Annotated in this window: 88 protein-coding genes and 1 riboswitch (2 of these 89 cut by a window edge); of the genes, 56 read left to right on the top strand and 32 right to left on the bottom strand. The window is 41.2% G+C overall.

Features of this window, described 5'->3' with window-relative positions:
- The 10 genes from ACIGG7_RS17725 to galE form a co-directional block, all read left to right on the top strand.
- Positions 1-14, top strand: partial view of a glycosyltransferase gene (locus ACIGG7_RS17725; protein WP_397550665.1) — the 3' portion only. The gene continues 817 nt to the left of window position 1, outside the view; 14 of the gene's 831 nt are visible here — the last part of the coding sequence; its start codon lies off the left edge, out of view; it ends in the stop codon at positions 12-14.
- Between the two features lie 47 nt (positions 15-61).
- Complete coding sequence (locus tag ACIGG7_RS17720; RefSeq protein ID WP_397550496.1) at positions 62-886, top strand: sulfotransferase; 825 nt, start codon at positions 62-64, stop codon at positions 884-886.
- Between the two features lie 258 nt (positions 887-1144).
- Entirely contained in the window at positions 1145-2287 is a 1143-nt protein-coding gene (locus ACIGG7_RS17715) for a glycosyltransferase (protein WP_397550495.1), read from the top strand.
- Positions 2288-2370: 83 nt separating this feature from the next.
- The gene (locus tag ACIGG7_RS17710; protein WP_397550494.1) at positions 2371-3609 is read left to right on the top strand and encodes an O-antigen ligase family protein; all 1239 of its coding nucleotides are present in this window, start codon (positions 2371-2373) and stop codon (positions 3607-3609) included.
- A 96-nt stretch (positions 3610-3705) separates the two neighbouring features.
- The gene (locus ACIGG7_RS17705; protein WP_397550493.1) at positions 3706-4929 is read left to right on the top strand and encodes a flippase; all 1224 of its coding nucleotides are present in this window, start codon (positions 3706-3708) and stop codon (positions 4927-4929) included.
- 166 nt (positions 4930-5095) lie between these two features.
- Entirely contained in the window at positions 5096-5995 is a 900-nt protein-coding gene (gene cysD / locus ACIGG7_RS17700; RefSeq protein ID WP_397550492.1) for a sulfate adenylyltransferase subunit CysD, read from the top strand.
- A gap of 1 nt (position 5996) precedes the next feature.
- Positions 5997-7823 carry an adenylyl-sulfate kinase gene (gene cysC, locus ACIGG7_RS17695; protein WP_397550491.1) on the top strand — a complete coding sequence of 609 codons (1827 nt, stop codon included), beginning with the start codon at positions 5997-5999 and terminating at the stop codon, positions 7821-7823.
- An 89-nt stretch (positions 7824-7912) separates the two neighbouring features.
- Positions 7913-9691, top strand: coding sequence for an SLC13 family permease (locus ACIGG7_RS17690; protein ID WP_397550490.1), 1779 nt, complete (start codon positions 7913-7915; stop codon positions 9689-9691).
- A gap of 46 nt (positions 9692-9737) precedes the next feature.
- Positions 9738-10541, top strand: a complete 804-nt coding sequence (gene cysQ / locus ACIGG7_RS17685) for a 3'(2'),5'-bisphosphate nucleotidase CysQ (RefSeq protein WP_397550489.1) — start codon at positions 9738-9740, stop codon at positions 10539-10541.
- A 35-nt stretch (positions 10542-10576) separates the two neighbouring features.
- A complete protein-coding gene (gene galE, locus ACIGG7_RS17680) occupies positions 10577-11560 on the top strand; it encodes a UDP-glucose 4-epimerase GalE (RefSeq protein WP_397550488.1) in 984 nt (327 codons plus the stop codon).
- A 60-nt stretch (positions 11561-11620) separates the two neighbouring features.
- Here the strand turns inward: galE and ACIGG7_RS17675 are convergent, their stop codons facing one another.
- Complete coding sequence (locus ACIGG7_RS17675; protein WP_397550487.1) at positions 11621-12550, bottom strand: LCP family glycopolymer transferase; 930 nt, start codon at positions 12548-12550, stop codon at positions 11621-11623.
- A gap of 501 nt (positions 12551-13051) precedes the next feature.
- Between ACIGG7_RS17675 and ACIGG7_RS17670 the strand changes: the two genes are divergently transcribed.
- Positions 13052-13564 carry a VanZ family protein gene (locus ACIGG7_RS17670; protein WP_397550486.1) on the top strand — a complete coding sequence of 171 codons (513 nt, stop codon included), beginning with the start codon at positions 13052-13054 and terminating at the stop codon, positions 13562-13564.
- Between the two features lie 164 nt (positions 13565-13728).
- Here ACIGG7_RS17670 and ACIGG7_RS17665 read toward each other — a convergent pair whose 3' ends face one another.
- Positions 13729-14457, bottom strand: a complete 729-nt coding sequence (locus ACIGG7_RS17665) for a hypothetical protein (protein WP_397550485.1) — start codon at positions 14455-14457, stop codon at positions 13729-13731.
- Positions 14458-14514: 57 nt separating this feature from the next.
- Positions 14515-15243 carry a hypothetical protein gene (locus ACIGG7_RS17660; protein WP_397550484.1) on the bottom strand — a complete coding sequence of 243 codons (729 nt, stop codon included), beginning with the start codon at positions 15241-15243 and terminating at the stop codon, positions 14515-14517.
- A gap of 300 nt (positions 15244-15543) precedes the next feature.
- Here ACIGG7_RS17660 and ACIGG7_RS17655 point away from each other — a divergent pair, with 300 nt between their 5' ends.
- From ACIGG7_RS17655 to ACIGG7_RS17635, 5 genes are all read left to right on the top strand, one after another.
- Positions 15544-16029, top strand: coding sequence for a peptide ABC transporter substrate-binding protein (locus ACIGG7_RS17655; protein WP_397550483.1), 486 nt, complete (start codon positions 15544-15546; stop codon positions 16027-16029).
- Positions 16030-16231: 202 nt separating this feature from the next.
- Entirely contained in the window at positions 16232-16981 is a 750-nt protein-coding gene (locus ACIGG7_RS17650) for a WecB/TagA/CpsF family glycosyltransferase (protein WP_397550482.1), read from the top strand.
- Positions 16982-17172: 191 nt separating this feature from the next.
- A complete protein-coding gene (locus ACIGG7_RS17645; RefSeq protein WP_397550481.1) occupies positions 17173-17331 on the top strand; it encodes a hypothetical protein in 159 nt (52 codons plus the stop codon).
- Positions 17332-17360: 29 nt separating this feature from the next.
- Positions 17361-17555 (top strand): hypothetical protein, encoded by a 195-nt coding sequence (locus ACIGG7_RS17640; protein WP_397550480.1) that lies wholly within the window; start codon positions 17361-17363, stop codon positions 17553-17555.
- Positions 17556-18066: 511 nt separating this feature from the next.
- Positions 18067-19833, top strand: a complete 1767-nt coding sequence (locus ACIGG7_RS17635) for an OmpL47-type beta-barrel domain-containing protein (RefSeq protein ID WP_397550479.1) — start codon at positions 18067-18069, stop codon at positions 19831-19833.
- 152 nt (positions 19834-19985) lie between these two features.
- Here ACIGG7_RS17635 and ACIGG7_RS17630 read toward each other — a convergent pair whose 3' ends face one another.
- The 3 genes from ACIGG7_RS17630 to ACIGG7_RS17620 form a co-directional block, all read right to left on the bottom strand.
- Entirely contained in the window at positions 19986-20927 is a 942-nt protein-coding gene (locus ACIGG7_RS17630) for a helix-turn-helix domain-containing protein (protein WP_397550478.1), read from the bottom strand.
- Positions 20928-21044: 117 nt separating this feature from the next.
- Positions 21045-21935, bottom strand: a complete 891-nt coding sequence (locus tag ACIGG7_RS17625; protein ID WP_397550477.1) for a DUF2628 domain-containing protein — start codon at positions 21933-21935, stop codon at positions 21045-21047.
- A gap of 147 nt (positions 21936-22082) precedes the next feature.
- Positions 22083-22838 (bottom strand): hypothetical protein, encoded by a 756-nt coding sequence (locus ACIGG7_RS17620; protein WP_397550476.1) that lies wholly within the window; start codon positions 22836-22838, stop codon positions 22083-22085.
- A gap of 429 nt (positions 22839-23267) precedes the next feature.
- Here ACIGG7_RS17620 and ACIGG7_RS17615 point away from each other — a divergent pair, with 429 nt between their 5' ends.
- Complete coding sequence (locus ACIGG7_RS17615) at positions 23268-23618, top strand: DUF3221 domain-containing protein (protein WP_397550475.1); 351 nt, start codon at positions 23268-23270, stop codon at positions 23616-23618.
- A gap of 326 nt (positions 23619-23944) precedes the next feature.
- Here the strand turns inward: ACIGG7_RS17615 and ACIGG7_RS17610 are convergent, their stop codons facing one another.
- Both ACIGG7_RS17610 and ACIGG7_RS17605 read right to left on the bottom strand, forming a co-directional pair.
- Positions 23945-24832 carry a helix-turn-helix domain-containing protein gene (locus ACIGG7_RS17610; RefSeq protein ID WP_397550474.1) on the bottom strand — a complete coding sequence of 296 codons (888 nt, stop codon included), beginning with the start codon at positions 24830-24832 and terminating at the stop codon, positions 23945-23947.
- 80 nt (positions 24833-24912) lie between these two features.
- The gene (locus ACIGG7_RS17605; RefSeq protein ID WP_397550473.1) at positions 24913-25878 is read right to left on the bottom strand and encodes a glycosyltransferase family 4 protein; all 966 of its coding nucleotides are present in this window, start codon (positions 25876-25878) and stop codon (positions 24913-24915) included.
- Positions 25879-26203: 325 nt separating this feature from the next.
- Between ACIGG7_RS17605 and ACIGG7_RS17600 the strand changes: the two genes are divergently transcribed.
- The 3 genes from ACIGG7_RS17600 to ACIGG7_RS17590 all read left to right on the top strand — a co-directional run bounded on the left by ACIGG7_RS17600 (position 26204) and on the right by ACIGG7_RS17590 (position 27880).
- Positions 26204-26842 carry a YdcF family protein gene (locus ACIGG7_RS17600; protein WP_397550472.1) on the top strand — a complete coding sequence of 213 codons (639 nt, stop codon included), beginning with the start codon at positions 26204-26206 and terminating at the stop codon, positions 26840-26842.
- Between the two features lie 129 nt (positions 26843-26971).
- Positions 26972-27247 (top strand): hypothetical protein, encoded by a 276-nt coding sequence (locus tag ACIGG7_RS17595; RefSeq protein ID WP_397550471.1) that lies wholly within the window; start codon positions 26972-26974, stop codon positions 27245-27247.
- 72 nt (positions 27248-27319) lie between these two features.
- Entirely contained in the window at positions 27320-27880 is a 561-nt protein-coding gene (locus ACIGG7_RS17590; RefSeq protein ID WP_397550470.1) for an FxLYD domain-containing protein, read from the top strand.
- Between the two features lie 58 nt (positions 27881-27938).
- Here ACIGG7_RS17590 and ACIGG7_RS17585 read toward each other — a convergent pair whose 3' ends face one another.
- The gene (locus ACIGG7_RS17585) at positions 27939-28862 is read right to left on the bottom strand and encodes a helix-turn-helix domain-containing protein (RefSeq protein ID WP_397550469.1); all 924 of its coding nucleotides are present in this window, start codon (positions 28860-28862) and stop codon (positions 27939-27941) included.
- Positions 28863-29052: 190 nt separating this feature from the next.
- Between ACIGG7_RS17585 and ACIGG7_RS17580 the strand changes: the two genes are divergently transcribed.
- The 3 genes from ACIGG7_RS17580 (at position 29053) to ACIGG7_RS17570 (ending at position 32252) form a co-directional block, all read left to right on the top strand.
- Entirely contained in the window at positions 29053-29865 is an 813-nt protein-coding gene (locus tag ACIGG7_RS17580) for a copper amine oxidase N-terminal domain-containing protein (protein ID WP_397550468.1), read from the top strand.
- 224 nt (positions 29866-30089) lie between these two features.
- Positions 30090-31301 carry a PD-(D/E)XK nuclease family protein gene (locus ACIGG7_RS17575; RefSeq protein ID WP_397550467.1) on the top strand — a complete coding sequence of 404 codons (1212 nt, stop codon included), beginning with the start codon at positions 30090-30092 and terminating at the stop codon, positions 31299-31301.
- Positions 31302-31469: 168 nt separating this feature from the next.
- Positions 31470-32252: a copper amine oxidase N-terminal domain-containing protein gene (locus ACIGG7_RS17570; RefSeq protein WP_397550466.1), complete on the top strand. Its 783-nt coding sequence runs from the start codon at positions 31470-31472 to the stop codon at positions 32250-32252.
- Between the two features lie 185 nt (positions 32253-32437).
- Here the strand turns inward: ACIGG7_RS17570 and ACIGG7_RS17565 are convergent, their stop codons facing one another.
- Entirely contained in the window at positions 32438-38776 is a 6339-nt protein-coding gene (locus ACIGG7_RS17565) for an S-layer homology domain-containing protein (protein ID WP_397550465.1), read from the bottom strand.
- A 230-nt stretch (positions 38777-39006) separates the two neighbouring features.
- Between ACIGG7_RS17565 and ACIGG7_RS17560 the strand changes: the two genes are divergently transcribed.
- Entirely contained in the window at positions 39007-39768 is a 762-nt protein-coding gene (locus ACIGG7_RS17560; RefSeq protein WP_397550464.1) for a transposase, read from the top strand.
- A gap of 132 nt (positions 39769-39900) precedes the next feature.
- Here ACIGG7_RS17560 and ACIGG7_RS17555 read toward each other — a convergent pair whose 3' ends face one another.
- Both ACIGG7_RS17555 and ACIGG7_RS17550 read right to left on the bottom strand, forming a co-directional pair.
- Entirely contained in the window at positions 39901-40965 is a 1065-nt protein-coding gene (locus tag ACIGG7_RS17555) for an S-layer homology domain-containing protein (protein ID WP_397550463.1), read from the bottom strand.
- A gap of 142 nt (positions 40966-41107) precedes the next feature.
- Complete coding sequence (locus ACIGG7_RS17550; RefSeq protein ID WP_397550462.1) at positions 41108-41614, bottom strand: hypothetical protein; 507 nt, start codon at positions 41612-41614, stop codon at positions 41108-41110.
- A gap of 101 nt (positions 41615-41715) precedes the next feature.
- Here ACIGG7_RS17550 and ACIGG7_RS17545 point away from each other — a divergent pair, with 101 nt between their 5' ends.
- The 12 genes from ACIGG7_RS17545 (at position 41716) to ACIGG7_RS17490 (ending at position 60152) form a co-directional block, all read left to right on the top strand.
- Positions 41716-42033, top strand: coding sequence for a hypothetical protein (locus tag ACIGG7_RS17545; protein WP_397550461.1), 318 nt, complete (start codon positions 41716-41718; stop codon positions 42031-42033).
- 74 nt (positions 42034-42107) lie between these two features.
- Positions 42108-42476 carry a hypothetical protein gene (locus ACIGG7_RS17540; protein WP_397550460.1) on the top strand — a complete coding sequence of 123 codons (369 nt, stop codon included), beginning with the start codon at positions 42108-42110 and terminating at the stop codon, positions 42474-42476.
- Positions 42477-42601: 125 nt separating this feature from the next.
- Positions 42602-43885, top strand: a complete 1284-nt coding sequence (locus ACIGG7_RS17535; RefSeq protein WP_397550459.1) for an S-layer homology domain-containing protein — start codon at positions 42602-42604, stop codon at positions 43883-43885.
- A gap of 300 nt (positions 43886-44185) precedes the next feature.
- Positions 44186-44899, top strand: coding sequence for a hypothetical protein (locus ACIGG7_RS17530; RefSeq protein WP_397550458.1), 714 nt, complete (start codon positions 44186-44188; stop codon positions 44897-44899).
- Positions 44900-45155: 256 nt separating this feature from the next.
- A complete protein-coding gene (locus ACIGG7_RS17525) occupies positions 45156-45833 on the top strand; it encodes a hypothetical protein (RefSeq protein WP_397550457.1) in 678 nt (225 codons plus the stop codon).
- Between the two features lie 389 nt (positions 45834-46222).
- Positions 46223-46305: riboswitch (cyclic di-GMP riboswitch) on the top strand.
- 116 nt (positions 46306-46421) lie between these two features.
- Entirely contained in the window at positions 46422-48359 is a 1938-nt protein-coding gene (locus ACIGG7_RS17520) for a dynamin family protein (RefSeq protein WP_397550456.1), read from the top strand.
- Positions 48356-50161, top strand: a complete 1806-nt coding sequence (locus ACIGG7_RS17515) for a dynamin family protein (RefSeq protein ID WP_397550455.1) — start codon at positions 48356-48358, stop codon at positions 50159-50161. The genes ACIGG7_RS17520 and ACIGG7_RS17515 overlap by 4 nt, the downstream gene beginning before the upstream one ends.
- Complete coding sequence (locus ACIGG7_RS17510) at positions 50161-50589, top strand: hypothetical protein (protein WP_397550454.1); 429 nt, start codon at positions 50161-50163, stop codon at positions 50587-50589. The genes ACIGG7_RS17515 and ACIGG7_RS17510 overlap by 1 nt, the downstream gene beginning before the upstream one ends.
- Before the next feature lie 26 nt (positions 50590-50615).
- Positions 50616-52745 (top strand): dynamin family protein, encoded by a 2130-nt coding sequence (locus ACIGG7_RS17505; protein ID WP_397550453.1) that lies wholly within the window; start codon positions 50616-50618, stop codon positions 52743-52745.
- Between the two features lie 114 nt (positions 52746-52859).
- The gene (locus ACIGG7_RS17500; RefSeq protein ID WP_397550452.1) at positions 52860-53249 is read left to right on the top strand and encodes a hypothetical protein; all 390 of its coding nucleotides are present in this window, start codon (positions 52860-52862) and stop codon (positions 53247-53249) included.
- Positions 53250-53562: 313 nt separating this feature from the next.
- Positions 53563-57108 (top strand): S8 family serine peptidase, encoded by a 3546-nt coding sequence (locus ACIGG7_RS17495; RefSeq protein ID WP_397550451.1) that lies wholly within the window; start codon positions 53563-53565, stop codon positions 57106-57108.
- Positions 57109-57629: 521 nt separating this feature from the next.
- Positions 57630-60152: a ThiF family adenylyltransferase gene (locus tag ACIGG7_RS17490; protein WP_397550450.1), complete on the top strand. Its 2523-nt coding sequence runs from the start codon at positions 57630-57632 to the stop codon at positions 60150-60152.
- A gap of 37 nt (positions 60153-60189) precedes the next feature.
- Here ACIGG7_RS17490 and ACIGG7_RS17485 read toward each other — a convergent pair whose 3' ends face one another.
- Entirely contained in the window at positions 60190-61449 is a 1260-nt protein-coding gene (locus tag ACIGG7_RS17485) for an MFS transporter (RefSeq protein ID WP_397550449.1), read from the bottom strand.
- A 380-nt stretch (positions 61450-61829) separates the two neighbouring features.
- Here ACIGG7_RS17485 and ACIGG7_RS17480 point away from each other — a divergent pair, with 380 nt between their 5' ends.
- Positions 61830-63506, top strand: coding sequence for an alpha-glucuronidase family glycosyl hydrolase (locus ACIGG7_RS17480; protein WP_397550448.1), 1677 nt, complete (start codon positions 61830-61832; stop codon positions 63504-63506).
- Positions 63493-65082 carry an FAD-dependent oxidoreductase gene (locus ACIGG7_RS17475; protein ID WP_397550447.1) on the top strand — a complete coding sequence of 530 codons (1590 nt, stop codon included), beginning with the start codon at positions 63493-63495 and terminating at the stop codon, positions 65080-65082. Before ACIGG7_RS17480 ends, ACIGG7_RS17475 begins: the two co-directional genes overlap by 14 nt.
- 41 nt (positions 65083-65123) lie before the next feature.
- On the opposite strand, the gene ACIGG7_RS17470 is transcribed toward ACIGG7_RS17475, so the two are convergent.
- A complete protein-coding gene (locus ACIGG7_RS17470; protein WP_397550446.1) occupies positions 65124-67349 on the bottom strand; it encodes an FIMAH domain-containing protein in 2226 nt (741 codons plus the stop codon).
- Positions 67350-67590: 241 nt separating this feature from the next.
- Positions 67591-68235: a YesL family protein gene (locus ACIGG7_RS17465; RefSeq protein WP_397550445.1), complete on the bottom strand. Its 645-nt coding sequence runs from the start codon at positions 68233-68235 to the stop codon at positions 67591-67593.
- Between the two features lie 425 nt (positions 68236-68660).
- On the opposite strand from ACIGG7_RS17465, the gene ACIGG7_RS17460 reads away from it, so the two are divergent.
- The 4 genes from ACIGG7_RS17460 (at position 68661) to ACIGG7_RS17445 (ending at position 72709) form a co-directional block, all read left to right on the top strand.
- Positions 68661-69917, top strand: a complete 1257-nt coding sequence (locus tag ACIGG7_RS17460) for a sugar ABC transporter substrate-binding protein (protein WP_397550444.1) — start codon at positions 68661-68663, stop codon at positions 69915-69917.
- Between the two features lie 77 nt (positions 69918-69994).
- Positions 69995-70948: a carbohydrate ABC transporter permease gene (locus ACIGG7_RS17455; protein ID WP_397550443.1), complete on the top strand. Its 954-nt coding sequence runs from the start codon at positions 69995-69997 to the stop codon at positions 70946-70948.
- A gap of 24 nt (positions 70949-70972) precedes the next feature.
- Positions 70973-71776 (top strand): carbohydrate ABC transporter permease, encoded by an 804-nt coding sequence (locus tag ACIGG7_RS17450; RefSeq protein WP_397550442.1) that lies wholly within the window; start codon positions 70973-70975, stop codon positions 71774-71776.
- 21 nt (positions 71777-71797) lie between these two features.
- Positions 71798-72709 (top strand): Gfo/Idh/MocA family protein, encoded by a 912-nt coding sequence (locus ACIGG7_RS17445; protein ID WP_397550441.1) that lies wholly within the window; start codon positions 71798-71800, stop codon positions 72707-72709.
- 26 nt (positions 72710-72735) lie between these two features.
- On the opposite strand, the gene ACIGG7_RS17440 is transcribed toward ACIGG7_RS17445, so the two are convergent.
- On the bottom strand, positions 72736-74130 hold the full coding sequence (locus ACIGG7_RS17440; RefSeq protein ID WP_397550440.1) for a GGDEF domain-containing protein: 1395 nt from the start codon (positions 74128-74130) through the stop codon (positions 72736-72738).
- Positions 74131-74309: 179 nt separating this feature from the next.
- Here ACIGG7_RS17440 and ACIGG7_RS17435 point away from each other — a divergent pair, with 179 nt between their 5' ends.
- From ACIGG7_RS17435 to ACIGG7_RS17385, 11 genes are all read left to right on the top strand, one after another.
- Complete coding sequence (locus ACIGG7_RS17435; protein WP_397550439.1) at positions 74310-75326, top strand: NAD-dependent epimerase/dehydratase family protein; 1017 nt, start codon at positions 74310-74312, stop codon at positions 75324-75326.
- Positions 75327-76415, top strand: a complete 1089-nt coding sequence (locus ACIGG7_RS17430) for a dihydrodipicolinate synthase family protein (protein WP_397550438.1) — start codon at positions 75327-75329, stop codon at positions 76413-76415. It abuts the gene before it with no gap.
- Positions 76412-77416: a zinc-dependent alcohol dehydrogenase gene (locus ACIGG7_RS17425; RefSeq protein ID WP_397550437.1), complete on the top strand. Its 1005-nt coding sequence runs from the start codon at positions 76412-76414 to the stop codon at positions 77414-77416. Before ACIGG7_RS17430 ends, ACIGG7_RS17425 begins: the two co-directional genes overlap by 4 nt.
- 12 nt (positions 77417-77428) lie before the next feature.
- A complete protein-coding gene (locus tag ACIGG7_RS17420) occupies positions 77429-78487 on the top strand; it encodes a Gfo/Idh/MocA family protein (RefSeq protein ID WP_397550436.1) in 1059 nt (352 codons plus the stop codon).
- A gap of 22 nt (positions 78488-78509) precedes the next feature.
- Positions 78510-79562 carry a Gfo/Idh/MocA family protein gene (locus tag ACIGG7_RS17415; protein ID WP_397550435.1) on the top strand — a complete coding sequence of 351 codons (1053 nt, stop codon included), beginning with the start codon at positions 78510-78512 and terminating at the stop codon, positions 79560-79562.
- Positions 79563-81101, top strand: coding sequence for an FAD-dependent oxidoreductase (locus ACIGG7_RS17410; RefSeq protein ID WP_397550434.1), 1539 nt, complete (start codon positions 79563-79565; stop codon positions 81099-81101).
- Between the two features lie 31 nt (positions 81102-81132).
- Entirely contained in the window at positions 81133-81975 is an 843-nt protein-coding gene (locus tag ACIGG7_RS17405; RefSeq protein WP_397550433.1) for a sugar phosphate isomerase/epimerase family protein, read from the top strand.
- A 9-nt stretch (positions 81976-81984) separates the two neighbouring features.
- Positions 81985-82695, top strand: a complete 711-nt coding sequence (locus tag ACIGG7_RS17400; protein ID WP_397550432.1) for a hypothetical protein — start codon at positions 81985-81987, stop codon at positions 82693-82695.
- Entirely contained in the window at positions 82692-83666 is a 975-nt protein-coding gene (locus ACIGG7_RS17395) for a Gfo/Idh/MocA family protein (protein WP_397550431.1), read from the top strand. The genes ACIGG7_RS17400 and ACIGG7_RS17395 overlap by 4 nt, the downstream gene beginning before the upstream one ends.
- 65 nt (positions 83667-83731) lie before the next feature.
- Positions 83732-84895: an N-acetylglucosamine-6-phosphate deacetylase gene (gene nagA, locus ACIGG7_RS17390; protein ID WP_397550430.1), complete on the top strand. Its 1164-nt coding sequence runs from the start codon at positions 83732-83734 to the stop codon at positions 84893-84895.
- Positions 84896-85104: 209 nt separating this feature from the next.
- The gene (locus tag ACIGG7_RS17385) at positions 85105-88182 is read left to right on the top strand and encodes an FIMAH domain-containing protein (protein ID WP_397550429.1); all 3078 of its coding nucleotides are present in this window, start codon (positions 85105-85107) and stop codon (positions 88180-88182) included.
- Positions 88183-88289: 107 nt separating this feature from the next.
- On the opposite strand, the gene ACIGG7_RS17380 is transcribed toward ACIGG7_RS17385, so the two are convergent.
- From ACIGG7_RS17380 to ACIGG7_RS17360, 5 genes are all read right to left on the bottom strand, one after another.
- Entirely contained in the window at positions 88290-89099 is an 810-nt protein-coding gene (locus tag ACIGG7_RS17380; RefSeq protein WP_397550428.1) for a copper amine oxidase N-terminal domain-containing protein, read from the bottom strand.
- Positions 89100-89305: 206 nt separating this feature from the next.
- Positions 89306-91372 (bottom strand): 5'-nucleotidase C-terminal domain-containing protein, encoded by a 2067-nt coding sequence (locus ACIGG7_RS17375; RefSeq protein ID WP_397550427.1) that lies wholly within the window; start codon positions 91370-91372, stop codon positions 89306-89308.
- Positions 91373-91556: 184 nt separating this feature from the next.
- Positions 91557-92468 carry a helix-turn-helix domain-containing protein gene (locus ACIGG7_RS17370; RefSeq protein ID WP_397550426.1) on the bottom strand — a complete coding sequence of 304 codons (912 nt, stop codon included), beginning with the start codon at positions 92466-92468 and terminating at the stop codon, positions 91557-91559.
- 167 nt (positions 92469-92635) lie between these two features.
- Positions 92636-94735 (bottom strand): GDYXXLXY domain-containing protein, encoded by a 2100-nt coding sequence (locus ACIGG7_RS17365; RefSeq protein WP_397550425.1) that lies wholly within the window; start codon positions 94733-94735, stop codon positions 92636-92638.
- A gap of 228 nt (positions 94736-94963) precedes the next feature.
- Complete coding sequence (locus tag ACIGG7_RS17360; protein ID WP_397550424.1) at positions 94964-95476, bottom strand: DUF4184 family protein; 513 nt, start codon at positions 95474-95476, stop codon at positions 94964-94966.
- 141 nt (positions 95477-95617) lie between these two features.
- Here ACIGG7_RS17360 and ACIGG7_RS17355 point away from each other — a divergent pair, with 141 nt between their 5' ends.
- Positions 95618-95779 (top strand): Spo0E family sporulation regulatory protein-aspartic acid phosphatase, encoded by a 162-nt coding sequence (locus ACIGG7_RS17355; protein WP_397550423.1) that lies wholly within the window; start codon positions 95618-95620, stop codon positions 95777-95779.
- A 506-nt stretch (positions 95780-96285) separates the two neighbouring features.
- Entirely contained in the window at positions 96286-98271 is a 1986-nt protein-coding gene (locus tag ACIGG7_RS17350; protein ID WP_397550422.1) for a phosphodiester glycosidase family protein, read from the top strand.
- Positions 98272-98396: 125 nt separating this feature from the next.
- On the opposite strand, the gene ACIGG7_RS17345 is transcribed toward ACIGG7_RS17350, so the two are convergent.
- The 5 genes from ACIGG7_RS17345 to ACIGG7_RS17325 all read right to left on the bottom strand — a co-directional run bounded on the left by ACIGG7_RS17345 (position 98397) and on the right by ACIGG7_RS17325 (position 105670).
- Positions 98397-100286 carry a copper amine oxidase N-terminal domain-containing protein gene (locus ACIGG7_RS17345; protein WP_397550421.1) on the bottom strand — a complete coding sequence of 630 codons (1890 nt, stop codon included), beginning with the start codon at positions 100284-100286 and terminating at the stop codon, positions 98397-98399.
- A gap of 162 nt (positions 100287-100448) precedes the next feature.
- Positions 100449-101633, bottom strand: a complete 1185-nt coding sequence (locus ACIGG7_RS17340; protein ID WP_397550420.1) for an acyltransferase — start codon at positions 101631-101633, stop codon at positions 100449-100451.
- A 152-nt stretch (positions 101634-101785) separates the two neighbouring features.
- Positions 101786-103228 (bottom strand): S-layer homology domain-containing protein, encoded by a 1443-nt coding sequence (locus tag ACIGG7_RS17335; RefSeq protein ID WP_397550419.1) that lies wholly within the window; start codon positions 103226-103228, stop codon positions 101786-101788.
- A gap of 156 nt (positions 103229-103384) precedes the next feature.
- The gene (locus tag ACIGG7_RS17330) at positions 103385-104473 is read right to left on the bottom strand and encodes an S-layer homology domain-containing protein (protein WP_397550418.1); all 1089 of its coding nucleotides are present in this window, start codon (positions 104471-104473) and stop codon (positions 103385-103387) included.
- Between the two features lie 162 nt (positions 104474-104635).
- A complete protein-coding gene (locus tag ACIGG7_RS17325; protein WP_397550417.1) occupies positions 104636-105670 on the bottom strand; it encodes a C40 family peptidase in 1035 nt (344 codons plus the stop codon).
- Between the two features lie 268 nt (positions 105671-105938).
- Between ACIGG7_RS17325 and ACIGG7_RS17320 the strand changes: the two genes are divergently transcribed.
- The gene (locus ACIGG7_RS17320) at positions 105939-107165 is read left to right on the top strand and encodes an S-layer homology domain-containing protein (RefSeq protein WP_397550416.1); all 1227 of its coding nucleotides are present in this window, start codon (positions 105939-105941) and stop codon (positions 107163-107165) included.
- A gap of 65 nt (positions 107166-107230) precedes the next feature.
- Here ACIGG7_RS17320 and ACIGG7_RS17315 read toward each other — a convergent pair whose 3' ends face one another.
- From ACIGG7_RS17315 to ACIGG7_RS17290, 6 genes are all read right to left on the bottom strand, one after another.
- Positions 107231-108271, bottom strand: a complete 1041-nt coding sequence (locus ACIGG7_RS17315) for a glycosyltransferase family 4 protein (protein ID WP_397550415.1) — start codon at positions 108269-108271, stop codon at positions 107231-107233.
- A 230-nt stretch (positions 108272-108501) separates the two neighbouring features.
- On the bottom strand, positions 108502-109575 hold the full coding sequence (gene csaB / locus ACIGG7_RS17310; protein ID WP_397550414.1) for a polysaccharide pyruvyl transferase CsaB: 1074 nt from the start codon (positions 109573-109575) through the stop codon (positions 108502-108504).
- The gene (locus ACIGG7_RS17305; protein ID WP_397550413.1) at positions 109575-111452 is read right to left on the bottom strand and encodes a DUF5693 family protein; all 1878 of its coding nucleotides are present in this window, start codon (positions 111450-111452) and stop codon (positions 109575-109577) included. The genes csaB and ACIGG7_RS17305 overlap by 1 nt, the downstream gene beginning before the upstream one ends.
- A gap of 28 nt (positions 111453-111480) precedes the next feature.
- Entirely contained in the window at positions 111481-113040 is a 1560-nt protein-coding gene (locus ACIGG7_RS17300) for a putative polysaccharide biosynthesis protein (protein WP_397550412.1), read from the bottom strand.
- Positions 113040-113774: a WecB/TagA/CpsF family glycosyltransferase gene (locus ACIGG7_RS17295; RefSeq protein WP_397550411.1), complete on the bottom strand. Its 735-nt coding sequence runs from the start codon at positions 113772-113774 to the stop codon at positions 113040-113042. The genes ACIGG7_RS17300 and ACIGG7_RS17295 overlap by 1 nt, the downstream gene beginning before the upstream one ends.
- Positions 113775-113871: 97 nt before the next feature.
- On the bottom strand, positions 113872-115343 hold the 3' portion of the coding sequence (locus tag ACIGG7_RS17290; protein WP_397550410.1) for an S-layer homology domain-containing protein. It continues 469 nt past the right edge of the window; only the last 1472 of its 1941 coding nucleotides appear in the window; its start codon lies beyond the right edge, outside the window; its stop codon occupies positions 113872-113874.

Raw genomic sequence — 115343 nt, 5'->3', positions numbered from 1 at the left:
AAAAAAATAAATAATATTATATGTTTTTTCAAAAATGTATATTATTTGGGAGGCTAAATAATTGATTAAGCAAATGCTTAATAAATATTATTACATACCTGAAAATATAAAAAAAATACCCAAAAATTTCACTTCTACTGTAAATAAACAGCCCTTAATTATATTAGGTAATCAAAAAAGCGGTACGTCTGCTATTGCTGGGCTGTTGGCAGAACTAACGGGTAGTTCTGTAACTATAGACTTGACAGGGATATGTGGTGGAAACCTTTTAAAAATAAATAAAAATAAAATATCTATTGAAGATTTAATTAGTAACAACAAGTACGATTTTTCTAAAGACATCTTAAAGGAACCGGCTTTAACATTTATATACAGTGACTTAATTAAATATTTCCCTAATTCTAAGTACATATTTGTCATTCGTGATCCTCGAGAAAATATTAGAAGTATATTAAACAGAATAAAATTGCGTGGAGATTTAAATGAGTTGTCCGCTATAGAAAAGAAATCGTTAAAGATGATTCCAAATGTATGGGACCAAATTGTTAACGGTGAGGATTTAGGAATAACTGGTCAAAATTACATTGAAATTTTAGCTAAAAGGTGGAATATTGCTACAAATATTTATATGGACAATGAAAATTTCCATCTTGTTAAATATGAGGATTTTATTGAAGATAAAGCGAACTATATAGAAAGGTTAGCAATAGATATAGGTTTAAAGAAAAAATTTGAAATATTAAATAAAACTGATATTCAGTTTCAGCCACCTGGTAACAGAAGTATACCCCTAGAGGATTTTTTTGGGAAAATGAATTTGAATATTATTGAAAATACATGCAGGGAAAATATGAACAAATTAGGTTATTTTAGTTTTAACAAATAATTTTTTTAGATTAGAAAGGTTCGAGTCATGTAAATGTCTAATTATCTTTATCTGCAAATTAAAGTTTTAAGATATTGAAATTTTTTACATAGCTCTAACCAAATATTAAAAATTTCTATTCAAAGTCTATATTTGCAGATGATTCTACTACCGAAAATATTTATATTTTCAAGAGTTAAATTTCTTTATATCAATTTGATGTATAGATTTACAAAATCAAGGCCTATTTTTTACTAAAACAAGAAAGGTAAAATTGTTATGAATAATAATACAATTGCAATTTACAGAGATAAATTATTGCCTCCATCAGAAACTTTCATATTATCCCAAAGAGATTCTTTAACAAATTATCAGAGTTATTATATCGGTTCCAAAAAAGTTGATGGTTTAGAAATTTCTGATGATTCTTCATTTGTCATAAATAATGGGGGGTATTACGGTCTACTATGTGAAACCTTCTTTAAATTATCGAGATATTCGAAAAGGTTAGATAACTTTTTGAAACAGTATGAACCTACTCTTATACATGCTCATTTTGGACCAGATGCCTTACTTGTTAGTCCTCTTGCCAAAAAGAATAATGTCCCATTGTTAACTACATTTCACGGGTATGATATAACTATAAAAGATAAATTTGCTAAAAAATCTTTTTATGTGCATAGAAAATTTATAAAGCATAAAAACGAGTTAATGAAAGGTGGAACTGCTTTTATAGCAGTATCTAACTTTATAAAAGAAAAATTAATTGAAGAGGGATTTAGTGAAAATAAGATATTTGTTCATTATATAGGTATTGATACGCAAAAGTTCAAACCTATTGAAGATTTGGAAAGGGAATCAACAGTTTTATTTGTTGGTAGGTTAGTTGAAAAAAAGGGTTGTGAATATTTAATTAAAGCAATGGAAGAAGTACAAAAAGTTAATCCAGAAGTGAGATTAGTTATAATTGGTGATGGACCCCAAAGAGAGAAATTGGAAAGGGCCGCTAAAGAAAAATTAATTAATTACCAATTTTTAGGATTTCAATCTCAATCCAACGTAAAAAAATGGATGAATAAATCAAAGGTGTTTTGTACTCCCAGCATAACTGCTGAAAATGGAGATACGGAAGCTTTTGGCCTTGTATTTGCTGAAGCCCAAGCTATGGGTCTTCCTGTGGTCAGTTTTAATAGCGGAGGGATATCAGAAGTAGTTTCCCATGAAAATACAGGGTTTTTAGCTAATGAAAAAGACTGGCTAGACTTATCGAAGTATATTCTAAGGCTATTTAATGATGAAGATTTATGGCATCAATTTAGTGGGAACGGTATTAAGCATATTAATGAAAATTTTGACCTGAAAACGCAAACCGGTAAATTAGAGGATATTTATTCTAAAATAATAAAAGAGTACTATAAATAACAATGTTTGTATTGTGGTGGATTAGTAGAAAAAAACGTATTTAACAGAAGGTAGATTAATACTAATGAATAGGGAGTGGAATTTTGATAAATAACTTATGGGGAACCCTTATTTTATTGATTGGAATTACTCCTTTTGTTAATAATTTAACATACTATAGGACAAGGCCAGAATTTATAACTAATGCAATGGCAGGTAATTTGCAGCATGTTATATATATTATAATAGTGTTTTATTGTATATATATTTTTATAAGTTCCTTTAAAACTCCTTTTTTATCAGATGCAAAGAAGTTAAATTCATTAACGTGGGGATTTTTCCTAATGATGATGGGGCCTTTTTTTTCGCAATTCCTTGGCTTTGTGCCATCGTTTAATATTTCAATCTACATTATGCTCTTAGTATTTGTAACAACAAATTTTCTTCCTGAAATCGAAGTTATTTCATTAATCAAATATATTAAAAGAGTTTTAATATACTTGTATGGTTATGGTAGCTTGGTGTACCTCCTATTAGCACCTGAAAATGCTGCTTCATTAGAATATAGTTACGGAATAATAGGTCTAGATATAAGGTTAAACGGGTTGGCTAATCATTCTAATGTGTTAGCACTGCTAATGATAATTTATTTACTGTTAGATATCTTTGGAGTGCGGTACTCTGAAAGATTAAGAGTAAATAAATTTAATCATTTAGTTGCCGTAGTGGTTATTATTCTTGCTCAATCAAAAACAATTTGGATTGCAATGCTTATTTGCTATTTAATTATGTTCTTATATGCATATGGAAAAAATAAAAATAATAAATATTTATTAATATCTTTGTTATTTTTTAGTTTATCCACCCTTTTAATAGCCTTAGTAATGTTATTAAATAAAATTAATGATTTCTTCATTGAACATGATATATATACGTTGACCGGCCGCACTGAAATTTGGAGGAACACTATAGAAATGTGGAAATTAAATCCAATGTTTGGTTATGGTCAGTCACTATGGTCTGAATCAATGGCTCAAACATATTTTCCTCAACTCATGTGGGTACCAGGGCATGCCCATAGTCAATTCTTTCAGACCTTAGGTGAGTCTGGGATCTTTGGTGTTGTTTTCTTATGTATATATATAATTATTTTCATTATTTCAGCAATAAAGTATGCAAGAAGTACAAGTGGTTTAACGATTGTGTTGGTTTTTGTACTTTTAATTAGGGGGATTTCTGATCCTATTTTTATTTCTAATATCTTTAATGCCTCGTTTTTTGTACATTTTTGTATTTTTAGTTTATTTATATTGTTAGGGAAATCCGAAAAGGCTACTAGTTAGATATATCAAAACCATATAAAATAAGCTTACAAAGGAATTAGTTATGTTGTTTTTCATTTTATTCTAATTATTATTGGCTCACAAGGAATGATAAGCTTGTTAAATATATTTAAAAAATATGCTTCAAATGATTTTGTTGTGAAATTATTTGACTCATTTTTGGGTCGCGGGTCATTTATTGTTTTTACGCTACTTTTTTCTTTTGTTTGTACCAGATTATATGGTGCAGAGATATTTGGTAAATACACATATGCTATGACGATAGTACAAGTATTAATGATAATTTCTAGAGCGGGGTTAGACAATGGATTAATGTATTCAATACCAAAAAACAAATATAAGCATGTTAGCTTAAGTTTTATGGTGAGTTTTGTAATATTTGTATTTTCTTCATTGTTTTTAGCTACCTTGACTAATAATGATTATCTTAAATTTATGCTCCCATTAATTTGGTTTCTATCTGCTGAAGAGTTATTCTTTGGAATGTATAGAGCAGAGGGGAAGATAAAAGAATTCTACATCATTAACGGTTTTTTTTCTATGTTATTGAGAGTAGTTTTAATAATAATTTTTTTCTTTGTTTTTGGGAAGAACGAATACAGTCTTGCTATAGGGGTTTATATATCTTTATTATATTCAATCAGCACATATTATTATCAGAACAGATTTAAATTTGGACGACTAATCTTTGACAAGTCGTATTTAGCTTATTCACTCCCTCTATTATTAGCTACGATGATGGGGACACTGATTAATAGAATTGACATTATTATGATTGGAAGTCTCTTGTCAAATACTGATGTAGGAATATACCAGATAACTATACAAGTATCTAATATGGTTTCAGTATTATTGCTAATATTTAATACAGTTCTTGCTCCACGAATTTCTGAATTATACCATAGAGGTAAGGATGAAGAACTTAAGTTACTATATGTAAAAGCTACAAGATTTTTAGCAGTGTTTTCTTTAATTACGACAACACTTTTACTTATTTTTAGTCAGTTTGTTCTTAACTTGTTTGGTGAAGATTTTGTGATGGGTCAAACTGCTTTAATTTATAGAAGCATTGGTCAATTTGTAAACATAGCTGTAGGTGGTGTCTGGTTAATGTTATCTATGACTGGTAAACCAAAATTCCAGTTGTATGCCAATATATGTGCTTTATTAATTAATATTACTCTAAATGCTATTTTGATACCCTCAAATGGAATAAATGGTGCTGCGTTCGCAAGTATGGTGACATTATCGTTTACTAATATCGTTGGATATATTGTTGTTTCTAAGAGGTTCGGTGTCAAAGTATTTAAACTATTTTAATCGTCATATCTAAAGGGTAATGAGGTTAATCTTAGATAAGTAAAAAAATATAAATAAAAGTAGCTTATTATCTAGAATGGAAAGCTGTAAAAGCTAATTTTATTGAATGAGTCCCTATTATTCATAACGCTTTTAGAGGAAAAATTCTATTAGGAGGAATCCATTAATGAGAGAACTAACCCACCTCGATCAACTCGAGGCTGAAGCAATATATATTATCCGAGAAGTAGCAGCAGAATGTGAGAATCCAGTGATGCTTTATTCCATTGGAAAGGATAGCTCTGTAATGCTTCATTTGGCAATGAAAGCATTCTATCCTGAGAAGCCGCCATTTCCGTTCATGCATATTAATACGACCTGGAAGTTCAAGGAAATGATAGATTTCCGTGATCGCAAGGCTGAGGAATTAGGAATTGAAATGATTGAACATATTAATCAAGAGGGTGTTGAACAAGGTATAAACCCATTTGATCATGGTTCAGCTTATACGGATATTATGAAAACTCAAGCATTAAAGGAAGCCCTAGATAAATATGGTTTTACAGCTGCCTTTGGTGGTGGCCGTCGCGACGAGGAAAAATCTCGTGCCAAAGAGCGTATCTTCTCTTTTCGTAACAAAAATCATGCTTGGGACCCTAAGAACCAAAAGCCTGAGATGTGGAAACTCTATAATACCAAAATTAACAAGGGCGAAAGCATGCGTGTATTTCCTCTTTCCAACTGGACGGAAAAAGACATTTGGCAATATATAAAGAGAGAAGAAATTGATATTGTTCCTCTTTATTTTGCAAAAGAAAGACCGGTTGTCTATCGTGATGGAAATATTGTAATGGTAGATGATGACCGTATGAAATTAGAACCAAATGAAGAAATCATCACGAAGAACGTCCGTTTCCGTACACTTGGTTGCTACCCTCTTACTGGTGGTGTTGAGTCAGATGCGAATACGCTAGATGGAATCATTGAAGAAACGCTTGGAGCGGTTTCTTCAGAACGTACAAGTCGTGTCATTGACCAAGAAGCTGCTGGAAGTATGGAGAGACGTAAGCGAGAGGGGTATTTCTAAAATGAAGAGTTTATTAAAATTTATTACTTGTGGTAGTGTTGATGATGGTAAATCAACATTAATCGGGCATATGCTTTATGATGCGAAATTACTATTTGCCGATCAGGAAAAAGCTTTAGAGCTTGATAGTAAGGTAGGAAGCCGTGGAGGAGAGATTGATTATTCCCTTCTTTTGGACGGTTTGATGGCTGAAAGAGAACAGGGAATCACCATCGATGTTGCCTATCGCTATTTTACTACGGATCATCGTTCGTTTATCGTAGCTGATACACCTGGTCACGAAGAGTATACTCGTAATATGGCAGTAGGAGCCTCTTTTGCTGATTTAGCCATCATTTTAGTGGATGCTACTAAAGGTGTTATTACTCAGACAAAACGCCATGCACGTATTTGTTCACTAATGGGAATTAAGCATTTAGTACTGGCAGTTAATAAAATGGATTTGATTGGTTTTGATGAAAAACGCTTTGAAGAAATTAAAGCTGAATTTATGCAATTAACCCATAGCTTTAATTTGGAAAGTGTTCAAGTCATTCCTGTCTCAGCAACAGAAGGGGACAACATTACGAAGAAATCTGACTATACACCATGGTACGATGGATTGCCATTATTACCTTACTTAGAAAATGTAGACGTTCGTAAAGACAATCAACAAATTAACTTTGTGATGCCGGTTCAACGTGTCAGCCGCCCTAATCACACATTCCGAGGATTCCAAGGACAAGTTGAAGGTGGGAACATCGCTGTCGGTGAAGAGGTCGTTTCTCTACCAAGTAATGAAAGAGCGAAAGTGAAAAGTATCTTGGTGTCAGATAAAGAGATGGATTCAGCTAGCGTTGGTCAGCCAGTTACCATTCAGTTAGATCGTGAAGTGGACGTTTCACGTGGTTGTGTGTTAACGACTGCAGAAAGTATTCAAGTAACGGATATGTTAACCGCAAGGATTCTATGGATGGATGATACGAAATTAGTTCCTGGTAGGAATTATCTTGTGAAGGTAGGAACAAAAGTTCTTCCTGGGACAGTAATGTCTATTAAACACAAGATAGACATTAATACAGGTAATCATACTCCTGCGGACCAAGTCTTTAAGAATGAATTAGTAGAGTGTGATATTTCACTATCTGAAAACCTAGTATTCGATACCTTTGAAAATAATGAAGCTCTTGGTGGATTAATTCTCATCGATCGTGTATCAAATATGACGTCTGCTTGTGGGGTCATTGAGCATTCTCTACGTCGATCAACAAATGTTGTTTGGCAGAAGACGGATATTACCCGTGATATCAGATCACAACAAAAAGGTCAAAAGCCATTAACGCTTTGGTTTACTGGTTTATCAGGTTCAGGAAAATCAACATTGGCGAACTCTGTTGAGAAACGATTGGTATCACTTGGTCACCATACTATGTTATTAGACGGTGACAATGTACGTCATGGCTTAAATAAGAATTTAGGCTTTAAAGAAAGTGACCGCGTGGAAAACATCCGCAGAATTTCAGAAGTATCCAAATTAATGAATGATGCGGGGTTAATTACACTGGCTTCATTTATCTCTCCATATGAGAGTGATCGTAAAAATGCCAGAGAAATTATAGGTGAAGAATATATCGAAATCTTTGTGAGCACACCACTTGAAGAGTGTGAAAAACGGGATGTAAAAGGCTTGTACCAAAAAGCAAGAGCTGGAGAAATACCTAATTTCACAGGCATTTCTAGCCCTTATGAAACACCAGTTAATCCAGAAATTGAAATCGATACAAGTATACATTCGTTGGAAGAAGCCACTGATATTGTTGTGAAGCAAATTCTTCAACGTTTAAACTAAGATGAATAGAAAGCTACCATCTACCAATAGTAGATGGTAGCTTTCTTACTATTGTCGTAAAGATAGTAAGAAAGGAAGACCAGACTCCCATGTCATTCCAGATGATCTTTGTATTAGGTATGATACTCGTTATGTTAACAGCATTATTATTTGAATGGGCACGCCCAGATATCGTTGTATTTTCAGTTGTCGTGATATTTTTGATTTCGGGAATCCTGAACCCAAATGAAGCATTAAAGGGCTTTTCAAATGAAGGAATGCTAACAATTGCATTGTTATTCATTGTTGCAGGTTCAGTGCAAAAACATGGAATTATTGATCAAGGTATGAAGGATTGGTTGAGTAAGGGGAAAAGTACTAGAGGGTCTATGCTGCGATTCTTTATTCCTCTTCCCGTTCTCTCAGCTTTTTTGAATAACACCCCAATTGTTGTTACGTTTACACCTGTCATAAAAAAATGGTGTGAAGAAAGGGGGATAGCCCCTTCAAAGTTCCTGATTCCCTTATCGTATGTAACAATTCTAGGTGGTACCATGACGCTAATGGGTACTTCTACCAACTTAGTTGTTCACGGAATGTTAAAAGACTATGGACTAGAAGGTTTCTCCCTTTTTCAATTGGGTATCGTGGGAGTACCTATAACCATAATGGGTCTTCTTTATCTTTTTACATGGGGGTTCAGGCTTCTTCCCAATCATCTTGGTTTTAGAGATCAAGTGAAAGCAGATACAAGAGAATATATTGCTGAGATAAGAGTTAAGGAGAACTTCGCTTTTATCAATCAGACAGTTAAAAAGGCTGGTCTGCGAGAACTAAATGGTCTTTATCTTATAGAGATTATTCGCGGAGATGAAAGGATATCTCCGGTACGCTCCACCACAAAGATAAAGATTGGAGATCGATTAATTTTTACCGGGTTAATTTCTACCATTGCTGATTTGCAAAATATAAAGGGTCTAGCTATTGAGACAGGCTCAGAATTAGAGCTAGATGATTTGAAAAATGGGAGTACGCATCTCGTAGAGGCTGTAGTATCTCATCAATCATCGCTACTATCAAAGTCAATCAAGCAATCACAATTCCGATCTAAGTTTGATGCAGGCGTACTAGCTGTTCATCGAAATAACGAAAGAATCAAGAGCAAGGTCGGAGAAATTATTTTGCGACCGGGAGATACATTGCTCCTACTCGCTGGATCTGATTTTATACGAAATTATCAGCAATCAAGTGACTTCTATGTGGTGTCCTCTCTAGAAACTCCATCGAATCTTCAAGAGGACAGAAAAAAAGGCTGGTTTTCTATCGGTATTTTAATAAGTATGATTCTTCTTGTGACGATTGGATGGTTAAGCATGTTTAAAGCGATGACTGTAGCGGTTCTATTGTTAATCGTTACCAAAACGATTACAACTGAGGAAGCCAAAAGGTATGTTCAATTTAATGTTCTTCTGCTTATTGCGAGTGCCTTCGGAGTGGGAGCAGCCATGACAAAAAGTGGACTGGCTGAATGGATGGCAAATGGACTATTAACAATTGGTGAGCCATTAGGAATCGTAGTCATACTATTTTTAATCTATTTGTTAACGAATATATTCACCGAATTAATTACAAATAGTGCAGCTGCCATTTTAATGTTACCAATAGGATTAGAAATCGCATCTTCTTTAGATGTTCCCTATATGGGATTTGCCGTCATTATATCCATCGCTGCCTCTGCTAGCTTTATCACTCCTATCGGTTATCAAACTAATTTAATTGTATATGGACCTGGTGGATATAAATTTAAGGATTATGTAAAGGTAGGGACACCATTGAGTATATTAGTTATGGTGATAACGGTAACAATCGTAAACTTTGTTTGGTTTTAAAGTTAGCTATGAAAATATAAAATTATAGAACGGTGGTTAAATACAGATGACAAAGGTAAATCTAATAGATTTGTTCAACATCTCCCTTGAAGCTGGAAATGAGATCATGGATGTGTATGCCCAAGATTTCGAAGTGGAAGTGAAGGATGATGAATCTCCATTAACACAGGCAGATAAAAGAGCTCACGAAGCAATTATGAATGGCCTGCAAGCTATTGATGCAAGTATTCCTGTATTAAGCGAAGAAGGGAGAGCAATTCCTTACAGTGAACGCCGTAATTGGAGTAAGTTTTGGCTAGTGGATCCTCTGGATGGAACGAAAGAATTCATTAAAAAGAATGGTGAGTTCACTGTAAATATTGCCCTTATTGAAGATCAATACCCATCAGTGGGTATCATTTATGCTCCTGCTCTGGATACATTTTATTTTGGAATTGTTGGAGAAGGAGCGTATAAATTAGAGAACGCATTTAATCAGGACATAACAAATGAAGAAGAGCTAATGAAGGTAAGTGTAATACTCCCGTCATCAGAAGGGGAAGATGTCACTCGTGTTGTTGCGAGTAGATCACATATGTCTGAAGAAACAGAAGCCTTTATTAAAGAATTAGAAGCAAAGTATGGAACAGTGGAAGTTGTGTCCTCTGGAAGCTCCCTTAAGTTTTGTTTGGTAGCAGAAGGAAAAGCTGATTATTATCCAAGATATGCCCCAACGATGGAATGGGATACCGGAGCAGGTCAAGCAATCGTTGAAGCTGCTGGTGGAAAAGTTATGAGGTATGAGGATAATGAAAGATTTTATTATAATCGTGAAAACTTATTAAATGGATGGTTTTTAGTTAGTAAGTAGTGCTAAGACGATAAAAGTTAAAGGGGGAAGGTAGTATGATTCTAGTTGTTGGTGGTGCGGGTTACATAGGAAGTCACTTAGTGAAAGAATTAGTTGAGCAAAAAGAGGTGATCGTTCTAGATAATCTCTCGACGGGACATGAAAGTTTAATAGATAAGCGAGTTCGATTTATCAAAGGTGATTTAGGGGATAGAGAATCACTTGAGCAACTTTTCTCGGAATATCCAATCGAAGCTGTTATGCATTTTGCTGCTAATAGTTTAGTAGGAGAATCTGTAAAGAATCCTTACAAGTATTATGATAACAACGTTTCGAATACTTTAACACTATTAGATGTTATGCATAAGCATGGCGTAAAGAATTTCATTTTCTCTTCCACAGCAGCTACGTATGGTATCCCGGATTCTAATCTTATTACGGAGAAAACAGTAACCAATCCTATTAACCCTTATGGACGCTCTAAGTTGATGATTGAACAGATTTTAGAGGACTTTCACCAAGCGTACGAGTTGAACTACGTGGTGTTACGATACTTTAATGCTGCAGGAGCTCATGTTTCTGGAGAGATTGGGGAGAAACATGACCCTGAAACACACTTAATCCCTATTGTTCTTGAACAACTTTTAGGGAAGCGGGAAAGTATTTCAGTATTTGGTACTGATTATGATACCCATGATGGAACATGTATTCGTGATTACATCCATGTAACTGATTTGGCAAACGCTCATATTCTTAGTCTGAATGCTCTTCTTAATGAACAACTTCAAAAAGCAACCTATAATTTGGGGAATGGTAGAGGATATTCTGTGAAAGAAATCATCGACACATGTGAAAAAGTAACAGGGATAAAAGCAAATGTTATTCTCTCTGATAGACGACCTGGAGATCCTGGTACTTTAGTGGCCTCTTCAGAGAAGATTTATCTTGAATTAGGATGGAAAACTGAGTATAAGTTAGAAGATATTATTGAAAGTGCTTGGAAGTGGCATAGAAATAGTTTATTGGTCTCTAATAATTAAGCGAAAATATTAGAATATCATAAAAAAGAACTTGGGTGTCTCCCAAGTTCTTTACTTATATTAGCTATGGGCTAAATTCTTCTTCAGCATTTCCTTTACTTTATCCTGTTCTTCTTCAGGGACAGTCAAGTAGTACGTACCCCCGATCATACCACCCTGCCCTTTTATCTCATATTGTTCAATCTTATTACGGGCACTACGGTAATTCTTTTGTATATTCATCATATCCTCAAATGTCATATCAGTTTTAACATTACTGCCGAGCACGTCCAAAATGTCATCGAATTTTGTTACCGATGATACATTGGATGCTTTATCAATGATGGCCGTGATAATCTGACGTTGACGCTCATTTCGACCAAAATCGCCGTTAGGATCCAGGTGCCTCATTCTTACATAACCTAACGCTTTAGGGCCATTCAACTCAATATCCCCTTCACGATAATGATATCCCTTTTTATAATAGCCTTCGTCATACCAATCTAGGTCATTGTGAACAGTAACTCCACCCATGGCATCGACTAAGGCGCTTAGAGCTTCCATGTTTACTTTTATATAGTAATCAACAGGAATATCGGTGAAATTCTCAACCGTTTCAATGGCCATTTTTGTACCGCCAAACGCATAGGCATGATTGATTTTATCCCTTGTACCATGTCCAATGATCTCTGTTCTGGTATCACGTGGGATACTGATCATCTGCATCTTTTCTTTCTCGGGGTTCAAGGTCATCATAATCAGAGCATCCGACCGGCCCTGGTCATTTTCACGCTCATCCACCCCCATCATTAAGATGGAGATAGGTTCAGCAGGTTTATCTTCTTCTTCGGTGATATTAGGTGAATCTTTTGGTTTGTCCCTTTTCACTTCTTCATGCATATCTTCTGCTGTGCCTTTAACGGAGTCATACATGTAATAAGCATATCCGCCAACTCCAATGAATAACAGTATAACAACGGTAACAATACTCCATATAATTTTTTTCTTCACTTGAATGTCCTCACTTTTTCGCATAGATAATTCAATTTTACCGAACCTTCAGGCTATAGTAAATATTGGATAGTGGTTTTTAGTGTATTAAATAAGGGAAAATCGATCATAATAACATCAAAAACGACTATTTTAGATAATAGTTTTGAATAATTTTGATCGTATTCTGACAAACTTCTCATTAGTAAGCGCTTACAATGAGAGGACAACGCTCGAATACTCCGTGATCACTAAAAAAGGTTAGGGGTGCTTGATCCATGAAAGAAGAAGGGAACTTTATCAAAGGCATGTATTGGGGAACATTGTTAAGTATTCCTCTATGGGTTTCTGTTTTTGGATGGGTGAAGATTGTGCGAGGGTTATTTGTATAGATAATAAAGTTAGGATGGTAACCTCTGTCATTAAAGACGGAGGTTTTTGTTTTCCACTATTCGCATGATTTAATTATGTTAGTATAGTTTTAATATATTTCATTTAGTATATAGAAAGAAGCTGGTCATTATGAAAGTAAAAAAGCAAAAATACCTTGTGTGGTTATTCCTCACTTTCATCTTTATGATGGTGATTTATTTTATATCTGACATGCCTTATGAAGCGCAAGATATTAAGCCTTTATTAGAGAGTAAGATGGAAAAGAAGTTCATTTCCGTCCCTGATGTAAAAATAAAGTACGATCAACAGGTCGTCTCATCATCGAGTCCTTATGAGTTTATAGAATTTCTCTACCGAAAAGCAGGGCATATTTTAGGTTATTTTACTTTAACGCTGCTTTGGATTAAGACATTGAGCTATACCAAGTTAAAGCTTGCTAAGAAACTTCTATTTAGTATCTTACTTTCAATTGCATATGCTGGCATGGATGAGTTTCATCAAACTTTTGTGCCGGGGAGGACCGGGCATTTGATAGATGTTGTGGTAGTGGATTTGATGGGGGTTGTTTTAGCGGTGGTTTGTGTGGTTGTTATAGAGGCTTTTAAGAGTAAATCGAATACAGAAGTTAGGAATGAAGTTTAGCGGAAAGTTCTTCGAGAAGGTTGAGTGTATGATAACTGCGTTTCTTTTTATTGAGGAATAAGATAGTAGTTTATTAATAATTAATAGACCCCCTTTGATATTTGATAATCAGGGGGTCAAATTAAATGGATACTATCAGGTTGTATTAAGGCATAGGTTATTTATTATAGACTCAATTCGTTTATTCGTTTCCTCGTATATTCTTTAGTTAAGCCAATAATGAGAAGTTGTTTTAATAAGTTTAATAATTGCTCTTCATTTTCATTACTTATTTCAACTAAAGGTAATTCAATGTTGTCACCTTCCACTTTTAACTCAAAAGTAGTTTGAAGAAGGTGTAATATAGTAGACTTATTCTCTTTTTTCACTCCAAGTAATTTGTAATCAGTTGACATCTTCTTATATTTACTATTTAGATATTTATGAAAGCCATATTGAGTTAAACCATTATATTGGGTTGAAGAGTTAGGTTTGCGAATTTCAAATAGTAAAAAGCGAGAAAAAGCGTCATCATATACCGAAGCAGGCTCTCCTCTATTTCCCCAATTAGCCAAAAGAAGGCGACCTTTTCTTAATTCATTCTTGAATTGCAGAAGAGTATAATCTAGACTAACTCCAATCACTGACCTATCATTATCCCCATACTCTTGCCAGGTACTATTAAAATAAACTTCTATGGAATCTGTAAGTGCAAACCTCTTATTAGGTAACACTGACATTATTTGATGATATATTTTATCAACTAGTACTTGATTGGTTAGCAAGTCAGTAGATAGTACTTTACTATGATCCGTGTGCCTATTTGTGCCATACTTTTTTATATATCGAGTAGGGTTTTTTTCTCGATACCTCATATGCTCGGTATAATAAGCCCTTTCTTGAAACCAACTCATTCATTTACACTCCTTTCTATAAACAGTGATGTTGAAACGGTTAGTTAAGGATTAGAATTACACTTTATCAACCGGTGCACGATAATCCGGATTACTCTGACTATATCCGCCACCTTGTTCAATAGTGCGATCAACACTTGTGTCTCCATCACCATCTCGCCAGTACCCCTCTACATAAGTACCATCCGCTCGATAATAGCCATCTACCCAATGAGGAGCTACTCCATGATGATTGGGGTTTTCTTCAGTTATGTATTCTCCTTCAGTGGATGCCGACACAGAACTATTTGACTGGTCGTCCATTGCCATGTTTCCAGTATCTAGTCCTCCCTCGTTCCCATTGATATCCACCACATCTGCAACATCCAAGATGGAAACGCCGAGAGCTCCTACCGCGACGGTTTTACCAACATCTCTGAGGCCTTTCTTCCAGCGTTCTTCGTCTCCATCCATGATGCCGCCTGCTACATTCCCTACACTTTTTGCAGTAGAGTGTATACCCTGTCCAACTGCTTTTGCGGTGCTGCTAACACCGTCTCCAATATCAGAGAACCCTTTATCAATCATAGAATCATCATTGCTCACCATTCCACTGCCAACATTCCAAACGCCTTCTGCCACGTTTCCTAACTGTTTACCAGCAAATTCAGTGGATTGTTTGACTCCATCCCCAACTTCCTTAATGAAATCTGAGCCTGTAAGTTCTCCGACACCTTTTATGACTCCTCCTGTTACCCCTCCAACCAATTCTCCAGCACCTTTGCCTAAGCTTTTTAGAAATCCCATGCTATGACCCGCTTTCTTTTATCCTGTTTTTTATGTACATAATGATTAATAGATTGACTAAGTTATTTTACATTATTAGTATAATTAATAGTATATATTGACTATTATATCCCTTGGATATGTAAAAAACTAGTATATTAGGAGCCGAGGGGACAGGTCCCTGAGTGCCAGAGGGACAGGTACCTTGGCTCTTTGTTTTGAAGTGAACGAGCCGAGGGACCTTTCCCCATGGCATGCTTTTAATAAGTCAAAAACAAAGCAAGTTGAAAAGGAGGTTGAATATGAGAGGTTGAATATGAATTGAATTTAAAATATATTACGACTCTTCTTGTGTTAACCATATTCCTTTCCGCTTGTAATAATGGAGTGAAACCAAAGGAACATTTAGTAGAAATATACAGTGAAGCATTAACCTCTATTATGGAGCAGGATGAAGGTCTAAGTGGTGACATGAAATATATTGCCATTGATATGAGTAATTTTGACGAAGTTAGTGATAGTGAAAAGAAAGAAATCCTTAAATATTTTAAAGGTGAATATAAAGTTGAAGTAATGGACGCCACTTTAAAACAACTGCAAGAAAAAGGGTTATATGATTCGAGTTCTCTGGTTTTGGATGGCGTGCTTCTGAGAATTGAAAAAATTGATTTTAAAGGAAATACCGAAGTCCTTTTTGAAGGCTCCAAGTATCGTTCCGGTGATTGGGCTGTTGGAGTAATAGGTACGGTTTATTATAAAGGTAAAAAATGGAATTACCGAAATATAAAAGTGACTTGGATTAGTTAATTATCTTGTTTGTTGGAATCAGAGGTAAGGAAGCTAAATCAATTAAGTAAACTACGGATTGTCTCTCAATGATAGAAAATAGTAAAAAACCAGCTGATCTTCATTGGTTAATTATGAGCAATATTTTCGGATAAGATTATGAAAGAAAGTAATGGGCTAAAAGGGTGAAGTTTACATTATCAATAGTTTTAGGAGTGAATATATGAATAATATAGTTAGAATTTTAGGAAGTCCTTTTTCGAAAATGACATTAAATGAAACGACAGATTTATTAGAAAAGCACATACAAGAAAAGCAGTCTGAACTTTTTCACCTTATTACTGTAAATCCAGAAATCTCTATTACTTCACAGTCAGATAAAGAGTTCAAGCAAATTATCGATGATGCTAATTTAATTACACCAGATGGAATTGGTATTGTGATGGCTTCTAAAATTAGAAGACAACCTATTAAAGAGAGAGTGACAGGGTTTGACCTCCTATATAAGTTATTAAAAAAAGGAAATGAACACGGTTGGAGCTTTTATTTTCTTGGAACCGATGAAGATACGAACAAAAAGGCTGTTGAGGAGATAAGAAATTTATATCCAAACGTTTCAATTGTAGGTAGGCAACATGGTTTCTTCTCCAAAGAGAAAGAAAGCTCCATTGTGTCTTCTATAAACAAATTAAAACCAGATATCTTAATTGTCGCTATGGGAGCACCACGTTCTGATAAGTGGATCTATACATATAAGTCAGATTTAAATCAAGTGAAATTGGTGTTTGGGGTTGGTGGAAGTTTGGACGTTATTGCTGGCAAGGTAAAGCCAACACCAGAGTTATGGAAAAAACTTAATCTTGAGTGGCTACACAGGTTAATAACCGTTCCAGTTGCAAAAGGACAAAAATCAAGGTGGCTAAGACAGTCAGCAATACCTAAATTTATTTATCAAGCGATTCTTAAAAAGTAGAGCCAGGGGTAGAGCCAGGGGGACAGGTCCCTTGGCTTTTTTTGAAGAAAGAAGTGAGCCAAGGGGCCTGTCCCTCTGGTTTGAAATTTAAGGTTTCTGTTAAGTAGAGAGTGTAGAATTATATATAGTACTGCTATAGATAGATGTAGAAAGTTAGTTGAATTACCCAATAATAAAATGGGGGGGTTAAGGTGAGAAAGAAAATCCTTTTAGGTCTTATCCTATTAATTGGAATCTATTTCACTTACCGGTTTTTCACGATGCAAGGTGGAATCGATATGAGGATTGGCAGTCTCTTTGTTGCAGTATTTTCTTTTTTGAGTTTTTATATCGCTCTCAAGAAAAGATAAAAATGAACAGGATATTTAGGGGGTTAGGGATGAAAGTGTGTAAAATGATTTTTAAAAGTATGATTGCAGTAGCTTTATTGATTACGATGATTCCAGGGTCTCTTGCTCTTGCTAGTGAAAAAGAAAACCTGTCTGATAGTAATTTTACGATCATTACACAGTCAGATAGTCTTGTAGTATATGAGATCATTCTGATTCTCCATTTTGTTTATTCTTCAAGATGATGGTTGATCGGGGACGGTTCTCTCGCTTCCTTCTTCTTAAATCTTGAATACCTTCAACTAGATATAATGACGTCACCTGATTCACGCAGGAAAACACAAGAATGGTCCCACTGCTTCCTGTATCTCCGAAAAAATCACTGCAATATTCGTCTAGTTTTGTAGAAGATATTTACAAATGAGTAATATATTCCTAGAATTAAATTAATCAAATTTCTTGAGGGTGTGATTTTAGTATCAAAAAAGGTTCTGTATGTAGGACTATTGGTTGTCTTGTTGTTTACTTCTATCGGACTACGGAAAAATGTTATTTTTGCAGGAAAAGAAGAGAGTGGAAAGATTGAAATGATAAAAAAACATTCTGTGGAAGAAGAAAAAGTAACTCGGGATCCTACACGTCCCATATGCTTGAATAAGTAGAAAATTTTTAATTTTTGTTGATGCATTTATTACATGATACCTTATTCCTTTCTTTATAAAAGAGTTGTAAAAAAATAATAATGAGGGTGATTGAATGAAGAGAAAACCAGGAAAAATAGGACTGTGTTTAATATCCCTGCTTTTGCTTCTTACAGGAATTTTTCCGATTTCTGATGTTAAGGCTGGTTCTAGCATTGAGGTACGGTTATCAAAGTATAACTTTCGTATTTATGATGTGGAGCCAGGAAAGGTTTATTCGGATAGCTTGACCTTTTATAATGACAACGACGTAGATGTCTATTACTACATAGCTGCTGCCAATGCGTGGACAGCAAAAAATGGAGGAGTGGCCATCACCACAACTTCACATGATGACATGTTTCCGTTAATATCGAGTATTACCGATGAAAGGGCGGCCTTAAGAGATTACATCGAAGTCACAGATGAAATGATCACTGTCCCTGCCAATGGTAATGTCGTTGTACCTGTCACCATCACGGCTCCAGAAGGTTTTGAAAGAGGTAGAATTATGGGAGGGTTGAAAATAAAACAGTACGACCCTACTGAACCAGAGCAGACGGGACCCATCAATATGGAGTCCGCTGTGGGATTACCCATTTCTCTGTTCTATGGTGATGGAGTGGAGACGCCGGACTTTTCCTTCGTACCATCTTACATCAATTTTACCCTAAGTGGCGATATTTTAAGTGTTGGGTTGAAAAATGACTCAACAAGCTATACTTATGTGGAAAACTTCCGTTATCGAGTAGAAGATATGAATGGGAATGAAGTATTTGCAGGAGATCCTGGATCATTTTATATGACGCCGTACGCTTTGATCTACTATCCGGTCTGGTGGAAAGGGCCTAGAGATGTCATAGCGGATTATAAAGTGTTTATAGAAGCTACGGTTAACGGACAATTGATTAAGGATGAGCATGTCGTAACGTATGACCACGAAAAGTATTATAGTAAAGTTCCTTTCACAACACCAATCCTTTCATCAGACGTATCAGATGATGGATGGTATAACGAAGATGTTCAAGTGGGCTTCAATGCGGTAGACCCGAATTATGAAATTTTTAAAACGTATTATTGGTTAACTGGTGAGTCCACTTATAGGACGTATAAGGAACCTTTTACCGTTAATCAAGAAGGTATCCAAACAGTAAGGTATAAGAGTGCAAATGTAGTGGGCTATAGTCCTAACTCATGGAGCTCCCTTCAACTTAAAGTGGATAAAACCAAGCCTTCAACTGACATTATTCTTCATGGTGATTCAGGGAATCAAAACAATTGGTATAATTCAGATATCACCTTTAATTTAAATGGAACAGATGCACTCTCTGGTGTGAAAAGCACTCAATATCGAATCAATGGTGGGGAATGGAAAGATTACTCCTCTGATGTGTTATTGTCGGAGGAAGGGGAATACGCCATTGATTACCGATCTAAGGATAAAGCGAATAATATAGAAGATTATAAGACCTCTGTTGTCTTTATTGATAAAACGGCGCCAATGCTAGAACTATCAGTAGATAAGGATATATTAAGAGTACCAAATAAGAAGTTTGAAGAAATCAATGTTTCAACAACCACAAATGATAATTTTGGAGTCGATTATATTAATCTACTTTCTATAAAAAGTAGTGAATCCGAACTTTTAAGCGATGAATCTTATGTCAAGGACGCCTTGATCAATACAGAAGATAAAAGCTTCTCATTGCTTGCTGACAGAGACCCGAGGGGAGAAGGCAGGCTTTACACCATTACTTATGAAGTTGAAGATTTTGCGGGTAATAAAAGCAGAGCTGAAACCTATGTTCGGGTTCCTAAGCACCCAGGGCCAAAAAATCACTAAAGATAAATATATTTTGTGGCCTGATCCGCCGTACGTCAATGCCTTAAAGTGTATTATCACTTTGGGGCTTGGCTTTTATATAGGGATTTTAGAATAGAGCGACAAGTTCCGTGTCACGGTGTGCATGTCCTAAATAAAAAAAGGCGGTGGTATTAACAATCCACCGTCTTTTCTTGTTTGTCCGGGACAAGGGACCTGTCCCTATCTCCCGACAATCGTTGCGTAATTTCCTCAATCTTTGGCACAAGAAACGCCACATAAGGCTCATCATTCCGCAGCTCAAACATATGCAATGCATGCTGGAAGTAAGGAAGAGCTTTATCGTATTCATTCTTCAACTCATAATTGTAGCCAATTTGATAATGAAGCTCACCCAGTCCCCAAAGCAACTCCTCATCAAAACACCAGCTTATGGCTTTATGACAGTAATCCGACGATTCTTCCAGCTCTCCTAAACGTGTAAGCGCTCTTGATATATTATAAAATAATTTGGTTTTAATACTTTTATCCTGTAATTGTCCGGTCGTATTCATGGCCGTTTCGACTTCTCTAAAATAATGCAGAGATTCTTCATATTGATGTTTAGTGTAATGAATGGCACCGTTGCTCGCCAGGATCTCCATTTCCCTCTCAGACATCGCCTTTTTCTGATGAGCGGTGAGGTGAAATGCTTTATGTAAGAGAGAAGAGGCCGTTTCAGCATCCCGTTTCACTTCGAATTGATAAATCCCTTTATGCCAGCAAAGAAGTTGAAGGAGTTCATTGTCCTTATAGAATAGTGGGTTCTTTTCCTCGCTCTTGACCAGTTCCATCATTTCCTCGTATTTCCGATAAACCCTTAAGTATCTCAATTGTTTTTCCACTTCTATGATGTAATCAAGACGTGGAGTGGTCCCGATTTCAAAGAAATAGTTTACGTCGACGCCGAGCTTAACCGAAATTTGGTATAAAGCCGTAGCGCTGGGATAAATATCCCCTTTTTCAATACGGCTGATCAGCGCCTGAGTACAGATGCCTTCTGCGAGATCCCCTTGAGTAATCCCGACGACCTTTCTCAATTCTTTGATCTTTGTCCCTATGACTGAGTAATCCATTTTTCCACCTCCTGAAAGGGTCATTTTAATTAGTTTAACAAAAAAGAGACTGAGAATGAGGCAGGCCTCTCACTCCATTAAAAAAACACCCATCTAAGATGGATGTTTCTAACGAAATTACTCTTCAGTAAAAATGGTATCAATGAACCTATTAATCTCTTCATCTGACATCATTTCTTCATTAATCGTTACCGTGTCAATCTCAAATGAGTCCTCCGTTAACATGAAATCCACCGTTACAGGAATGTCTTCTGAGTCTTGGTTCACTAACCCTGAAAAACGAACAACATCATTCGGGCTATCATTAGATATATATTCCCACTCCGGTTCATCAAAGTAATGTTCAAAACCTTCCCCAATGGTTTGTGATGGATAGTCATAAAATGCTCCATCCTTCACATACGAAATTTGATCAGCGTTCGTTGGGAAAATAATCATTGAGATGATGGTATAGATGATTAAAATGGCTGCAGCGATAAAAACGCCTAACCAGCTAGTGCCACCTTTCTTTTTCAACCAGGTCATCTTTTGTTCATGATTCATCGGTTGACGATTAGCTTTATCGATAAATCTATTTGTATGTTTTAAATAAAGGTCATTCCCAAATAAACCTAAAACAGTTGCAAAAGGCACTGTGTAGAAATTCACCCCGGGATCAAGGGGGGTCATATCATTCATAAAAAATAAAAGGAAATCCATCAGGAAATAGATAAGAGCAATTCCTACAACATGAACGTACATTTTCCTATAGCCAAACCAAAAAGGTGCAAAGAAAAAGGTCACCCAGTTCCAACTGATTGTTTTATTATGCTGCTTCATTTTTCCCCATTTTTTTTGATAGTAATCTACATTCTTATGTACAAATGATGTTCTTAATTCTTCGTCAAGATCGATAGGTGTATCATCCATTTCCTTATCTGCTGAATGATTTCCGTTTGATTCTTTTCCACATTTCGAACAAAAGGAAGCCTCTTCTTCTAATTGACTCCCACACTTATCACAATACAAAAAACCACCTCTTCTACCAAAAATAGCACATTACGATATGCCTATTATTTATTTAAACAGATATCTTGGATGAGTAAAAGGTGTTTTCTCTATAAATGAGACTGGGGAAGGGGACAGGGGGGACAGGTCCACTGTCCCTCTGTCCCATTAATAATGCTTTTTATTGTAATCAACCTTCAATACATACCCTGTGTCATGTAAATAGGTTACGACGACATGTTTATCCTGAACTCTTAGGGATCCCAGGGGAAAGGTTAATCTAGTCCTGGCGCCGGCAACACTTGCTTCAACTGTTGGAGACTTTGAAGCATGATAGACATTACGTGGTATGCCACCTGCCGTTTCTACATTGTTATGTAAATAATGATCAAATTCAAGAATAAAACTTCCGTTGGAAAAAGCACATAACACGGAAAAAATGACGTTGATATAAAAAGTGTCTTTTTTCGTTACGAAAAAAAAGGAAATAATCGTGAATAACCATAATAAAACCGTACCAATCACCATTGAAAGGTAATTGAAATTAAGGATGGCCAGAACGACTACAACTCCAAAAAGAAGCCTAATCCCCAATGGGAAGGGGCTGGAATATTCTTCATCTAACATGATATATCCAGCAGGAACCGGTTCTTTAAATTCCCCCTTAACGCCTGAATAGATTTGACAACAGAGCATAAATCCTCCTGTTGCCGCTAAAATCATCCAATAAATTTTCATATTTACATCTATTTCACTCATTAAAAAGATAAATGAAAAAGTAAGAATAAAGAGGACATTCGCTAATCGTGTAATGAGCGATATCGGTTTTCGCGATTTTAAAATAAAGACCGATAACATGGCAGCAAGAACCACCGGGACCAATTCAAATGTATATGAGCTAACGAATGTGACGAAATGATACATATCTATCAACCTATCTGTCATTATGGAATAAACTTTCTTGACTATTATAACATTGAGGGTGAGCCGGGGGGACAGGTCCCTTGGTTCTTTTGGTGCATAGTGTAGCTGAAGTAGCTGTTACTGATAGAATGAATATTGTAAACAATAGGAAGATATCATATCTTAGAATAGATTAGAGGGATTGTGTGTACACATTAATTAATCACGTTCCGATGCAAGTATTTGGGCTGATTATATTTCCAAATGCAGTTTATCTAACAATAGTAGTGATAAAGCAAAAGAACTTAGAATATTCAAATTCGTTGCAGGCTCGATATTGAAATTGAGGAACTCTAATTAATGGGATCCATGGGGAGGGTTCAGGCTTAACTTTAAACTGTAGAATGTCTTTTTGAAAATGTTATCAAATAGGGGAAGAGGAGGAATTCAATGAGCTACAAATCAAAATCAGTAATCATATTGCTGCTATCTATGGTTACAATCTTATTGTCAGGCTGCTTCAATTCACACTATGATGGCATTATCAGTGCAAAGAACGATGAATTCAATAGAGTATTAGTCATTCAAAATGTCTCTAAGGATATAATAAAAGAGAAAGAAATCGGTGAAATCATAAAAATCGCTCAAGAAAATGATGGTATATGGTTTGGTGTTCAGAAGGAAACATACGAAAACCTGAATATAGGCGAAAAAGTTAAAGTGGAATATTCGAAAAATGGTGATACTGCAGATTCTGATCCTCCTATAATGGGTGCGGAGGATATTAGGGTGATTGAATAAAGGAACCAGAGGGACAGGTCCCCTGGCTCTTTTTTTACATACAGTATAGGAAAGATTACTTTATAGAATTGATCCTGTGATATATTCTATTTTTGTGTCAATATAATCTATTAGCTTCTCAAACTCTCCTTCAAAACATAACCTTCGCGAATGGTGATTGATGATGGAGCGATACTTTAGCTTTACAACCGACATCGTAAACAAACAACGTGAAACTAACTGAATTTCTTTATCATCGAAGAATAGTGTTTGCTCGCTTTCGAATCGTTCTACTAGTTCAAAATAGTCATCCTTTAGAAACAGTTTTTTTTATGGAAAAAAACGAACTATGCTTTCTGACGTCTCATCTCCTCCAACTTCTTTCCAACAAAGTCTATATGCACTTTATGATCCCGAAGTTCAAACATATGAAAGGCCCGCTCCATATAGAAAAGGGCATTTTCAACGTCATTCATCAGTTCATAGTTATAGCCAATTTGATAATGAAGCTCACCGATTCCCCATAGAAGCTCTTCTGCAAAACACCATTTGATCGCTTTCAGGCAATAATCAGTAGATTCTTCCAACCTTCCACAGCGAGTCAAGACCCTGGCTATCATATAAAACAATTTCGTTTTGATTACTTTTTCTTGTAGTTGTTCCGTTGTTTTCATGGCGTTCTCTACTTGGTGATAATAATCGAGTGCTTCGTCATATTGCTCGTGAGCAGCATGAATTGTCGCGATACTTGAAAGGATTTGCATTTCTCTTTCGGACATAGCCTTCTTAGAGTGTGCGGTCAGATGATACGCTTTATGTAAAAGGGTAATGGCCGATTCGGTTTCCTTTTTCTCTTCATGCAGGTAGATCGCTTTATGCCAGTAGAGTAACTGAAGCTTCTCATTATCTTTATAAAAAAGAGGGTTTTTTTCCTCCATTTTCACTACTTCAATCATTCCTTTATACTCCCATGTGTTTCTGAAGTATTTCAATTGCCTCTCGACTTCCCGAATATAATCCAGCCTGGGCGTGGTCCCGATTTCAAAGAAATAATTGATGTCGACCCCAAGCTTAACGGCAATTTGATAAAGAGCGGTGGCACTTGGATAAATGTCCCCCTTTTCAATCCGGCTGATGAGTGCCTGTGTACAGATTCCCTCTGCCAGGTCTCCCTGTGTGATCCCCACTACTTTTCTCATTTCCTTTATTTTGGTTCCGATTACGGAGTAGTCCATGGTTGCGCCTCCTTAGAATGCTCTTTAATTAATAGTTTACCATGAGCCAAGGTGAGCCAAGGGACCTGTCCCTCTGGCTCTTAAAAATGGATTGACATCAATATGAAGATAGCGGAAGCACTGGTTGTGATACATAGTAGATAGATAATCATTACGGCTTGGACTTGTGACAGCCCGTAGCCGAGCAGGCGGTGGTGTAAGTGCAGTTTATCCGCATGAAAGATGGATCGGCCTTGTTGGATTCTTTTTAAGAAGACAAATAGAGTATCAAAGATCGGGATCGCCAGTATCAATAAAGGGATGTTGATGGTGATGACCGTGATGGTCTTCATGGCCCCGATTATAGAAATAGCTCCTATCATGAATCCAAATAGGGTAGACCCCGTATCGCCCATAATAATTTTCGCCGGGAAAAAGTTATGAGGTAAGTATCCGATTGCTACCCCTAACATAAGTGCAGAGAGAAGGGCAGAGACAGGTTGATTCATCATTATGGACGTGATTAGGAAGGTGAAGGAGAAAATACCCGCCATTCCACCAGCTAATCCGTCCAGGCCATCCATAAAGTTGATGACATTTATGATGAAAATGATCCACACCATGGTAAACAGCTTACCAAGGATAGGTGAAAGCTCCATATACCCTAAGACGGGGATATCGATTTGAGATACGTAATCCCCGAATTGAACGATCAGAAAAGCCGCGACGAACTGAACCAACAGCCTTGGAAATGGAGAAAATTCTTTTGACCTTGTTTTATAGTAGTCGTCTATGAACCCGATTGTACTTAGCATAACAACCGCTATTAATAAGGCGATGGTCAAACTCGTAGTTAAATAGTCAAACCAACTTAATAATAGTATGCCAATCAGAGTGATGACCGTGAACACTGCTCCTGCCAACATAGGCAGGGGTTTTTTATGTACTTTTCTATTGTTGGGATTATCAACGAAATTGATTTTAATGGCGAAAGGGATAATGAACTTAACTCCTACATACGTGGTGATTGCAGTTAAGAGAACGATTATCAGAGATAATGTGATCATATTAAATTAGTACTCCTTTGAAAGAATAGGATAGCTATTAGACTAGTAATTGAACATTTTCTTACAGTATATTACAACAACCTGTGATTTTCTACATTTTGTAGAAAATAGTTCCAAAGATAGGGACGGAGTGCCGGGGGGACAGGTCCCTTGGCTCGTTTTGGAAGAGTTGAGCCGGGGTGTCTGACCCTTCGGTTCTTAATTCTTGCTTAGAGATATAGTGAGAATAAATGGTTAATTTTTACTATTTTTATGTATGGAAATGTATTAGGATTAGGTCACGGACTTGTCGTTACGATACAGGGGATTTAGTGGAGCGTGAGCCATGGGGACAGGTCCCTTGGCTTTTTTTGAAAGGATTGATCTATTGAGTAGAGAATACCGGATAAGAGTAATTTTTGGGGCAGTGTTCATTTTCTTTGTTTTCGTTAGCTATTCAGCTTTTAGCATTTGGACTTATGGAGACAAAGTTCAATTAGTTAAGTCGGATGCGGGTGTGGTCCTTGGTGCTGCCGTTTGGGATGGTGAGCCATCACCTGTTTTACGGGAGAGAGTCAATCATGCTATTTGGCTAAATGAGAATCATTATGTTGATAAGATTATTTTTACCGGAGGCAAGGGGGAGGGGAATAAGTATGCAGAATCTGAAGTGGCACGGGATTATGCTATTGAAAATAATGTTGATCCTGATGATATTTTGATTGAGAAAAAATCTAAAATCACTGAAGAGAACCTGAAGTATGCTTATGAAATAGCGGTTGAAAATAACCTTAATACCTTTTCCATTGTAAGTGATCCTTTGCATATGAAAAGAGCCATGTTAATGGCTGAACACACTGGAATGGATGCTTATTCGTCACCTACGCCAAGTTCAGTGTATAAGACGTGGGGTACTAAAGTTCCGTTCTTTTTGCGAGAGTTGTTTTTTTATGTTGGGTATGTATTTTGTTTGCCGTTTAGATAGGGTGAGGCGAGGGGAGCCAAGGGGACAGGTACCTTGGCTCTGTTTTTGGAGCCGGGGTACCTGTCCCCTTGGCCTTATATATATTCTTTAGAAGTTTGATCTGTTTTTGCAGCATCTATCATGAGGAAGATGGCTGAAACGATATGCATGACCATTCCGACAAACGGAATCCATCCTATGCAGGATGTGACGATTCCGAGTATACTCCCAGTTGTTGCGCCCTTATCTTTGATTGTAAGGATGAGAGTCGTAATATGTAAAACAAGCATGATGACTAATGGGAACCATAAAAAACCGATTATGATTGCAGCCCCCAGAATGGGAACACCTAAAACGGCTTCAAAAGCACCTGTTGTCCATTTTAATATTCTTGAAGTTGATATTGGAATAACCTCCTTTATATAGTAAAAATTTCCTGTTTATTATAACATATAAATAAAGTCTATCAGACTAGTTGTTTTTACAAAAGGAGTGTGGATGTTGTTTAACAGCAATCGGAATTTGACCGTTAACCAGTGGATTCTCGTTATTATCTTACTTTTCATCCCTGTAGTGAATCTTGTATTTTTGTTGGTTTGGGCTTTTAGCAAAGAAGAACATCCATCTATTAAGAATTTCTCTCGGGCCGTCATTAAGCTGAATCTTATTCTATTCGGTATACTGATTGCGATCTTGATCGGGACAGGCGGGCGCTTGTCATTATTTGACGATCAAGCATTGGTAAGTGGGGGAATCAATCCTTTACTGCCTTCCGGGACAAGTGCGGTAGAGTCGAAGATTGAGTTTCGTAATATTGTCCATCGAACACAAATGGGGATCACGACCATTTCTGGTGAAACCACCAACATGGACAATGAGGACCATTCTTATTCCCTTACTGTTACCTTTTATGATAGGGATAAAAAAATCGTAGGTACAGGACTTGGGATTGTTGACAATATTGGGCCTGGTCAGACGAAGACGTTCGAAGCGATTTCCCAGGATAACCTTACAGCTGTTGAGAGTGTGAAGGTTGATGTGGATAGTATCTTGTATTGAGCAGGGTCTAAGTGAGCTGAGGTTGAGCCAGGGGAACAGGTACCTTGGCTCAATTGAGTTACTTATTGTGAGCCGGGGTACCTGTCCCCCTGGCCTGCGTGGCCTTCATCGAGATTTCTTTTCTTTTGTTTTCCAGGAAAGAGGTAAAGCGTTCACTTTTTCGCAGTTCGAACATGTGGATGGATTTTTCTATATATGGTAGTGCTTTTTCATAGTCTCCCAATAGTTCGAAGTTGTAGCCGATTTGATAGTGCAGTTCTCCAAGGCCCCATAGATGTTCTTCTTCGAGACACCATTTAATGGCCCTTCGACAATAGTCTATTGATTCTTCATAACGATTGAGGCGGGTCAGGACCCTGGCGGTATTGAAGAATAACCTCGTCTTTATGGATTTATCGAATAGTTGCTCGGTTTGATTCATCATGTCTTCGACTTTATAGTAATGGAGAAGTGCTTTTTCGTGGTTATCCAAGATTGATTCCCAGGTCCCAAAGGTCGTGAGGATCTCCATTTCTCTTTCAGAAGCGGCCTTTTTCTGGTTGGCTGTCAGTTCGTAGGCTTCTTGCAATAAGCTAAAAGCTCTGTCCGGGTCTTTTTCAATTTCAAATAGATAGATTGCCTTATGCCAGAGTAACAACTGGAGCTTCTCATTATCTTTATAGAAGAGTGGATTTTTTTCTTCCGTTTTAACCATTTCCATCATCTCATCATATTTGCCATTCAGTCTAAAAAACCTCAACTGTTTTTCTACTTCACGGATATAATCCAGGCGAGGCGTAGTTCCAATTTCAAAGAAATAGTTCACATCGACTCCAAGTTTCAAAGAGATCTGGTACAATGCCGTTGCACTTGGATAAATATCTCCTTTTTCAATCCGGCTGACTAAAGCCTGTGTACATACACCTTCAGCTAGATCTCCTTGAGTTAAGCCCACCACTTTTCGCAACTCCCTGATCTTTTTTCCAATGACGGAGTAGTCCATTTCATCACCTCTATTGAAGCAAACTTTTCTATTTATTTTAGCATGGACAGGAAGCCAGGGGGACAGGTACCTTGGCATCATTGAAAAGAGGAGCCGGGGTACCTGTCCCCTCGGCTCTGAACACTAAATTCCAAATAATAGAAAAACATGTTACGATTGTAAAAGAATAGAATTAGAGGGGAGAATCTATATGAAAAAAAGTTTCATTTTGACCATTATAATTTGTTTGTTTATGCCAATTGGATTTTTTGGAAAAGCCAGTGCTAAATCAAATTCAGATCCGACGATTGCTCATGTTATTGTCGATCGAGAATATTTATCCTACGGTTTGGGTTCGCCATTTATTGAGGATGGAAGAGTCATGCTGGGAATCAGACTTGTGGTGGAAAAGTTGGGCGGGAAAATTCATTGGGAACGTGCTGAAGATGGGACTTCAATTGTAAGGATTTCTGAAGGGGACACGACGATTACTCTGTATCCTGAGCAATCGGATTCCTCTATCGCTTTGATTAATAACAAGCAAGTGCAATTTGATTATCCGATTTTTATCAAGCAGGGGGTTACGTATGTACCCCTTCGATTCCTTTCCGAATCCTTGGGAGCAAGTGTCGCATGGGATAATCAGACGAAAACGGCGACTGTTCGTTATCATCCTATTGACGAACCGAGTGAGAGTGGATTATTTTATCAAGAAACCTATGACGATGGTAGCGTTAAAGTGTTTGAAAAAGGAAAGGAGCTTCCTGTGGCTAAATATACTCCTTTAAGAACGGGAGAGGAAGTAACTGTCTATAATCCGAGAAACCTGCTCCATATTGAAATCGGTGCAGAGCTTGCTGTAAGTAAGGGTATGCCTTTGTCAGAAGAAGAGATTCTGGCGTTACCGCGGCCGGTACTATCTACTGAAACTGCACCGGAAGTTTATGAAACTAGTAAATACTATTACAAGTCTCACATCCCCTTACCTGTAGGCGAATGGTGGTTATCTTGGTGGGAGAAATAAGGGGGAAGAGCCAAGGGAGCCAAGGGGACAGGTCCCTTGGCTTTTTTTGTAAACTCTAAGCCAGGGTACCTGTCCCTCTGGCTCATTTTTGATATGTTAAACGTTTATAATGAAAAGGAGGAGATGTTTTAATGAATATAGGTATGGATTGTCCAAGATGTGGGGGGGAATTGGTAGAGGATGCGTGGGAGGAGTTTCATGAAACTGAAGGTAGTGGGGTAATCGTGGAGGGATATTCAGCCTATGTTTGTCGAGATAAATGTGGCTATGTGAAGAGGGTGGATGATTTCCCAAGGGTGATTGCTCAGCAAGGCGATGACAGGCTCCTTTTATTGTATCCAAATGATCAAGCCCGTATCTTTGATGTTCGCGATGCAATCCTTTGGCCGCAAATGCATGTCGAAGCAATACTTGGACGGGGATATTGGGAGGATTATACGGGCAATCAAGATATCGAGATGTTACTTCAGGATGCTCGTGTCAGTGAAGCCTATTCAATCGAGTTGCCTAATTTATTTCAGTTCGCCACAAGTGAATTGTCCCAGGATGCATTTTTATGTTGGCTGATGACCTGGAGTAAACACGATTACCGATTAGTAGATGAACCTCTTCACGAGGCTGCGCTCCATTTCGTAGCTGAGATTTTTAAAGTACATCACCAATCACTACCTGAGATCAAATCTATAGAAATTACACGACAGTTTAAATCATTGGACATATTAGCAATCATCAATGATACATATGCCATATTAATTGAAGATAAAACATATACAAAAAATCATTCTAATCAATTGACGCGTTATCGTGAAGTGGTGGGAATAGAGTATCCAAAATATGTCCAACTACCGATATATTTTAAGATTGCCGATCAAAGTCATTACCGCTCCATTGAGAAAGCAGGTTATAAACCCTTCAAGCGAAGAATGATGCTTGAGGTCCTGAAGAATGGAAAAGATAATGGGGTTAAAAACGCTATTTTCCTTGATTACTATCACCATTTGCAAAAAATCCAAGACCGAATTGAAGCTTTTTGGACCGTCCCGGTTAATGATTGGAATGCTTTCGCCTGGCAAGGGTTTTACCAAGAGCTTCAAAAAGGGTTGAAGGGAGACTGGGGTTACGTATCAAACCCAAGAGGAGGATTCTGGGGGTTTTGGTGGGAATCATCAGGCAATCATAATCAATACATCCAGCTGGAAGAAGATCGGCTTTGTGTGAAAATATCAGCAGATGGTGAGTATGGAGAAGAATTCGTTCTTAACAGATTAAAAGACGTTTTATCGGAATCTGAAAGAAAGAATCTCCTTTTAAAAAAACCCGCAAGGTTGCGCAAAGGTAAAACCATGACCATTGCTGAGCGAAAACATTATATTCAAACCAATCCGGATGGAACAATAGATATGGGGGCGACTATTTTTGAATTGAGAAAGTTTTAGAGAATGAGCCAGGGGGACAGGTCCCTTGGCTCTTTTACATTTAATTGGGCTAAGGTACCTGATCGTCCGGCTTTCCCCATTAATAGATCAATTCAAATTAAACTATGGAAATTAAGGAAAACAATAGGTAAACTGTGTAATGAAACTAAAACATAACAGGAGGAAAAAATGAAATCTAGAGTTTTAAAATGTATCCTTTTTACCTTAGCGTTGCCGTTGTTTTTTAGCTTTTCTCAGTCGGCTGATGCTCAATCTAGTGACGCTAATGCCAGCTACTATTTCGATAGCGGAAAATTAGAAAACGGCCGAATGCTCATCCCATTACGTTCTGTGTCCGAGGCTTTGGATTCAAAGGTGACATGGAATCAATCAACGAAATCAATCAACATAACCAGAGAGAATACCACCATATTTTTAAAAATCAATTCTAAACAAGTAAAGGTTAATGGAGAGGCTATTACCATTGATGTACCAGCAAGAGTATACAGTGGGACAACCTATGTGCCTGTAAGGTTTGTCAGCCAGGCTTTTAATGGCAAGATAGGATGGATACCATCCCTTTATGAGGCCACCGTTGAATTGGGAGATACCCTCGTTCGGGTAAACTCTAATCCAGGCATGAGCCGGGAAAGGGTAATGGAACTCATCGATCAGGTCAATAAAACGACAAATCTATCAAACTATCCACAAATAAGGACCCATTTCCGTCCTTATTTCACAGATCACTTTATTAACCGTATCGTTAATTTGGATGGTGTGAAGGATAATCGGGTGATGGTGGAGGATTTTGAGGATGCTGCTATACATTATGGTTTGATAATCAGTCAATCGGAGTTTATGTATGCCCCCCTAGTGGATTATATCGTCGACCGGGAAATCTATCTAACTGTTGAAAATAATCAATATGTGGTTAAGGGTGTAAAAGTAGATGTCATACCCTATTATGGGTAATAAAGAAAGAGCCAAGGGGACAGGTCCCTTGGCTCTTATATTTGGGCATTAACTCACCCAAATAAGAAGAGGCCGACATCAACGGCCTCTTCTACTTACTTCAATTTAATTTAAACCTGCATGCTTTTCATACCATAGATAGTTTTAAAAGTAATTTTTGGGCCAAGGGACCTGTCCCCCTGGCTCTACTTATTCAAAACCCGATACAAGATCACGCTGGTTTCGGCTCTTGTTGAAGGTGCTAGTGGGTCAAATGTGCCGTTGTTTCTTCCAAGGATGAGGCCTGCCTGCGATGCTTCGTAAATGTCTTTTGAGAAGATTGGGTTGAATTGGCTGTCGTCTTTGAATTTTTCAATTTCGACTAATTGATCCAATGCTTCTGGTTTTTCTTTCTTCATGGCCCGGACAATCATCGTGACCATTTCTTGACGGGAGACGTTCTGGTCTGGTCTGAAGGTTCCATCTGGATATCCTTTTATGATCCCCATCCTGTAAGAAGCTTCGATGTAGGCGGCAGACCAGTCTTCTCGTGCTGTCACATCTTTGAACGTCCCGTTTAACTCATCTGTTTGGATGTTTAGCATACGCGCTAATAAGACAGCGAACTGAGACCGGGTGACGGATTCGTTCGGTGAGAATTCACTATCTGTTTTCCCTTTGATGATATATCTGGATGCCAGCTGTTCGATTTGGTCTTTGGCCCAGTGGTTTTGAATGTCTTTGAAGGTCTTGCTGTATTGCATTACCACAAAGGAAGAAAGCTGCTTCACTTCCATGACCCAGTACCCATCCTTTTTCTCGCCGCCTGCAAATTGCCATTGCCCGGACTTCTTATTCAGGCTGGCTCCAAAGATGGCTTTTTCACTTGCAGTCGCAACGGTAGTTGGAAGAGGGAGTGAAACGGTAAATGGTTTCTTCATTATGGTATTTAATGCTGGATCACTGAATTCGACAGTCAATATTTTCGTTAGGAATTTGTCCCCGTCTTCTGATTTCTCAAAAGTAACGGAGATACCCAAGTCAGAAGATCCTTTCGCTGCCGCAAATGTTTCCTTAGGAATCGTGATGGCAGCTCCGTCCACACGTAACGTTACGTCTTTTTTACTGTTTTTCAAATAGGTCTGCATATCAGGTGAAAGGATAAACGTTGCGCCTGCTGAGTCTTTCGGTACGTTCAGTTCAAAGGTCGAATCTCTTTCAACCAGTTGATCTTTTGTGACGGTGATTTCGTCGTCTTCACCTGTTGTCGGTGGTTCTGGTGTCACCGGACCGGGATTTTCCACAGGTGGTTGCCCGCCATGATCACCGGTCGTGAACGTCCATACATCCGATCTGACGTCTCCGCCAAATTCATCCGATGCTTTCACATACCAGCCATATTTCTGATTCCCGTTTAAACCATTCCACTCCATCTCTGCCTTTTGGTCCACGGCAGTGACGGTCTTCCCGATTTGATCCTGTGTAAACACATTCACTTCAAATTGATCCGTCGAAACCTCTTTGCTTTGCGGTTGAAGCGGGAGGTCGATGACAAATTCATCTTTGCCTGGGTATTGATCTGTGTTGTAGTAATTATAATCGTCCAGGTACGGTGAGTAGGTCTTCACATAGATCTTATTGTCGGCCTGATTCACATGAAGGAGTCTGAGATACCCTTGTCCGCCTTCCGGACCTCCTTGATAATCGGCTAACATCTGATAGACTTTCCGATCCGGTTGGCCGTCGCCGTCATCGTCGATTTCATCCACTAATGTTTCACTGTCATGGTAATGGCCGCTGAAGGCTGCGATGACATTTTTATTCGTCTTCACGACTTTTTCAAAAATTTCATTCCCAAGGGGACTGCGGTTTCCGGATACCAATAGGTACTCATGGAAGCTAAGGATCGCCATTCGGTCAGGGTGTTCCTGTAACACCTTGTTCATCCAGTCGATTTCTTCCTGCCCAATGCCCCAGCCCATATACATCATGATGAAATCATTTCCGTTCGCGCTGATGAGATCATAGTGACCGCGGTTGTCTTTGTATGACTCGCCGTAATAAGGCTGTTTGTTGAAGCGGTTCTCCCCGAAGTATTTCGAAAACTGGGTGTAGTCATTGGTTTTGTGATCTACGTCGTGATTTCCTGCAAGTACACCATACGGTATGCGTGCGTCTTCCAGTACGTTCATATACTCATCTGCATAAGCCCACTGCTGTGGATCATCTGCTTCATCCACGAGATCTCCTGTGTGGAAGACGTAAGGGATATTCAACGTTTCTTTGTTTGCAGCTACCCAGTCCACCATCTTTTTGTAAATATGCGGGTAGCTTTCAGAATAATATTGGGTGTCCGACATCCAGACCATCGTATAGTCAGAGGAAGCTTCCGGCGCCACTTCGTCCTGGATGAGGACTTGTATCTTATGATCCTTCATGTATTCTGATCCTTGTATCTCTGCTTCCAATGAGAAGTTCTCTTCCCCGGCGACCTTCCATTGCTGCATGTCCCATTTGGATTTGGTAAAGTTCCATACGTACATGGATACTTTCCGGCCGGCCATGGATTTTCCGTCCCATTTTAGTTCTACGATGTCCTTATCCGATACATCCGGATCCACACGGACTTCAAAGCGTTGATAAGGAAACTTGGTGGTGGACGTGGTGGTCATGAACTCTCCATCCAGGTTATCCATCTTCTGAATCTCTTCATCTGATGCTGCTGTTTCTCCGTCCATTTCAAGAGTGAGTGGAGGCTCCGTGTCTGCAGCATGGGACACAACGTTCACTTCTGCATCGGATGGTTTGTAGTGGAATCCTTCGTAAAAATCGACCTTCAGCTCGTCGTCTGTAGGATCTTTCACTTCGACAGAAAGCTTCGTGCTATTCGCGATTCCCGTTGCGTTCGACTTGGGATTCAGTGCTTTTGGCGTGGTCGGATGCTCATCAACGACGGTAAAGGTCACCGTTTTCTTGGCTTCATTTCCGACGATATCCTTTGCTGTTACTTCAAACGTATGCATGCCGGCAGATAGCTTGGCAGAAGAAGTCTCGTAAGGAAGCGTGATCTCCTTGCCATCGAGAGTGGCGATCATCTCCGTTACACCTGAGAATTCATCCTCAACCGCTGCGTTCAGCGTGAATGGACCCTTGTATTCTTTTTCATCAGTCACGGTCGGCTCAATGGTCGGAGCGGAGTTGTCCACGACCACTTTGGAAGAAGTCGAATTCGTTCCTTCGGTTGCCGTAATCGTATTCTCTCCTTCTAGTGCCTTGGATGTGTCCCATTTGTATGCTTTTGCAATAAACTTTTCGTCTGGAATCTTGAAGGAGAAGTCATAGGTCGGTGTCGCCGATCCGCCGTCCCCAACGGTCAATTCTTGTTCGATCTCATTGTATTTCGGGTCGTAAATGATCGTTCCATCGCTTAAGACGAGACGGACATTTTTAATATAAAAGTCGTCTCGGTTCTCTTCTGACGTCGTATCAAAAGGAGAGACCTTTGTACCCGAACGAATCGAGATGACGGTATCCCTTTCAGAGCTGATCTGGTTCGGCTGAATCGGCACACTCATGGTGACATAGGAGTTGATGGTATCATCAAAGATGGATAATACTTGATCCCCCATGGTCACACCATTTTTGAAAAATAGGTTGGTCTTCTTCACTTCAAACGAGAAGTATGCAGGCTTTTCAAGTGCTTTGTACGTGTCGTTCGTCACATCCTGATCCCCGATTTTCAAAGAAATATCTTCATATGAAGATGGGGAGGAGGTGACGGCCACAATCGTTTCTTTACTGACGATGGCTTCCTCATTCAGATTCAAGCGCAATCCTGCGTCCTCTTCATCTCCCAAGATCGGGATCGTTTTCTTGTCGGTTTCAATGGTGTTTGTCCCGTCTGACACTTGAACATAGTATTCAAGCGATTTCTTGCCCATCAGTTCCGGTAAGTAAATGGTATGGTGATAAAGTGAATCATCATAGTTTTCCGTAAGGTTCACAGAGCGATAGTCGGACTGTTCATTGTCTTTATAAAAGAGTGTTACGGTTTTGACGCCGATATTGTCTTTTGCATCGAACAGAAGTTGGAGTGATCCTTTTTCTTCTACTTCCTGTATATTGGTTACGTCTTCAAGCGTAGGATCTTGAGTATCGTCCGGAAGCTTTACTTTTTCCTGTGGAACCTGCGTTGGAGTTACAGTCCCGGGTGTCGCCGCCTCCGTGCCGGAGCTGACTTTCACCATTTCGTTCTTTCCATTAGTAGGAAATGCGTACAAGATCCCTTTGTTCGCTGCCGTGTCGTCTACATTCGGGATGTCATTATAATAGGAAGTGGCGATTTCCTTACCGGTATTCGTCGCAATCACGACTCCACGGTTGCTTCCGTTGGCCATCCCGTCAGAGTGGACTTTGACGATGTTTTGATTTTCAACGAGCTGAGATTGATAATTCTCGTTGAAATCGGCCATGGTCTTATCACCGTTTCCTTTATTAATGATCCAGAAAACGAGGGTGTCCCCTGAAGGAATGAGGATATCTTCCTTCTCACCCGGCCAGGTCAGATCGGCTTCCGGACCGTCCATAGGATAGCGGTAGCGGATTTTATAATCTTTAAAATTGATATCCTTGTCGGAGTTATTATAGATTTCGATAAATTCATAGCCGTCGAGGCCGTTGACGTTATCGGAATCTGGCACCACCTCTGTTACTAAAAGAGGGGGAACCATTTGAGCGTCATACTCCGCTTTTTTGATGGTGGCGGTGTAGGTATCGGTAGACACTTTATTGGTCCCGTCAGTTGCCTCGATTTTATATTGAAGCTGCCCGGAACGAAGGGCTTCTTTAGAAATCGTCGCTTCGTAGGTTGAACCCTTTTTCAAGGTCATGGGCGATGAGGTCCATGGGCCATCCGCATCTGTACGGTACGATAGGGAAACGGCCTGAACCTCTTGATTGTCCGTGACCTCAGTCTGGACGGTGACATCCTGGCCACCAGTGATTTCAGTCAGTGGGGTATGGGTGATGACCGGTGCTTCGGCATCATCTCCTGCTTTTACCGGTTGTGATGGGACCTGACCTTCTAATGTCTCCCCAGGATTAGCCTTGATGGAGGACCCGACTTTCACCATTTTATTTCCTGTCAGTGGATATTTATAGGTAACGCCGCTGTCCTCTTTCATATCTGTTGCTACATAAGTCGCTTCAGAGAATTCAGTCCCGAGGTCGTCGGCAATCTTTAACGTCTTCTCCGCGCTATTGGACATCCCGTCATCTTCTACGGTCGTGATTTCCGTTTCTGATAAGCTTGTCCCGTAATTGGAGTTGAAATTTTCTAATGTGGAATCTGCATTTGCACCATTCTTGATCCAGACGACGAATGACGATTGAGCCTGAACCACTTTATCTTCCGTCAGATCCCAGTATTCGCTCGTGCCCGATGAAGGAGTATGGTAGATGAGCTTGTAATCTTTCATATTGATTTCTTGATTGGTATTGTTATAGATTTCGATGAATTCGTAGCCGTCTTTAGCGTTCACATTGGACGAGTTCGGCGTTAGCTCGGTGATCAGTAGCTTCGGGGCTGCCTGGGCGTCGAACTCCTCCGTTTGGTTAATGCTTACTTCAAATGGACTTTGGGTGTCGGTTGGATATGTAACGGTGTTTGTTCCAGCCTTGACTTCGATGTAGTAAGTCAACCTGGAACCTAAATAATCTTCTGCCGGGATCTCTGCCGAGTATGTTTGGTTATCATTACTGGTTAGTTGTATCGACTTCGGTGGAAGGGCTGCATTTGTTTGATAATGCACGGTTGCTGTCAGCAAGTCCTGATCGTCTTCAATTTGAACGTTGATGGATAGATTTTGATTGTCATCAACAGATGTCACTGGTTGGTGGGTGACGACTGGTGGTTGATTCGGTTGATCTGGTTTAGCTGTCGTGATCTGTTCTATGTCGATGATGCCTGGAGTCGGTGTGGAGTTGGTTCTGAATGTCGCCATGGCAGGTGAGTTGGCATCATGCTTGAATTCTTTTCCGAGATCTTCGGACACTTCTTCTGCGAGGTAGCTGGCGGTGGATAGTGGTTCCTTATCGGAATTCGTTATGTGGATCCCTCTTTCCCCGCCGTTAGCCATTCCTGTAAAGCCCTCTCCGGAGAACTCTATTAGATGGTCATCCTCTATGGTAGAAGAATAATGCGAACGAAAGTCATCCTTGGTTTTACCGGATTTATTGAACCATAATGCCACCGTTTCGTTTCCACGAAGATTGTAGCTCGGAACGTTGAGGTCTATATCAGAATGAGAGCCATCCGTATATATGTAAGAGAATTGATAGGTTGATAGATCAATAGAGTCATTGGTCGGGTTATGGACCTCGAAATATTCATAGTCCTCTGGCCCGAGGATATCTGGGACTACCTCGGTAACAAGCAGATTTGGCTGTGGGGCTGCAGCTTCTACCTTAACAACTGGAGTGAAGTAAGCGAACACAAGAGAGGCACACATGCCCAGAGAAAACATCTTACTAAACCGGTCATTCATACATTTTCCTCCTATTTATAAATATATTGTCAATATTCATACTAAAGACCGATTGTTAACCAAATATGAAAAAAATGTAAATTTATTGTAGGGGAGAGCCAAGGGGACAGGTCCCCTGGCTCTTTCTAGATCTAAAGAAGGAATTATCGTGTTGTTGTCGAATACAACTTAATGGGCCAAGGGACCTGTCCCCGCGGCTCATTCACGACTCACGAACGGAGGGGGCCAAAATGCCAAGACAGGCAAGAGAGAAGAGCAGAAGTGGTATATATCACGTTATGTTAAGGGGGATCAACAAGCAGACGATCTTTGAAGACGATGAAGACAAAAGGAGGTTTCTTCATACATTATACAAGTATAAGAAAGAGTGCGATTACGAGCTTTTCGGTTATTGCCTCATGGATAACCATATTCATCTCTTATTGAAAGAAAAAGGTATAGCAGTATCGGATATAATCAAAAGAATCAGTTCCAGTTATGTGTATTGGTATAACATGAAATACGATCGTTGTGGACACCTATTCCAAGCGCGATTCCGTAGTGAAAATGTTGAAACCACTTCCTATTTCCTCAGAGTACTTCGTTACATTCATCAAAATCCCCTGAAAGCTGGCATGGCTAAGGGTGTTTTCTCCAGCAGATGGACTAGTATTCATGAATACAGTTCTCCATCAAGTCCTATAAACACGGCAGCTGTCCTCAAGTTATTCTCCAGTAAAGAAGACATATCCATCAAATTATTTAAACAATACATGAATACTACGAACGAAGACGAATACTTGGATGACCTCCCAAGTTGGCGTAAAACAGACCAAGAAGTCAGGGCATATCTTTGTGACATGGGTATAAACAATGTCAGTTTACTGCAACAAATGAACAAACAACAACGAAATTCTATATTAATAGAATTGAAAAATCTAAAAGGAGTCTCCGAGAGACAATTATCAAGAATTACGGGCATCTCGCGGAGTGTGTTTCAGCGATTGAATTGAGAGCCGAGGGGACAGGTCCCTCGGCTCTCTTTTTTTAGTAGAGCTAAAAAGAGCCGCCGGACTATTCCATGTGGCTCTTCTTGTGACTCGAACTAAAAAAGCCAAGGGACCTGTCCCCCTGGCTCTTCTTTCCTACTCTACAAATTCCTCTTCATCAAAGTAAGGAAAATAGTTATAAATCTTCCATTTTCCGCTTTCGCTATCAAGCTTAAGGTTGTATGCCCCGTCCATGTCGGAAGTGAAGTCCATGTTGAAGTCGTCACTCTTAAAGATGAATCTGCCGACCATTCCTGTAGCTTCGATTGTGATGAAGCGGTCAGAAATTGATAGGGTTTCTAAATTAAGTTTGCTATCGTCGATTTCGATTGTGTATCCTTCTTCATCTGGAAAGCCCATTCCGCCAAGCTCGCGCGCTTCTGTTAAGTAGTAACCTGTTCCGTTCATTTCATACAAATCCATGAGTTTGTCATAGGAATTGGATTCTACCAGGCTGTTCTCTTTTAAGATATGAGCTTTAAGGAATTCTTTTACTGCTTCTTCATCTGGAAGGTTAGATTGTTCTTTGGCAAGCCCACGGTGTACCATTACGATCGCTTCTGCTCTTGTTGCACGATTAAGCGGTTTGAAGTTGGCTCCGTAACCATTAACAATTTCACTGCCAGCTGCTTTATTAATATAGTCGAATGCCCAGAAATCTTTTTTTACATCAGAGAATGTCTGTGTCGATACAGCTGGAAACTTCACTGTTTTTTCGAACGCCAGAACGATCATTTTTGTCATTTGATCACGTGTTATGTAGTCATTCGGTGCAAATGTCCCGTCCTGTTTACCATTAATAATCCCTAAGCTGCTTGCGATATTCACAGAATCATAATACCAAGCTGATGATTTAACGTCTTTAAATGTCTTAGGTGTCCCGTTGATTTCTAAAGAAAGTGCTTTCACAAGAATTTTCGTGAATTGTGCCCGTGTTACCTTGTCGCTAGGCTTCACAGTCATGTTCATGTCGCTGTCCATGTAGCCATCAATGATATCAGCATTGATAAAGTCATCGATTTCTTCCCATGCCCAGTGATCCTCATCGATGTCCATAGGAATGTAATGATCAATCGTCTTTCCGCCAGCGGCAAAAACCGATTGTAAAGGCATAGCAACAAGCGCCAACCCCATACAAATTAATAATTTAAATGCTTTCAAGTAGTGTTTCCCCTCTCAAAAAATATTACTAACAGATTGATAATATTTCATTTATATTAAATTAGCTATAAGAAAAAAATGGAAAATTTGGAGCCAGGGGGACAGGTCCCTTGGCTCTTTTCCCTTTTTATCGCAGTAACGCCTAAATAGTGTGAATCTCATTCCGTAGCCACTCTTTAAAGAAATCCCAATCCAATACAGATCCATCTTCGTTTAGTAGCCCAAGATACACCCCGTCTCTTTTTCCTACCTGCCAGATAGCATTCGCTGAATAAACCTTTTCAGATATACCATTGTTTTGAACGAAATGTATCAAATTTTCTTTCCCTGGTCCGTATGTTTCTGCAACGAAGGCGATGATGTAAATATCCATTGGATTCGCCCCGAAATCACTTGGGTCCATTGATAGAAGATGTTGTTTAATAGCCTGGATGCGACTTTCTGTAGGTGCATTTACCAACTGATCTTTTATAGAAAGAAAGCGATATGAAGTAAAACATCGTTTTTCCCAGCTTTTTAATTTGGTTTCGTCCCCGTGATGCATGTCCAGCTTTTCTAACATGTTCTTTAGGTTGCATACAGTAGGGATAACATGTTGAATCATGTTTCTTCCTTGTAGATGAACCGGAAATGAGAAGTGAGTCTTCATGGAATCCTCCCCTTTTAATAGTATAAGTCTATTATACTATTTATGTTAAAAAATGGTATTATTTAAATGAGCTAATTAGTTATGAGTGGGAGAGGTTGAAGATGTCCAACGTCAAAAGGTTATTGGCAAGTGTAGGGAAAAAGAGTTTTGTAGAATTCTATGAAGAGTACCGCCATCTTTATAGAAGGGGAAGCAGTATGACCAAGGAGGATAAGCATCGACTGGCAGAAACATTGTTAAGGATGAATCCGGAGGCTACAACCATTCAAGGTCAGTTTACAAGAATAAACACCGCTTTAAGGATTTTCAAAAATGGTTGGCATACGGATGCTTTAGAAGAAGTTATCGCCTCGACACACCCGAGTATATCCATTGAATTGAAAGATAAAGCAATTTTTTTATTGAAACATGAGGTGTAAATGAATATTGGAGTTGTGGAACAGTAGGACAGATCCAATGGCTCCTTAAATAAATGATCTATTGAGGTGGTTAGATGTCGAAACACTGGACAATGGAAGAGGAATCCCCGTTGATTGAATGTATGCCTTCTTATAGAAAGAAAATTAGAGACAAAGATCTTCAGCAAGCTAGAAAAATTACCAATCAGTTCTCTAAGCATGTCAGAGACTCCGATAAAATACTGAGCTGCCGCTCCGAAAATGCCATATATGAGCGCCTCCCTTACTTAGATAATTTATTGGCTGGTGTTTTTGAGAGGGAAGACTATGCTAATAAGGACCGGCATCGTTATGGAACGTCTCTTAGAGAAGATAAAATACCTAACAGATGCAACGCTCGTCACCCTTATAATGGGGCGATGAAAGAGTATATGAAAGTCTGGGAAACGAAATCTATGATCTGATGAGAAAGTGAGCCAAGGGACCTGTCCCCCTGGCTCGGTAGAAACGTAATACAATTGTATTGCCAAATGGTTTTATCTTCCTTTAAACTGGGTAAGTAAGCATTTATAACTAGGAAAAGGGGTGTATGATGAAAGGTTTACGTAGTAAGGGTTTTGCTGTAGTCTTAATGGTCGCTTTAATGTGGAGCGTAGTCGTTCCAATGGTATCAGCGGAAGAACAAGCAAAGGTGATAAACTACATATCGCTTGGTGATTCTTTAGCAGCAGGGGTTACTTCAGATGGTGAGCTGGGAGATGGATATTCCGATATGGTTTCAGCTGCTCTAAATGAAAAACATTTGTTAGGATCATTCACGAAAGAATTCGCCTATCCGGGATTAACTTCACAACAAGTGCTAGAAACCCTCGATAATCCAAACCTCCAAGAAAAGCTGAAATCGGCCAACGTTGTCACCATTTCATCGGGTGCAAATGACTTCCTCAATAATGTGACAATGACCGAAAATGGTCCCCAATTCGATATGAAGAAGTTAATTGAAATTATGTATGGAGTTCAAACTAATCTTGGGCAGACGATTGAAGCAATTCATACGATTAATCCAACTATCGATGTCTATGTGATGGGATACTATTTTCCTTATCCACATCTTCTTGAAAAAGATAAGGAGCCTTTTATTAAATTATCAAAGGGCTTAAATCAGGTGTTGGCATCTGCCGCAGCAGAAAGCGGAGCCACCTACGTATCGGTTTTCAATGAATTTGGAACAGATGCAAAAGACTTGCTTCCTAACCCGCAAAACGTACACCCGAATAAAGAAGGGTATACAAAAATGACTGAAGCCTTCCTGGCTGCATGGGAAAAAAATCAACATCAGACGCCTCCTGTGTACACAGATCTTCCTAAGGATCACTGGGCTTTCAAGGAAATCATGTATCTAAGTGAATTAGGAATGCTGAAAGGAAAATGGGAAGGCGAATTCCAACCAAGCGCCGGCATGACCAGAGCCGAAGCTGCGATGGCACTCGTCAGGTTATCCGGTGAGGGTGATATTGACCTTACAGATCCCGGTTACTCTGACGTCCCGAAAGATCATCCAGCTTATCCTGCCATTGCAACACTTAAAAGCAAAGGCGTGTTCGCAGAAGCACCTAAGTTCAACCCTAACCAGATCATTACACGTGCCGAATTATCAAAAGTACTTGTGAGAGGGCTTGAAATCCCTCATAACACATCAGTCGTGGTTCCATTCCCAGATGTCCCATCCAATCACTGGGGAGCTGAGTATATCCACACACTTTCTTCCTACGGCATCGTAAAAGGGTATAACGACGGCGAGTTCAAACCAAGAATGACCATCACGAGAGCAGAATTCTCTGTAATGGCCTATCGTTTGTTGCAGATGAATTGAGGCAAAGAGCCAGGGGGACAGGTCCCTTGGCCTCAAGAACAAGAACCGACTAAAACTAATTAAGCATGTATGAAGAAATCAATCATTATTCAAGACTCCTTACTTATTAAGTAGGGAGTCTTTTATGTGTAAATAATAGAGCCACGGTACCTGTCCCCCTGGCCCACCCCATGTCGAAAAGTTTACAAGGTTCCTCAACAAATATATACAAACTTTTTATTCTCTCTCTATTATGATGGTGTAAATGGGGAGATAGAGAGAATAGATCCCAAAAATTCAATAGATTTGAGTGAGGGGAAAATGCCGGATTTTAATAAGAAACGTTTCATGTATATAAGTGGTTTATTCCTGGGAATCGGCTTTTTGGCTCTAACTCTGGTAGTTTATTTTGTCATACAATCTGTAAGAGAAACATTCTATCAGAATGCTTTTGACGATAGGTATGAGTTCATTTCCTTGGAAGAAGACGGAGAAACCGATCCTGTTCAGGTATTTCATGGAGTGAAATTAAATACATTTCTCGAAGACGAGGAAGAAGCCGGTAAGAAAAAAGGGAACGTGATTTTTGAAGTGAAAGATGAACCAGAGGCCACTCTTAAAGGGAGGAAGCTTCATTTAGAGCAAAAAGGAATGGATGTTTTTTCTGACGAAATTCAGTATAAAGCATTGGTAGACAACGAGACAGGGGAAGAGTCATTTATTATCGCCATTAAAATGACTTCAGAGGGAGCGTCCACTACAAAATACCGGACATACAGCATAAATGAAAACGGAGTAATTAAGAAAAGCAATTTCACATTTGATACAAAATCGAAAATGGAAACCCAATGGATCAAGGGACTTTCAAGAGGATCGTATGGCTATTACACCAACCTCCCGCACCAACAAGGCGGTGTAGTTTCCCTGCTATTCCTTAGCCTATTAGGAATCCTTTTCATCCTTGGAGGTCTTTGGATTAGAGCGAAGCGAGCCAAGGGGACAGGTCCCTTGGCTCACACGGTCAGGATAAGCTAGAAATAATATGACTTCTTTAGAAATGGGTTGTGAACAATTATTCATTAACAAGCTGGAAGAGGTATACTCAGCAGTGGAATTCTTACTATACAGTAGGGAGTTTTTTATTTGCCTTCCGGAAAGATGAGAGGTTTTAAAATGGGCCAAGGTACCTGTCCCCATGGCTCCTCCCCCTTAACAACATACAAGAACACATGTATAATCTTTATTGGAAATTACTGTACATGAAGCGTTGTATGCTAAGGGGGAATCACATATGGAAATTAAGCCTCGAGTCATTGTTGGCATCGTCCTTTTAATTGTTTTGATAATGATGATAAAGCCGATTGTTGGCTTATTTTCATATCCGTTAACTGACAAATTACAAGAAATCAAAACAAATGCAGAAGTAGAGACATACTTAGAAGAAAAGTACCAAATCGAGTTTGATGTGACGGTAAAGGTGAGAAGCATGGTAGGCAGAGATGTCACTGCATCACCTAAAGGGGAACCGGAACTCGCTTTTCACGTCCAGGGTCCTCCTTATAGAGATGACTTTCTTGATGTATATTATAAAGAACAAATTGAAAGAGCCGTAAATGATGACCCCACTCTGAAGAACGACAGCTCGTTGAAGCTAAAAATCTACTTTAACCAAAATGGTCAATTTAATCTTGAAAATGGTTTGCCAGGACTGTCAAAAATCCCAGGAAGCCCCACGTTAGTCGTATCATCCAAACAACAGTATGATGAAAAAAAGAGTAGAGAAGAAGCCTTAAAAACATTACAAAACGTCATCCACTTCGTCCAAAGTGAAAAAATGGACCTGAAACAAATAAAAGCTACCATTCTCCTTTATACTTCAGAAAAAGAATATCAATATAAATATGTAATTCCTGAATCAGTTTTTGAATCAATTAACAGTGTAGAAGCTTTGAGGGAATATGAGAGTTAGAGCCAAGGGGACAGGTCCCTTGGCTCTCTTTCCAAAATAACTCTTGGATTCAATGACTGTGGAATAAAGTCAAGAATGTACTACTGATGAGATAATTAGAAAAGTATTAAATGTAAAGCTTGTTTGAAAAACTCCTTACTGGTCCAGTGAGGAGTTTTTGGTTTAAAAAAGAACATTACTTTTAAACAACGGTATAAATATAATCATTACTATTGAAATAGATAGAAACAGAGATATGGTATGAAGAGAGATATTATCCGTGTACCAAGGTACCTGACCCCATGGCTCGCTCCTCAGAAAAAGCCAGTGTACCTGTCCCCTTGGCACCGCCCCACTCCCAAAAAACCCCTACTAATCCAACCAAAGCAATGGTATGATAGACCTAAATATGAAATTATTGGCAAACTTGTTGAAAGGCGAGGACGCAAAGCAAAGGGCCTAAAGCGTGTGCTATGGTCGCCTGGCTGCATGGTTTGTGTCTCTGTTTTTTTGCAGAGGCTTTTTATTTTGCAGATATTGGTCTGAATAAAAGGTGGACCATTCAATAATTTAGTCAGGGAAACTTTCAAATAAAAAGGAGAGATTCATATGAATGTCCTGAATATGGAGTCTTACACGAGGAAATGTGAGGAGATCAAATCGCAATTGCTGGAACTCAAAGAATTAGATCAAACTCTATCGAATACGGATTTTGAACAAGACATCATGGAAGTGATGAAGAATTTCAACGAGGATCAATTCCAGGTTGTGGTGGTAGGGGAATTTTCACGAGGGAAGTCCACGTTCATTAATGCTATGTTGGGAAAGAAGATTCTACCTTCTTCTGCTCTACCAACGACCACGATCATCAATAAAATTACTTATAATGACATCCCATCCTATCAACTGATTTATAGGGATGAAACTAACTCCCCAAAACTCATTTCAGAAGAAGAATTCAAACAAATCACTGCTCCGACAAAACCGCTGGCAGGAAATGTGGAAGCAGAAGAAAAGTACCAGAAACAATTGGAGGATATACAAAAAATCAAGTTTGCTGAAGTGGAATACCCCCTGCCTGTTCTGCAGAATAACGTGAAAATCATTGATACCCCCGGAACGAATGATGTGGATGAAGTAAGGGTGAAAATCACCCAGAATTTCATGCCGCAGTCGGACGCCGCCATTTTTGTTTTGTCCGCTAAGAAAATCTTGGCTGAATCTGAAATGAACTTTCTTAAATTCATATTAAAAGAAGATATCCAGCGTGTGTTCTTTGTCATCAATCACGCTGATGTTTTGCGTACGGATGAGAAACGTAAGAAGGTATTTGATCATGCCAAAGAAGCGCTAGCAGAGCAGTTCCCCGATACAAAAATTTATATGATTTCCTCTAAAAATGCCCTCAATGCACGACGCGTTCAGCAGGGTGAGGAAGTGAAGGGAAAGGTTCCTCCATTTGAACAGACTGGATTTGCTGAATTTGAGGAGGCGCTGGGAAGCTTTTTAATGGATGAACGGGCTGAAGCGAAGATAGAAAAACCGATCACGTCTGGAATCCGCTTGGCAAATGAAATGAAGCGGAGCATTCATATTGAGCGGCAAACTCTTTATAAAACAGCAACAGAGCTCGAGGAGGATATTTCAAAAATGAAGCCGGAGCTTTCTCGTTTCCGCCAAAGTATCGATGAAATCAGGCAGTCCTATGAAACGATGATTTTAAAGGGTAGACAGGATATCTCCCGGATCCTTCAGTTGGGTCTTGAAAATATCGCTTCCTCTGCTGTCCGCACAATCCAAGCGTATGATGGGGATTTAAACGGGGATGCCATTCAATCAAGAATGGAGTCGGTAGTAGCGCCGTTACAGTCATCCCTTCAATCAAGCGTACGTGAAAGACAGCGTGAAATTCTGCAAAATGCCCTTACTCAAGCGCAAAAGAGATATGTAAGGGAATGGGGCAAGATGGAAGAAACATTGTCAACGGTCCTTGTAACGAAACAAGAACAGTCCACTACTCTGGTAAATCACCAAGTGACATACGACACGGCGTTTGTTTCTGAGGGAGATGATTCAGTGAAAACAGGAATTGCTGCTCTAGGGGCAGGTATTGTTGGACTCAATGTCATTGGATCCATTGGTTTAGCAGGACTCTTCTTTGCTCCAATCCTGATCCCGATCGCCTTCCTCGGTATAGGAGGATTATTAAACTCCTTGTTCGGAAGCGGAAACCGTCAACGAATCATCGCTAAAGTAAGGGCGCAGGTGGAAGATCGTTACCGTGGTCAAATCCCTGTCATGATGATGGAGTTTGAGCGTCAGTGGGATGAAAATGCACGTGTTTCAGCAGAGCACTTCTTTACACAATCCAATAAGAAACTGAAAGGGATTGAAGACCAGCTTACATCTATATTGGAAAGTAAGCAGCAGGAAGAATTAAAAGCAACTGAACGGGAAGCGCAGCTTGAGCAAACAGAATGCAGAATCGACAAGGTTGTTGAACGTCTTGAAAGGATGAAACATGTAAGGGAGGTTGAACTAGTATGAGTTTTGAACAAAAGAAAGAGAACATGTTGAACGAGCTTCAATCTGTGAAAAATATGGTTTCGTCCCTTGATTTTAAAGAAATTCACAAACAAATCAATGATCTTATCAAGGATATTGAACATGATTTTCATACAGTGGTCGTTGTAGGGGAATTCAAAAACGGGAAATCAACCTTCATCAATGCTTTATTAAAAGAATCCCTCCTTCCTGTAGATGTCACACCGACCACTGCCACCATCAACGCAGTCATGTGGGGGGAAGAAAGACGCCTTGAAGTTCATAAAAGCGATCAAACCGTGGAAAAGTTAGCCCTAACTCAAGATGCCCTGGAAGAGTACGTGGCGGAAAAGGACTTCGATCCGGATACCATTAGATACTTAAAGATTTCAATACCGGCGCCCTTATTAGCCAATAAAAACGTTGTGTTAGTAGATACACCGGGTGTCAATGACCTTAACTCTCACAGAAGCGATGTCACCTATCAGTTCATTCCAAAAGCCGATGTCGTTTTATTCATGCTTGATATGACTGCCCCGGTTAAAGGGACAGAGAAGGAATTTCTGCAGGAGACGTTGTTAAAAGAAGGGCTTGAACGGATCATCTTTTTAGCCAACTTCAAGGACTTGGTAGATGAAGAAGAAGTAGAAGAAGTTTTGACCTTCACCAAAAATCGATTAGCGGATATTCTCGGATACGAAGATGTGAAAATCTATCCAATCGCGGCACAGGATGCTATAGATGCAATGGAAGATGATGATTCTGACCTTCATGAGTGGTCAGGCTTGCCTCAGGTTCAATCTGTGATAGAGAAAGAAATGGAATCCGGGAATCAATCAGAAGTGAGGTGGAATCGTTATCTGCAACGATCCGCCAAAATCTATGATGCAATTAGCAAACTCATCACGCAAAAGCAATTGCTAAGTACTCAAACAAAAGAAGAACTCCAGAAAGAATGGATGGCAATCAAAGAAAATTACACAAAGAAAGAGGACTATCGATATAAGATTGAGCAATATGTTTTGGACAGAGAAAATGAATTTATGTATATGCTCCATAAATCAATCGATTCCTTGTCCTCACACGTAAAGGAAGAAATGGAAATCGCCATCAAAACGTATAAAGGCACCGACATCAAGGACTATGTAGAAGAACAGCTACCTATTTTTATGAAGAAGCATTTAAAACGATGGGTGGACGAACATATCGATCAAATTCACAACCTCCTATATAAACTTGAAAAGGCTCTTGCTGAAGGGTTGACCCGTGAATTCAATGCTCACATCCAATTAAAAATGGAACAAAATCAATTGCTGAAAACAAGTGGCCGCCCGTTTGAAATCAGTGTAGATGATATTTCAAACACAAGTGTACTTGCAGGGCTCATCGCCGGAGGTGCAGGTGCGTTAATGATGGTAGTCGGAGGGCCGATATTATTACCAATCATCGGAATGGCAGGATACCCGATTCTTCAGAAAAAATTAGTGGAAAAGCGATTGAATGAAGCGAAAACGTACTTATTGAGTGAAATTGGCCCAACTCTCGATGGTGTCTTGAATTCCTTCCGAATGGAAGTGGAGCAATATATGAAAGCGAACATCAGGAATATCGAAATTTCCGCCATTGAAAAATTTGACGAACAGTTGGAGATGCTTCAACGAAATGTAGAGGCAGAAATTAAATTACGACAGGATGATCAGAAAGGAATCTTAGCAAACCTTACACATTTGGACGAAGTGATGGAATATCTGCAAACTCTTCAAGGAAAGAGAAAAGAAATACTAATGACAGGAGTGAACAATTAATGGATGGTTACGATTATTCTTCTGGATTTGATCACGTTTTTGGAAACCATACAGGCTCTCAAACATTGGATGTAACAAGCAAACCGAATCTATCAGGTGGTCAGGATCTTGTGTATCAGGGGAAAACCATGGCTACTACCAGCCCGGGCATCATTGACGGTACTCATGACACTTACGTGGATGGTCTTAAGGTGAGTTCGACAAGTCAAGGACTAACCGGAGAAACGGATATTCAGGGTGCCCACGGTCAGGAGATAGGTGAAATTCGCACCGGATTAAATGGAAGCGATCAAGAGTTATATGTGGATCACCAACACGTGGCTACTTCTTCAATCGATGTGACCGGGAATAAACAAATCTTGTTGCACGACGATCCATTATCAAAAGCAGATGAATTTGCTCTAATTGAGCTCACACTATCAAACTAGTAAGGTGAGGAAGGACTTTACATATTATGAATGGGTTAGAAAGGCATGAACAAAGCTTACAAAATATACAGAAGGTTTTCCACGACTCAAACGTTCTCGGAGTCTATGCGAGAGAGATAGATACCATCATCAAGCATATGAACGAACCGATTAACGTCATGATACTGGGAGAGTTTAATGCAGGGAAATCAACCTTGATCAATACGATCCTAGAAGATGAATACCTGAAGACAGATGATATTCCCACAACCGCAACCATCACCAAGCTGACATATGGAGAGACCCCGGAAATCAGACTGCATTTTAAAGATGGGGAAGAACAAGTGCTTTCACCGGAAAAATTTGAACAGATTACAGCAGAAATCGACGAGGAAGGCGCGGAAATACGGAAAAGGCTTTCCTATGTCCACGTTCAATATCCCAGTGAGCTCTTGAAAAAGGTCACGTTGATTGATACGCCTGGACGTAATTCTAACAATGTAAACCATACAGAAGCGGCTGAAAGCTTTATGGACCAGGCCGATGCTGCCTTCTGGCTGTTTGAGTTAAGTCAAATTGGAACGTCGACAGAGCTGTCTCAATTAAAAAAATTAAATGACTATGTGCACCCAATAGGCATCATTAACCGGATAGATGAAATGGATGAAGATGATACCCTGGAGAATATTGTCCAAAGTGCCCGTACCTCTTTAAGTCCGTTTGTCACCGAGTTCATCGGTATTTCAGCACTGAATGCCTATGAGGGCATTGTAGAGGGGGATGAAGATCTGCTTGAGGAAAGCAACTGGTCATCCTTTGAGAAAGCTCTTGAAAAAGAGATCAACGGTGAACATGTTCAATCCCGTAAAATGGAACGAATCTATCAAGACATAGAAAAGACGTTGGAGAAAGTAAAGAAATTAGTAGAAGAAACCAAAAAATCTTTCCATGACACATCTCATCAACTCCAAGCATCTGGGGATTACAAAACGACCTTGATGAATGAAGTCAACAGCCTTGACGATCTAACGACTAAATGGGTCGACCTTGCCGATAAAGGAAGGATATATGAGTTGCATCATTCAGAGTGGCCACTCCCTTCCCCCCAGGATGAAGGACTAAAGGAAAAGTGGGAGGAACAGCTATTTTATATGGAGGAACTTTTTGGAAAAGAAGAACTTCTCAGGCTGGAAAAAAACACTCTTCAAGCGGAAGAAAGGGAATTGAATCAGTTAAAAAGGGAACTTGGAGAAGCGTGGAACAAATATAATAATTCAGGGTTGTTCGGCGGAGAGCCCATCATTTTCACCGGAGAAAAATATGTACTGGAAGCAAGGGAGGAGCAGTTAAACTCAGATATCCAGTCACACAGTCAAAAAGAACATGCCCTTTCTTACCGACAACAAAGCCTGGAGGACACAAAGGATCAGGGATTGGAAATGGTGAAGTTGTTGGCTCGGAAAGTGGCCGATCGCCTTGATGAAATGAAAAAAGAGAAAGTGGCATTGCATAATGATAAGGGATACTTAGAAAAAGCGCAGTCATCCTTGGTTAAAACTGAGTGGCTTCCGAGGTTCTTGGAACAAGTTCAGAAAGACATCATCCCAGTTTTTGAAGAAGGTCATAGTGTTCTGAAATCAAACTCTGCCAAAACTCGCCATTCCAACTGTTTGGACTTGTTGAAAAGTTTTCTTGATGATTCCATTACCTTAGATGCCTATCGGGACCTACAAACTACCATTCAAAAAGGGATTCGGGAAAAGGGAGTAAAGGTTAAAAAGAAAACTCCAAAGCAACAAAGACACCGAGACCAGGTTTCCCGTTCCTTCTCATGGTTTAGAGTTTGGTCTACTGTAGCCATGGTGGTGATTGTGTGCTCAATTCTCTATTCATTCCAAGAACCCCTTAAGAAAACAGTATCCTCACTTTTTGCTGCGGAAGAACCGATATCTGCAGAGGCAACGGCAGGAACCACCCCAGAAACCGTCACCGTCGTAGTCAATGCAGCCAATGTGAGACAAGAACCCAATCTGGATTCAACCATCGTAACAACCGTTCAACTAGGAGAAGGACTATCCGTAGTCAACTCCTCAACAGATTCAGAAGGAAGACGATGGTTGAAAGTGGAAGTTTTGTCTGGGGAGATAGGGTGGATTAGTGAGAAGGTTGTGGAGTGAGCCAGGGGGACAGGTCCCTTGGCTCAAGGTAGGATCAGGGGCGTTGGCAGGTGAGCCAAGGGGCAAATCCATCTCGCTCCACCTGATCAAGATTTTATTAAAGGAGAAGAAACTTTGAAATCATTTATAAATTTCTTTACGTTAATATTATTAGGAGTAGTCTTTGCAATATTTTTGGGGACTGGTGGAGAAACTGAAGAAACAGGCAAAACAGATAAGGCATATGCTGTTGGCGATGGTGGAGTAGGATATATCGTGAAAACATCATTTATGGCATTTGAAGAAGAAAGCTATGATGAAATGATAAGTTATCTTGCCAATGACAATCAACAAGCTATCCAGGGTATGTTGGACTCAGGAAGGGCGATTATTCTAGATGAAAGAGAAAAAGTAAGTGTTGTTAACTTTGGATATGTAAAATCATTTGTAGAGGTGAGTTCCTATGGAGTGCGAGGATACGTACCTACAGATGCTATTAAAGATAAAATAGAAGATGATATTTAAAGGTGGAGAGCCAAGGGAACAGGTCCCTTGGCTCTCTTTTTTGGTCATTACTTCAAAACTGGACAGAATTGAGGTTTGAAAGAAATCCTGGCTAAAATAAAGTTTTCTAAAGATGCAATAGAGCGGCATTTTATGATAATAATCTTCAAGAACGTAGAAGAAAAAACAAGCCAATGTACCTGTCCCCCCGGCACACCTGTCCCCCTGGCACACCTCTGACACAAATTACAAATATTTTCCTCTAAATAAAGGAATTTCCATAACCTGCCTTGAATTATATACCTGTAGGAAAATTTCTTTAGGGGGAATAGGTGTGAAGTTAGGTATCAAGAAGGGTTTGTCGATGGGTCTTGCAGCTACTTTGATCATGGGGGCTTCCCTCCCTGGAATGGCTGGGGCTTCGGTGACAAAGAACCCGTCCAGCGTGAAGAAACAAATTGAAGAGCAGTTGGGATTGAATAAGGACAAGGTGTCCATCAGCTCGGTATCAAAAGAGAAATCTCAGAAATTCTCTGAAAACCAATTGATCATTCGATACGAAAAGCCTCTTACAACCTTACAGCACAAACGTGCAGGAGGTAATTTGGAGAAGCGTATTTCTTCTTTGAACTATGATGTGATTTCGGTTAAGAAGGCTTCAAATTTAGCGAAGGTGGCATCCAACTATGCGAAGCTGCCTGGAGTGGTGAGTGTGACACGGAGTGCATTGGTGCAGAAAATGAGCCAGCCGGATCTGAAGGCTCCCTCTATGTATCATTTGGAAACTCTAGCAATTGAGAAAGCGCAGAAGATGGCAGGCAAGAATAAAGTACGCGTCGGTGTCATCGATACTGGAATTCAAGTGAATCATCCAGAATTGAAAAATAAAATCGTCGTAAACGAAAATGCCATGAACCCTTTGAAAAAAGGGCAGCCTGATGTGCATGGAACACATGTAGCAGGCATCATTGCGGCTGAAAAAGGAAATGGAATCGGTGGGTATGGTGTAGCGCCTAACTCTGACATCGTTTCAATAGATGTTTTTAACCGCTCTTTCTTTGTAACAGACTATACGATCGCAGAAGGTATTCTTGAAGCGATCAATCAAAAGGTGAAGGTTATTAATATGAGCCTCGGTTCATATTATCCATCTCCGATTATTAAAGATGCTGTGAAGAAAGCAACAGATGCAGGTATTATCATTGTGGCTTCTGCCGGTAATGATGGGGCGGATATGATCAATTATCCAGCTGCATATGAAGATGTCATTAGTGTTGGGGCAACAAATGATAAAAATGAGCTGGCTGAGTTTTCGACTTATGGTAAATCTGTCGATGTGGTAGCACCTGGAGAAGCCATCTATGGGCCGGTCTTTGACGTGGATAAAAAATCTTCGTTCGCCAAATTAAGCGGTACGTCCATGTCTGCGCCAATGGTGACGGGTCTAGTATCATTGCTGCTTTCCAAGCATCCGGATTTAACGCCTTATCAGGTTCAATATATCTTAACGAAAACCGCAAAGGATTTGGGTGAGAAAGGGTACGACACAACGTTCGGATACGGAATGATCGATCCTGTAAAGGTGCTGTCGTTCAATCCGGCCTCCATCCCGGCAAACCCTGAACTTCCTGTAAAAGAAGCAAAGAATAAAGCTCAGGTTTTAAAAGTTCAGGAAAAAGAAACGGTGAAAAAAGAGTTTAAGAAATTAAACGAATCTCATTATTATAAAGTGGACATGAGCGAGGGAGAATACCTCCAGTTATCCCTTGAAGGACTGGATCTTTACGATTATCAAATGAAATTGACTTATTTGGCAGATGGCGAATCTGAATCGACAACAGAGATTAATGCCTCTACAAAGAAAAATAAAGAAGGTACTCTGTACCAGGCACCGGCCGACGGGACACTTCTAATAGAGGTAAAAGATTCTTTTGGTCATTATGATGAAAAAGGAAGCTTCGGATATATCCTGCAGGCGGAAAGGTTCACGGAACTGCCTGAGGATACAAATACGATGGATAACCCGGTTTCACTCGGAGAGATCCCTGCCAACACAGATTTGGTGAACTATTTTACCGATGAACTTTCTTTGAATTCTGATATGCCGGAAGACATGCCAGAAGAAATGATGGAAGAAGAGAAGTCAGATGAATCTGATGAAGACAGTGAAGAAAATGAGTTCAAAGGAATACCTGGAGACTCGGATTTCTATAGATTTTCTGTTCCGGCTGACGATTCTGCCATGACGAAAGCCATTAACGTGAAAGTCTCAGGTGTAAGCGGGATTGATTCAACCCTTTCTTTATATATGGTGGAGAAGCAAGATGGGGAGGAGTTCCTGGGACAAATCGATTCCTTTGGTTTAAATGGCGCGAGTGAAGGGGAAGAAATTTCTTTTGAAGTCATGCCTGGTCAGGAATATGTATTGGAAGTGACAAACAAACCATTCTTCGATGAGTTCTTCTTTATGATGGGTGGAGAATTCGATATTGACTATAATCGTTCTTACTCTTCTTATGAGCCTTACAAGGTGAGCATTGAAACCAAGGATTTACCGGCTGACGAGGATCAATTTCCAAGAATGGATTTCATGGAAGAGGATATGGAAGGTGAAATGAGTGAGAAGTTCAGTGAGTTTGCTCAAGACGCCAGACAAAAGATGATCAGTCCGGAAGAAATGATGATGATGGATCAGGAAAGTTATTATGACATGGTCAAGGAAATTGCTATGCCATATGAGGAGGGTGTAAGTCAGGAAGGGTACTCTCAATATTGGGGTGATGAAGACTGGTTCAGTTTCACACCTGAAAAAGATGGGATATACAATCTGACAATGAATGACGGGAAAGGGTATGATGTTCCTGCACTCGAAATGTTTGTATACAACGAACAAATCAAAGATCTCGACGTGGTGTTCAGTAATGGAGCATTCTCATTTTTCTCTATGGAACAAAGTGTAAAAGCCGACTCTTATGTTGGGTTGAAAAAAGGGAAAACCTATTATTTCCGTGTGACCAATAGTATGTATCGCCCAAGTTTGAAGCCTTATGAATTCAGTCTAAAGATGTTCAAAGAGAACACCAATGACGTATACGAGTTGAATGATGATTTTAAAACGGCTTTAAAAATAAGCGGAAAACCGTTAACGGCGAACTTTGCAAGCTCAGGAGATGTGGATACGTATTATTTCAAGCCGGAAAAAGACGGAGTATATGGTGTAACGGCAGCTCCTACGGCACTGAATAAGAAGTACAACCAATTACCGGATGAGCTGAAAAAACCGATCGATCCAGTCCTTGTAATCCTTGAAGATAAAAATGGAAACGGGAAACTGGAAAAAGAAGAAGAAGCCAATCTGACATTTGTGGATTATGGGTTCAACAACGATGAAGAACGTGGAGCTTTCAGAGGTAAAAAAGGATCCGGCTATTTCGTCGTCCTCCAAAACTACTTCAGATTCGATACGTCTCTTGTACCATATATTCTTTCCGTCAAGGAAGCATCCAAAAAGGATGAAGATTCAGGCTCGGTTGTGAAAAATAACATCCCTTCCAAGCCGATCGCAATGAAGAAAGCCTACGGTGTCTCATATGCAACGGGTTATATGAACATGACCAGCTCCAAAGGAGACACAGATTATTATCAGTTCAAGCAAGCCAAAGATGGCAAGCGTACATTCAGACTCACCCTGCCTTCTGACCTGGATGGTATCCTTTCCGTATACAACAGCAAAGGAAAACTCGTCGCCAAAGCCGACAACTACGGCAAAGGAGACATCGAATACCTCCAACTAACACTCAAAAAAGGCAACTACTACATCAAAGTCCAAGACGTAAACGGTGACGCCAGTGTTAGTCCATATAAGTTATACGTGAAGTGAGCCATGGGGACAGGTCCCTTGGCTCGGATAGAAATCAACCATATTAATTTCTATTAAGAAATCTCTTAGGAATGAGCACGGTATTGAACCGTGGTCATTTCTTTTTTTTGTTGCCAAGTAGAAAGATCCTCTGTATCAATTGAGTGTTAGTGAATGAGCCGAGGGACCTGTCCCCCTGGCTCTCTTAATTAAAACTTTTTGCCTATGTTATATTCCTGAAAGAATATTTTTTTGCGGATTATGGTGAAAACACTCGATAATATAGTCCGAATTGCACATCTCGACTTAATTAGAACATTTTTACAATTTTGATAAAAAATACAATAAAAGTTATTATATTACTGAAAGATCAAATAATTCACAAAGGGGTGAATATTATGAAGGTTAAAGTGAAAATCAAACGCACTGTTCAAAATCAAGTTCTTTGCATGTGTTATGCAAAGTGCTAATACTTACTTAGAGAGAAGGTGAAAATTTTTCACCTTCTTTTATTATGATGCAGTAGGTGGGGGGTAGGATGAATGAAAAAGTTAAAGGAAAGTTTAAACTTTAGAGGTTTTCCGGAACGAAATGAAATTCTGTACTACGATGGGGAAGAAAAGATATTAGAAGTAGAAGACTTCCAGGCCATCTGGGCATTGCTAGAGTCATATAGATTAGATAATGAAGAGTTACAATTAAACAGACGATTACAGTGGCAAAGAGAGTATGACATTTCAAATGAGGAGAGCCTGGAGTTCAATTCGTTTTTGGAGGAGAACGGCTTTCTATATGAAGAGACAGCATTTTCTTCTAATCAGAATTTAGCTGATTATAGAAATTTTAACTATTTTAATATTTACGATCAAACCATTGAATCACGATCAATCCTTAATAAGATTGCAAACTTACATATTGTTATTATCGGGGCCGGCACTGTTGGGTCAACGCTGGTTCTTACTCTTGCAAAACTAGGAGTTAAACATCTAACGATCATTGATCATGATCGTGTAGAAAAAAAGAATATCCGTGCTCAATTTCTATTCAACAATGAAGATATACAGAAATCAAAGGTTCAGGTTATCAAAGATAAGATGGCATCAATAGAGCCAGAATGTAGTATTCACATTTATGAACAAGAGGTTCAACATATTGACGATCTCAGAAGTCTTAATCTAGAGCCTTTTCAATTTCTGTTTGGATGTTTCGATGAATCGTCTGAAACTCTTCATAGCGACATTTCTTCCTTTGCAGAAAGTATTTCATCAAGGTATATTTTCCTTGGTTATTTCAATGATTCCACGATAGCGAATGACCTGACGAGCGGGGAAGGGAAAAATGTTCTGCATGCAAGTTATCAACAATCCACTCCTTACTTTATTAGTGAGAATCGCGGGACCGTCATCCAAAGCTTAACGGCTTCCATTCTTGTTAGTAAGATACTGGTTGATTACCTGCTAGAAAATAAACCTGCTTCACATTTAGGCTTAGGATTATCAGATTTACATCCGAGCAGAGTAGCAAATAAAGAATTTATGTCCCAATTAGCTCAAATAATGCCACTGGAGGAGCAGGAAGTAAGACGCAAACTAGAGTACTTGTCTAACCTCATTGAAGCAACCCCTGATATTCCAAATCATCTTGAAATAGAAATATTATCAATGTACCAAGTTTTTGATTTAATAATAAATTTGGATCTTCTAGAAGAGTATAACCTTGGTCAGGTCTATCAAGACTTTTTATGTTTAATTGACATGTTGGATAAGGATGAAGTTGACAGTACTGTTTATTATTCTGAGGAATTGTATGGGGAATACTTACATTTGGTTAAGAATATAAGGCTCCCTGACCTGAAAGGCTCTTCAATTTACGAAGTGTTATTAAACTTAAATAGTGTTAAGGATTACAACTTAAGGGTAGAACTACAACGCATGAGCCATGAAGCTTTGGTGGAACAAGGAGAGGCATTATTGCGCTATTTTAATACGGTTAAAAAGAATTACGTGAGAGTTCCACTTAATGAATACTATCAAGAAACATTGGGATTGGGAAATAGAACGGTTGAATTATTTACAGGGTTGATGGAAGAACACCAGATGTCCCTGAGTTCGTTGTTTGGAAAGACTTTGTTCCCTTCTGAAGGAAAAAAGACAGTGGTCGATTATCTGTATGACACTCCTCATTGTGTTTATCCAGCTATTGAAGATATTGAGACATCTAAAGAATTAATCGTGGAAAGTGTAAAGGTTCACTTGAATAATCCGTTCATGATTGGACATCTAGAAAAAATGTTTGCTGACGCACATATTAAAGTAATTGAAGACCCTAATCATCATGGTGTGAATAGAACATACTATTTTCCCAAAGCAAAAGAAAATAAAATCATTCTATCTTATAATGGCAGCTTAGATGATTTCTATATTCTATGTCATGAATTAGGACACTCATACTATAATAATGTGTACGACAATTCTTACTTCGAAAACAGTCGACAAATCTTAAATGAAGCTTTAGCTTATTTATTTGAATTGAATTGTGTTCACTCTATCATGGTTAATGATCATATCCCTGAAAAGGTAAGGCATGATGTTCGCACGCATTATCTTCATAGGATTAACAAAATTGTCTTATCTCAATATTCTATCTATCAATTGGAAGAAGCATTGATTGACTCCATGGTGGACAATGATGGTCTAACCTTGCAGGATTATTTGACTATACAACACGACCTGGATAAGAAAATAACCCCTGAGGATATTTCTTATATTAATCAAGAATACACTCATATGAATGCCTTATTAAACACTTCTTTCGTCTTTGGATATAAAGACCACATTACTGATCCCATTGCGTACCTTTTAGCCTTTTCATTATTCTCTAGATATAAAGGTAAAGAGCATATTCTTGATCTTAAGGTGAAACAGGCATTAGAAAATGACTGTACACAGTTCGAAGAGTTTGTGAACGAATTCCTGAACGATGGTGAAGATGTTTATTCGTTCATGGCGACTGGAATTACTGCGCTAAAACAATTTATTACTTTACAGCTTCAAACGATTTCATAACAAGAAAGGGAACCCACTATGGTGGGTTCCCTTTGCCTTATGATGCTGATTTCTTTTTCAAATGAGTTTCCGGGGTGATTTCAAGATATGTAGGTAATCTTCTTAATGAATGGTTCGTTGTCCAGTAGAATACGATGAGAAGACATAATAAACTACCTGCCCCAAATATATATTCACTGCCAATTATAGTAGCCATGTATCCTCCAATGAATGACCCTAGCGGAAGGAGGATGGTTGCGATACTTGAAATAAAGGAAAAAACCCTCCCCATCATATCTTCTGGAAGTATTGATTGTATCATTGTAAATATAAGTAGATTGGCAATTCCAATTCCAATGGTCGAGATTCCAAATAAAATAACTGAAAGAATGGACGATCCCACTAAGAATGATCCGCCCCAAGCCATACTTGAGAAAAGGAATGATAAGATGATGACTCTGCCCAATGGGATGTTCTTGAAGTATGCAGCTAATAAAGATCCGGATAACATCCCGACAGATAAAGAGGCAAGATAGTACCCGTAATAGCTTTCGCCCCCTCTGAGATCTGCATAAGCTGGAAGAATGGCATTAATCATTCCAAATACGAAGTTAGCGATGATCAAGGGAATGATATATTGAAGTATCGTAGAATGTTTGACAAAGGAGAATCCTTCTATTAATTCTTTTTTATACATTTGGAAGCCAGACTTCATAGAAGAAATTTCTTCTATTTTACCTTGTCTATTATCTTGATAGTGAATGTTCTTAAAAAGCATGATGGCTAATAGGAAGGTGACGGAATTAATCAGGTAAATGTTGATTGCTCCTATTTTTACAATCAGGATACCTGCGAGAGCGGTAAGAAGGAAATCGGCTCCTTTGTAAGCGATGTTCATTAAGGAATTTGCCTCTGGCAGCTCTTCCTTGGGGAGTACTTTAGGAATCATAGCTGATTGAGCGGGATACACAAACTGTTCAATGGCCACTACCCCAAACATAATGGACATGACCAGCCATACACTACTGAAACCTAAATAATAACTAATAGGGATAAGTAGAATAAGGAAACCTTGAAACAACTGTGTAAATAGTAGTATGGATCTTAACCTCCATCGATCCACCAGTGGCCCCACTAGAAATTCTAATACTTGAGGAATCATGATTAATGCTCCTGCTATTCCAGTATATAAAGGACTATGAGTCATTTCATATACAAGCCACATAGCCGCGACATTATACAAACTGTCTCCCATATTCGTTACCACCCTGCCCCAGAAAAGATAGGAGAAGTTTCTGTTCTTTAATAGTTTAAGCATATTAACCTCCCAATTATTGTAATTATATAAGTAAAATATACCATTTAAATGAATTGGGTTGGGATAACAATAGCTAATATTCCTAAAAGAATAAAAGAGCCATGGGAAGAACCATGGGGACAGGTCCCTTGGCTCTTTATAAGGAGAGCCCCAACTTTGAAATGAGTATGGTTTCATTCCATGCTAATTCCTATTTGGTATTGTCGGTAGTTGATAAGTGCTGTGTTGGAGAGATGACCTATTATATTGTCCTCTCACAATGCAGGAAGCAGGGCGTACAGGAACCCGGTCTCACCACTTCCCCCATTAAAGACATTTTAACGACCCTTCCCAAACGTTATCTTAATAGTACATAAAAATGTGCCAAGGGACCTGTCCCCATGGCACACCCAGATAAGGAGCTGATTCTCATAAAAACCACCACTTATGATAGCAACCACATTACGATACGATTTGCTGTTGAAGAATTACGAAGATTGTACAGGAAGAGTGGGATAGGGTTAAAGGTTCAGAGAATGGAAGCGGACCGCAATCAGCTTACGGACACCATTTTTTTGATGCTCGAAGAAGAATATCACGCCTCACCTTACTCTCAAACCCCGCTGTCTTTAAAGAAAGAAGGATTTGCAGTTGTCGAGCAAGGAGAGAATATATGGATCGTCGGCAAAGAAGAGCGGTCTGTACTATACGGCGTGTACCATTTATGTGAGAAGAAGCTGGGGTACTCGTGGGTTCACTTTGATGAAAAGAACGGGAATCGCCAAGAGGAAGAGGCTGCTTGCATCCAACATCCCCAATTTTCCCGACGCGGAAACATCATCGAAACCATTGATGATCCCCTTTACATAAACCGCGTCATCGATTGGGGAGCGAAAAACGGTCTGAATGAATTCTTCTTCACCTTCTTTCTTTGGGATAAAGTGAAAAAGTACATTGAAAACGAGCTCGAGAAACGGAGTATGAATGTCACTCTTGGAGGGCACAGCTTATCTTTCTTGTTAAACGACAATAAAAATCAGGCAACTCACTTTTTAAAGAATCCAGATAGTCAAAGCAAAGTCATGAAGCGGATCTATGACATATGCTTAGAATCGTCCGTCGTCACAAGGGTATCCCTCTGGCCTGAAGACGTTGGGATCCAACAGGCCGACTACGCTGAATTTATGCCAGCATATATCAGGTTTACAGAAAAGTTGAAGGACGCATTGAAAGACCTGAATGTCGCAGTGGAGCATATCACTTATAACGCCGGACTTGAATGGAATATGCTAGAGCGGAATGAAGGGACAGAGGCTTCCAAAGATGTCGATGTCTTATATGCTTACTGGGGTAGGGACTACTCCGACTCCATTCATTCTGAAAGGGAGGAACAGGCCCGTGCGACGGACAGCCTGGTGGATTGGAAAAAGGAAACTTCGAATAAAGGAAGAGCCTTTACCGTACTTGAGTATTACAGCGATCATTTCATGTTAAGTGAATTATTTCCGCCGCTCTTCAAACGGATCAAACAGGATATAGACGATTATAAAAAGCAGGGTGTGGATGGAATCCTGAACTTGATCGTACCTTGTCATGTTAAACCCCATTCTTCTGACCTCCCGAAGGAATACCCGTGGAAATGGGTCCAGCAGTTCAACAACTATATGTTCGCCGGCTTGAGTTGGGGGAAGAATTATGACGACCTAGTCGCCGCGTATTTCTCAGATCTTGGAGAACATAAAGACCTGTATCGCTCCATCATGCTCGATTTAGAGAAGATCCTGTCTGCCCACACTTTTTGGAATGTTCCATTATTCCCGGCACGTGTCGTGGATCCTGAAAAGGTGAATGGAGTAGAGGAAAGGGACAACGTTACAGCCTACTTGGACGAAGTGATGGATTTTCTCGAAAACCGAACACCAGCTGTAAGCAAGGAAGTACTTGCTCTTCAAACGAAAGACAATTTTATTTCGTTCACCCATGAAGAAATGCTTCTTATCTACTTCCACTATTTAAGGAAAGTAGTAAAGAAGTGCAAACAAGAATGGCAGGGGATCCAAACTTATGGACTTCAGTAACCTTTATTATTACAAACCTGCTAAAAATAAAAGTGATGAAAAAATCAAATGTGACCTCATTGTATACGGTGCCACACCGGCAGGGATTTCTTGTGCCATCCAAGCCAAAAAGATGGGACTGAACGTGGCGATCGCTGAATTCGGTCGCCATATCGGCGGAATGACGGCAAGTGGTCTGGGGGCGACGGATTTCGGAGCGAAAGAGGCGATAGGGGGACTGTCCAGAGAATTTTATAAAAGAATCGGAGAGTATTACGGAAAAGGCGATCAATGGACATTCGAGCCTAAGGCAGCAACTTCGGTTTTCACCAATTGGCTGGCTGAACATAGGATCCCTGTCTATCTGAATCAGCATCCGGAAAAAGTGGTAATGGAAGATAGAAAGATTCAGAGGATCAACATGGAAGACGGAATGGTTTATGAAGGCAGCTATTTCGTTGATGCCAGCTATGAAGGGGATATCATGGCGATGGCGAATGTGTCCTATTCAGTTGGCCGAGAATCGAATGCGACCTACAAAGAAACCTATAATGGTGTCCGGTTTGGAGAACAGCATCATAAATTTGAAGTGAGTGTGGATCCGTATGTAAAAGAAGGGGACCCGAAATCCGGGCTGCTATTTGGTGTGACTGAACAGGAAGAATGCTCGAGAGAAAACGGACAAGGTGATCATCGAATTCAAGCGTATAACTTTCGAATCTGTTTAACGACAGATCCTGATAAACGCATGTCCTTTCCGAAACCACCGACATACGATCCAGATAAGTATTCCCTGTTACTGAGATATATTCAAGCAGGGGTATGGGATGCCATGAATCTCCACATCATGCTCTCCAATGGCAAGTCCGACCTGAATAACCATGGAGCGGTTTCTACCGATTACATCGGAATGAACCACGCCTGGCCGAATGCTAGTTATGAAACGAGGGAAAGGATCTTTCAGGAGCATATCAACTATGATCTCGGCATGCTGTATTTCTTGAGTCATGACGAGCTGGTCCCTGAATCCATCCGAAAAGAAGTGGGTGAGTGGGGGCTTCCTAAAGATGAATTCATACAAACAGGGCATTGGCCTCCGCAATTGTATATCCGTGAGGCTAGAAGGATGATATCAGACTATGTCATGACGGATCGAAACTGTCTAGGCCAAGAGACGGTGGATGATTCGATTGGCCTGGCATCTTATCAAATGGATTCCCATCACTGCAGGCGGGTCGTGATCGATGGTCGGTGCGTGAATGAAGGGGATGTCGAAATCCCGATTTCACCGTATCCTATCTCGTATCGGTCCGTCCGGCCAAAAGCAGATGAATGTACGAATTTACTAGTGCCTGTTTGCTTATCTAGCTCTCATATCGCATATGGTTCGATCCGGATGGAACCGGTGTTCATGATCATCGGGCAATCGGTGGGTACGGCCGTATCCCTTGCGTTTCATGGGGCCACGAGTGTTCAAAATGTCGATTACAACACGTTAAAAAAAGAACTGCTGGCCGCCGATCAAGTCTTGGAATGGAATCCTTCCACAGAAGATGATCCCGTAGAACGGATGAAGCAGACGTTCGGAAAAAAATAACCCGGATTCGGTGCACCAAACGCACCGATCCGGGTTATTTTTTATAGATTAATGGTTCCTAAAGCCAATTTGACCTTCAAGTCATTCGTCACATCCGAACCTTTGGCTTTTTGAAATTGATCCAGTGCCTTCTGAAGATGATTCCTGGCCTGATCCAGATCCCCTTTGTCACGATGATGAATCGCCTGTGAAAGAGAGTTGATCAGCTGCTTTTCCACAGAATGTTTCATCTGTCCATCTTCTGCTTCCTGAATGATCAGGTCTCTTGCAGATTCCAACGTATTTTCCAGTACGTCGATCTTCATCAACCGGCTTTCGGACGTATAGTAGATGTCCCCGTCATCCCCGACCGTGGCCAGTTCCGTCACGGCAAGTGTTTCATAATCAAATGACTCTGGATCGATGGCTGTCAGCTTACCGGCTAACGTGGTATACATCACGCCGTTGTCATCCCAGCGGATATGGATGGGACGCCATCTTCCGTAGTTCTTCACTCCTTCGTAAATGGTTTTGCTTTTCACGATTTCCAAAGAATCGGGATCCATGGCAAAGATTATTCCGTCTGCGGCAGACCACAATAAACCGTCGGGACCGACACTCATTCCGCTGATCATGCGCGGGTTGTAATCAAGCCCGGGGATATTCGGAACAAATTCGGTTACCTTCTCATTCTTCTCCAAGTCCCAGACAAAGAGTTTGGCTGCGTCTTCCGTCGGTTCGATTCCGAGTCCTCCCGCCACCGTAGTGGACCCGTACAGCTTTCCACCATGCTCCGCAAGTCCTACAATCGACTGATTGTGGATGACGTCTTCATAAACCTGAGTGTCTTCCACATGCTCAGGATCCAATATGGTGAGAGATCCGCCCAATTTTCCATAGTCCGGAATCGTACCGATGTAAAGCTTGTCATGCACTGCTTCCATCTTGAACGGTCTGTCCTGATGGGGAATATCATAGATCTGTTTCGGCGCGATCGTGTCCTTTGTCGTATCAAGGTCAAAAATGGTTGCGCCGGGGTAGACTCCGAAGTACATGTGATCCCCCATGGCGACCATTCCTTCAGCCTGTCCGAGTGTGAACATGTCAGATGTCTCTTCACTCGTATGGTAAACAGCTCCTTTACCACCCGGATAGCCGCTCATATACAGGTCTCCATCGGGTCCTTTTTCAAGGGTTTGGATCGGGATCGGATTACCCACCACCGGGTACTGGATCGTTTTCACCTTCTTCGTTTCCAGATTCATGAAGGTGACTTGTCCAGCGAATTGGACAGTCACGAGTGAATAGCCTGGAAAATCGGGATCTCCTTCAAGCTCAACCCAGGTGGTATTCCGGATGAATGTTCCGAATCTGACACCTGTATCTGTCGCCTGTAGTGTATCGTAATCAATTTCCATGATCCGGCCACTTTGCTGGAAGTAGGCTTTGTTGCTGCCGGGGAGACCTTGGATGAGGCGAAGACCTTTATTATTTTCATAAGAGATGTCTTCCCATTGATCTGTAGTAGTGTCATAGAATAACAGGGAGTTATCTCCGCCGCCTACACCTGCGACGATATAGTCCCCGAACGCATCCAGCTGCCAGACGCTGCTTCCAGGAGTGACGTGATCAGGGAGGGAGATCTTCTCATGCTCCCCGGTTTCGACATTCAGTTTGACGAGATAGTTATCGACACCGACACCAAGATACAGATATCCGTCGTGATAGGCGGTGGACCGGGTATAGCTTTGGTTCGGGGCCACGTTTCCGAAATCAGTCATTTCGCCAGTGGCGGGATCATACACACCGGCTTTCGCATTAGGATAGGACCCAAAGTAAACACGCCCTTCTTCATCATATGATAAGCCGTACACCACACTTTCCCCTATGCCGCCGAGGTTCTTCACTTCCTGCGTTTCCGGTGAGTACTCATACAAATACCCGTTCCCTCCTATATAGACATTCCCGTTAGGAACCGTGATATGAGTCCAAACGGCACCTGTGCCTTCAAGAGGATACGTTCTCAGCACTTCCTCGGTCTCTAAATCCACCACCTGAAAAATGGCGGGGTGCCCGGAAGCGGTCGTATACATGACATCATGCCCATTCTCCGTTCCGTAGGCAGAATCATAGACAGCAACACTTTGAATGGGATCCCCGAGCTTAACCGGCTCACCAAATGAAGAATTTGTCTCAGCATCGACAGCTCCCGCCGACGGAAACGCCGATCCAATCATCATCATACAAATCAGTAAAACAAACCACATTCCTTTCACAGTCTTCTTCATTTACCCATCTCCTCCTATATTTCATTTACATCCTTCCAACTCGTGACTTTTCACCCCATTTGCTGATTTCTTGGCATTAGTAAGTATTTTCTACCGAACCTATAGAAAGCTTCGACTGTTGTTATTCCTATTTTTATAGATGTAGAACCACGGAAACAAGTCTTTTAATCGTCGTAATGTTAGATGGATCAGAAGTCCTATAAAACGCAAAAAAAATCCGCCAACCAAGGCGGAGAGAAATTCATAATGATTTTTCATGCTGTTCAGAAATAGGATGGCTTCCTTTTTTCTTTTCTATTTTTTCAAAAGCTTTCAAACTGATCCACATCACGATCATGGAAAGGACACTCCCTGTAAAGAAAGGAACGATACCGGGCAGCAGATTCACAGCACCGTATAACAGGCCGCATGCCAAAACGATTTGAAAGGCTTCAAAAGGAGAGGTCCAGGCAATCAGCAATGTTTGCTTTAACGTTTTCCAAAATGTCAGATCAAAATGGACATACACCGGAAAGAAAAACAGCAGGGTGATGATATAAGCGATCAGGATCAACACCAGCACGGGTACAAGGAAGGTCAGCTTTCCGCTATTCATACCCACGAAGGTAAAGTCATAATACAACACATACCCTATCACGATAAAAATAAGGGAAAATCCATTACTCTTAATAAATTCTCTCTTATATGTATGCCAAAATGTATGAAAAATGGGGAGGGGTTCCTCACCCATCAGCCATTTGCGCCCAATCGTAAACAGGGACACCGTCGCCGGGAAAAAACCAAACCCGACAAGCCCTAGTAAAGTGAAGAAAATCCAGAGGATATTCATATAAGCAAGTTTCAACATTACAAATACAATCGTATGAAACCTGTCCCAACCGCCCATCGGCCCACTCCTTTCTAACTTTCCAATCTTCATCTGAATCAAACAAAACAATTTTTCGAATTTACTATTAAAGACAATTAAGAGACTTGTCTCTTAATCAAAAACGTTTTAGACTTGTGTAAAGGTTATGAATATTTTAACAATTATTCAGCGGTAATCAAATGATTTTTTTATTCTGCAAAAAGCAATAGAGATAAATGACAGCGCTTTACAAAAGGGTACTGCAGAATTCAGGGAGGTGGAGAAAGCATAGGGGTTGGCTTATTAAATGGATTTTTTCTTGGGAATTGTTGGATCAGAAGGTGCTCGACTCCAACGAAAAGCGGGCACCTGGATAGGAAATCAACCACCATTTTCTACAGTAATCTGGCAATAAGCTTTAAGGAAAGGTCTAAATAAAAATAAAAATGAAGAGGGGATCATTCATGAAAAAGAAATTATCGTTTCTCTTAGTACTTGTCATGGGACTCATCTTATTGGCCGCTTGTAACTCGAAAGATGAGAAAGCGGGCGGAAAAGCAGAAGATGGGGAAATCTCAGGTGAAATTACGGTTTGGGTCCATCCTTTTACAGGTGATGCGGATAAAGAGAAAAAGATGTGGGATGAGATCGTTGCCTCCTACGAGGATAAGTTTGACGTTAAGGTAAAAATCGAAACTATCCCTTGGGCGAACCGGGATCAAAAAGTGTTGACGGCTTTAGCCGCTAATAACGGCCCGGATGTCTTTTATGCCATCCCGGATCAAATGCCACAATATGCGAATGAAGGAATGCTTCTTGAGCTTGACCCGTATTTAAAAGATAACGATATGGATGATTTTGTTGATACGGCCCTTGTTTCGACAAAATGGAAGGACAAAACATATGGTCTTCCGATCCTTCAGGAAGCGTACACGCTTTTCTACAATAAAGAAGTGATCAAAGCGATCGGAGGAGATCCTGAGAAGCTGCCTGCGACATGGGATGAGTTCTCTGATTGGGCTAAAAAAGCGAAGGATAAAGGCTTCTATGCACTCAGCTATCAAGGTGGAGGTTCCATGAACGGAACGCTGTATCCATTCTTATGGCAGGCAGGCGGGGAAGTCATTACACAGGATGATGAAGTGAAGATCAATAATGAAGCCGGTGTCGAAGCATTTACCTTTATTAATGATATGTATAAGAAAGGCTGGATTCCTGAAGATTCTGTTACGGCTATGGAGCACGATGCCCTTTGGAATGGCGGGAAGATGTTAGCGGTGCAAGGTTCAGGGATTTCATTGACCAACCTGCAAAAGAGCGGTATGGATTTCGTCATTGCTCCTCCGCTTAAACATAAAGAGCAGGCCACATACGGTACAACGGGAATGTTCGTCGTCCCATCTAACAGTGACAATCCGGATGCAGCGGCAGAATTCATTAAAGTCGTGACCAACGCTGAAAATCAACGCAAGTTCAATACTGTGACACAGTACATTCCTACTCGTGAATCGGCAAAGGATATTTTCGATGATCAGAAATACCTGAGCCAACTTGCTGAATATACTCAATATGCTCAGCCGGGGGTCATCCACCCGATCGGTCGTGCGATCATGCCTGGTATCCAAGCTGAAGTGCAAACGATGATGGCAGGGGAGAAGACGCCGAAGGAAGCGGCAGATGCAGCGGCGGAAGCGATCAAGGCGGAACTGGCTAAACAATAGGTGTACGGGACAGGGAGTATTGATCTCTTAAGAGATTGATGCTCTCTGTTTCCGAACTTACATAAAAAAAGAAGGTGATGAAGCTGATTGGTACAGAGACGGCTAAGCATGAGCTGAAAATAAAAAACAATAAATTACCTTTGAAATCACGGATCAAACGGGAATGGGACCGGAATGCGATCGTTTATATCTTCCTCATTCCGACATTGATTCATTTCTTGATTTTTCAAATCTTCCCCTTTGCCTTCAGTTTTGTTCTGACATTCCTGGACTGGAAAATCATTGGGGATCCTGAATTTGTAGGGTTGGAGAATTGGATGAGGTTCCTTGAAGACAAACTCGCATGGAAAGCGATTTGGAATACGGTTCTTTTCTCGGTGTACTATATCGTACCGACGATGGCCCTTGGGCTGATTCTCGCTTTGATCATCAATTCGGGTGTGTGGATGAAGAGTGTGTTTAAAGGGATTTTCTTTCTGCCCGTAGTCACCTCGTTCGTCATCATCGCAGGGATTTGGGGATGGCTGTTCAGAGGGACAGAATCCGGAATGGTGAACTACCTCCTAAGCCTGATCGGGATCGATACGCAGCTGTTCCTATCTGACTCCAGTCAGGCACTCATTGTCCTTGCGGGATTGAGTATCTTTAAAGTGGCGGGAAGTACGATGATTTATTATTTTGCCGGCTTGCAATCGATCGACAAACAGCTGTATGAGTCGGCAAAAATAGACGGAGCCACGCCGTTCCGGATGTTCTGGTCGGTCACGTTTCCTCTGCTGAAGCCGATTCATTTTTACGTTGCCATCATCACAACGATCGGTTCGTTCCAGATCTTTGACTCCACCTTCCTACTTACAGGCGGGGGGCCGAATTACGCAACCACGACCATCGTGTTCTACTTGTACCAGCAAGGTTTCGGGGGACTTAATTTAAGCTACGCAGCGGTACTTTCCTATGTGTTGTTCTTTATCATCCTTGTCATTTCGCTCATCCAGAGAAAATATATGGGACAGGATACAAAGTATTATTAATCGTAGGGGAAAGGAGTGTGGATAATGGGAAAAATCATTAAGTATGTCGCTTTGGCACTATTGGCTTTCTGTTTCCTATTGCCGTTCGTCATCATGGCAATGGGTTCATTTAAAGATATGCAGTATGCATTATTGGATCCTCTCTTCTGGATACCGGAGGATCCCACTTTGAGTAATTACATGTATTTGATCGGAAACGGCCTTTTTCTTCGATGGATTTTCAACTCCGTCGTCATTACGATTGTACCGGTATTCAGCCAGATGTTCTTTTGTGCGATCCTCGGCTATATTTTTGCCAAAAAGAAATTCCCAGGCAGGGAGATCATCTTCTGGGTGTTCATGGCCGTCATCATGATTCCGCAGCAACTGCTCATCATCCCGAAATATATTATGTTTGCCGACTTCGGTTGGATCAATACGTATTGGGCACTGATCGTTCCTGAGCTCTGGGGGATCATGGGTGTGTTCCTCGTGCGCCAGTTCCTGCAAAGCATCCCGAATGACCTGGAGGAAGCGGCACGGATCGATGGGGCTAATGATATTAAAGTGTTCTTTAAGGTGATCCTGCCCTTGTCCATTCCGGTTGTAGCGACCGTAGGTACGTTTTCGTTCATCTCCAACTGGAATGACCTGTTTCAGCCATTGATTTATATGACGAGGGAAGAAATGTTTCCGGTAACGGTCGGTTTGGCTTCAATACTTGGGAAGGAAGGGAACTTTGGGATTGAAATGGCTGGTTCAACGTTATCATTCATCCCGACCTTCCTGATATTCTTATTCTTCCAGCGCTATTTCACAGAGGGAATTCAGATGTCAGGGATCAAATAGGGTGAAAGGAAGAGTAAATCTATGAGAAATCTGAAAATCGGGATGGTTGGATTGGATACGTCTCATGCTGCAGCTTTTACGAGATTACTAAATGATCCCGATGATCGCCACCATGTCCGGGGAGGGAAAGTGGTGAAGGCATTTCCAGGTGGATCGCCTCATATTGAACTCAGTTCCTCCAGAATCGGAAAGTTTACGGAAGACGTTCAGCGTTATGGTGTTGAAATAGTCGATTCACTTGAAGAAGCAGCCGCAGGGATGGATGCCATCTTATTGGAATCCGTTGATGGGGACATCCACCTTGGGCAGTTAAAGAAAATAGTAGCTTTCAAGAAACCGATTTTTATAGATAAACCATTCAGTTTAAGAACAGAAGATGCGCTTGAAATGGTTCGTTTAGCAGATTATCACCACACACCGATCATGAGCACATCGGCTCTCCGGTTTGCAGAAGCATTGAGGGAGGTCACGGATAGGTCTGATCTCGGTGAAGTCATCGGTGCCGATTGTTTTGGTCCCTTGGAGCTTCAAGAAACACAGCCGGGATATTTCTGGTACGGAATCCATTCCATTGAGATGCTGTTTACGCTGCTTGGAGAAGGAGCAGAGCAGGTGAACGTCTTCTCGAATGACAACCATGACAGCATCGTGGCCCGCTGGAAAGATGGAAGATTTGGGACGGTGAGAGGGAATCGATTGGGGAACCATCACTTCGGTGCCCTCGTCCACTTCGAGAAGGGGACGGAGTATGTGGATATACAGTCTGGCCGCAAACCCTTCTATGCAAGTTTAGTAGAACAGATCATGGATTTCTTTCAGGACGGGGTATCGAGGGTACCCTTGAGTGAAACGTTGGAAATCATCCGTTTCATAGAAGCGGCGAATGAAAGCAGGATAACGGGAAGGCCTGTTCCTGTACAGTCTGGTAAATAAAAAAAAGAATCCAGGAAGCCTGGATTCTATTGCACCTTTTCATCCATCGTAAAGCTCAGCCTGTAGATGCGGCGCGGTCGACCTTTATGGGTCAATTTTTCTTCGCCGACAATGTCGACGAGCTCGGCATCCATCCATTTCAGGAGGATCCGATGGGCACTCCTGACCGTGATGTTCAAGGTGGATGCCAATTCTTGAGCGGTATAATCGACAATCCCGTATCGTTCTACCCGGGCCATCAGCTTGGTCATATAGGAAGCGGACATCCCGGCTTTTTCTGCCCGGTCCAATAACTCTGCATCGGTGATCGCCAGGTCATACCGTTCGTATTGGGTATTGGTCGTGATATCGACGGGACCGAGAACGCTCCTGTTTTCTCTCACGATATAACAGACATCGCCGCCAGAATCCTTCGCTTGCCTTAATGCGAGCCGGGCGTGACTGCCGGCTTCGGCTGCCGTCATCCCGAAGCCGACCCCGATGCTTAAGGTGATCCCCATGGCGTTATTCGTCTCTTGAAGAAGGGGGATGAACTTATAGCCCCGGGTTTCCCTTTCGAATATCCCCCGGGTGGTGATGAAGGAGTACTCTTCCCCGCCAAGATTGATGAGGTGGCCATCCAACTGTTTTATGTAATCCAGAAGCATTTGCTGGATGTTCAGCTTGAATAATTGAACATCGTGTTCTGAATGATATTTTTCCGTCACTTTTTTGAAATCATCCACATTGATCAACCCGAACACGATCTGGGACTCTTTGTTCCTTCGGGTTTCTGTGGCAAGGAGGGCCCGTTCCAGGGAGACGATCATATCTTGCTGAGTGGGTGTGACCCATTCGCATGGGATCTTCATTTCCGTCAGAAGTGTATACACTTCCTGGATGCCTGTCAGGGCGATGGCACCTTTGATTTCATGATTTTCAACGTGGAAAGAAACAATGTCACTGATCAACGGTGTCTTGGAAGGATGCCTGAACACCATTAACTCATAATCTTCTTCCACTAATTCCACGAGGATCTTTTCGACGTATTTCTTTTCAATCGTATCGATCGAGAGGCGTTTCAGGCCGTGATTGTTTTTAATTAGAAACAGTGATCTGTATAAGCCGGTGCCCATCAAGGGTACATGATGAACCGGGATGGAAAAGTCCAGGAATTGTTTTGCGAGATTGTATAGATGATATTCCGTGAACATGAGGACATCGACATCGTACATCAATTCTTTTGCTACTTCTGAAATAATGGTCCCTGGTTTGATGATTCCGAAATACGGTTTGAAGTTCGGAAATGACTTTAACGTCACTTTGATTTGGTCGACAAGAGCTTCAGGACCGATGATCCCGATGTTGATTTCAGAGTTATCATGAACCGGCTTCATACTTCTCAATACACTCATCCCCCATAACACTTTTTTTACAGACATGTCTTTTTATCCATATCATACTGATAATTATCTGAATTGTCAAAAATCAATAGTGTAGATTGTCCGCAACACCTACTCTTTAAAGACCAATTAAAGACTTGTCTTTTAATAATCAGATTCATAAGATGTTGATAAGTATTTTCTGAAAGTTCAATCTAGTAGTTTAGGAGAGTGGTTTGATGAAAACAATCAAGGAATTAGAGGATTTCATGACAGAACCTTCACAGGACTTGATGAACGATCTTGCAACACTGGAAGGCGATATCATGATCCTCGGTGTGGGGGGCAAGATGGGACCTACATTGGCAAAGTTGACTAAACGGGCGATTGATGAGGCTGGTTTGAATAAAAAGGTGTACGGAGTTTCAAGGTTTTCTTCACCAGATCTTCGGAATGAGCTGAATGCATTCGGGATTCATACGATCTCCGTGGATTTATTGAAGGATGAAGACCTGAAGACGCTGCCGGAAGTGAAAAATATTATCTATATGGCAGGGAATAAATTCGGGACAACAGGCAATGAACACTTCACCTGGGCAATGAACGCTTATCTGCCAGGAAGGCTGGCAGAGAAGTTTCCACATTCAAGGATCGTGGCCTTTTCTACAGGGAATGTCTATCCCCTGACCGAGGTCGTCAGCAATCATTGTTCTGAATCCAATCCGGTCAATCCGATCGGGGAGTATGCCCAATCGTGTCTTGGAAGGGAGCGCGTTCTCACATACTTCTCCCATAAGAATCATACTCCGATGCTGATGTTCAGACTGAACTACGCGATTGATCTTCGTTACGGTGTCCTTCTGGAAGTGGCGAGGCAGGTCTACAATGACCAGCCGGTGGATCTGACCATGGGAAATGTAAACGTGATTTGGCAGGGGGATGCCAATGAATATGCCATCAGGTCCCTCCTGCTGACGAATTCACCGCCGAAAATCCTGAATGTGACGGGGCCTGAAACCATTTCTGTCCGCTGGCTCGCGAAGGAATTTGCGAAGCGATTCAATAAGCAGGTGTCTTATGTGAATTCCGAGCAATCCACCGCATTGTTAAACGATGCATCCCAGGCTCATAAGTTGTTCGGATATCCGAAGGTCACGATGCAGCAGATGATCGATTGGACGGCAGGGTGGGTTGAGCGTGATGGATTTACCTACAATAAACCGACGCATTTTCAACAGCGAGAGGGGGCGTTCTAAATGTTAACATCACCGGTCAACAAAGCGTTGCATGAAGGGGCCTTCATCCCGGCGCATCCATTGGCCTTATCAACGAACAAAGAACTGGATGAAGTGAGTCAGCGAGCCCTCACCAGGTATTATATCGATTCAGGTGTAGGAGGCCTTGCGGTCGGTGTACATACTACACAGTTCGAAATCCGGGATCCCCGGTTTGGTTTGTACGAAAGGGTATTGAAGCTTGCAATGGAAGAGATGGAGAATGCGGGGGTGCCCGATTCCTTTATTAAAGTAGCCGGGATATGCGGTCCGGTAGATCAGGCCGTAAAGGAAGCGAAATTCAGTAAGGATATCGGCTACGATTTAGGGCTTTTGAGTATGGGGGGGCTTGATTCCCATTCAGAAGAAGAGTTATTAGAGCGGACGAGGAGGGTGTCGGAAATCATCCCTGTATTCGGATTCTATCTCCAGCCTGCCGTTGGGGGAAGGGTGCTTTCCTATGAATTCTGGAGGGCATTTGCAGAGCTTCCCAACGTATATGCCGTCAAACTCGCACCGTTCGACCGTTATCTGACGTCAGAAGTGGTAAGGGCCGTCTGTCATTCAAAAAGAAGGGATGAGATCGCCCTCTACACTGGAAACGACGATAATATCGTGAATGACCTGTTGACGACCTATCGGTTCAAGATTGGTGACGGGGAGAAGGAGAAGAAAATCGTCGGAGGTCTCCTCGGGCATTGGTCGGTCTGGACAAAACGGGCAGTGGAGTTATTTAAAGAAATCAAACACTGGCAGCTTCAAGATGCCATTCCGCAAAGGATGTTGACCCTCGCACAGGAGATCACCGATGCCAACGGCGCCTTCTTTGATGCGAGGAATGGGTTTAAGGGAAGCATCGCAGGAATCAATCAGGTCCTGGCGGGACAGGGTCTGATGAAGGGACGATGGTGTCTTTCTGATAAGGAAGAACTGAGTCCGAATCAAATGGAAGAAATCCACCGCGTGTACGACGCGTATCCCCATTTGCATGATGATGACTTTGTGAAAGAGAACTTAAGCAAATGGTTGGCACGGGAGAGAATCGGGACAGAGGGAGTAGACAGAATATGAGAAAAATCATAGCTCGGAATAATAGAGTGGAAGTCGTGCAGGACGACACACCACAGATCAAGCCACAATTCCTGTTGGTTAAAACCCTGTACTCGACCATTTCGCCAGGGACGGAGTTAACCATCGTTGAAAACAGTACAGACACACCCATCACATTGGGATACAGTGCTATGGGAGTGGTGGAAGAAGTGGGAACTGGTGTAACGGGTGTGGAAAAAGGAGACCATGTAGCGGTTTACGGTGCCCCTTATGTACAGCACGCGGAATATCTGCAGGTCCCGAAGACATTATGTGCGAAGGTTCCTCAGAACGTAGAGGCGAAAGAAGCGGCCCTTGCCGGGATCGGGGCGATTGCCATTCACGCCCTTCGGATTGCCGATCTGCAATTTGGAGAAACCATCGTGATCGTCGGGTTGGGGCTCTTAGGCCAGATGATTGCCCAAATCGCCAATGCCGCCTCCTATCGGGTGATTGCTTGCGACCTTCATGAAGAGCGATCCACAATGGTAAAGGAACATGCGAATATAAGATCGTTTTCCAATCTGGAAGAAATGGAGCAGACCATCGCTGAAAGTACAGACGGGAATGGAGCGGATGCTGTCCTGTTATGTGCGGGCGGGAAGCGCTCACCCTTGACCGGTCAGAGTCTCCAGTGGATACGCAACAAAGGGAAGGTCGTCATTGTCGGCGATATTGAACCGGACTTCCCCCGGAACCTGATGTTCAGCAAGGAAGCTCAATTGTTGATCTCGAGAGCGGGTGGTCCGGGAAGATATGACAAGGTGTATGAAGCCGAGGCGGTCGATTACCCTTATGGCTTTGTTCGCTGGACAGAGGGCAGGAATATTGAAGAATATATCCGCCTCGTAAGCGAGAAACGAATCGACGTCAGCTCTTTCATCAAAGAAGAAGTAAAATTCAGTGAAGTAGCAGAGGCGTTCGAAGCCTTAATGAATAAGAAGTCCACTACACTAACGAAGGTGATTGATTTCTCAAAGTAAGGGGTTGATCTTATGAAAGGTCCTGTAAGGATTGGTCTGGTCGGACTTGGTTCCATTGCAGAATCCACCCATGTGGTTCATCTGAAGTCATCTATCCATGCGGTATTGACCGCTGTAGTAGATGTGGATGCAGACCGGGCGAGAGCTATTTCCAAGACATATGGGGTGGAACATTATTTTCAAAAGGTAGAAGACATGCTTCAAAAGGTCGAACTCGATGCCGTCATGATTTGCACCCCGAATCGCACCCATATCCCGATTGCCAGGAAGTGTGCAGAAAAAGGGATCCATGTGTTCATGGAAAAGCCGATAGGGACGGACCTTGAAGAAGTGAAGTCTTACTTGCAATTTGCCAAGGAACGAAACGTCATGACCATGGTCGGTATGACTCATCGTTTTCGCCGGGATGCTCAAATTCTGAAAGCGTATGCCGACAAGGGGGCTTTCGGAAACCTCTATTATGCAAAAGCAAAGCTGTTCAGACGAAGGGGGACGCCGAAAGGGTGGTTTACAGACAAGGCATTGGCCGGCGGCGGAGCCATGATGGATATTGGTGTCCACGTCCTGGACCTTGCCTGGTGGCTGATGGGCATGCCGGAAGTTCAGAGCATTACCGGCAAGACAATGACAGGTCTAGGAAACTATGAAACGAAATATACAACGAGCTGGAAATCAAGCAACAGGCAGTTGAATAAGAAGAACGTATTTGATGTGGAGGACTTCGGTGCTGCCTGGATCCGGTTTAAGAACGGTGTTGTCCTGTCACTGGAGATTGCCTGGGCGGTGAACGGAGAAGAAGACGAGGGCATTAAGATTGAACTAATTGGTGACAGGGGTGGTGCCGCTTTGTCACCATTCACTATTTTTACAGAAGAAGATGGATTGCTGAGCAAACAACACCCTATCTATGAAGAAAATTTACCATTTAAGGATGAGATCGAACATTTCATTGAATGTGTAAAAAACGGCTCGTGGCCCTTGATCGATGGGGAGGACGGTTATGAAGTATTGAAACTACTAAAGGGAATCTATGATTCTTCCGAACAGGGTAAAGAGATACGTTATGAATGAGTTTCAGAAAGGAGAGAGAGCGATGTTGAAGGTAGGCGTAGTGGGAACGGGATCCATATCAGAGTTTCATATCAAACCGTACTTGGCAAACGAAGACGCCGAGCTTGTGGCGTTATGTGATCTCAATTCGGAACGGTTGGTAGAAAAAGGCCGCTTATTTGGGGTCAGCCAGCTGTACAGTGACTACAGAGAGCTGTTGAGTAACGATGAAATCGATGCGATCAGCATCTGTACATGGAATAATTCTCATGCAGAGATTGCCATCTCTGCACTGGAAAGCGGAAAGCACGTCCTCGTGGAAAAGCCGTTATGTATGACGGTTGAGGAAGCATTAGCGGTAGAAGCCGCCGTCAAGAAATCAGGGAAGATGCTGCAGGTCGGATTTGTGCGGAGGCACGGGGATAATGCAGCATTACTTAAAAAATTCATTGATCACGGTGACCTTGGTGAGATTTATTATGCGAAAGCGTCCTGCCTACGGCGACTCGGTAATCCCGGGGGTTGGTTCAGTGACCGAAACAAGTCAGGAGGGGGACCTCTGATCGATCTGGGTGTTCATATGATCGACATTTGCTGGTACTTCATGGGGAAGCCCCGTCCCGTGTCGGTCAGCGGCAACACCTACTCCAAGCTAGGGAACCGGAGTCATATAAAAAACTTATCCTTCTATCAAGCTGCTGATTATGACCCGTCCCTCAATGATGTCGAAGACTTAACCAATGCCCTCATCCGATTTGAAAATGGGGCTTCTTTATTGGTGGATGTGAGCTTCACCCTTCAGGCCAAAGAGGATGAGCTGTACGTAAAGCTGTTCGGTGACAAGGGGGGCGCCGAAATCGAACCGGAATTATCCATTGTAGGGGAGAAGCATGACACGATCCTTAATATGACCCCACAAATCGATAATCTGAAGTTTGATTTCGAAAAAGCTTTTTATAATGAGATCAATCACTTTGTCTCCTGCTGTATACAAGGAAAAGAATCCATCGCTCCTGTTTCAGACGGGGTCCAAGTCATGAAAATGCTCAATGGGATTTATGAATCGGCAAGAACCGGCAAGGAAGTGATGGTGTAAATGAAAGCAGATCTGTTGATAGCCGGAGGTGGTCTCGGGGGATGTGCAGCGGCCATGGCGGCCTGTTCGAAGGGAATAAAGGTCATCATGACAGAAGAGACGGATTGGATCGGGGGCCAGGTCACCTCTCAAGGCGTTCCGCCGGACGAACATCGCTGGATTGAAAAGTTTGGATGCACGAAGAGGTACAGGGATTACCGTGAGAAGGTGAGAGCGACCTACTTGAACACGATGCAGATAAAAGAAAATGGGGAGTTCCTGAATCCGGGGAACGGTCTCGTCAGCAACATCTGTCACGACCCCCGGGTTACCCTCCATGTTCTAAATGACATGCTTTTATCCTACGAGCTGACAGGGCAGTTGGTCATCTTACGCCATACAAAGGTCTATAGCGTTCAAAAAGAAGGTAGTCGGGTTCACAAGATCACCTTAACGAATGAAGAGACAGGAGTAAAAGAAGAGATTGAGGCCCCATTTTATATCGATGCGACAGAAGCGGGAGATCTGCTGCCCCTTGCAGGCATGGCATACGTGACAGGTGCAGAAGCTAAATCGGAAACCGGTGAACCCCATGCATTGGAGACAGCTGATCCTTCTGATATTCAGGCTTTCACTTATGTACTGGGAATGGAGTACCGGGCAGGCGAAGATCATACTATCCCTGAACCTGATATGTATTCCTTTTGGCGAACCTTTCACCCTGACATCTGGCCGGACAAATTGTTGAGCTTTCATGCGCCTCATCCGGTCACAAAGGAAAAACGGACCTATACCCTGTTCAAAGGAGGAGAGGGGTTTCCGTTATGGGAATACCGGAGGATTTTTGACCGAAGTCAATTCGATACGCCCTATCATGCCGGTGATGTCACGCTGATGAACTGGCCGCAGAACGACTACTTTTTAGGGAATATTTACGATGTATCCGAAGAAGACAAGAAAAAGAATCTGTATCAGGGGAAACAGCTCAGCCTTTCCCTCCTGTACTGGCTCCAGACTGAAGCACCGCGGCCAGATGGAGGAAAAGGGTATCCTGGATTGATGCTGAGAAAAGACCTTTTTGAGACAGAGGATGGGCTGGCGAAAGCAGCTTATATCAGGGAATCCAGGAGGATCAAAGCGGAATATACGATTGTGGAGCAGGATGTATCACCGGATTTCAATGAAGGGAAGACGGGTAAGCGTTACGAAGACAGAGTTGGAGTCGGATCTTACAGCATTGATCTCCACCCGAGTATGGCAGGAAAAACGTATCTGGATATCAAAGCTCTCCCCTTTTATATTCCCCTTGGTGCCCTCATTCCCAAAGATGCTGATAATCTTCTCGCCGGCTGTAAAAATATCGGCAGTACTCATATTACAAATGGCTGTTACCGGCTGCACCCCGTCGAGTGGAATATCGGGGAAGCCTGTGGTGCACTTGTGGCCTACTGTTTGAAACACCAAACGAAGCCGAAAGAAGTCCGGGAAGATCGGCGGTTATTAAAGCACTTCCAGCAGGTATTGCAGGAGGATGGATTTGAACTGGAGTGGCGATTTTAGCTGGAGGTGATGAGGAGTGAGGAGGAGTATTATGAACATAAGTGTAAGCATGTACAGTCTGGCCTCTACCATTAAAAAAGAAAACTGGTCCATCCTTGATTTTATCCAATATGCTAAACGGATTTCCCTGGATGGGGTGGAGCTTCTCGATTTTTACTGGAAAAGCGGTCAGGCTAAGAGCGAGGAAATCGAACAGGTGCTTCAAGCCGTCAAACAGAACGGCTTACGGGTGTCTGCCTATGATGTGAGCAATAATTTTGTGAAAGAAACAGAAGAAAAGCGTGCTGTGGAAGTAGCGAAGATCCTGGAAGGGATTGAGGTGGCGAAAAAGCTGGAGACGAATATTGTCAGGGTCTTCTGCGGAGACCTTCACGGTGAATTGACATATGAAGACGGACAGAAGTGGATTGTTGAAGGGCTGAAAAAGTGTGCAAATAGAGCGGAAGAAGAGAACATATATCTTGCCATCGAAAACCACGGACTATTGGCGGGGAAAAGCGAACAGGTCAAAGAAATCATCGAAAAAGTAAACAGTCCATATGTGCGTTCCACATTTGATACTGGGAACTTCCTGTTAGTCCATGAAGAGCCGCAGGAAGCTTTCGACAGATTGAAACAGGACGTCGTTCATGTTCATTTCAAGGACTTCAGGGAAAAGAAGCCGGGAGAAGAGTTGAAGGGGTTCCGTTCCACGCGGGGCGTCGAGTTGATCGGAACCGTGCCTGGAGATGGAAAGGTCGATTTGCCTTATATTGTAGAAGGGTTAAAAATAGAAAATTATCAAGGCTGGCTATCCATTGAATATGAGGGTTTCGATGATGCGGAAGCAGCGAATGAAGAAGCTGTCAATCGCTTGAAAACGTTATTGAAATAGGAGGTTCTTATGGGGAATGTCGTGATTGGAAGAGTGGATAAAATAGATGAATTGAGGACAGAAACGGCATATGTGAAGGCATTTCAGAATCAACTGGCAGAACATGAGACGGTGTTCCTCTCTCCACAGGAATTCGATAAGGGGAATTTAAAAGGGGAGGATATCCACCTATTCATCCAACCTGGATTACTCGATGACGTTAAAGGGATGAGCAATGTATCTGTATACTTTGATCTTGAACTTTATCCTTTCTTTCAGAGTATCAAAGAAGCGATGCTTTCGGCTGAAAAACCGCAGGGCGTCCTCCGGATGAGAAGGAAGATGCTTGAAGAAGAGGACGAGTCGATCATAACCGGTGATGTATACGTGCTTTCTGCTTTATTAGGTGAACCTGCGGAAGCGATGGTGAAGAGGACCAAGCGGGAAGTCCGTCCCTCCCACGTGATTTTGACTGTAGATTTTGGCGGGGGGACGATGGCGCATTTGGAGTATACGTTTGCCAGTGAGGGTGAGGGAATCGAGCTTGAGTGGAGCGGGATCAAGCGGATTATCGAGTTTGATAGCGGAGAAATGACTCCCATTACACCGGATGGATACACAGCGCTTCCTCTCTCGTATAGTGTAGATGCCATTCTTTCAGGGTCTCATTCTGCTGATGAAGAGTTACGTCAGTCTTTGAATAAATACCGGACTCTTCTGAACGGAGGGGGTTGGAGATGAAAATCGGGATGATGAGTTTTGCCCATATGCATGCCTACAGTTATGCGGACAGTTTAATGAAAATGTCCAATGTGGAAATCGTGGGAATCTACGATGACAATGAAGAACGAGGAAAAAAAGCGGCCGACACGTACAAGACCGCCTATTTCAGCGATCAAGACGCCTTATTAGCATCTGAAATCGATGCAGTCATTATTTGCAGTGAAAACAACCGTCATAAAGAAATGACCCTGAAGGCAGCCCAGGCAAAGAAGCATATCCTGTGTGAAAAACCGATCGCGACCACTGTGGAAGATGCGAAGGAAATGATATCGGTCTGTGAAGAGGAAGGTGTGCTTTTGCAAACGGCTTTTCCCGTTCGTTTCAGTGCTCCTATCCTGCAATTAAAGAAAATGATCGATGATGGGGAACTCGGGGAAATCGTCGCTTTCCGGACAACGAACCGCGGACAGAATCCTGGGGGCTGGTTCATCGATGAAGAACAATCTGGCGGCGGGGCGGTCCTGGATCATACCGTCCATATGGTGGACATCATGCGCTGGTACTTAGGAGAAGAAATCACAGAAGTACATGCGTATGTAGATTCCTATTTTCATAGCATTGATATTGACGATGCCGGGATCCTCACCATGGAGTTCGGGAATGGCGTGATCGCCTCTCATGACGCAAGCTGGTCGAGGTTCTCTGAATACCCGATGTGGGGGGATGTCACCATTGAAGTGATCGGAACCAACCGGACCGTCAAAGCAGATGCATTCAAAGAACATTTCAGACTCTATACCAATGATCAGAAGTCCTTGAGCCACGTTTTTCATGGGAACGACATGGATTATGGACTGATAAAAGACTTTATCGACTGTATCGAGAAGAAACGGGAACCCACCATCACCGGATTCGATGGTCTAAAGGCTTTGGAAGTCGCGCTTGCAGCATATAAGTCCAGTCAAGAGAGAAAAACTGTGCGTCTGTAGGATAGAGCCAGGGGGTGCCGGAGGGACAGGTCCCTTGGCACACTTTTCTGATATGGGGGATACAAATGTTTTTTATAAGAGGCGATATGATCACAGGCGGAAAACGGTATTCGGATAAAGTCATAGGGATATCTAATGGGAGGATCTCTTCAGTGGAAGATGAGTTGCCTATCGCTGGTGATGTACACCAGGTAAATGGAGTCATTTGTCCAGGATTTGTGGACATTCACATCCACGGTCTGAGTGGGTATGACTTTATGGACGGTGCAGAGGCGTTCGGGGAAATCGCAGAAAGGTTGCCAGGCTTCGGTGTGACCTCGTTTCTAGCCACATCCAGAACCTGTGAGACTCCTGATCTATTGAATTTTCTTCAACATGCTCATGATTTTAGGAAACAGCATTCAGCATCTGCGAGGATGCTAGGTGCCCACATCGAAGGCCCTTGGATCAGCGGGGCTTTTCCTGGGGCACAAAATAAAGCGTATATCAGGAAGTTCTCGAAAGAAGATATGACAGACATTATTTCTCCATTTTCAGAATTGATTTCAATTATTACCTTAGCACCGGAAGAAATCAGGAACCTATCCCTTTTAAAGGAACTATCTGATAGAGGAATACGACTTTCTGCAGGTCACACACAAGCTAGCATAGAAGAAATAGATTCTGCCGTCCAGCATGGTCTTAGTCAGGTCACTCACACGTTTAATGCCATGAGCCCTGTTCATCACCGTAACCCGGGGACTGCAGCGGCAGCACTCCTCTATGATGAACTCGCCTGTGAGATCATTACGGATGGACTTCACGTTCATCCGAGGATGATTGAGCTTCTTTACAAGGTAAAGGGGAAGGAAAGAATGATGCTTGTATCAGACTGCACGGGATATAACGATTTAGAGAATGGGAAGTATGTGCTTCGGGGGAAAGAACTTGTGAAATCCGGGGATAAAGTGACGTTGAAGAATGGTGCATTGGCGGGAAGTGCCATTACGTTGGATAAAGGAATAAAGTATGCTGTTGAGAACTGCGGGATGCCATTGGAAGACGCTGTTTACATGGCTTCCGAAGGTCCGTTACATGCGATAGGCAAGGATAAACGTAAAGGAAGGATAGAACCTGGGTACGATGCCGATCTAGTCGTTTTAGAGAATGATCTGTCTGTGGCGGCTACTTTTTTGAATGGTGAGCTATGTGAGCCACGGGGACAGGTCCCTTGGCTCCGAACAAGGTGAAAGTGAACATCCTTTCAATACAACAATTTCTCAGGGATTCTATTATTTTTTATAGTCCTTTCTTACTATTCCGTGTCTTTTAATAGAGTAGAAATGAGAGGACGAAGGAGATCTACTGAAAGGAAGGGAAGTCAGTGATGATGATACATTCCATTATAAGGGGGGGGACATTTGGTCACGGACTTTCTAAATATGAAGGGAGAATCGTAATGGGGAAATCATTCTTGCGCGTTTTGTCAGTACTACTTATTTTCATACTGTTCGTTTCATTACTTCCTTACTCAATGTTTCAAAATTCTGTTTCCGCAGAAGCAGAATGGTCGGAGCTTACGGTGGAAAATGGTGATTTTGAAGCAGTGCAGGAAACGGAAACAGCCATACCATCATGGAGTTATTGGAGCGGGGGCTTCAAATCGGGAATGATGGTCACAGGAGACAAGGCGTATGAAGGCAATCAAAGTCTTCGTATCAACAATTCAGGAGTGACAGGGCTTTTTAGCCAAGCAGTGGATGTGACAGAGGGTAACCATTACAAAATGACCGCCCAACTTTTTGTAGAAGAGCTTACGAAAGGAAATCCGGGGATCTGGCTCCGGTGGTATAACTCGGAAGGGAAAAACATTGGGAACGACCCTAAATATTTTGACGGGCTGACCGTTAATGAATGGCAGAAGGTAACGATTGAAGCGAATGCCCCTGCTGATGCCGTCAGTATGAAGGTCTTTATTTATCAATCAAGTACCGCCATCACGAAAGGATACTACGATGATATCAAGGTTTATGAGAAGTCGAATGAGCAGCTGGAACTGCCATTTGCATACGGGGACCCCATCAATCTGGGCCCGGCAGCTTTAGCGGCAAAAACACAGGGGGCGGCGATCGGTGACGGAGAAATTTACTATGCAACGAACGGATCACCTGCCACCTTCTATGCCAATGATGCCATCACAGGTGAAAAAATCTTCTCGCAGTCCCTCCCGGGTAGTGATGTTGTATGGGGAATGACGATTGGTTCGGATGGAAATGTGTACTTCGCAGGTACATACAACGGCATATTGTATCGATACGTAGTGGATGAACATCGCTTAGAGGAGGTGGGAAAAAGCCCTTCTGACAATTGGATCTGGCAGCTTGATGCAACAGAGGACGGAAAGATCTATGGTGCGACGTATCCAAATGCAAAAGTTTTTGAGTACGATATCGAAAACGATACTCTAACGGACCTTGGAAGGTTTCACGAAGAACAGAATTATGCAAGGGGACTCGGAGTGACCGATGAAACTCTTTATGTGGGAATCGGTACAACGGCTTACTTGATGAAAATGAATCGGGAAACGAGCGAAAGAGAAGAAATTCAATTGCCGATTTCCGGTACCAGCACGTCTGTTTCAAATGTATGGGAGTATGGAGACAGGTTATTTGTGGCGTACGGAACCTCCATGCTTGTGCTGGATGTGGAATCGGAAGAAGTCGTCCATGAAATGAGCTGGGAGGATGAACATGCATTTGACGGCTTGATTTCACCTCCTTCTCCAAACGACGCAAGCTTGATCTATTTCAAGGATAAAAGAACGAATGAGTTATGGACGTATGATATGGATACAGACCAAACACAGCCAGTGGAACCAAAGGTGACGTTGCCAGCTTCACCGGTTAAGGCTTATGAATGGACGACAAATGAGGAGGGGGAACAGGTTCTGTCGATTCTTCACCACCAGATCGAATATTCTACCTATAATCCGAAGACGGAGGAAGGAAAGGTTCTCTATCCAGAGGTTGAGAAGCAGGGCCTTTCCATTCAAAGTCTGGAAATAGGCCCCGATGAGAAAGTGTATATGGGTGGATATCAAGGGTCATTCGGAGTTTACGATACGTCCACTGAATCGTATCTCTTACGTGAAAGGAACCCTCATCAAATCGAAGGAATCGGGTTCATGAATGGGAATGTCTTTATGGGAATATACGGTGGCGCACAAATTTACAAGTATGATCCTGAACTGCCTTTTACATTTGAAGATGGTGGAAGCGGGGATAATCCGGAAATGGTATATGACATCGGGGATGACCAAAGCAGGCCGTTCACCTTTGAATCCGGTGACAACAAGCTATTCACCGGAACGATCTCCGACTATGGGAAGCTCGGCGGTGCCCTGACGATTTTTGATGAAAAAACGGGTGAGTGGAACACGATCCGAAATATCATTGAAAATCAGAGTATCATCGGACTCGCTTACAAGGATGGAATGTTATATGGAGGCTCTACCACTGCAGGTGGACTCGGCATCGATCCGACTGAAAAAGAAGCGAAAATGTTTGAGTATGAAGCAAGTACAGGAGACTATCAAGTATTTGATTTAGAGTTAGAAGGGATTAAGACGCCTGAAATGATCGGGGAACTGTCTATTGGGCCTGACGGAAATCTCTGGGGAGCGGCGTATGGCGTGAATGATGAGGGCACTGCAAATAGTGTCATATTCGCCATGGATCCTGTTTCAAAAGAAATCGTGAAACAGAAGGAGTTCTATACAGGTGTTCATCGGGGCAGCCAATGGCGTCCATTCTTCCTGAGATGGGATGATCAAGGCATGCTCTATACGACGGTAGGAAGAAAGCTGACTGTTATCGATCCTGAAACGATGATGAGCAGACAGATCATTGGTGACACCGTTAACTTGATGGATATTGATATGGAAGGAAATATCTATTATGCAGTTGGTGCAGATTTGATGAAGCTACCGGTTCCTGTGAAAAACGCGAAACTATCGGCTGAGAAAGATACTCTTCTTCAAGGAGATACGATGGACCTGGAGTTGGCCGTAACTCTAGCTAATGGGAAAGAAGTTGATTTGGCGGGTGCCGAAGTGACATGGGAGAATACTAAGCCTGATGTGCTAGAGGTAGAAAACGGAGCAGTCACTGCCCTGAATGCTGGTACTGCAGAATTAAAGGCAACGGTCACCTACAATGGTGAAACCGTGGAATCCGATTCTCTGGAAGTAACTGTCCATGTTTCAACCGACTCACTAACCACACAAATACAAGGCATGGAAGAGAATGGAGACCTTAGTCATGCCACAGCAAAACAGCTTGTGAACAGCTTAAAGCAGGCACAGCACCAATATGAAAAAGGCCATACGGAACAAGCTCTGAAGCACTTAGATGACTTCTCGAAGCATTTAGAAAAGAGTGATGCGGAGGAGGGAATCAAAACACAGCTGGAGCAAAATGTAGAATCTATTAGGAGAGTCTGGAGAGCCACGGGGACAGGTCCCTTGGCTCAATCATAATCACAAAGGTCCGTCCCTCGGTGCTCTTTAAAACGCTGAGGGACGGACCTTTAGCTTTAGGGAAAGGTTTACCATTCACATTCTGATACTATCTAAAACTCGGCACTTTAGTTTTCCCAGATTTTTATCACCACACGGTCTTCATCCCGTCTAGTCGATATATTCAGTCCATCTACATTTTGTTGCTTGAGGTCACCGGAAATCGCAGCATCCGCTATCTTGTCTGCTGAATAGGGGAAATAGAGTGTTAAGACAGATTTCATATAATCTTTCATATCTTTGGTCTGTGTTCCTTTAATTGCAAAGTCAGATGACTGGCTCCATTCGTTAACGGAAATATAAACAGATTGATTGCTCTGCTCATTAAATACTACATCAAAATCTACAATATCATAGGAAGTATCGATGTTTGCATAAGAGGGTTTTGTTTCTTTTGCGTGTTTTAGTAAAGCGGCCCTAGACAAAACAAAAGAGGACGAGTCAATTGAAAAATTATTGATTTGCGCCGTTTTTTCTTGGGCATTCCAACGTACATCGGCCTGGAATGCTTCAGCAATAAAACGTATAGGAACCATTGTCCTTCCATTTACAATGACAGCTGGCGTGTCGAGAGTCATTGGTTGACCGTTTACCTTTATTTGTTTGGAACCGATTTTCAACCAGATGGATGTTCTTCCTTTTATTACGCCCATGCTTGTATATGGTTTTCCGGCCGCGATCGTTGCGCCTAACGCTGTAAAGGTCTCTCTTACTGGAACAAGAGTATGCCCATCCATGATGATTGGTGACTGTTGTCCGTAGCTTTGTTTCTCTCCATTGATCATGACGTTCACTTCATTGCCTTTGGCTAATCCAATGGGGGATAGGGTAAGTGACAAGATGAACGATAACATCAATATAGTGACAATTTTCTTCATGAGATCTCCTCCATTAAAAATAATAGCTCAATTAAAGCTAGCATAAATCTACTATTTTAGATATATTTTCTATAATTCTCTTATAAAAAAGTCCGTCCCTCAGTGCGTTAACGCACTGAGGGACGGACCTTTAAATTTGTTTGTTAAAAAGGAGCCAAGGGACCTGTCCCCTTGGCTCACCTTGGCTCACCTTGGCTCCGCAGATTCTATTCTTCAGAAAGTGTTGATAAGAATAGTGAAATTACTTTGGCTGCTTCTGCACGTGTAGCGGAGTTTGCAGGTTTGAATTTGTCGTCGTAGCCGACTACTAGGCCTAATTCGTAAGCCATATTCACTGAGAATTGACCTTCTTCAGGAAGCATGGACAGGTCAGTGAATGGAGAATCAGATTCCAGGACGTAGTCTTCACCAGTTAAGTAATCATAAGCACGCTTTAACATTAATGTCATTTCATAGCGTTTGACTGGTGTATTTGGCTCGAATGTTGTGTCTGTTTTACCTTGGATGATTCCGGCTTCATAGGCTGCTGCCACTTCTGCCTGGATATCTTCTCGTAGTTTGTCAACGTCTGTAAATGGTGTGTCTTCTGTTGCTTCAAGCTCGAGTGAACGAACGATCAATGAAGCGAATTGAGAACGTGTAAGAGTCTGTTTTGGAGCGAATTTCGTATCTGTCACTCCATTTACAATTCCTTGATAGTATAAGTCGATTACATAATCTCTTTCCCAATTCAGATCTGTAAACGGTACATACAGGTCAAAACGGTTTTCCACTTTAGCTGTTACTGGAGAATGTTCTTTGATGTAATTGATCGTGATTTCATCCAGTGCGGAAAATTCGTTAACCAATTTAGCATCTTTTAACATTGTGTAATCGTCTCCGCCAACCGCCATGAAGTCATTCGTTGCGATCAGATATTCCTTATCTAAGTCGATAGGCTCGCCTTTGATCTTGATATTTTTAACGCGTTCGCCTTTATCAGCAAATAAATCCAGTTCAAATGTCATCCCTGATACATGAGGGAAGGCACCCTTTACTTCAGGGAAATCGCTTGTACCATGCTCAAGGGCAGCCTTGATTGTAGCACCGGTTAATTTCTTTGTTACCACATAGTTACCAAAAGGAAGAACTTCTGCTACTTCACCTTTTGTGATTTCACCTGCATCGATCGAAGCACGGATTCCTCCGCCGTTTGTGATGGCAGCATCTGCACCAGTTGCAGCAACCATGGAATCTGTGATCAGGTTACCAAGATTGGTTTCCCCTGCACGTACTTGCTCGCGCTCACCATCCAGTTTTACGCTGGTTGTACCGATTACTTCGGTGAAAATTTCATCGTTCATTTTTTCTTCGATTAATTTTTCAATTTCAGGGTCCGCTTTTACGCCTGCAGCAGTAGCTTCTTCTTTTGTGTAAAGATCAGCTTCTTTCTTGACCAGCTCGTCCCCTTCGAATGTCAAATTAACGACACCAAGGTTCTTTGTATATTCACCAGCACTTACGATTAACGTATCTACACCGTACGTATCCATATCAGTCGTGTGGCTGTGGCCATCCACGATCAAGTCGATGCCAGGAGCACCTTTGGCTACCTTAATGGACGTCTCGGTACTTGAAGCATCCGTACCTAAGTGTGTAAGGGCAATGATGGCATCCACATCTTTGGATTTTAGAAGGGCAACCATTGCTTTTGCTTCTTCTACCGGATCAGTGAATTTTAAGCCTTCAACGTTTTTAGGATTTGTTTTGTATGTTGTTTCAGGAGTGGATAGGCCAAAGATACCAATCTTCAAACCATCTACTTCTTGAATTTCATAAGGTTGTAATAGAAGACTATTGTCCGATTCATAACGAACGTTGGCAGATAGGACAGGAAAATCAACCATTTTTGTTAGTTCCAACAGTCTATTATAGCCATAATTAAAATCATGGTTCCCGGCTGCCATGGCATCGTAACCTAATGCGTTAAATAGTTCTGCAACACTTTCTCCCTTTGATAGAGTTGCAAATGGTGTACCGTGGAATGTATCCCCTGCATCCAGGATCAGTGTATTAGGATTGTTACTTTCATACTGCTTCATGAGAGTGGCCATTTTCGCGAATCCCATGCCGTCATATGTTCCTTCTTCTACTTTAGAATGTGAGTCATTCGTATGTAGAATCGTAACTGTTTTCGTTGTGCCCGCAGCTGAAGCGCTTCCAACTGTTGCCGTACTCAATCCCCCGAAAACAAGTAAAGTAGATAATGCCGTAAACAAACTTTTCTTTACCATGCAATAAATCCTCCTCATTCATAATTTCCAACCTCTTCTATTCTAAATTAACTAGATTAATATATCTAGTGAAGTTTTTGTAAATTGAAAATATTTAATTGGGAGTGCCATGGGGACAGGTCCCTTGGCACCTTTTAACCTTTACAACTAAAATAAGCAGAGGATTCAGTCTCCAAAACGGAAATTATTTTGATTCGATAGTAACAGGAGTGTCTTCACTCTCTGCCAACTTTGCAAGCTTGTCCTCAAGAAATTTAATATAATCTACCTCATTTCTGAGGGTGAACATATTCAGGGCATGTTGGATATATGGACGTGCTTTGTCATATTCAGCCGTCAATTCATAATTGTAGCCGATTTGATAGTGAAGTTCTCCTAATCCCCATAACAGCTCTTCCTCGAAACACCACTTGATTGCTTTTAGACAATATGACGTCGACTCTTCATACCGTCCCAGGCGTGTCAGTACCCTGGCAAAATTATAAAATAATTTGGTTTTGATTGATTTATCCTGCAGTGGTCCTGTGGTTTTGATGGAGGTTTCGATTTGTGAGTAATACTGAAGTGCTTCATCATACTTATTTAAAGTTAAGTTGATGGCACCTGTGCTTGATAGGATCTGCATTTCCCGTTCTGTCATCGCCTTCTTTCCATGTGCGGTCAAATGATAGGCTTTGTGTAAAAGTGCAAAGGAAGCTTGTGGGTCATGATTCACTTCAAACTCATAAATCCCTTTGTGCCAGTAAAGAAGTTGGAGTTTCTCATTATCTTTATAGAAGAGGGGGTTCTTCTCCTCTGCTTTGATGAGGTCGATCATTTCCTTATACTTTCTGTTGTTTCTTAAATGTCTAAGTTGATTCTCAACTTCTCTAATATAATCCAGTCGAGGAGTGGTCCCAATTTCAAAGAAGTAATTAATATCTACTCCGAGCTTAAGAGAAATTTGATATAAAGTCGTGGCACTGGGATAGATATCCCCCTTCTCAATCCTACTAATAAGAGCCTGGGTACAGATACCATCAGCCAAATCCCCCTGGGTGAGCCCAACAACCTTCCTCATCTCCTTTATCTTTCTCCCTATCACCGAATAATCCACTGCTCCACCTCCTGGAAAAGTCATATTTTACTATTTTACCAGAAAATCGAGCCATGGGGACAGGTCCCTTGGCTCAAGATCTTTCAGATCTGCCAAGGTACCTGTCCCCATGGCATGCTCTCAAACAAAAAAAGCCAAGGGACCTGTCCCCCTGGCTCACTGGCTCACTACTTCAGCGATTCCAAAATCGCATCGCCTTTGTCGCTTACTTTCACGACTGCATATTTTGCTTTTCCTTCGACATCAAGTCCGGTTCCTTCTGGGATGAAGTAGTGTTCGATTCCGTATGTGATTTGATTGGCATTGCCCCATGGCTTCGTCACTTTGCCGTTTAGGAGAACATCTCCTTCTTTGGGATCGTATGGAGTGTTCCATTCCTCCTGATACTTATATATCCCGGCATATTGATGAATCCCTTGAGCATCTTTTCTTAATACGATGGTAATCGGACCATTTTCATCGATGGAGGAGTCTTCAAGTTGAGAAATCGTGTAGTTCAACTCCACATAATCTCCCTGAAGCAGAGATCTTGGATCGACAGGGCGGAGCTCCAGTTTAACCGTCTCCCCATGTTGCAGCAGAGTTTCGTTTGAATAAACCTGGTAACCGATCCATGCTCCTTGAAGGAGGATAATGATCAGGATTCCAACTTTTTTCCCTTTCAGCATGGAGTATGATTCACGGTCAGATTCGGTCTTTTTATCCCAATAGGCTGCGATGAGTAAGAACAGGATCCCCAGCACCAGAAGCAGGAAGGATTTATGAATAAGCTTCCAAGCTAAATCGTAGTAAAGCTCTACAATGAGCATAAACCAGAAGATAAGGGATGAGACCCAATAGAACGCTTGGTCCTGCTTCTTGAAATAGTATACGCAACCGGTTGAAACCAGAAAGAAAAGCGCCGTATAAAGAATGTGGACGGTAAACGACAAGTCTAAGATCGTCATGATAAAAAAGGCAAAGAAACCAATGAGAAACGCTCCGTATTGAAGGGTGTTTCTTTTATAAACCGCTATGAATACCACGAGATTAATAATTGTTAACAGTCCAAGAATGTAAGGAGTATCCGTATTCAGTGTCTGCCACATAAAGATTCCTATATTCAACTGGAAGAGCGAATATAATGCGATTCTTCCAACAACATGTTTTTCAAAAAAGTAAACAAAGGCCAAAACCAAAAACATGACAAAAGAAAAATCATCCACAACACTTGTAATCATCCCGATGATGATGCCCGTCATGATGAGTGAATATCTTACCGGTGATGGCCAGTTGGTCAGTGTACTTGGAACAACCAGCAAAGCCGTCGCAAAGATAAATAAGGTGATCATGGATACACTCATAGTTGTGAGTGAAAACAGACCAAAAACCGCCGCTACAATAAATACGGATGCTATGGTCGTGACGCTTGCAATGAAAATAGTCTTTGACCAATGAAGGGAGGACGAAAACTTCCGCATATAATGGACAAGGAGAACGCTTCCCGCTAATAACAGTATTGCCGCCATTAATAGTCCTACAAAAAATAAGTTACTGAGATGTTTAATCATGAATTCAAACATTTTGAGAATAACAAATCCAGTTCCGGATATTGAAAGTACGACGAAAATGGATGTGTTTCTGTTAAAGAATCGATACACTCCAATGCCTAAAATCACTACATAAAATAGAGAAAAGAATGCAGCATACTCATTGAAAAATGCTGTCACCACAAACAGTATGTTGGCAGAGACCAGGCTTAGATACATTAAAGGTTTTGAAACGACCCATCCTTTCCTAATAACCAGGAATAATAGCGTGTTTAAGATTGCTACTCCAAACGCAACCAATGTATGCGTAAGCGACCAATGTGTAAACGGAGAACCCGGCAATAGATAAAAATAAATGGTCAAATGGATCAATACATGGGTCAAGACATAAAATCCACTGTATCGGGTGTATAAACTGAACAGTAAAGCTGGAATAGACCAAACAAGAAACAATAAATAACTATCCGCATGCGAATTATACAGCTGTCCAAGTAACGCGACAGACAACCCGAAGGCAATGGCTCCGCTCAGCATGAGCCAATTAGAAAGAAAATGCTTCCCCTTTAAAGCTCTATCCACCAGAAAACCAGTTCCGTAGAATAGTAAAATAAGACATGCTCCTAAAGACACCTTCTCCAACCGGGAAAACATCTGCCAGTTAGAAGCAAAAAAATAAAGAACACTTGCCAAAACAAACGTTATTCCAAATAAATACGTCAAAGAAATAAACTTCTTCATAAAAATTCCCCTTTTTTCCTTTTTTCCACCCTTACTTTACTATATGTGGATGATGAAGGAAATAGGATACCAGAGCGTGCCAGGGGGACAGGTCCCTTGGCTCGGTTTTAAAATTCCTTGATTAATGTTGGTGTATGTATGTTTATATAAAAAATCACTAAAAATATATAACCATAAATTGGATTATCTATGAACCCATCAGTCTAATAAATGAGCAGTGAAAATGGTTCATTTCCAGCTACTCATAGGATTGAATTTTAATAGTATAGACACTAATAATAAACTAATCAAAAAAGAATCTATTATTCTTACGACCATAAATCCATAGCTCAGCACTGGAACATAGTCGATTAGATACCATAGGAATACAAACAATAGTGTTGATAGAAATAGAGAAGACCAAAACATGATCTTTTGTCCCGTAAGGACATTAGTGTTTGTTCTTTTCTGTGACAAAGCCCTGAGGAACATATAACCAATGATCGAAAGGATTCCAATGAATGTACTACCATGCTGCAAAACCTTATACAAAGGAATGGCGTATCCAAAGATGTTATAGGTGTTTGCAAATGTTGAAGGGAATTGCATTACCATATAACCATTCGCATGAGTAAAGGAATCCCAAGCAACGTGAGTAAACATACCAAACAAAGAAGAATAAATAAAGACTATCATTTTCAAGGTTTTTCCTGAATTTGATCTAAAAAGCCACGGGGACAGGTCCCTTGGCTCTTTTTTCAAATCATTCGACTAATGTAGCTCTATCTCATCATCAATGATGGCATAGTCCTTTTTTCCAGTTTTCTTAATTGAAAATTCAATTTCACTATTACAATTATAGTAAAAAAATACTAAAATGGATAAAAGAGGTGATTAAACAAAATGAAAATGAACATAGCCTATGTAACAGTAGAAAAATACCGTCAGCGTATGATGAAAACAGTCAATATATACGGTCTTTCATCATCGAAGTCCATTGAGAGTAGCCAGAAATTAGATAAGGTATTAAATCTATTTCATCATAAAAAGTTGGAAAACTATTAAATGCATATGTGTTCCAATCTTTCAAACAGAAGGTTGGTGAAATCCCCTACTTATGAACCATAGTTCTTATTTCTTCCCTCCATATAAAAACACATAAGGTAAACATTACCATTAACGTTACAATATTATTACATATATACTATAATTATATAAAAATGGTAAGGGGGTTTATGGTAATTGACAAGTGAAAGGATCGTTCATTTGTCCTGTTGGTGACTGATCATTCTTTAGTATCGGGAAAAATGGCTTCAAAGTCTATAGTTGTGAAAGACTGGGAGCTTTAATGGACGAAAGTAGGAAACCATAATATTTGGTTTTACTATCTATGGATGCGGCCGTCAGTATGATGATAGGGTTAGGAATTGAAGAATATACGTTTTAGTTTATTTTCTAGATGGATTTATTTCAGCAGAAATGAGTTTTTGAGAATAAAAGAATTGTAGGATCGTATTGCCTCCTCTTAACCCATTACACAAATAATTATAGACATTTATGGGGGAAAGAAAGTGTTACATAAGAAATTAATCAAAGTAGTAGTGACGTTATTAATCATTGGACTAGTACCGGTTACAGCTGTACAAGCTGGTATGAGAGAACAATTCCCTGTTTCACAGGGTGGTGTATACACAGAAATCGGAGATACAGTCAATTCAAAACCTCAAACGATTCGACAGATTGAAGTGAATTTAGGGGATCCGTACACAGAGTTGAACCTTACCTACCCGAATCCGCTGAGTACGTTTGCCTCGACTTCGAGTCAAGCTTTGAAAACAGTCAAAGAAGGCAAAAGGGTCGTGGGTGCTGTTAACGGTTCTTTTTTTGATTATGGTAGTAAAGTTCCGCTGTATTTGATTTCGTACGAGAATGAAATCGTGAATATCGGGCTTTCCACTTTCGGGACGGACCACTATGTCAACAAACCGATTGCGTTCGGTATTGATAAATATGGGAAAGCCCTTATTGACCGATATCAATTACAGTTGAATTTGAAACATGGTCAACAAACTTATGAGGTTGATAATTTAAATAAAATTCGTGAAGCAGACGAGTTGATCATCTATACCCCGGAATATAAAGATGGATATTCAGATACGAATCAATATGGGGTCGAGGTTATCTTATCCAACGCTTCAAAAAATACGAATCTATCATTTGGTGATCATGTAACAGCCACGGTGAGTGGAATCAGGGCTTTTGGAGATACAAAAAAGCCTAAGATCCCAGCGGATGGTCTTGTATTATCCGCACATGGAGACAAGCGCGCCATTTTAGAAAAAATGAAAATCGGTGAAAATGTCGAGCTAAACATTGGAATCGAGAGCAAATGGATGGATTCTCAGTTTATGTTAGCCGGTGGTCCGTATCTAGTGAGCAACGGAACAAATGTAATGGATATGAGTCCTACTAATCCGCGGGCACAAGAAAGGGCTCCGCGTACGGCGATTGCCACTGATAAGACAGGGACGAAAGTCTATATGATCACAGTTGATGGAAGGCAAGCGGGATACAGCAGCGGTATGACATTAAATGAGTTCGCCAACTATCTCGTAAAGATGGGCTTCCATAAAGCGCTTAACCTGGATGGTGGCGGTTCTACTACGATGCTTGCCCGAAAGCCTGGCACAGAATATGCCACTTTGATCAATCGTCCTTCCGATGGATGGGAGCGCGCGGTTTCCACTACACTTCAGGTCATCAGTACAGCTCCTGTGGGAGTACCAGCACACTTCAAGGCAGTACTGTCGAAAACAGATGGTATTAAAGTGGGAACAACGGCAGATATCAAAGTTAGTAATCTAGTCGATCAATATTATAACCCTTTGACGTTCGATCCATCTAAGGTACAAATCACTTCTGATGTAGGAGTGGTGGAAGGTATGACGTTTAAAGCTACCAAATCTGGTAAAGGTACCATTAAAGTGAAATACGGAAATGCCACTCAAGAGATTCCCGTTACAGTCGAAGAAGAAGCTACCCAATTCTCAGATATTCCAAGTGACTATAAATATTTCACTGAAATTAGTTATTTAACTGATCAAGGATTGATAAAAGGATATAATGATGGCACATTCAAGCCGCTTAAGACGTTATCGAGGGCAGAAGCAGCCATCCTATTAATCCGATCCCTGAACGTGAAGGCGGATGTGTCACCTGTCACCTTCGAAGATGTTCCGGAGGATTATAAGTATTATGATGTCATAGCAACCGTTGTGAACGCAGGGTTAATGCAAGGAAAGGGGAATGGCATATTTGATCCCGAAGGTTTATTGACGAGGGAAGAAATGGCCGTCATATTGGATAGAGGATTTAACCTGACAGGCGAAGCGAATATGGCGTTTACAGATGTCACTACAAAAAATTTCGGTTATTTTTCTATTTCTGCATTAGTGGCAAATGATATTACAAATGGGTTCCCTGATAAAACGTATCGTCCTAAGAATTCGTTGACTCGTGAGCAGTTTAGTTTATTCCTATACAGATTAATTAAATAATAATTGTTAAAACCCTGATAAGCTAAAGCATATCAGGGTGTTTTTAATGCGTTCACGAAATGATGCATTTTCCACCACATATATAAAGAGGGACGGACCTTTAGCAAAGGTCCGTCCCTCCCATATTATTCGACCGTATCCACATACAAGGCTACCGGCAATGCAGAGCCTCCCGCATGGATGAGTTCGATTTGGATTTGTTCTTGTCCGCTGCTTATTTCTTTTTCCAGTATCGTTACGGTATCTGTGGCTGGCTGCAGGGTTGGGATCAGATGGACTTTCCCATCGACTTTGACAGCCCCACTGTAGGCACCACCACGTCCGGCAGCACGGATGCGGATTTTCTTCGTTTGCCCGGTTTGATTCATGACAGGCACTTTCACATTATATTTCATACCAAAATGTCCCGGATTCGGTATCCCGTTTGATGCATTATCCAGAGTGGCTTCACTGTTAAGAAGATGGTCTGTCTTCCCGTTTGAAAGGCTGTAGCTTACTTCATCCGAACCGACTGAATAGGCAGGAAGTGTAGCCTCCAGTTCAGAAGAGTTCCATACACCCCTTGGATGCTGGGCGTCAAAATTGACCGGAACGGCATTAGAATGGTTCTGGGTTAAATCATCCGATTCCTGTCCCATCACGGTCCTGATGGTGTAATTTGCATGAGTCTGCGACTTAATAGTAAAGTCTTCGACAAAGCCTAGAATATACCCGTTATCTAATGAGTATTCATCAACGAGAAGTGTTTCTCCAGGTTGTATCGTGACTGATTGATTAAGAGATGGTGATAACTTGTCATTTAACATTGCGTCTGCCATAGGCAATCCAACATCATAATTAATCCATCCGTTATTGCTCTCGCGTGAGTAACCTCTGGCATTTTCCACTGTTAACGGTTGGTCCGTTGAGAGATTTTCAATCGTGATTCCAACCTTGATTGTCCCTCCCATGCCATTGACATTCCATCCGAAAACGCGGTGTTTCTTCGAAGTCATTTGTTCGTTAATTGTATCTTGGGCAAGGGTCGCGCCAGCTGGTGATACAACCGAAGGAGTCAAACGCTCAGGGTTATCACTGACCATGATACGGCGGTCACCGACAAGAGATGCGCTTGGAACAAGCTGAGGTCGTCCCATCAATTCTTCCCTTTTCTCAAGAAACTCACTATTGAAGATATATCGATTTAAGTACACATACAATTCTTGAGTGCTGCGTTTATACTTCAGGTTTCCACCTAAAGAGTTCACAATAAAGTGGACAGGCAGGTACATTTGTCCATTCACTACAAATGGTTTTAAATCAGTAGAGACTTCTTCATTATCAACCAGGATGGTCCCTTCTTCGTCCTTAAAGATAAAGCTGAGACCATCTATTAAAATCTCAAACGTCTCTTTATCTTTCCAAAGGGAATCCGTGTGATCAAGATTCTCTAGAAAATAGTAAGAAGACATATACATTCTACCGTCCTTGATAATAGGAGGTGTATCCATGGTCACTCTTTTATTATTCATATGCAGGGTGAACGTTTCCTGGTTTCCTGTCTCCTGGTGTCCAGTTTCCACAGAAACCTCTTGTTTCTTAGAGTCCCAGCCTACCTTACCATTGAAAGATTCCCCAACAAACCTTAGTGGGACGTATGTATGATAGTCTTTAAGAATGGCAGGGACATCAAGGGAAACCTTGCTTCCATCGATATAAGCATTGTGGTCCCCGATTTTAAGGACGACTTTTTTCCCGTTCTTGATAGAAGTTACTTCTAAGTCTTTCTTATTCCAATAAACATCTGCATTCATGCTTTCAAATAATTCCCTCATGGGAACCAATATGCGACCATCCTGAATATAGATGGATGAGTCGGTTGTAAGCTTTTCTCCATCAATGACTACATTGATGTTGTTTCTCTTATATAGTTTTCCAGATGCGGCAGATGCCCCTTCTGGAATCGATACAGATCCGAGGGCTGATAGTAAGAAAACGATAATGGTTACTGCTAAACTTCTTTTTGCAAACTCCATCAAAAAAACTCCTTGTGTATATTGTGGTTTCAAAATATTTCCTTTGAATTATATCACAATAAAGTTAGTTAAGAACCGTAAATTGGTAATTTAATAGAAAATAATTCATCTTTAGACACAAAAAAGACCCTGGTTGAAAAACCAGGGTAATGAATATCCGTATTAATTAGCTTGTTGTTCTTGATGAACGACTTTCTTAAATCTCTGACGTTCAGGCAGCTTTCCGAAAATGATCCAATAATGTGGAACATACGTAAAGGTGAATCTTACGATGGCCCAGCTGATAAAGGCCATAATGAAAAATGCCGCGATTTGCCATGCAGTATAATATAACGGGCTTCCAGTCGGAAGGTAGGCCCTTAACGCCATGAGAATCATAGGGTGAATCAGGTAGATCCCAAAGGATGTCGCCCCGATTTCCATGAAGAATGTTTTAACGTTGCTAGAAAATCTCTTATTTGCCAGATGAGAAAGATAAAATAGTACCAATCCAGCGAGTAACGCGTGAGTGGCCCACGTAAATTCAGCCAGGTAACGGTTAACAAACTGAGGCAGATGTTCTGCCACTGTCCCATACACGTTGATCCTCACTAAATACATATAACCCGTATAGAGGATAACCAACGCGCCATAGGCAATAAAGATCGGAAGCAGAATTTTGTCCTTATAGGATCTGTTTTTCATATTTGCCCGGATTTCTTCATAATAGATACCCAGGTAGGCACCGACGAAGTAAAAGGACATGTAGGAAAGAGAAATAGATCCCTTTAATGTTATACCGAAATAGTTTTTATTCAAATAAACCCAAACCCATTGAATGAGAAGACCGATCCAAAGAGCATTCCTTCTTAAAAAGGTGAACCGTTTGAACAGAATCAGCAACACCGGGAACAGGATATACAATTGAACACTGATAAACACAAAATATAGATGTGGATGGGCTTTACCCAGTGCCAATAAATAAATGAATTTCGAGAATGCATCCATGAGCGTCGGGTAATCATAATAGATATACCATTTAATGCCGAAGTAAAGAGCTGAAAATAATATATAAGGGATGAGGATGAACTTGATCCTCTTTTGATAAAATTTCTTTATGAGCGTTCCGGTTATTTGTCTCGGATAATAATTGTAAAAGAGAACGAAACTGCTCAGCATGATAAATGTAGGGGTACCTAATTTACCTGCGATGTTCAAAAAATTATAAATCGGAAACAAGCTTGTATCCGGAGGTAAATTTGTGACACCGGATGAAGAAGAGTGTACGATCAATACAGCAATGATGGCAAAAGCCCTTGCTAATTGTATCTCATCCAGACTTCTTCTTTTCGTCAACTGTTTATTCACTTTATCACCAAATTTCTATTTTTTGACCTGCTCATAGTAACATGTATACCTCTTTATGTCATTGGTTAACCATGGAAATTAAGGTGAATAAAGCTTTTGTAAAATAAAGAAGAAGTGACGTGATCAACCATCACTTCTTCTTAAAATGCCCCTTAATTTGTTTTAAATTCGTCACTGATTGAACGGGCAAGGAAAACAGCGAATTGTTCACGTGTCACAGGTTTGAGTGGACCGAATTTAGTTGCTGTCACCCCATCTGAGATACCGTCCGCATATAAGCGGGCAATGGGATCTGAGAACCAGTAACCATCTTTTACATCCGTAAATGGATGAGGGGAAGTGGCTTCAGGAAATGAATAGATATTGTCCAGTACTACGGCCATTTCTCTTCTAGTCAGGGTAGCATCCGGATTGAATTTAGTCGGCGAGACCCCGTTGAACATTCCTTCATCAACGGCAGCTGCTATTGCACTATAGTATTGATAATCGGTCGGAACATCCTCAAATCCAGGGTTTGGCCGGTTTTCCAAAGAAACGTTATTGGCACGTGTCAATAACAGTACAGCCTGCCACCTTGTCAGCTCTTGCTCCAGACCAAAATTCCCTTGCCCAACTCCGTAAAGAATGTCCTTATCAGCAAGAAAGTTAATTTCTTCATATGCGTAGTGATTACGTGGAACATCTTTAAAGGTAGACTCAAGGTAACTGGATGCTACATATCCAACGGTTCCATTCATTGTTTTCACCGGATACCAAACGAAGTGATTCTTTTTCCCAGTGTTTTCTTCATATTCAAAAGGACCTTCCACCATGAGCTTTTCACCTTTGGCCAGTTGACCTAAAGAGGGGCTGTCGGTTGTCGGACGTGTTCTAAGATTGACCTCAGCAGTTGTTGAAAGATACTGATCTTCCTTGAAGTAGTGTTTTGACTTGGTCAATGGTGTATTTACCTGATAGTGCTTTTTCAGAAAGACGATATTTTCCGTACTATCCGGATCATAATCGAAATCATTCACAGAAAAAGGGAGGTCCACTAACTTAAGGAGTGACAGCTCTTCCAATTGCTTGATCACCAATTCCTGATAGGCGGTGTCATTTACTTCGCCAGTCTTTTGGACGAGTGGACTATTCTCAGGTTTGATTCCGTTATAGGCCATGATGGCGAAGTACCAATTCTCCAGCACATCACGTTCGCCATTGTTGATGACAGGCAAATCATTTCGTTCAAACATTTTATCGAGGATTTCAACCCCTGCTTTAATGTTATACGGGATATCTGACTTCAATAGATCTTCATTGTAACCGACTTGATTTGTGATCTGCATGACTCCGATCCCGTTGTCATCCGTTACAATAGGATTTCCTTCTTCATCGAAGTGCTTCCAATTTCCGTTTTCTTTCTCGGCGATGGCTTTGACGATCTCCGGTGGAACGTCGTAAGCGAGTGCCGTTTCAGTAAGCAAACAGTTCATTGTACTGTAATCTGGATTTTCCCCTTTAACGGGTGTGTATTTACATGACTGTTCAATCGTTGTACTTGCCGAAGCGTGGTCATAGTTTGACAGAGTCATAGCCCCAATCAATACACCTGACATAAGTAAACCCTTTCCGATTATCTTCACTAAAGAATCAGCCTTTCCACCTTATAATTTTTACAATAAATTTCCATATTGATCGTACCATATTTATTGGATTCTACCAACCTTTTACATTCATATTTTAGTAGATAAATCCAATTCTCTCAGTCGGATTTAATAAAGTAATGAAGGAATCTGAAAACCGTCCGGGATCTCTTGAAACTCAATATATCCGTTCTTCCTTGCGTAATCTGTCATGACGTCAACGACATCATCATATAAGATATATTCTTCATCACGTTCATAATGAGCGTCGACAACAGACATTAGTGCCTTTTTCAGCTCGTCTTCATTACCGACTAGATCAATGTAATCATAATCTGTTTTCCAATAGTCGATGACTTTCGTAATTATAGCTTCTTTTTCCAATTGACTGTATTGAACCCACTCTTTCCCTTCAAGTTTACTTAAATAGAAGTCGTACTCCAATGAAAGATTTACCCTTTCCATCAACTCTGGCAAATGGTAGACCTTTTTATCCATTATTGAAAAAGTGATTTCCACCGTTTCATTATCGATCCATTTGAATTCTTCTGCTTGGCTATAAAAGGCGCGATTGATCGCTATTTCCTTAGCATTTCTTTCATACATCTCTTTGTTGAATGCTATTTCATAAATCCATCTCGCTGCCTCTTGTCTTTGTGCTGATTCCAAAGGTCTGAAAAATCCCTGGTATCCTTCTGTTAAACCAATATAATGAGCCCATCCAACTTTATGAAAGGCATAATCAGCCATCTCGTTTTCATCCTTAAATTCAGGATATAGGCCTATAAAACGCGAAAAGTCTTCCAATCCAAGTGCACGAATCATCATTACCGTAATATCCTGCCTTTCAATCGGCAGGTCAGCACCGAACTCATCATCGGAAATCCCTTTAATGACACCTTCCTCCATAAGGGCACCGACATAAGGAGAAGCCCAGTCGGGTACATCAGCAAATGCAGATCCTTCTTGTTTGTTTTCCGGCAGTTCCAATGCCAAAGCAAGCATCTTTGCAAATTCCGCCCTTGAAACGGTACCTTTTGGTTTGAATGTGCCGTTTTCATAGCCGTTTATTATCTCAGAATCTACTAACGCCTGAATTTCTTTTTTTGCATAAGAACTTTCAATATCGCTTAAAGAAGCCGCACTTGCTTCAGGTGAGACGAATGAAGAACCTCCCAGGACAAACCCTGCAGTCAGTAATGTAATAACTTTTTTCAAAAAATAACCTCCCTATATTATCCTTATAAAAGTATAAATGTAACATTTTTGCAACGTAAAGTGATTATTGTGAAAAAAAGTAAATAAGGATAAAAGTCCTGTCGTAAATGAGATATAAAAAATCCAGAGCTTCCTTTTACTTCAGCTCTGGAAATCTACAAATCAATAAAATCTCTTAAATCCGTCAAACTTTGAAGCCCAATAAGGGTCACTTAAACTCGTAATGGTTACACCAAAATCACTGGCGTGAATAAATTGGTTGTCTCCCGCATAAATACCGAGATGTGATATCCCTTTTTTATATGTATTTTCGAAAAAGACCAGATCCCCAACTTGAGGGGTATTTACATAGAATGAACGATTGTAATAGCCTTCACTGGAGTAGCGATTGATGGATTTTCCTGATTGGTTGTATACATAATAAATGAATCCACTACAATCGAAGCCATCAATGGTCTTTCCTCCCCATAGGTATGGTGTACCGAGAAGGGATTTAGCGTTATCCATCACACTCGAAGCGATCGCGTTTTCCGTGGGAGGTACTGGCAATGGAGTTGGATTTGAGTGGTTAACCGCTGCTTTAACCTTAAGCTGTTGCCCAACATAGATCTTATCACTCGATAACTCATTCCACTCTTTAAGTTCGTTTACACTTACGTTTAATCGAACACTTATGGCAGACAACGTGTCTCCGGATTTCACCACATATTTATCAGATGGTGTTGATGAAGGGATCGCGGGCTTGGTGGCTTTTGGTACATTCTCAACAGGAGCCTTTGCAGGGCTGCCTAATTTTATGGTTTGTCCTGGATAGATAAGGCCGGAACTGCCTGGATTCCATTCCAATAAATCTTTTAGTTTAATAGAATGCTTTTGGGCAATGCCACTTAACGTATCCCCAGACTTTACTTTATACTCTTTAACTTTAGGTGAAGGAGTGGTTTTTGGAGCTTGCACAGGTGCAGGCGTTTTAGTCTTTGCTGGTGAGGATAGGACTTTTAACGTTTGATTTGGGTAGATGAGGTCTTTTTCTAATCCATTCCACTGTTTCAAATCGGCAATCTGTACATTATACTTTTTTGAAATTGACCATAAAGAATCTCCGGGCCCTACACGATGAGTATCAGCTGAAGCGGCTGTTACAAAGGCAGTAGATAGGAGAGCGGTAGTAGTTGCTGCAAAGATTGTCTTTTTCACAGATTTTCCCCCTTTTTCGTTAAAAAAATTGTATATAAAGGCCAATAAGGTAAAAATATGTAATAATCTCACGTTTACTATACCATAAAATCGATCATTCTCCTCTTCTTTTTTTGAAAACTATGAAAATCTTACCTATTGTAGGTGTTGAGCGGGTAGTATAAGAAGTTGATAGGGAATATAATTTCCTTGAAATGGAAATTTATAAAGTTGGAAACAATGTTAAAATTACTATAAGTTTCAATTATTTTACTGGGAGGTTAGTCGATTGAAAAAATTGTTGAAAGTATTCACGATTTTGTCCGTCCTTATTATCGCAGGCTCCATCCTGCCTGGATACTCTAAGGCGGCAAGTTCTGTTCAAGTATTCAAGGATGTCCCACCTAGTCACTACTATTATGAGGCTATTTATAGCTTATTCGCTAAACAGGCCGTTGACGGGTATTATAATGGTGAGACGTACTTTAAACCGTCAAACACAGTAACACGTGGAGAAGCGGCTAAGATGGTCAGTCACGTAGTTGGTTTAGATTTGTATGATGTCCCAAATTATGAATTTAAAGATTTAGATACGGCTGCCTGGTACTACAATCCAATCGCGGCTATGATAAAAGAGGGGTATTTGGAAGGTTATTCAGATCACACGATTAAGCCGAAAGGAACGCTGACACGGGCAGAGATGGCCAAGATCATAGCACTCAGTTACGGCTATGAACTGACAACGGATCATATCTCACATTTTGAGGATGTGAAACAAGATGCCTGGTATGCACCGTACATAGGAGCACTTGTGGAAAATGGGATTACAGGGGGGACTTCTGATAGCACATTCTCTCCTGGAATAGCAATCAAGAGACAGGAATTAGCTGCCTTCTTGGACAGGGCACACAACAAGATTCCTGTTGAAGAGTATAATGATGGTCAGCTTCAAAATCTTCTCTCTGAAACACAGGTGAAAATTGATGGTGTCATTCAGTACTACAAGAAAATCAAACCTGAGAGACCTGCTTATTCAGTGATTAGAGATGACCTTCTTCAATACGCTATGCCTTCAATAGCAGACAGCAGTTTAAAGAAATATTATGAAAAATCATGTACGAATTGTGACCATATTCTATTTGATATTCCTTTGGCCTTTGATCTGCGTTATCAGGTACTCGAGCATACGGCAGATCAAATCGTAATAGAGACCGTGTCCCCTGACAATGAAATGGAGAACGGTCATATAGCTAAAATTACGCTTGTGAATGACAACGGGAAGTGGAAGATGGAAGAATATCAAACCTGGTCCTTTGAAGAGAGACCGCTGGATATTTCAAAAGAAGTAGCAAAACGATATATTAAGAACCATGTCACTATTTATGATATCGATACGATTGATTTTCAAAGATATGATGAATCAAAAGAAACTTACTATTTTGATGTACACTTGAAAGATGGTTCTACCAAAGAAGCAGAATTTGTACGGACAACAGGATTTTTATACGTTTATTAGCACATAGAGAAACCCCGTAAGCATATATGCTTACGGGGTTTCTCTATGAAAATATCTATCTATTATTATCGTCTTCCACGCACAAAATTCAAAATTGGACGGTAATCCTGACTAACCAGACCAACAATCTCAACGAATACTTCAATCGCGAGGAACATGATCGCTAATACCATCAGTGCTCCCCATAGAGTAGACATAGAGAAGATGAAAGCAGTCAGTCCGAACATAGCAGCGATCGTATAGATGACGATGACCGTCTGTCTGTGTGAGAATCCGATACGTAACAGGCAGTGGTGTAAATGAGATTTATCCGGTGCAGACAAAGGCTGCTTATTATATAGTCTTCTGACGATGGCGAACAGCGTATCTGAAATCGGTACACCCAGAATGATGACTGGGATGATCAGTGATACGACTGTGATGTTCTTGAAACCAAGCAGGGCGACTACTGAAATGATGTATCCCAGGAACAATGCCCCTGTATCCCCCATGAAAATCTTGGCAGGGTGGAAGTTATAAAGCAGGAAGCCTAACGTACTTGCAAGAACGATGGAAGCGAGGGCTGCAACAAACATATCTCCCATGACAATCGCCATTCCGGAAATGGTAATCAGCGCTATGGAAGAAACACCTGCAGCAAGGCCGTCCAGACCGTCTATAAGATTAATAGCATTCGTTACGCCGACAATCCATAGAATCGTAAGGGGGATGCTGAGATACCCGAATTCAAGCAATCCGCCGAATGGAAGGTTGATGAAATCAACAGTTGCTCCTCCCCAAAGTACGACTACCAAAGCAGCGGAGATCTGTCCGAGAAGCTTAGTCTTGGCTGAAAGTTCGTACTTATCATCCAGCGCTCCGGTAATGATGATAATGAATGCACCGACAAGAATAGGGAAGGCGACTGGATTGGTTGGCTGCCAAATAATATAACCGACCAGGAAACTCAAGAATATGGCTAAGCCTCCTAAACGAGGCATGATTTTTTGATGAACTTTACGATAATTGGGTTTATCTGTGGCTCCGATCATGATGGCGAACTTCTTTACAAGCGGAGTCAAAAGAATGGAGCTGATAAAACAGATAAACAAAGTTAAATACAGCATGAAGATCCTCCTTGGGATGTTTTTCCTGTAAAAATAAATAGTTTACGATTATTAGTAACAACAAGATGGATTATATCACAAGGATGTTAAAGATACATAGTAGATTTTGTTCTCAATTGTTTAACAATCTTGCTCTTCTATTGTAATAATTTCTACAAATATTTACAACATAAAACAAAAAAACAAGCTTACTTTCTTAAACATGCGAAAGTAAGCCTGTCTTTCCTCTATTAAGAAAGCCTTCTGATAACCGTTTCGGCTGTATGAACAGCAGCCGTTTGAAGGGGGGAGACCTTCTGTTGTAAATCATGAACTGTACGAGTCTTATCTTCAAGTAACGCATTCACTTTTCGTGTAACATCTTGTGATCCCCAGTTGTCCTCGGTTACATGGCCAGCGACGGGCTGGGAGCATATCCCTGAGAACGCATCAATTTTTGGATCATACGACAGCGCGACAAAGGGAGTATGGCTGATAGCTGAAAAGATAAGGGCATGAAGCCTCATCCCTACGAGAAGTTCTGATTGACCGATGATCGAGATCTTCTCTTGAATCTCAGCATCGTATGGAGCGATCTCACTTTTCTCTTGCATCATTCCGGCGATTTCTTTAGAGGTGTGATCATCATGTTCCCCGTGCATAGGGATGAATACGATGTCATATCCTGAACGGCTCAGATCATCAAGTGCTCCGGCAATCTTCGCTTTGTAATCAACATCTGAAGGCCAATCCCTTACAGAAACGGAAATGAAGGGACGCTCGAAGTTTTGCTTTTGTACCCATGTATTGCTGAATGTATCAGCGGCAAGCCCCATGACCGGATCCGGGACCAGGCTGATTTCATTTTTCACGCCGATTTCTTCCAGAAGATTCCTGGAATCTTCATCCCTGACGGATAAGTAAGTCACTTTATTCATGATGGATTTGGTGATCCATTTGTTGATTGGCTTCGTGATTGGCCCCATGCCTTGTGCATATACGAATACAGGCTTGTTCAACGTCTGGGCAATCTTGATGATACCTGTGTAATAAGGGATTGATTTCATCCCTGTAATGTCCTGAAGCAGGCTGCCTCCACCGCTAATCAGTCCATCAGCTTTTCTCATCAGGGAGAAGATCGCTTTCACATCCCAACGGTTGATGGCTTCGACGGAATAGGTCTTCTCCGTATACTCCGGGTCATTGGATAGCACTGTAATCTCAATGTCCGGCTTATGAGATTTTAATGCCTGGATAATGGAGAATAGAATGGCCTCATCCCCAACATTATGAAAGCCATAATACCCTGATAGTACGACATGCATTATTGAAACCTCCCGTTTACGGCTTTAAGAAAATATTTCTTGGCGATATTGAATAGGTAGATCAGAATATAACCGATGATCAATCCCAGTACAACGCTATAGAATGTTCTAAGGACAGAAATGTAAACAGGGATGTGTAAATGAGTGAACGTATTCATGATCGATAGGAATCCGATCACTCCCGGGATCAACAGGAATTTTGCCCACTCTTGCTTTCGAATCAGTAAGTAGATCGATAAAACGTAGAAAGGGAAACCTATCAGGAATTCTTTTGTACGAGGTCTTGCATATAACAGATCCTCAAGTTTCTGCCTAATCAATAACTCAATGGAAGAAACCGATCCTTGATTACCCGAACGAATGATATAGTACATGATCGTCATGCTGGCAAGAGCTATGACAATGGTGTGCCAGTAAACTACATTTGTTTTAAGAAGGTTCCTGATATTGCCCCAGAACGCATAAACGGTCATATATAGAATAGGCAGGATATAAACCAGTTTAACCCCTTTAAACACTTCAATCTTAGTTAAGAATTCATTTCCGTTCAATAGACCGATCACCAGTATAATACCAATGAAGCTGATTCCAACAGCCTTGGCATATTGAGTGATGATTGATTTCTTTTCTACTAACGTCTTTTCATTTGGAATGGCGGCAAATATCGGTGTGATCACTGCCACTCCCAGTGCGACTGCCTGAAGGATCAGTAATTTTTGTGTAGCTAAATACCCAAGTGTCATCACGCCCATTCCTGCAGTAGCCACTAAAGCCAGCTTATGAGTCAGTAGATGAGATACGGCAATATAGATAAACAGGGTAGCACTGATCAATAGCCCCAACGTCAGCCATAGTGGTACTTGGATGGTCGAAAAAGGTGTGGCGTCCCCTGATTTGAAAAGGGAAGGCATTTCTTTCTCGGTATCCTTTAACAGTCGGACCGTGTAGTCAAGATTCGATTTACTGTCTTCATGAGGAAGGCGAAGGAATAAGGCACGCATATTCCGTTCCTTTACAGCCCGTACAAGTTGATCTACGTTTTCTTCATATGTCTTCGTATTATTGAGGTTTAAGCTGTGAAGCCTGATGATTGAATAATCAGATGAACGGGCTACAGACTGCATTCCCTTTTGATCTGAGAATTCAATTGTATAGAATGAGTAACCTGCAGCTGTCAATTTCTTGGTGTACGTTTTAATCTTCTCAGCGGAATCTTTATCTTTACTATAGCCAATCGTTTCATTCCCGGTAAACAGGATGGCATCAGCACCCTTATCCTTAATCTTCAAAAGGTCTTCCACTAAAGAAGGATTTAGGTCCGGTTCCTGGTTGGCTACCCGTAATACGACGTTAAAACCTGATTTTTTTAGTTTGTCGATTGTATCGAGATTGTACCCTAATGGCAAATCATCGATTTTCTCTGTCCCTTCTATAAAGTAAAGGGTCTGATCATTGATGTTTAATATTTTCGGATCAAAGTGATCTTTAATTAATTGATCATAATACTCCTCATTCGGAGGTGTGAGATAAATTCCTTCTTCTTCAGGGAGAGCTTCGGAAGACCCTAGGAAATAAAGGACATTTTCAATCTTATCTTTATCCATGATGTTTAGAATCTCATTATCTTCTAAGTTGGACAATGTATCGGGCTCAATGCTTACCGCATCCAGACCGCCGTCTTTTAACTCCTTTAAAGCCATATCCGTCGTAATATCCCCGGATAGGTCTTCCCGCTCGAGCTTCGTAATTTCATCATAAGGGATAATGGTCTCGTATTGATTGTTGGAAAGCTCTGTTGTCATCCTTTGAATCAAGCCCCAAGAGGTAGCTGCTATTAATACAAGCAGTACTCCCCATAGCCATTTGTTCCTTGTCATGTATGTGCCATCCTTTCAAATTTCATCTTTAGCGTACAAGTTTCCCTATTACAGGTAGTGTTGTCAATTCTTGTTTAGAAATTCCTTTTAATAGTACGATTAATGCAAAGAATATTATTGCCCCTACCACAGCGGCTCCACCTGCGTATACTAATGCTTGTAGCCTTGTCCAACTTGAGAGGGAGAAGAGCAGGGTAGGCAGGCCGATGATGGCCCCCATGATCAAGGAAGATCCAATGACGATAAAGGTTTGTTTCGTTGCCCATTTAAATGGGCTTTGCTTCTGTATAAACACACTATTTAATAGAAATAACACGATATACACGATCAATGTTGAAACGGCTGCTCCGGTCAACTCAAATTGTTGGATCAGGACAATGTTGACGATCGTTTTGATGATCACTCCAAAAACAATGATATATGCCGCCTTTTTTGCCAGGTTCATCCCTTGGAGGATACCGGTCCCGAGAACCGTCAATGAAGTGAAGACAGAACTGAAGCCAATGATGGCAAGTACGAGGCTTCCTTCCAAATCCGTGAAAAGGGCAAGGTTGAGCGGTAAGGTCAGGGCGAGAAGCCCGAATGCTGCCGGCCACGATAATAAGTGGGTGATCCGGTGTGTACGTTCGATCACACTTTTCGTTTCTTCTAATTGTCCCGCCGCCATTTTGCTTGTGATCAGTGGGATAAGGGGAAGGACGATGGAAGTGGCAAACACAGTAGCAATTTGTACAAGTGCCAGTCCACGTCCATAAATACCGTATAAATAGTTGATTTCCCCCTGGTCATTACCGGCGCTTTTCAGGGCAAATGGGATAGTGATCGAATCAATGAAATTCAATAATGCCATCGTGATGGCCCCAATGCATATCGGGATTGAAATGTGCAGGATACGCTTACCCCACTTCTTGAATGTCGAATACGTGTAGGGTGACGAAGGAAGCTTGTTTGTCGCTTTGAATCGATTGAATCGGATTCTCAGATAAATAAGGGAAACAAGCGCTCCGATGGAAGATCCGACCATGACTCCTCCAGCTACACTTTCATCCGAGAAGCCTTTTGATACAAGGTAGTATGCAGCAACCAGTATGAAGGCCACACGGATGAACTGTTCGATCACCTGGGAAAAAGCAGTCGGCTTCATATCTTCAAACCCTTGGAAGAACCCTCTATATACAGCCATGTAAGGGGCTATTAACAAGGTCGTGGATACGACGATCAATGATATCCTCGTCGCGGATCCGCCCAGAACATCTGCGATTTGATGGGAAAACATCCATATCAATAAGAAACTGATGACTCCGAACATCAGCGCGAGGATACTTGCTGACACATAAATGTCCTTGATGTTGTCTTCCTTTTTTTCAGCCCTTGCTTCTGCGATGAGCTTTGAAATGGCAATAGGGATGCCGGCTACGGACAGAATCAGGGCAACCATATAAACAGGGTAGACCAGGCTGAATATACCAAGCACTTCATCGCCGGCAATATTTTGTAAAGGAATACGGAATACACTACCCAATACTTTCGAGAGAAGGGTCGCGATCGATAAGATAAAGGTACTCTTGATGAATGTCGATTTACTCATTATGATTTCGTAACCTTTTTCTTCATTATAACGAGAGCAAACTTCGGAAGGGCAAGCATTCTTCTCCATCTGCTTGGCTGCTTCATGAGACGATAAAACCATTCCATGTTCATTTTCTGCCAGATTTCAGGTGCCCGTTCAACCGTGCCGGCTATAACATCAAAGCTTCCTCCGACACCCATGAACACTCCTGACGAAAAGGAGTCGATATTTTCAGAAATCCACTTTTCTTGACGGGGTACGCCCAATGCGACAAATACCATGTCAGGGGTAGCAGACTGGATTCTTTCTGCAATATCATTTTGATTCCAGTCAAAATATCCGTCTTGTTTACCGACGATTTGAATGTTGGGATAGTCCTTGTTGATGTTTTCGCAAGCCTTAGTCAAAGTGTCGGCTTTTGCCCCTAATAAAAATATTTTGTAGCTGCGCTCATTCGCTTTTTCTAACAAGCCGACCATCGTATCGTAGCCGGTCACCCGGCCAGGGAGGGGTTCGTTTAGGAGTTGAGCGGCTTTCACTACTCCAATGCCATCAGCAGTGACATAGGTTGCTTCCTTTGTAAGAGCCATAAAACTCTCATCCTCTTGGGCTTTCATGACGATTTCAGGGTTGGCCGTAATCACAAATACTTTGTCTTTTGCTTCTATATGATTCGTAAGCGTCGTGACGAATGATGGTTGGTCTGTATGGATAAATGGGATACCTAAAATATTTACATAGTTATTCATCATTTTTTCTCCTTTATAGTTCGCTATCCAATTACGCTTTAAATAATATAACACAAAAGGGGAACAACAAATAGTTGTTGTCCCCCTTCAATTATTACAATTATTTTGCAAGCGGCATAAGCTCGAGGCTTGTCCCGTATGCAGGGTATCCGTGACTGTATGCGAAGGCTTGTGGATAATTTTTACCCATGACATTCTTAGGTTCGATCTGATACCACATTCCAGAATCAGAGAATTCTTTCTTCACCGCTAGGGTTACTCCTTCATCAGGAATCTGGTAGAGAACGGAGGACCCTGATACAGTTGGCATATTACGAACGTTGACACTCGTTGTAATCGTCTCTGCGATATTATACTTATTCATCTCGCCAGGAATACCATATTGCTTACTGATATATTGATCCATCTGATACATCAAGCCGGAGATCTTTTGTCCCCAATAAGCATCGGAAGCATAACGTACGTTCATGCCCGAGCCTTTATTTCCGAGGTGTTCCCCTTCAAAGCGCCAATCCTTTTCATTGAAATACCCTGGAACGATGAATTTAGAGGCTGCATCCAGGATTCCCTGCTCGTAGCTGTCGTACGTCCATGCGCTACCGTATGGATCGCTGTCCACTGCTCCTATCCCGAATAAGTTATTCTTATCCTTGGCAATTCGGCTTGTACCCCAATTACTTTCCAATATGGCATGGGCCAAGAAGTAAAGGGCGTTCGTCCCATACTGTTCTTCTGCTTTCTTGAATGCAGAGCCTGTGCCGATCAATAAGCTATCGGGGCGTGCTTGCTTGAGGAAAGCATCAAGTTGCTCCCCTGTGTAGCTGCTCTTCGTATATAACGGCATTCTATTAAAATATTGAAATGCCTTTCCGGCATAGGCTCCAGTTGAAAGATAGAATTCATCTCCATCCCAGCTGTAATACTTTTCTCCGGCTTTCATGAATGAGGGAGCTTTACCATATGTATAGGATGCCCGTTCTTTCGTGATCGGGTTATAGATCTGGTGAATCAAGTTTCCTCCCACAGCTTGGTAATACGAACGATCTTCCACTAAGTTAAGGGGTGTCAGGTTGACCGTTTCCGGTTTTACAAATCCAGTGACATCTGCCACTTTCACCTTTACCCAGTTATCTCCTGCATCAAAGTATTTCATTTCCACACCTGATGTGACATACGTATGATTGGCTTTAAAGCTTGTATCTGTGTACACAACGGTATATTTATTAGAAACGGCAATACCATTAGGGATCCATACGATATTGTTACCGTGCAGGACGACTTGATCGTCACGTGCTTTTTCTTTCGCAGCATCGAAGCTATCGAATTCTCTTACGATGATGGGATCCATTCCTTTGGATATGGCGGCTACTTTATACTCCAGGTTCTGAGGAGGATATACGATCTTCAGCATACGGTTGATGACAGCAGCTGTTTCCCCACGTGTTGTATTGCTCTTAGGAGCGAATGAAACATTGCCTGCACTATCCTTTTTACCAGCCATAACATCCAGGTAGAGAAGACGTGAAATCGAATCAATGAAAATAGGGTTAATTTGATCCGTGTCCATAAATT

The sequence above is a fragment of the Rossellomorea sp. NPDC077527 genome (genome assembly GCF_044542955.1).
In the GTDB taxonomy this organism is placed as follows: domain Bacteria; phylum Bacillota; class Bacilli; order Bacillales; family Bacillaceae_B; genus Rossellomorea; species Rossellomorea aquimaris_E.
This window is presented reverse-complemented; position numbering and strand designations above follow the sequence as displayed.

What these genes read in the sequence shown, in the direction of transcription:
- ACIGG7_RS17715 (WP_397550495.1), top strand. Translation starts at nt 1,145, where the DNA reads ATGAATAATAATACAATTGCAATTTACAGAGATAAATTATTGCCTCCA.
- cysD (WP_397550492.1), top strand. Translation starts at nt 5,096, where the DNA reads ATGAGAGAACTAACCCACCTCGATCAACTCGAGGCTGAAGCAATATAT.
- cysC (WP_397550491.1), top strand. Translation starts at nt 5,997, where the DNA reads ATGAAGAGTTTATTAAAATTTATTACTTGTGGTAGTGTTGATGATGGT.
- ACIGG7_RS17690 (WP_397550490.1), top strand. Translation starts at nt 7,913, where the DNA reads ATGTCATTCCAGATGATCTTTGTATTAGGTATGATACTCGTTATGTTA.
- cysQ (WP_397550489.1), top strand. Translation starts at nt 9,738, where the DNA reads ATGACAAAGGTAAATCTAATAGATTTGTTCAACATCTCCCTTGAAGCT.
- galE (WP_397550488.1), top strand. Translation starts at nt 10,577, where the DNA reads ATGATTCTAGTTGTTGGTGGTGCGGGTTACATAGGAAGTCACTTAGTG.
- ACIGG7_RS17670 (WP_397550486.1), top strand. Translation starts at nt 13,052, where the DNA reads ATGAAAGTAAAAAAGCAAAAATACCTTGTGTGGTTATTCCTCACTTTC.
- ACIGG7_RS17665 (WP_397550485.1), bottom strand. Translation starts at nt 14,457, where the DNA reads ATGAGTTGGTTTCAAGAAAGGGCTTATTATACCGAGCATATGAGGTAT.
- ACIGG7_RS17660 (WP_397550484.1), bottom strand. Translation starts at nt 15,243, where the DNA reads ATGGGATTTCTAAAAAGCTTAGGCAAAGGTGCTGGAGAATTGGTTGGA.
- ACIGG7_RS17650 (WP_397550482.1), top strand. Translation starts at nt 16,232, where the DNA reads ATGAATAATATAGTTAGAATTTTAGGAAGTCCTTTTTCGAAAATGACA.
- ACIGG7_RS17640 (WP_397550480.1), top strand. Translation starts at nt 17,361, where the DNA reads ATGAAAGTGTGTAAAATGATTTTTAAAAGTATGATTGCAGTAGCTTTA.
- ACIGG7_RS17635 (WP_397550479.1), top strand. Translation starts at nt 18,067, where the DNA reads ATGAAGAGAAAACCAGGAAAAATAGGACTGTGTTTAATATCCCTGCTT.
- ACIGG7_RS17630 (WP_397550478.1), bottom strand. Translation starts at nt 20,927, where the DNA reads ATGGATTACTCAGTCATAGGGACAAAGATCAAAGAATTGAGAAAGGTC.
- ACIGG7_RS17620 (WP_397550476.1), bottom strand. Translation starts at nt 22,838, where the DNA reads ATGTATCATTTCGTCACATTCGTTAGCTCATATACATTTGAATTGGTC.
- ACIGG7_RS17615 (WP_397550475.1), top strand. Translation starts at nt 23,268, where the DNA reads ATGAGCTACAAATCAAAATCAGTAATCATATTGCTGCTATCTATGGTT.
- ACIGG7_RS17610 (WP_397550474.1), bottom strand. Translation starts at nt 24,832, where the DNA reads ATGGACTACTCCGTAATCGGAACCAAAATAAAGGAAATGAGAAAAGTA.
- ACIGG7_RS17605 (WP_397550473.1), bottom strand. Translation starts at nt 25,878, where the DNA reads ATGATCACATTATCTCTGATAATCGTTCTCTTAACTGCAATCACCACG.
- ACIGG7_RS17600 (WP_397550472.1), top strand. Translation starts at nt 26,204, where the DNA reads ATGGGGACAGGTCCCTTGGCTTTTTTTGAAAGGATTGATCTATTGAGT.
- ACIGG7_RS17595 (WP_397550471.1), top strand. Translation starts at nt 26,972, where the DNA reads ATGGCTGAAACGATATGCATGACCATTCCGACAAACGGAATCCATCCT.
- ACIGG7_RS17590 (WP_397550470.1), top strand. Translation starts at nt 27,320, where the DNA reads ATGTTGTTTAACAGCAATCGGAATTTGACCGTTAACCAGTGGATTCTC.
- ACIGG7_RS17585 (WP_397550469.1), bottom strand. Translation starts at nt 28,862, where the DNA reads ATGGACTACTCCGTCATTGGAAAAAAGATCAGGGAGTTGCGAAAAGTG.
- ACIGG7_RS17580 (WP_397550468.1), top strand. Translation starts at nt 29,053, where the DNA reads ATGAAAAAAAGTTTCATTTTGACCATTATAATTTGTTTGTTTATGCCA.
- ACIGG7_RS17570 (WP_397550466.1), top strand. Translation starts at nt 31,470, where the DNA reads ATGAAATCTAGAGTTTTAAAATGTATCCTTTTTACCTTAGCGTTGCCG.
- ACIGG7_RS17565 (WP_397550465.1), bottom strand. Translation starts at nt 38,776, where the DNA reads ATGAATGACCGGTTTAGTAAGATGTTTTCTCTGGGCATGTGTGCCTCT.
- ACIGG7_RS17560 (WP_397550464.1), top strand. Translation starts at nt 39,007, where the DNA reads ATGCCAAGACAGGCAAGAGAGAAGAGCAGAAGTGGTATATATCACGTT.
- ACIGG7_RS17550 (WP_397550462.1), bottom strand. Translation starts at nt 41,614, where the DNA reads ATGAAGACTCACTTCTCATTTCCGGTTCATCTACAAGGAAGAAACATG.
- ACIGG7_RS17545 (WP_397550461.1), top strand. Translation starts at nt 41,716, where the DNA reads ATGTCCAACGTCAAAAGGTTATTGGCAAGTGTAGGGAAAAAGAGTTTT.
- ACIGG7_RS17540 (WP_397550460.1), top strand. Translation starts at nt 42,108, where the DNA reads ATGTCGAAACACTGGACAATGGAAGAGGAATCCCCGTTGATTGAATGT.
- ACIGG7_RS17535 (WP_397550459.1), top strand. Translation starts at nt 42,602, where the DNA reads ATGATGAAAGGTTTACGTAGTAAGGGTTTTGCTGTAGTCTTAATGGTC.
- ACIGG7_RS17530 (WP_397550458.1), top strand. Translation starts at nt 44,186, where the DNA reads ATGCCGGATTTTAATAAGAAACGTTTCATGTATATAAGTGGTTTATTC.
- ACIGG7_RS17525 (WP_397550457.1), top strand. Translation starts at nt 45,156, where the DNA reads ATGGAAATTAAGCCTCGAGTCATTGTTGGCATCGTCCTTTTAATTGTT.
- ACIGG7_RS17520 (WP_397550456.1), top strand. Translation starts at nt 46,422, where the DNA reads ATGAATGTCCTGAATATGGAGTCTTACACGAGGAAATGTGAGGAGATC.
- ACIGG7_RS17515 (WP_397550455.1), top strand. Translation starts at nt 48,356, where the DNA reads ATGAGTTTTGAACAAAAGAAAGAGAACATGTTGAACGAGCTTCAATCT.
- ACIGG7_RS17510 (WP_397550454.1), top strand. Translation starts at nt 50,161, where the DNA reads ATGGATGGTTACGATTATTCTTCTGGATTTGATCACGTTTTTGGAAAC.
- ACIGG7_RS17505 (WP_397550453.1), top strand. Translation starts at nt 50,616, where the DNA reads ATGAATGGGTTAGAAAGGCATGAACAAAGCTTACAAAATATACAGAAG.
- ACIGG7_RS17490 (WP_397550450.1), top strand. Translation starts at nt 57,630, where the DNA reads ATGAAAAAGTTAAAGGAAAGTTTAAACTTTAGAGGTTTTCCGGAACGA.
- ACIGG7_RS17485 (WP_397550449.1), bottom strand. Translation starts at nt 61,449, where the DNA reads ATGCTTAAACTATTAAAGAACAGAAACTTCTCCTATCTTTTCTGGGGC.
- ACIGG7_RS17480 (WP_397550448.1), top strand. Translation starts at nt 61,830, where the DNA reads ATGGCACACCCAGATAAGGAGCTGATTCTCATAAAAACCACCACTTAT.
- ACIGG7_RS17475 (WP_397550447.1), top strand. Translation starts at nt 63,493, where the DNA reads ATGGACTTCAGTAACCTTTATTATTACAAACCTGCTAAAAATAAAAGT.
- ACIGG7_RS17470 (WP_397550446.1), bottom strand. Translation starts at nt 67,349, where the DNA reads ATGAAGAAGACTGTGAAAGGAATGTGGTTTGTTTTACTGATTTGTATG.
- ACIGG7_RS17465 (WP_397550445.1), bottom strand. Translation starts at nt 68,235, where the DNA reads ATGGGCGGTTGGGACAGGTTTCATACGATTGTATTTGTAATGTTGAAA.
- ACIGG7_RS17460 (WP_397550444.1), top strand. Translation starts at nt 68,661, where the DNA reads ATGAAAAAGAAATTATCGTTTCTCTTAGTACTTGTCATGGGACTCATC.
- ACIGG7_RS17455 (WP_397550443.1), top strand. Translation starts at nt 69,995, where the DNA reads ATGAAGCTGATTGGTACAGAGACGGCTAAGCATGAGCTGAAAATAAAA.
- ACIGG7_RS17450 (WP_397550442.1), top strand. Translation starts at nt 70,973, where the DNA reads ATGGGAAAAATCATTAAGTATGTCGCTTTGGCACTATTGGCTTTCTGT.
- ACIGG7_RS17445 (WP_397550441.1), top strand. Translation starts at nt 71,798, where the DNA reads ATGAGAAATCTGAAAATCGGGATGGTTGGATTGGATACGTCTCATGCT.
- ACIGG7_RS17440 (WP_397550440.1), bottom strand. Translation starts at nt 74,130, where the DNA reads ATGTCTGTAAAAAAAGTGTTATGGGGGATGAGTGTATTGAGAAGTATG.
- ACIGG7_RS17435 (WP_397550439.1), top strand. Translation starts at nt 74,310, where the DNA reads ATGAAAACAATCAAGGAATTAGAGGATTTCATGACAGAACCTTCACAG.
- ACIGG7_RS17430 (WP_397550438.1), top strand. Translation starts at nt 75,327, where the DNA reads ATGTTAACATCACCGGTCAACAAAGCGTTGCATGAAGGGGCCTTCATC.
- ACIGG7_RS17425 (WP_397550437.1), top strand. Translation starts at nt 76,412, where the DNA reads ATGAGAAAAATCATAGCTCGGAATAATAGAGTGGAAGTCGTGCAGGAC.
- ACIGG7_RS17420 (WP_397550436.1), top strand. Translation starts at nt 77,429, where the DNA reads ATGAAAGGTCCTGTAAGGATTGGTCTGGTCGGACTTGGTTCCATTGCA.
- ACIGG7_RS17415 (WP_397550435.1), top strand. Translation starts at nt 78,510, where the DNA reads ATGTTGAAGGTAGGCGTAGTGGGAACGGGATCCATATCAGAGTTTCAT.
- ACIGG7_RS17410 (WP_397550434.1), top strand. Translation starts at nt 79,563, where the DNA reads ATGAAAGCAGATCTGTTGATAGCCGGAGGTGGTCTCGGGGGATGTGCA.
- ACIGG7_RS17405 (WP_397550433.1), top strand. Translation starts at nt 81,133, where the DNA reads ATGAACATAAGTGTAAGCATGTACAGTCTGGCCTCTACCATTAAAAAA.
- ACIGG7_RS17400 (WP_397550432.1), top strand. Translation starts at nt 81,985, where the DNA reads ATGGGGAATGTCGTGATTGGAAGAGTGGATAAAATAGATGAATTGAGG.
- ACIGG7_RS17395 (WP_397550431.1), top strand. Translation starts at nt 82,692, where the DNA reads ATGAAAATCGGGATGATGAGTTTTGCCCATATGCATGCCTACAGTTAT.
- nagA (WP_397550430.1), top strand. Translation starts at nt 83,732, where the DNA reads ATGTTTTTTATAAGAGGCGATATGATCACAGGCGGAAAACGGTATTCG.
- ACIGG7_RS17385 (WP_397550429.1), top strand. Translation starts at nt 85,105, where the DNA reads ATGGGGAAATCATTCTTGCGCGTTTTGTCAGTACTACTTATTTTCATA.
- ACIGG7_RS17380 (WP_397550428.1), bottom strand. Translation starts at nt 89,099, where the DNA reads ATGAAGAAAATTGTCACTATATTGATGTTATCGTTCATCTTGTCACTT.
- ACIGG7_RS17375 (WP_397550427.1), bottom strand. Translation starts at nt 91,372, where the DNA reads ATGGTAAAGAAAAGTTTGTTTACGGCATTATCTACTTTACTTGTTTTC.
- ACIGG7_RS17365 (WP_397550425.1), bottom strand. Translation starts at nt 94,735, where the DNA reads ATGAAGAAGTTTATTTCTTTGACGTATTTATTTGGAATAACGTTTGTT.
- ACIGG7_RS17355 (WP_397550423.1), top strand. Translation starts at nt 95,618, where the DNA reads ATGAAAATGAACATAGCCTATGTAACAGTAGAAAAATACCGTCAGCGT.
- ACIGG7_RS17345 (WP_397550421.1), bottom strand. Translation starts at nt 100,286, where the DNA reads ATGGAGTTTGCAAAAAGAAGTTTAGCAGTAACCATTATCGTTTTCTTA.
- ACIGG7_RS17335 (WP_397550419.1), bottom strand. Translation starts at nt 103,228, where the DNA reads ATGTCAGGTGTATTGATTGGGGCTATGACTCTGTCAAACTATGACCAC.
- ACIGG7_RS17315 (WP_397550415.1), bottom strand. Translation starts at nt 108,271, where the DNA reads ATGCTGTATTTAACTTTGTTTATCTGTTTTATCAGCTCCATTCTTTTG.
- csaB (WP_397550414.1), bottom strand. Translation starts at nt 109,575, where the DNA reads ATGCATGTCGTACTATCAGGGTATTATGGCTTTCATAATGTTGGGGAT.
- ACIGG7_RS17305 (WP_397550413.1), bottom strand. Translation starts at nt 111,452, where the DNA reads ATGACAAGGAACAAATGGCTATGGGGAGTACTGCTTGTATTAATAGCA.
- ACIGG7_RS17300 (WP_397550412.1), bottom strand. Translation starts at nt 113,040, where the DNA reads ATGAGTAAATCGACATTCATCAAGAGTACCTTTATCTTATCGATCGCG.
- ACIGG7_RS17295 (WP_397550411.1), bottom strand. Translation starts at nt 113,774, where the DNA reads ATGATGAATAACTATGTAAATATTTTAGGTATCCCATTTATCCATACA.